Raw genomic sequence first — 115,343 nt, 5'->3', positions numbered from 1 at the left:
TTTAATAATTGGTATTGCCGGCGGAAGCGGATCGGGCAAAACCTTCTTTTTAAATACTTTTCTTCACCATTTTAAAACCGATGAGGTAACCTTGGTTTCTCAGGATGATTATTACATTCCTGCGGGAGAAATGACACAAGAAGAAAACAAATTATACAATTTTGATTTGCCAAGCACCATTGATGATCAGCAATTTCTGTTGGATATAAAAAAACTCATCAATGGCGAAACTGTTTACAAAAAGGAATACAATTTTAACAATCCCTTAGCAGTAACTAAGATATTAGAGATTAGTCCAGCTCCAATTTTAATTGTTGAAGGTTTATTTATATTACATTTCAAAGAAATTTCTGAGCTATTAGATACCAGGATTTTTATTGAAGCAGATGAAGAAGTAGCGCTACAACGCAGAATTAAACGTGATGGCTTAGAGCGAGGTTATCCTGAAGATGATGTACTGTACAAATGGCATAATCATGTTGTACCTGCTTACAAACAATATTTAGCTCCTTTTAAAGATACATGTGAAATTATAGTGGTAAATAATGTGGATGTTCCTGAAGTAATTATTGCAAAAACAGAAGAAATTTCAAACGAAATCAAGGAGAAATATAATCTATAGAACTCTAAAATTAGATTCAATTATAGTCGTTAGCTTATTCGCTAACGACTTTTTTTTACCCTTTTGCCAAATATGCATTCTTTTCTTTCTACCCTTTCTTCATAAAAAGGGGTAACATTTTAAACCTCTGTTTGATTAATTATTGAAACGCCAAAAGGCGCAAATTAATAAACAGAATGTTGAATGTTAAATAGAATGATATGAAAAGATTTTCACTTGCATTAATGTTACTAGGTCTTACATTTTTAGCAGCTGCACAAGAAAAACCAAGAGGAGATTTTCAAATAGGATTACAGGGCGGAGCAAGTTTTCCTCTCGATACTTATAAAAAGATTGGAGAAACCAAGACCGGTTTTTTTGGAGGTCTTTTTCTGGATAAGTACTTTAAAGGCAACAAATTTGGTTTGGGTATAGATGCCCGGTTTATCCAAAATGGAATTAACAAGGCAGATAGCTTTATGTTTGCGAACGGCAATATCGGCACTAATTACAAGAATGAAACCCGTTTTCAGGATTATCTCTTCACTTTCGGTCCTAGCTATAAATTTACCAAAAACAGCTTTCATGCCGAGATTTATGTACGTGGTGGGTTAATGATGCAGAATTTTCCTGAATACACAACCACACTAACTTACAGTAATCCCTTAAGCACCGCAAATTATGATATCAAATACACTGTTAACGATGCCAGTAATAAAGCAAACAGTTGGGCAGGTTTAGGCGGTTTACGTTTAAATTATAACCTTTCTCCTAAAATTGCTTTGTTTGCCCATGTTGACTATGTACAAACTTTCGGAACCCGGTTTGGATCAAAACCCAGCAGATTTACCATTGAGAAAAGCGTAGAACACACACCAATAGATCCTAAAGTTGGTATAAAAGGTGGTTATTTGGATCATTACAACGAAGTTAGGATACAAGAAAATACTTTACATAAAAGTCTTAACGCAGGAGCTGGTATCAAATTCATTTTTGGAAAATCTAAAAAAGCCACAGAACCCATTAAAAATGAACCAATTGTAGAAACAATAAAACCTCAAATCAACAAAAAAGATTTACAGGTTGTGGTAAAAGATAAACAAACAGGACTTGCTTTAAGTGGTGTAACCGTTAGTATAAATGGCAATTCATTAAATGAAAAATCAATTACAGATGTAAATGGTCAGGCACAAAAAATGGTAAGCATTGCACCGGGAACTTATCAAATTATAGGTGAGAAAAATGGTATTAAAACACCTCTTCTTACTTTAACCGATGAAGATTTTAAAACCAGTTCGTCTGTGATCTTTAAAGAGATTTACCACGACGATCCAAGGTTTACGCTTGTTGGAGAAACTTTTGATTGCGTAAAAGGTGTAAATTTAGCGAGCATCAACACTGTTTTAACCAATACCAGTTCTAAAAACAACATCAGCCAAACCTCAGATGTACAAGGTAAATTCATTTACCAATTAGATGCACAATCAGACTTTACTGTTGTAGCCAATCAACAAGGACGTTATTCGCAAACTGAACTGGTAAGTACTAAAGGTTTAGATCGCAGTAAAACATTGTATGTAACTTTAAAATTAGGTGTATGCGAATTGAGTAACGGTAGTAAATGGGTATTAAAAAATATCTTATATGATTTTGATAAATCAGATATTCGTTCTGATGCCGCTATTATTCTCGATAATGTAGTGACAATTATGAAACAAAATCCATCGTTAAAAATCGAACTCTCTTCACATACCGATAGCAGAGGAAACGATAAATATAACTTGCAATTATCTCAGCGCAGAGCAGAAGCAGCTGTAAATTATTTAGTGGCTAATGGTATAGAAAGAAACAGATTAATTGCAAAAGGATATGGAGAAACCAAATTGCTAAACCGTTGTGCAAACGGTGTAAATTGTTCGGAAGAAGAACATCAGGCTAATAGAAGAACAGAAATTAAGGTATTAAATTACTAATTATTTAGAGGGTGCTTGAACTCCATTTCGTCATCTTGAACTTATTTCAGTATCTCCTTAGTAGATTCCGTATCGAGTACGGAATGACGAATAATGTTAGGCACCCTCTTTCACTTAAATCAACTCTTTAAATACCACAGTGCTGTTATGTCCACCAAAACCAAAAGCATTGCTCATGGCAGTTTTTACCTCTTTATGCAGAGCTTTATTAAATACCAATTGCATACCTTCTGGTATTTCAGGATCCGGTTCGGTAACGTTAATAGTTGGAGGCACCACATTATCGTTGATACTTTTAATAGCAATAATGGCTTCTATTGCCGCAGCAGCACCCAATAAATGCCCCGTCATAGATTTGGTAGAACTAATATGCAGATTTTTAGAAGAACCAAAAACCAAATTAGCCGCATTAATCTCAGCAAGGTCTCCTACCGGTGTAGAAGTAGCATGAAGATTTAGATAGTCTAATTCTTCTGGTTTGATGCCCGCTTCTTCTAGAGCCAGGCTCATCGCTTTGGCTGCACCAATTCCCTCTGGATGTGGCGAAGTGATATGATAAGCATCTGCTGTCATGGCAGCTCCAACTACTTCTGCGTAGATTTTAGCACCTCTTGCTTTCGCATGTTCATATTCTTCCAAAATTAAAGCACCAGCCCCTTCGCCCATTACAAATCCATCGCGGTTTTTATCAAATGGCCTGCTTGCGGTTTGCGGATCATCATTTCTGTGCGACATGGCTTTTAACGCTGCAAAACCACCAAAAGACGCTGGTGTAATTCCGGCTTCAGAGCCGCCGGTAACAAATAGCTTTGCTTTGCCCATTCTAATGTAATTAAAAGCATCCATAATGGCATTGTTACCTGTAGCACAGGCAGATACAGGCGTATAGTTAATCCCCTGTAATCCAAATTTCATTGAAATTAAACCCGAAGCCATGTTTACCAACAACTTTGGAATAAAGAAAGGGTTAAAACGTGGATTATAATCACCTTTTACATAATTCTCAACTTCTGTCTCAAAAGTTTGCATTCCGCCTTGTCCGCTACCCCAGATTACTCCAAAATCAAAAGGATCTATCGTACTTAGATCTATTCCAGAATCTTCCATTGCCTGCGAAGCAGCATATAAAGCATACTGGGTAAACAGATCAGTACGCTTAATTTCATTTCTGTCTAAATGATCAGCAGGATTGAAGTCTTTGACTTCACAAGCCATTTGCGAGCGAAATCTTGATACATCGAAACGTGTAACACGTTCACCCGCACTTTTCCCAGATACAATGTTATTCCAGAAATCTGCTATGTTATGCCCTAAGGGTGTAATGGCTCCTAAACCTGTAACTACAACTCTTTTCATTTGCTTGTGTTTTTGAAACCGCAAATTTCGCATTCATTAGCGTGTGAATTGTCGTTTTTTTCTAATTATTTTAGTTGTAGGATAACAATGAGATCAAACTGACCTTTAAATTCATAAAAAAAGCCATTCTATTAAGAATGGCCTTACTATAAAGTCTTTATCAATGTTAAGATAGTTCAAACTTGTATCCCACTCCTTTTACGGTAGAAACATAGTTTTCGCCTAGTTTTTCTCTCAATTTTCTGATGTGTACATCAATGGTCCTGTTGGTAACCACTACCGAATCTTCCCAGATGTTTTTCAATATCGATTCGCGGGTATAAACTTTGCCAGGTTTAGAAGCCAGCAGGTAAAGCAATTCAAATTCTTTTTTAGCTAAAATTACTTTTTCTCCGCTTTGGTAAACTAAATAAGCTTCTCTATCAATAATCAAATCCCCTATTTCTAATTTATTTTCAGAAACTTCATCATTGCTTGCATTGCGGCGTAAAATAGCATTAATGCGACTTATTAAAGCTCTTGGTTTAATGGGTTTGGCAATATAATCATCTGCCCCAACATTAAAACCTGCTATTTCAGAATACTCTTCGCTCCTAGCTGTTAAAAAAACCATGAACGTATTTTTGAATTCAGGAATAGCTCGCATCAAACGACAAGCTTCGATGCCATCCATCTTTGGCATCATGATATCTAATATGATCAAATCGGGCTGAACCTTTTTCGCTACGTTAATCCCTTCTTGACCATTAGCGGCCAAAAACACCTGATAGCCTTCTTTTTTGAGGTTATATTCTATCAGTTCAAGAATATCCGGCTCGTCATCAACAATTAATATCTTCTGCTTAGCTGTACTCATCGTTGTTTTATTTGTTACGAAAGTAAGTATACAATTGCAATATTTGATTAATTCAAAGTTAAGAAATTGTTAATAACCCCGATTGACTTAACATTTACGAAAAATTACTTTAAGGTTTTGCTTAAAAACTGATCCAGTTCATCGCCTCTAAGGTCTCTTGCAATGATCTTACCATTAGGGTCTAACAAGAATGAGCTCGGTATAGCTTCTATCTGGTACAATCTTACCACTTCTCCTTCAAAATCTTTAAGCTCGCTTGCATGATCCCAGATCAAGCCATCTTGTTTAATTGCACCTTGCCATGCTTGTTTATCTTTATCTAAAGAAATGCCAAGTATGGTAAAGTTTTTATCTTTAAATTTTTGATAAGCTTTAACCACATTAGGGTTCTCTTCGCGACAGGGACCACACCACGAAGCCCAGAAATCAATCAGCAAATATTTACCTCTGTAATCTGATAACTTAATGGTTTTGCCATCTATTGATGGAATGCTGAAATCGGGAGCAGTTTCTCCTACCTGAACGGCTTTCAGTTTTTCTACTTTGCTCACAAAGTTGGCCACCATCGGATTTTTCTTCAATTTAGCATCCACTTTAGCTGCATAATCTACCATTGCTTTCTCATTACCTGCAGGATTAATTAAGCTGATGGCATAAAAACTAACCAAAGAACTGGTATTACTGTTAGCAAAATTGATCATCTGCTGGTTTAGTTCATTTAAAGCTTTGGTAAAAACAGGTGTAAGCTCTTGTATAATTTGATCTCTTTTATCGGGAGCTTCTGCTACTCTTTTTTCAAAGTCGGCCTTGATGTCCTCTATTTTGGTCTGGTACTTAAATTTCAGTGCATTAAACTCTGTAAGTTTATCGGCATCTTCGGCACCTGTAATTTTATAGCTATGATTTTTATCATTGATATCAGCCGTTAATTTAACTACTTCGCCATTTTTAGCTAGAATGATGTATTCATTTGTACCAAAATTTACCCTGTAAAAATCACTTTCAGGAGCAGAACGTGAAAAAGTAAATTCACCTTTTTCTGATAAGGTAGTTGAATCTATTACGTTCATCCCGTTATTTTCCATACCGTACAAGTACACTTTTTTTTCTGCACCGGGATTTTCAAATTTTCCGTCGATGGTGAATTTAGTTTTGTCTTTACAAGCAAACAGAAACGTTGCTGCAACTAGTGCTAATCCAATTTTTTTGTTCATTACTTTAGTTTTTCTAAAATTATATCGTTAACTTTTTTTGCGTCGGCTTTACCTTTTGAGGCTTTCATCACTTCGCCTACAAACAATCCTAAAACGCCTTTTTTTCCTTTTTTATATGCTTCTACCTGCTGTTCGTATTTATTCAGCACGTCTTCTATGATCGTAAACAGCGCATCCTGATCTTCACTGATCAACAAGTTAAGCTGTTCGGCTATTGCTAATACGCTTTTATCTGTATGTTGCTCTAAAGCAGGCAACAACTGTTGCAATGCATTTTGCTGGCTTATTCTTTTATCATCTACCAGATTAACCAATTCTGCAAATCTGGCCGGAGATACAGGATAAGCGCTAATATCTCGTTGCTGGGTATTTAGCACTGCTCTTAAATTACCAATAAGCCAATTGATCAGGCTTTTTTCATTTCTAACAATGCCTTTGGCTTCATTAAAGTAACTATATAAGGTTTTATCTTCTGCCACCAGCATGGCTTCAGAAAGATTTAGGCCATATTTCTGCACCAGTTGATTTGCTATATGACGAGGCAACTCAGGCATGGCCTCTTTTACTTTATTTAACCATTCATCTGAGATTACCACAGGTGCTAAATCCGGATCAGGGAAATAACGGTAATCATTAGCTTCTTCTTTGGTACGCATAGGTGAAGTTGTACCTTCATCTGCATCAAAATTCAAAGTACATTGCTGTATGGTTTCGCCACTTTGTACAGCTTTTACCTGTCTGTCAAATTCAAAATCTATTGCTCTTCGTACATTGCGGATTGAATTGAGGTTTTTTACTTCGCAACGTGTGCCAAATTCTTGATGTCCACGCGGTCTTATCGAAATATTGGCATCGCAACGCAGCGAGCCTTCTTCCATATTACCATCGCTCACATCTAAAAAGCGAACCAACTGCCTAATTTCTGCAAGCAAAGCCGAAGCTTCTTCAGCACTGCTGATTTCGGGTTCAGTTACAATTTCTATTAAAGGAACTCCTGCTCTGTTCAGATCCACAAATGAATAGGCGACATCTTGATCGTGCAGACTTTTACCGGCATCTTCTTCGAGATGAATGCGATTGATACCTACACGTTTTTGAGTACCATTTGCCAGATCAAGCACTATAAATCCGTTTTTACAAATTGGCCTGTTATCTTGGGTAATCTGATAGCCTTTGGGCAAATCGGCATAGAAATAATTCTTTCTATCGAAGAAATTGTATTGATTAATTTCGCAGTTTAAGGCTAAGCCTATTCTCATTGCTTTTTCTATTACCTCTTTATTTAATTGAGGTAATGTGCCCGGCAATGCCAAACTTACGGGCGAAATATGTTCATTAGGTTTTGCTCCAAATGCTGCGCTATCTGATGAAAATATTTTAGACTGTGTGTTTAACTGGACATGAATCTCTAATCCGGAAACCAGTTCAAATGAAGTATTGTTATTTTCTGTAGTATGTAAACTCATCCAAAAAAACTTAAAATGCTTCGGCTACAGGTGTCAAAGATAGCTATTAATGTATAATTAAGGTTACCAAACCATAATTATATAAATTATGGCACAAAAATGGTTTTGTACCAATAACACACAAATTATAATTGTTATGAAAAAGTTAGTTTTATTAGCAGGTTTAGTTTTAGCTCTAGGTAGCTTTAAACCCGTTAACGCTCAAGTTAGCCTAAACATTAACATAGGCTCACAACCTAACTGGGGTCCGCGTGGATATGATTATGTAGAGTATTATTACATGCCCGAAATTAATACCTACTATTACGTACCTTCTAAAAGCTTTATCTATTTAGATGGTGGCCGTTGGGTACACAGAAAAAGTTTACCTAAAAAGTACCACGCTTATAATTTATATAGCGGACGTAAAATTGTAATTAACGAACCTAAGCCTTATTTACGCCAGGTACGTTATGTAGATAACCGTTATTACAAAAAAGATAATGGAAACCATTACGGACAGTATAAAAATGGCAAAGGCTACAATAAACATGGTAAAGGTAGAGGAAACAGAGATTAATATTTTCTTTTAATGTAAAAGCGGCCTGTTTAAGTAATTTTAACAAAATCTTAAACAGGCCTTGCTATTTTAGGTGCCTTGCATATTTAATGTTTAAATTAGCACAAAAATCTACCATCTAAATCTTTAACAACAGAAAAACACTTATGGCAAAAAATAAAAATGCACAGTTTAAACAGGTTCTTACCCAGTTGATAACTGATATTTTTGAAAAAAACCGAAATATAGCCTTAAATCATAAACAGGTTGCATCGCGCTTAAATTTGAGCGACAAAGCATCTGTAGAAACTATACTCGAAGTTTTGGTAGAACAAACCGAAAAAGGCTTGTTCATAAGACCCGAACGCGGAAAATTCAAGCTTAAAGAACAAAAAACATTTATTACCGGAACGGTAGATATGACCGCCAGCGGCTCTGCTTTTGTTATACCCGATGATGAATTTGAAAAAGATGTTTTTATTGCCCCTCGTAAATTGGGCAATGCCTTAGATGGCGATAAGGTTAAAGTCTATGTTTTTGGTAAGAAAAGCGGTCGGAGAAATGAAGGCGAAATTGTTGAGATCTTACAAAGAGCAAAAACAGACTTTATAGGCGTTGCCAAAATATCAGAAAAATTTGCTTTCGTTATACCAGACGACCGTAAGATGCTTCATGATATTTTTGTTCCACTGGCCGATATCAGCGGAGCTAAAAATGGCGAAAAAGTAATGGCTAGCATTACAGACTGGCCCGAAGGTGCTAAAAATCCGATCGGAAAAATAACTTATGTTTTAGGCAGCACAGGCGAGAACAATACCGAAATGAATGCCATATTAGCACAATATGGTTTTCCTTTGTCGTTTCCTGCCGAAGTAGAAAACGAAGCCAACAGTATTCCAGACGATATAGCCAAATCAGAGCTTAACAACAGGAAAGATTTTAGAAATACCACAACTTTTACCATCGATCCTATTGATGCCAAAGATTTTGATGATGCCATTTCTTTTAAACAACTGGAAAATGGCAATTATGAAATAGGCGTGCACATTGCCGATGTTTCTCATTATGTAACACCTAACTCGGCTTTAGATAAAGAGGCTTACCAACGGGCTACTTCTGTGTATCTGGTTGACAGAGTGATACCTATGCTACCTGAACATTTATCTAACGGTGTGTGTTCATTAAGACCAAACGAAGATAAATTATGCTTTTCCGCCGTTTTTGAAATGAATGAAAAAGCACACATACTTCATCAATGGTTTGGACGTACCATTATCCACTCTGACAGAAGGTTTACTTATGAAGAAGCGCAGGAAATTATAGAAAATAAAACAGGCGATTTCGCAGCAGAAATCTTAAAGTTAAATGAGCTGGCTCATATCTTAAGAGTTGAAAAATTTAAAAACGGTGCGATCAGTTTTGAAAGCGCAGAGGTTAAATTTAAGCTCGATGAATTTAGCAGACCTATTGGTGTATATGTAAAAGAAAGAAAAGATGCACATAAACTGATAGAAGATTTTATGTTGCTGGCCAATAAAAAAGTTGCCGAGCATGTGGCTAAAATGGGTAAAGGTAAAAATCAATACACTTTTGTATATAGAACCCACGACTCACCTAATACCGAGAGCCTAAACAGTTTTGCCACTTTTGCCTCAAGATTTGGTTATAAAATCAATACCCGTTCTGATAAAGAAATAGCCCGTTCGTTAAACCATTTAATGGAAGATGTTGAGGGTAAAAAAGAACAGAACATATTAACCCAATTGGCCATCAGATCTATGGCTAAGGCTGTTTATACCACTAAAAAGACCAGCCATTATGGTTTAGCCTTTGATTATTATACGCATTTTACTTCTCCTATACGTCGTTATCCAGATATTATGGTACATCGTTTATTAGCGCAGTACCTGGAAGGCGGAAAATCGGCCAATGCAGAAGAATACGAAAAAGCCAGTGAGCACTCTTCGGCTATGGAGAAAAAAGCCGCTGATGCCGAAAGAGCATCCGTTAAATACAAACAGGCCGAATATCTTGAAGATAACGTGGGCAAAGTTTATACCGGAATTATATCAGGTGTTACCGAATGGGGCATGTATGTAGAGATCATAGAAAATAAATGCGAAGGCATGGTACGTTTACGTGACATTACCGACGATTTTTATGTATTGGATGAAAAGAACTTCTGCATTATAGGACAACGGAAAAAACACAAATACCAGTTAGGCGATGAAGTAACTATTAAAGTGAAAAAAGTGGATCTTACAAAGCGTCAGATAGATTTTACGCTGATTTCTAAATTTGATTGATGAGGTTTTACATCTGTGTTCTTTGCTGTTGTTTTTACTTTAATGTATTTGCACAAACCATTCGTGGTAAAGTTACAGGCCCTGATCATAAAGGAATAGCGCTTGTTTCGGTAGGCATTGTAGGGAGCAATACAATTACGGTAACCAACGATAGCGGAGAGTTTGAATTAAAAGGTGTAAACCAAAGCGGTAAACTAAGATTTAGTCATGTAAGTTACCAAAGCCTTGATACACTGATCAAGGATGAATTGATCGTGAGGCTTACCCCTGCTCATATCACTTTAAAAGAAGTTACTGTAAAAACTATTCCTACAGAACAGCTTTTAAAAAGCGCTTTAGAAAAAGCTGCAAAAAATGCAGCTTTTCATCATTATGGAAATGCATTTTACAGACAACTCACCTCTTTAAACAACAAGCCTTTTCAAATTTACGAACTGTTTTATGATATAGATTTTAATCCGCAGAAAATACAAGGATGGATAGCCAGACAAACACGCTTTGCTCAGGAAAATCAGGATGTAAACTTTACTTTTAACAATCTTTCTTATTTAACTTTTTCGCTGGCAGGATATTTATTCAGAGAAAAACCCGGGAAATTTATAACCCTAAACTCTATACCCGATTACAATATTAAGCTGATCCATTACATTGAAAAAGATGAGCAATCTATAGCTGTAATCAATTGTATGTTGAAATCGCCTAAAAAGAACGAATTTTATGCCAACAGCTTGTTTTACATCGGTTTAAAAGATTTCTTAATCTATCGTGTAGAAAGCCAGATTTACCATACGCCTATGAAATTTGACCGTGCCGTTATCCACAAAGCACCTGAATTAAGTACTATTGTTACTTTCAAAAAGAACTCTTCTGCCATTTCTATTTTAGAAAGTGTTTCAACAAAGCTATTTTTGCCGCTAAAAATTAAACGTACCGATTTAAATGTAAGTGCAAGTTCAATGCTTTTGGTATACCAACTTAATGATGAACTAAAGACACAGCAATTTAATGAGGTGGTTAAAAATACAACTGATCATAAAACCGTTAATTCGATAACTTATAATGCTGATTTCTGGAAAAACAATCCAGTAGTAAAGCAAACTTCTTTAGAAAACAGCTTTATTAAACTGATGGAAAGCAAATCGGCATTTGGAACCATGATAAACCCTTAACCATGCATACACCGGCAGAATTATTACCTATTATAGAAGAAGCTATTTCAAAGATCGAATACCCGAAACATCCGGCAAACCTGTATGAACCCATCAAATACATTATGAATTTGGGCGGGAAACGGATCAGACCCGTAATGGTTTTAATGGCAACCGAACTTTTTACAGACAATGTACTAAAAGCAATTGATGTAGCTTTGGCTATAGAGACTTTCCACAACTTTACCCTTGTACACGATGATATTATGGACAATGCGCCCTTACGCAGGGGCAAACAAACCGTACACGAAAAATGGGGCAATAACAACGCCATATTAAGTGGCGATGTAATGATGGTCGAATCAAACAAACATCTGTCTAAAGTTGACATCAGCGTACTTAAACCCGTTTTAGATACTTTTAACCAAACTGCCCAAGGCGTATGCGAAGGTCAACAACTAGACATGGAATTTGAGCAACGTAATGATGTGAGCATTGCAGAATATATAGAAATGATTCGCCAGAAAACAGCAGTGTTATTAGGCGGAGCCATGAAACTGGGTGCTATTGTAGGTGGAGCATCCAATGAAAATGCCGAACTGCTCTACCAATTTGGCGAAAATTTGGGCATAGCTTTTCAATTACAGGACGACATTCTGGATGTATATGCTGATCCCGATAAATTTGGCAAAAAGGTAGGCGGAGATATTGTAGCCAATAAAAAAACCTTTCTGCATTTAAAAGCATTGGAACTGGCACATCAAAACGAAACCGCTTGTTTAACCAGTACCGATCAGGATGAAAATGATAAGATCAATCAAGTTACAGCCCTTTATGATCAATACCAGATCAAAGAACTGGCCACCACACAAATGGAAGCTTATTTAAACCAGGCAAACCATGCACTAAATGAATTGAGCGTTGCGGATAAGCGAAAACAAAATTTCAGAATGCTGGTACAGCAAATATTAGAGCGGGAAAGCTAAAAGCTATCTCGCTCCCAATAAAATACCTGATGCAATGGCTAATACATAAAAAAAGATAATCACAATAGTAAGTATGCCCCAAAACCTGAATAAGGTTTTTAATCTTGAAAAAGCATCAGAAAGACTTTCCTGATTACCATACAATACCCCTTTCTTAGCTTTACCTGCATATTGTACCAATAATAAACTAGGTACAAAAACGATAACGGCCTGTATAAAGAACATAATACCAAAAATAGAGGCACCTAGCCCGCCCATCGGGCCCATTAATTTGCCCAATTCAGGATTGGCAGTCATTGCAGCACTCATGCCCATAGCTGTAAGTATCAACAAAGCTGATACAAAAAAGCCTACAATGGCCAAAAAATTAGCCCATTTAGCCATATCGTAAATATAGCTGCGCATATCTTCTGTTACAATAAGTTGCGGAAAGCCCTGTTCCTGTTTTTCGTCTGTTTGGTTATCCATATTTATTTTTTCATTTTTACCTAAGGCGAAACTAATAATAATTTATCTCTGTACAAACTACTATGTAAAGGCCCTAAAAATTAATATCTTTGCCGCCTAATTTATTCAAGTAATAAAAAAATCTAATATAAATGGCATTACAATGTGGTATCGTAGGTTTACCAAACGTAGGTAAATCTACCCTATTTAACTGTTTATCAAATGCAAAAGCACAATCGGCCAACTTCCCGTTTTGTACAATTGAACCTAACGTAGGTGTAATAACCGTACCTGATGAAAGACTGAACAAATTAGCTGAGCTGGTTAAACCGCAACGCTTGGTTCCCAATACCATAGAAATCGTAGATATTGCAGGTCTGGTAAAAGGTGCTTCAAAAGGTGAAGGATTGGGTAACCAATTTTTAGGAAACATCAGAGCTACCAATGCCATTATTCACGTATTGCGTTGTTTTGACGATGGAAATATTATCCATGTTGATGGTTCAGTTGATCCGATAAGAGATAAAGAGATCATCGATACCGAATTACAGCTAAAAGATCTTGATACAGTTGTAAAACGCATACAGAAAGTAGAAAAACAAGCAAAGAACGATAAAGATGCCAAGAAAGAATTTGATGCTTTAAGTGCCATCAAATCTCATCTTGAAACGGGTAGATCTGTACGTACCGCTGCTTTAGAAGCTGAGGATTTCGAATTGATTGAAGGTTTAGGCTTACTAACCCAAAAACCGGTTATGTATGTATGCAACGTTGATGAAGCATCTGTAATTAGCGGAAACAAGTACGTAGAACAGGTAAAAGCGGCTGTAGCTGATGAAAAAGCAGAAGTATTGGTTATTTCTGCTAAAATCGAATCAGAAATTGCTGAATTGGAAAGTTATGAAGAACGCCAGATGTTCTTAGCTGATTTAGGCTTAGACGAATCAGGTGTAAACAAGCTGATCAGAGCGGCTTATACGTTATTAGATTTATATACTTATTTTACTGCAGGTGTACAGGAAGTAAGAGCATGGACTATTACAAAAGGCTTTACTGCACCACAGGCTGCCGGAGTAATCCATACCGATTTTGAACGTGGTTTTATCCGTGCAGAAGTAATCAGATACAATGATTTTATCACCTATGGTTCTGAGAATGCCTGCAAAGAAGCGGGTAAACTTGGCGTTGAAGGTAAAAGCTACGTTGTTGAAGATGGCGACATTATGCATTTCAGATTTAATGTTTAATCCCCAAATAAATTGATTGCAAAAGCTACTCTAAGAGTAGCTTTTGTTTTTTATACACTTCACCTAGTCGTCATGCTGAACTTCCCGAAGTGAATTCGAGACAAGCTGTTTCAGCATCTGAAAATGGAAAATAGAAAGACTCTGAAATAAATTCAGAGTGAAGAAAGGACAATTAAATAGGCTTCGACTAGCTCAGCCTGACATTACCGCTACCCGTCATGCTGAACTCATACGTCATGCTTAGGCTTATCTTTGTCACATTGAGCTTGTCGAAGTATCGGGACAAGTTGTCGAAATGTAAATGATTTAGGCTTTGACAGGCTCAGCCTGACACAGCTATTGAGGTGCTAAGCATTATTCTATTCACTTACCGTCATGCTGAACTTACCCTATTATCGTCATGCTGAACCTATTTCAGCATCTAAATAGAAGAGCACAAAGACCCTGAAACGAGTTCAGGGTGACGATCATCACTACAGTCACGCAATTGGTTTCTATTAAAATAAAGACCTTTAAATAAATTCAGCATGATGCAGTATTTAAAACATTAAATAACTTTGCAAAGTTTAACCCATCACATGAACATTTACAGCCCCATTCAGGAAATCAGGTTTAAGAATTATCAAAACATCTCCGTTAAACGAGACGATTTGATAGACCCTTATATATCGGGCAACAAATGGCGTAAATTAAAATATGTTTTAGAAGATGCATCAAACCAGCAAAAAAAGCATCTGGTAACTTTTGGAGGGGCATACTCCAACCACCTTTTAGCAACTGCCGCAGCTGCCGCACGTTTTGGCTTTAAATCAACCGGATTTGTACGTGGCGAACAAGTTGAAAACGAAACGCTGTTATTATGTAAACTTTTTGGTATGCACCTCATTTTTGTAAGTCGCGAATCTTACCAAAACAAGGAGGCTTTATTTACGCTCCATTTTAAAAATGATCAAAATGCTTATTTCATTGATGAAGGTGGAGCTAGCCTACTTGCAACCAAAGGCTGTGCAGAAATTATTGCAGAATTACCCCAAACCTATACGCATTTATTTTGCGCTGCCGGAACCGGAACAACGGCTGCCGGTTTACTAAAAGGCATACAACAATACCAACCCAACACTCAATTACACGTAATACCAGTTTTAAAAGGGGGAGATTTTATCAAAGATGAAATTGCTAAATACCATGAAGATTTAACCGGTTTGCACCTTCATACTGATTACCATTTTGGAGGATATGCCAAAACCAACACCCTATTATTGGAGTTCATGAGGAATTTCATTCAGGAAACAGGTTTACTTTTAGACCCTGTATATACCGCAAAAATGATGTATGCAATTTACGATCTGCAGCAACATAACTATTTTAAAGAAAATGATCAGATACTGGCCTTACACACAGGAGGTTTAAACGGAATTTGGGGCATGAAAGAAAAAATCAGCCAGATTACTTTGTAACTTTTCTTTGACAAACAAAGTACTTATTCTGGTTTCAAGTCCAGAATCATGGTTTAAACAGTTTAAACCTATTTTTTACCCAAAAAGGTTCAAAAACGGCTTAAATTTGAAAATTAGGCACATTTATTTAAATTTGATGCCAACCAAAACCCATAATATATGTACCAATTAAACATAGAACCGAGCCGTGTTAATGAGACTTTGAAGAAGCATATTTTAGCCGACGGTTATGACATCACTTACGATATGGAAAAAAGTAGTGGTGCTTATATGTACGATTCTAAAGGTAACAGAAAATTATTAGATTTCTTTACCTGCTTTGCCTCTGTACCTTTGGGCTATAACCATCCAAAAATGATTAACGACGAGAGTTTTAAGCATAACCTGCTTTTAGCCGCAATCGCAAATCCCTCAAACTCAGATGTTTATACGCAACAATATGCTCAGTTTGTTGATACTTTCGCTAAAATCGGTATCCCTTCATATTTGCCGCATGCGTTTTTTATTGCCGGAGGTGCATTAGCCGTTGAAAATGCCATTAAAACTGCTATGGATTGGAAAGTTCAGAAAAACTTTGCCAAAGGATACAAAGAAGAAAAAGGATTTAAAGTAATCCACTTTGAAAAAGCATTTCATGGCCGCAGTGGATATACACTAAGCTTAACCAATACTTTACCAGATAAAACCAAATGGTTTGCAAAATTTGATTGGCCACGCATCAGCACACCTCAGCTCAAGTTCCCTTTAACAGAAGAAAACTTAAACCAGGTTAAAGCAGAAGAAGCCCGTTCAATTGAACAAATTAAAAAAGCATTTGCCGATAATAAAGACGACGTTTGTGCCATTATTATAGAGCCTGTACAATCTGAAGGAGGCGACAATCATTTCAGGGAAGAATTCCTGATCCAGTTACGCCAGCTTGCTGATGAAAACGAAGCGATGCTAATTTATGACGAAGTACAAACCGGTGTAGGTTTAACAGGTAAATTCTGGTGCCACCAGCATTTTAGTGAAAAAGCCCAACCAGATATCGTTTCTTTCGGTAAGAAAATGCAAATCTGCGGTATCCTTGTAGGTAAAAAAGTAGAAGAAATAGAAGGCAATGTTTTTAATGTTTCTTCGCGTATTAACTCTACATGGGGCGGCAATTTGGTAGATATGGTACGTTCTACCCAAATCTTAAATATTATTGAAGAAGACAAACTGGTAGAAAATGCTCAGAACGTAGGTCAGTACCTACAAGACGAGCTAGCCAAACTTGCTCAGAAACATGATAAAATGAGTAATATTCGCGGTCGTGGTTTACTAACTGCATTTGATTTCCCTCATAAAGAAATGCGTGATCAGTTTGTAGCAAAAGGTATGGAACATAACGTAATGTTTTTAGGTTGTGGTAATCAGACCATCCGTTTCAGACCTGCGTTATGCATAGAAAAATCTCATATTGATGAAGGTTTAAGCATTATGGAAAAAATACTTCCTGCATTGTAATATTCTCTTTTTTCTATTTATAAAAGGGTATTTAGTTTATCGCAATTTGCAGACTAAATGCCCTTTTCTATGATAATGGGTAACAAAAAGTCAGTTTATAGTCTTTCATTTCTGTTCCTCCTTTTTCATCTTTGCTGTTCATAACTGTGTAAGCCAGTTCTTTATCTCTCCAATTGTGGATATTAAATATCTTTTCAACAAAGGCTAAACATCAGTCTTTTTTTATTACCTTTGTATCCCGTACAAAAAGCAACAAAACGTATTTGTTGCACTAAAAATTCATCCATGACTAAGTATATTTTTGTTACGGGCGGTGTTACTTCCTCATTAGGAAAAGGCATCATCTCCGCTTCATTAGCTAAACTTTTACAAGCCAGAGGTTACAGGGTAACCATTCAGAAATTTGACCCTTATATTAACATAGACCCTGGAACTTTAAACCCTTATGAGCATGGCGAATGCTTTGTTACAGAAGACGGGGCCGAAACAGATTTAGATTTAGGTCACTATGAGCGTTTCTTAAATACCCCTACTTCGCAAGCTAATAACATCACCACAGGTCGTATTTATCAGAATGTGATCAACAAAGAACGTCAGGGCGATTATTTAGGAAAAACTGTACAAGTTATCCCGCACATTACCGACGAGATCAAGCACAACATGCGCATATTGGGCGATAGCGGTAATTATGATATCGTAATCACAGAATTAGGCGGAACCGTTGGCGATATCGAGTCTTTGCCTTTTATAGAAGCTGTACGCCAGTTTAAATGGGAAGAAGGTGCCAACAATGCTATTGTTATTCACCTTACTTTAATTCCTTTCCTTGCAGCTGCTGGCGAATTAAAAACCAAACCTACACAACACTCTGTAAAAACATTATTAGAATATGGTATACAACCTGATATTTTGGTATGTCGTACAGAACATCGCATTAGTCCAGATATCCGTAAGAAAATAGCTTTATTTTGTAATGTAAACGTAAATGCAGTAATCGAATCTATTGACGCATCATCAATCTACAGCGTTCCGTTATTGATGATGAAAGAAAATTTAGATAAAACAGTTCTTTCTAAATTAAAATTACCTGCCAAAAACGAGCCTGATATGGAAAGCTGGAAAGATTTTCTAGGGCGTTTAAAAAACCCTACTTCGGAGGTTAAAATTGGTTTGGTAGGTAAATATGTAGAACTACCAGATGCTTATAAATCTATTACAGAAGCCTTTATCCATGCAGGTGCTAAAAACGAGTGCAAAGTTAGGGTAGAGTATATTCCTTCTGAAAGTGTTTATCCTGAAAACGTAAAGGAAAAACTAGGTCATTTAGATGGCGTATTGGTTGCTCCTGGTTTTGGCAGTCGCGGTATTGAAGGTAAAATTGATGCCATTAAATATGTGCGTGAAAATAACATCCCTTTCTTTGGCATATGTTTAGGCATGCAATGTTCGGTAATTGAATTTGGTCGCAATGTATTGGGCTTAGCCAATGCAAATACTACCGAAATAGATGAAAATAATCCGCATCCGGTAATTAATATGATGGAAGAGCAGAAAAATATTACCGCCAAAGGTGGAACCATGCGCCTTGGAGCTTACCCTTGTGATATTAAAAAGGGAACAAAAGCTTATTCTGCCTATGGAAAAACGCATATTTCTGAACGCCACAGACACCGTTATGAATTTAATAATGCATACCTGAAACAATACGAAGAAGCTGGTTTAACCGCTTCAGGCATCAATCCGGAGAGCAATTTAGTAGAAATTGTAGAGCTAAAAAACCATCCTTTTTTCGTTGGATCTCAATTTCATCCAGAATTAAAATCAACAGTTGCTAATCCTCACCCACTTTTTGTTAAATTTGTGGCCGCTGCAATTGAGCATGCCAAAAAGAAAACAAGTTAAGAAAAGAATAAAACAGCAAAATGGATAGAAACACCTTTACAGGTTTATTCCTGATAATGATCATATTAGGGGTATCTGTATTTTTTATGAAGCCTAATGAGGCCGAAATCAAAAAGGAAAAAGAAAGAATTACCGCCGACTCGCTAAAAAAAGCAGGCGTTACCCCAAATACAACTGAAACAAAACAAATTAATGCCAAACCAGCAGTAGATTCTGCTGCATTAAAAGGTCCTTTTGGCGCTAGCCTTGCAGGCAATGCACAAGCCCTTACAGTTGAAAATGAAAAACTGAAAATTACTTTCAGTAATTTGGGAGGTAAAATTACTGCTGTAGAAGTTAAAGGCGAAAAAGCTTATGATGGCAAGCCGGTAATTTTATTTGAAGGCGATCAAAACAAATTTGGCCTAAACCTGAATATAGGCGGCCACATCGTAAATACCAATAACCTGTATTTTACCGCTACACAAACCGGCAATACCGTAAACATGAAAGCCAGTTATGCAGACGGTAAAGACATTGAGTTTGCATACACTTTACAGCCTAATAGCTACAATGTAGATTTCAACATCAATCTAAATGGCCTAAACCAGGTTATACAAGGTAACACCGTTGCTTTAAACTGGGAAAGCACGCTTTTAGAACAGGAAAAAGATCCTAAAAGAGAACAAGAACACTCTGCTCCATATTTCAAATATGTAGATAAAACTCCAGATCATTTAAATCTTCGTAAAGACGAAAAAGAAGAGTTAAAAGAAGGAAAAATTGAATGGATTTCTTTTAAACAACATTTCTTTTCGGCGGTGTTAATGAGCAACACGCCATTTGAAAAAGGAGATCTAGAAGTTAAAATATTAACAGAGCCTGGAACCATTAAATGGTATGGTGCTAACATGCAGTTACCGTTTAACCAGCTCGCTGCTCAGAACTATGGCTTTAAGTTCTATTTCGGAACCAATAAATTCTCTACCTTAAAAGCACAGGGACATGAACTTGAAAAACAAGTTGACTTAGGTTATTGGCCGTTAAAATACATCAACAGATTTGTTGTATTACCGGTTTTCAACTTATTAGAAAGTTTCCATTGGGGCTACGGTCTAATCATCTTGGTTTTAACCATCCTCTTAAAACTGGCTATGTCGCCGTTAACCTATAAGTCATACCTATCTATGGCTAAAATGAGGATCTTAAAACCAGAAATGGAAGAGATCAAAGCCAAAGTAGGCGAAGATAATCCTACCCTTTTACAACAGGAATACCTAAAACTGTACAAACAAGTGGGTGTAAACCCGTTAGGAGGTTGTTTACCAATGGTATTACAATTACCTTTTGTAATGGCTTTCTTCTTCTTCTTCCCTAACTTATTTGAGCTTAGAGGCGAGAGTTTCTTATGGATGAAAGACCTTTCTACTTATGATAACTTCATTAGTTTTGGTTTTAACATTCCATTAATTGGTAACCACTTAAGTTTAATGTGTTTATTAATGACCATTTCTACATTGATATACACTTACTTTAACAACCAAATATCGGGTGCTACAGGCCAGATGAAGTACATTGGTTACATCATGCCTTTAATTTTCTTTGGTGTGTTAAATAGCTACCCTTCAGGTTTGAACTATTATTATTTCCTAGCTAACATGATTACTTTCTTACAACAGTTTATCATCAGAAAAATGGTAAACGACGATAAGATACATGCGATCTTACAGGAAAATAAGACCAAGCCAAAAACAGAAAAGAAAAAATCGGGTTTCCAATCCCGTTTAGAAGATTATATGCGCCAGCAACAACAGGCCGCTAATCAAAAGAAAAAATAAACTGAAAGCATCCTTAACCGGATGCTTTTTTGTTTTAAGGGATGTATCAATCCAGAAAAATCTTTCCGCTCAGCTAAATTCAACCTTAAGAAATCTTTCAATATCAGGTTTCATTTGTAAAATTTGATTGATAATGGCCTGAATACTTAATATTTTACTTTTTTTAAGTTAAATTAAACCCGCTAAAAATAAACTTATTCAAAATTTAACATGCAAAAGAAACTCACCCTATTCTTTGCATTGCTAACCTCTGTGGTTTTTGCGCAGAAAAAACCTTTAGACCATTCGGTTTATGACGGTTGGCAAAGCATTGCCAGTAAACAGATTTCAAACAATGGTGTATGGGCCAGCTATATGATTGTACCCCAAGAAGGAGATGGAGATCTGTATTTTAATGAAACGCTGTCGGCCAGAAAATTAAAAATCAACCGTGGTGCGGGCAATAGTTTTTCTAACGATTCAAAGTTCTCTGCATTTTTAATCAAGCCATTTTTTAAAGATACACGTCTAGAAAAAATCAAAAAGAAAAAACCGGAAGAGCAACAGAAAGACACTTTAGGCATTGTAAATCTTACCACATTAGCCGTTACAAAAATTCCGAGAGTAAAATCTTTTGCATTTCCTGATAAAGGTGCTTCAATAATAGCTTACTTACTCGAAAAACCTCTTGATACTTCAAAAAAAGCCAATGCAGCTGCTTCTTCTAAAGAAGGAACTGATTTCATTGTAAAAAACCTGACAACCGGAATAGAAACCACCTATAAATATGTTACGGATTACAAATTCAGTAAAGATGGCAAACTATTGGCATTCACAGCTTCGGGTTCTAAAAAAGATAAAGATGCCAAAACAGGTGTATTCTTATTAAATACAGAAAAAGGCACTTTAAAAACCCTCGTAAAAACCAAAGGCAATTACAAAACCTTTGTATTTGATGACGAAGACGAACATCTTGCTTTTTTAGGCGAAACCAGTCCTGAAAAAGACGAGATTAAAGACTATAGCATTTACTTTACCTCTATCAATTTAGACACGGCACAAGTGTTAATTGACAAAGAGGCCGATGGTATGCCAGCAAATTTTGTAGTGAGCGGCGATGCACGTTTAAATTTCAGCAAAGATGGAAGCAAACTTTTCTTTGGCATTGCGCCTGAGAAAAAACCTAAAGACACAACTTTAGTAGATTTTGAGCATGCCAAGCTTGATATTTGGGGTTATAAAGATGATTATTTACAAACCGTTCAGTTAAAGAATGTAGATAGGGATTTAAAGAAGAATTTCCTTTCTGTAATTAACGTTTACAGCGCTGATGCTAAAGTTATTCCGCTTACCGATGAGAAATTACCTGATGCATCACAGGTAAACGAAGGTAACCAATCTTATGTGCTGGCATCTACAGATTATGGTAACCGTGTTGCTTCTCAATGGACAGGAAGCACCCTACGTGATTATTATCTGGTTGATGTAAAAACAGGAAGCCGCAAAAAAATAATCGAAAAGCTACAAGGAAATGCAATGGCATCTCCAAACGGAAATTACATCCTGTATTTTAACAAAGTTGACGGAAACTGGTACACTTATCAGGTAGCAACTGGCAAAATCACTTCTTTAACTGCAAATCTTAATGTAAAATTTGCTGATGAAGAAAACGACGTTCCAGATTATGCCAACTCATACGGATTAGCTGGTTGGACTGAAGAAGACAAAAGTGTTCTTATTTATGACAAATACGATATCTGGGCCTTCTCTCCTGATGGAAAAGACAAACCTAAAAATATTACCATTGGTTTTGGTCGTTCAAATAATCTTACTTTCAGGGTACAAAGAACCGATACAGAGGCACGCTTCTTTAAACGAAATGAAACTTTATTGTTAAGTACATTTAACAATGCTACTAAAGAAGATGGTTTTTATACCAAAAACATTAACGATAACAAGCTTCCTGAACTTTTGGTAATGGATAAAGCCAAATTCTCTTTCATAACCAAAGCTCGTGATGCGGTTTATTATATTTACGATAAAGGTAGTTATATCCAGTCGCCTGATGTTTATGTTTCAAAAGACCTGAAAACAGCAGTAAAATTAAGTAATACCAATTTACAGCAAGCCAATTATGTTTGGGGTACAACAGAACTTGTAAAATGGACTACACCAAAAGGTTATAAATCTGAAGGTATCTTATATAAACCAGAGAATTTTGACCCGAATAAGAAATACCCTATGATCGTTTATTTCTATGAAAAACTTTCAGACGGATTATATACTTATCAGGCTCCTGCACCTACACCTTCACGTTTAAATATTCCATTTTTTGTTAGTAACGGATATTTAGTATTTACGCCTGATATTAGCTACGAAACTGGTCATCCGGGTAAATCTGCTGAAGAGTTTATCAATTCTGGAGTTGAATACCTGAAAAAGAATGCCTGGGTTGATGGCAGCAAAATTGGTATTCAGGGACAAAGCTGGGGTGGTTATCAGGTAGCGCATTTAATTACAGCTACCAATATGTACGCTGCTGCATGGGCAGGTGCTCCTGTGGTAAACATGACATCGGCTTATGGTGGTATACGTTGGGAAAGTGGTATGAACCGTCAGTTCCAATACGAAAAAACCCAAAGTCGTATAGGTGCTACTTTATGGGAAAAACCTGAGTTGTACATAGAGAATTCTCCTTTATTCAACTTTCCTAAAGTCAATACCCCGGTAGTGGTAATGGCAAATGATGCCGATGGAGCCGTGCCATGGTACCAAGGTATAGAAATGTTTACAGGTTTAAGACGTTTGGGCAAACCAGTTTGGTTATTAAACTATAACAACGAAGCGCATAACCTGGTTCAACGTCAAAACAGAAAAGATATCCAGATACGTGAACAGCAGTTCTTTGACTATTATTTAAAAGGAGCTAAAGCACCTGAATGGATGGTTAAAGGTATTCCTGCAACCGAAAAAGGTAAAAACTGGGGCTTTGGGCTTACTGATGAAAAACCATAAACATTATAAAAAAGTTTAAAATCTAACCTAGTGAGAAATCTGTTTATCATTTTCAGATTTCTCACTTTTTTTATTTAGACACCTTGTATTAGCTATGCATATTAAAGATATTCTCTCTCTTCACTCCTCTTTTAAAGAAGCCAAATTAAACAACCGCTTTTTTAAACATGAAGATGTTACCGCCCTTATCAAAAAACTGCCTGATACGTTTAAAATTAAAGAAACAGGTAGATCTGTTAAGGGTTTAAGCATTTACACCATACAATGGGGAAACGGTCCTGTAAAAGTTATGCTCTGGAGCCAAATGCATGGCGATGAGGCTACAGGCACAATGGCTTTATTTGACTTGTTCAATTTTTTGCAGAGCGACCATGAAAGTATAAAACTGCTTGCTCAAAATTGTACTTTACTGTTTATGCCAATGGTAAACCCCGATGGAGCCGCTATGTTTACCAGAAGGAATGCCCAGCAAATAGATATTAACCGCGATTACCTTCAAGCCCTTACACCAGAGGCAAAAATTTTAAAGCAATGCCGCGATAATTTTGAACCACATTTTGGCTTCAATTTACATGATCAAAATACTTTATGGAGTGTAAACGGTTCGCTAAAACCGGCTACGCTATCTTACCTCGCTCCTGCTTATAACGCTACATTAAGTATAAATGATAACCGCAAAAATGCCATGTTGGTAATTGCAGAAATGTTTAAACATTTAAATCAGGTTTTACCGCAGCAGATCAGCTTGTTTGACGATGAGTTCGAGCCCCGTGCTTTTGGTGATAACTTTCAGAAAAAGGGTACTTCTACAATATTGATTGAGGCTGGTGGTTACCAAGATGATTTTGAAAAACAGGAAATCAGATCGTTCTATTTCGCTTCAATCCTTATAGGATTAATGTCGATTGCTTCAAAGACTTATGTCAATCAAAATATAGATTCCTATTTCAGCATCCCTAAAAACAACAAACAGATTTTTCATATCCTCATCAAAAGCATTACAGTAAACGGAATTAAAACCGATATAGGCATCAACTACGAAGAAAAACCTTATACAGATGGCTTGAGCACTGAAAAAACCTATTTTATAGAAGATATTGGTGATCTTTCTTATTGCGATGCTTACACCGTTTATCACACAGAAAATCAATTCATTGAAGGAGATATTATTTTTAATCAGAATGCCTCGTTCAAATTATATAACAACCAAAATTTAATTTTATCGTTTTCGGATGGTAAATTGCAGTAATAAACTTCTTTTAAGGGATTTAAACAAATAAAACAAACAAATGGCATTAAGCAGAATTTGGTCGGCATTTATTATTGTGGCTATTGTAGTAGCCTGTATTAAATGCTTTTTTTTAGATCAGACAGAAATTTTTAGCTGGATGGTAATCGGTAAAGCCGATGATCCTACCAATTTAACCAAGGTTGATGGCGTAATACAAACTTGTTGGAATGCAGTAGAAATGTGTTTGAAACTAATTGGTGTTTTAGCTTTTTTCATGGGCTTAATGAGCATTGCAGAAAAAGCAGGCGGCATTCGTTTATTATCTAAAATAGTTGGTCCGTTCTTTTCTAAGTTATTCCCTGAAATTCCTAAAGGGCATCCGGCCACAGGGCATATGGTCATGAACTTTTCTGCCAATTTATTGGGATTGGATAATGCGGCAACTCCTTTTGGTCTTAAAGCCATGGAAAGCTTACAGGAACTTAACCCCAATAAAGAAACAGCGAGTAATTCTCAAATTATGTTTTTGTGTTTACACGCTGCCGGATTAAGTTTAATTCCTGTGAGTGTGATTGCTTTAAGGGCATCATCCAATGCATCAGACCCTACCGATATTTTTATTCCTTGTTTAATCGTAACTTTTGTGGGTACACTTACAGCCATGTTAATTGTTTCTTTTAAACAAAGAATCAATATTTTTCAACCTGTTATTTTAGGTTGGGTTTTAGGTATTAGTGCCATTATAGGTTTACTTGTTTGGTACATCACTACATTAAACTCAAAGGATATAGCTTCATTTTCGGGAACGTTGAGCAGTGGCGTGATTTTATTTATTGTTCTGGTTATTTTATTAGGTGGCGTTTATAAAAAGATAGATGTTTTTGATGCTTTTGTTGAAGGTGCTAAAGGTGGTTTTGAAACTGCAGTAAAAATTATCCCATACTTAGTAGGCATGCTGGTAGCCATTAGCATGTTACGCACAAGCGGAACATTTGATGTGGTTATTTTGGGCATTAAGAACTTCTTTACCTTTTTTGGAGCCGATACCCGCTTTGTAGAAGCATTACCAACCGCATTGATACGCCCTTTAAGTGGTGGTGGTGCCCGTGGAATGATGGTTGATACCATGACAGCTTATGGTCCTGATTCATTTGCCAGTAAATTATCGGGTGTTTTTCAAGGTGCTGCCGATACCACTTTCTATGTAATTGCAGTTTATTTTGGCTCTGTTTCTGTTAAAAATACCCGTTACGCCGTTGGCACCATGTTATTGGCAGATTTAGCGGGTGTATGTACCGCCATTGGCTTAGCCTATCTGTTTTTTGGATAAAAAGAAATATTTATAAATAAAAAAGCCGCTTTTATTAAGCGGCTTTTTTATTTGGTATCAGTTTATGGTTTATCCCACCATACTCTGGCATTCAGGCCATCTGTTCCTCCATAAGGAAAAGCAGCAACCGCAGCATCATAACTCGCTTTATTGATCTGTGGCTCGTTTGTTGGATAGCCTTCTCTTCTCGGAATTAAATTATTGTTAGCTCCAGGAGCGGCCACTAAAAAGTTTGGATAACCGGTTCTTCTCCACTCTGCCCAACCTTCATAACCGTGCATAAATAAATGAATCCATCTTTGATTTCCAATTTTTTCAAGTGCATTTAGTGGCGAGTAAGCTACTGCTGGTTGTAGTAAATAATTTGCTGCACCAGTTGTACTTCCTGTCCATTGACTTATTGATTGAGTAATTGCATTATTGTAATTGGTTTCAGCAACTGCATCACCTCCAGCAATCCAATTGATCTTAGCCGCTTCTGCCAACGCAAATAAAGCCTGTGCATAAGTTACCAGATAAACAGGTGAGTTTTGCTGACGAATTGCAGAACCTAAAAGAGAATAATTTCCTGGAACTACTTCTGTAGCCAGACCGTAATCTAAACCTACATAATCATTGGTATTCGTCGATTTGTTTGCAAAAATGGGTAAACGTGGATCATTTAATGGTTTCATATAATCTACCACAGGTTTACTTACAGCATACCAATTTCTTCCCAATACTGTAAATGAATTGTACCAGAAATTCTGATGATCTGTTTGTGCTAAATGAGGATAGGAAAGATTATCTGAGTTTGAGGTCATAATGCCATTGGTCAGTGCTTTATTAAACTCATCTTTACCTTTAGTAGGATCTACTTTAGATAACCTCAAAGCCATTAACATATGTATGGTATTTCCCAGTTTTTTCCATTTGGCCATATCTCCTTTATATATGATATCATTTTTAATATTTCCTGCGGCTGTAGTTACCGTAATTAAAGCATTTGCTTCATCTAATAACTTAAACATAGCATTGTAGATATCCTGTTGCTTATCATATTTAGGCACATAATTGTTATCTCCTTTCAAAGCTTCGGTAAAAGGCACATCTCCCCATCTGTCTGTAACATGCCAAATGAAATAGGCTTTCAGAATCTTAGCTACCGCCAACTGGTTTTGTACAGGACCTTCATTTGCATTCAATGTAGAATTAATTGCTGTTTCCAGATTATTTAATGGTCCGGTGTACCATGTAGAAAAAGAAAAGTTAGTTGTAACGTATCTCGCATTATCAGGATATAACGTTAGCGACAAATATTGAGGATAATGTACTCCGTATGCGCTAGAACTAATACCTGGCAGATAAAATTCAGAGTTAGCAATTAGTTGTGTACCCGATGCCTTACTTGGGTTATTAGGATCTTTGTTTAAGTTTTCATCAAATTTAGTACAGCTTGACCATAATGCCGCCGTCCCTAATAATAATGAATATGATATTTTTAAATATTTTTTCATGTTGTTATTTTTAGAAAGTTACACTCAGATTTAATCCAAATGATCGTACAGTTTGTAATTCACCTTTTTCAATCCAGCTAACATTTGCACTTCCAGCTGATAGCTCAGAAGGATCAAGTCCCTTAGGTGCTTTTTGCCAGATCATTAATGGATTACGGGCAATAGCAGATATTTTTAATTTGGTAAAAGGTGTTTTTGCTAATAATTTCTGATTAAAGCTATAACCTAATGATACTTCTCTCAATTTAATATAAGAAGCATCATATAACCACTCTTCATATATTCTGGTTCCTAAAGAAGTTCTGTAATAAGCCTTTGCATCTACATAACCATCAAATGCCTGACCGCTTACATCAGTTGAAACACCTCCAATTATTTTTTTAGTTCCCGGAGCATAAATACCGCTAACTTTTACCCCTCCGCCATTTGCTAAAGGTTCACGTACATTTACGCCCTTGTCATTTAAAGCAGCTGTAATATCAGCCTGACCAGATTTAACAGCTAACATTTGTGTCCAGCTAAAAAATTGTCCGCCTTTCTGAAAGTCGATCATTGCACCCAAATCAAAATTACCGTATCTGAAAGTATTTCTAAAACCTCCTGTAAATTTTGGTAAAACTGAGCCAAAATTGGTATTCAGCTTTTGTGTTGGTAAATCAGAAGCATCTAATAACAATTTACCTGTAGCTTGATCTCTTGCATAACCAGGGCCTATTAAAGTACCAAAAGCTTCTTTTTCTCTGGCATATAAATAAACAGTTTGCGAAGAATAGGTATTACTTCCTAGTGTTAATGACTTCACATCTTTATGCAATTCTTCTATCATACTGGTATTTCTTGCAAAGTTTAATGAAGAATTCCATTCAAAAGAACTGGTTTTTACAGGAGAGCCATTTATAGATAACTCAATACCTTTATTTCTGATTTTACCTGCATTAATAACGGTAGAGCTGTATCCACTTGCCGGAGATACCGTTAAGTTGATAATCTGATTTTTATTAAGCTGATTGTAATAAGTTACATCCATGCCTAATCTGTTATTAAGAAACTTCAGTTCAGTTCCTATTTCAAATGAATTTGCATAAGATGGTTCAATGTTAGGATTTCTTAAAGTGCTTGGAAGTGTCATTGTATTGATGGTATTGGTTCCATCAGCATATACAGCTCCTGCAACAAAAATCGGGTAGATATCATAAGCTGCTAAATCAGATCCGGCAATAGCATAAGAAGCTCTTAATTTACCAAAACTCAATGCTTTCCATTTTAACAATTCGCTAAATACTATACTTCCGGATACAGAAGGATAAAAGTAAGAGTTATTGTTTTTAGGCAAAGCTGAAGAAACATCGTTCCTTATTGAAGCATCAATAAAATAAATATCCTTATAACCTAAAGATGCCATTGCGTACATACTTCTAACCTGCTTTTTTCTCAGGTAATTACTTACACTTGGTCTGTCAATAGAAGCTGCAATATTATAAAAGCCTGGACTTGACAAACCTCCAACAGTTGCTTGAGAAAGCGAAGAATACTCTTGTGTAAGCAAGTTAGCTCCGACATTTACATTCACAGAAAAATCATTTATGGTCTTATTATATTGTGCTAAAAACTCATAATTATTCTCTGTATTCTGGTATTTTCCTTCAAAATACCCGTCTAAAGAACGTCCACCTAAAGCCGTATAGTTTCTTAAGCGCTGCACATACATATCTGAACGTACAAAACCCGAAAGCTTTAAATCACTATAGACCTGATAGCTCAAATTGATATCTCCAAAAAAACGATCCCTGTTATCTCTATTAAGATTTTCATAAGCATCAAAATACGGGTTATTCCAATCTGATGGTTTATTATTCAAGATAATACCTGCTGTTGCAGCAGCTGTACTTGGGCTAACATTCCAGTTTTTTATGGTTCCGTCAGCATATTTATAGTTTTTTAGCTCATTAATGTCCAGATTTCTTTGAAACCATTGTGTTGCTCCTGTAAATGATCCCTGATAGCCCTGAACAGGTCTTAATCCGTCATTATTGGCATAATTTAAATTTGCCCCAGCAGTTAATTTAGAAGTTATCTTTATGGTTGAGCTTAAACCCAAGTTATTTCTTTTCAAATTGGTATTAGGGTAAGTACCTTTAATATAAGTATTGTTATAACTTAACCTAAGTGTAGCTGTTTCATTACCTCCCGAAACAGTAATGCCATTATTGGTATTAAAACCTGTTTCATAAAAATCTTTAATATTATTGGGTTGAGGCACAAATGGTGTAAGCTGTCCAAACCTTGGATCTTGCGGATAGAAAGAATAGTACATCCTTACAGGAGTTCCATCCATTTTGGGTCCCCAGCTCTCATCGTAATCATTAATATATTTTTGACCTGCAATTGGTGTTGCAGCTCCGAATGTATTAAAAGTTTGGGTTCCTCCTGCTCCGTATATATTTTGAAGCGGCAGAAAGTTTCCAACTTTCTCAATCATATTAGAACTGTTAAATTCTACCTTTACTTTTCCCTTGGTACCTTTCTTTGTGGTATATAAAATAGCACCGTACTGACCTCTGGATCCATATAAAGCTGAAGCAGCAGGTCCTTTTAAAACACTTACACTTTCTATGTCTTCAGGGTTAATATCCTGAGCTAGGTTTCCTAAATCCACACCATTTGCATCAGAACCACTAAAGTTTCCATTGTTAAACGGAGTGCCATCTACCACAATTAAAGGCGAACCTCCTCCTGTTACCGAATTGATACCTCTTAACTTAATCTTTTGTGTTCCTCCAAGATTTGCGCCCGAAGAACCTGTTACCTGTGCTCCGGCAACTTTTCCTGCCAGCGAACCTATTGCATTATTATCGCCGGTCATGGTAAGGTCATTACCCTTTACCACTTGCAATGCATAACCGATTGATTTCTCTGCACGTTTAATACCTAATGCAGTAACCACAACACCTTCTAAGGTCTGGGTGCTTGTACTCAACGTTGCATTAATTGTATTTTGTGCGCCAACTGCAACTTCTTTAGTTTCGTATCCAATAAATGTAAATACTAAAACAGCATTATTTGAAGGCACCACAATAGAATAGTTTCCATCCTGATTAGTTGATGTTGCAGTACTGGTGCCTTTAACCTTAACTCCAACACCTGGTAATCCTATTTTGTCTTCTGCATCTGTAACCTTGCCCGTTATGGTTCTTTGGGCAAAGGCTATTGCAGAAGAAAACAAGATTACCACTAGTAGTAAAATTTTTCTTGTCATAGTTCTTTTGATTTTTTAGGAATAATTTGTTTTACGTAATTGTAAACTTTAAGTTAATAATTTTTATTTCATTTTGTTATTTTAAAAGCAAAAAGAAAGAAGAATAGGTATTTTTTTCGCAAAAACACAAGCATTTACTTAACAAATTAGAAAACAATGAACTCATTATCATCTTTATAAAATCCTGCTTTCTTTTTATTTCAGTATCTGATGTAACGTTTTGTAAATCCTTATACCAATTACACAAAAACATATAAATCAGATATTAGTATTAAATCAACCATTCTACAATCTCAAAATGCAATCAGGCAACAATACACAGATATTTCTGGAACTTATCAATCAACACAAAGGAATTATACATAAAGCAACTAAAATGTATATGAACCAGCTTGAAGACCAGGAAGATTTGTTCCAGGAAATTGTAGGACAATTATGGAAAGCATATCCCACATTTAAAGGCAACAGTAAATTCTCTACATGGATGTATCGTGTTGCTTTAAATACAGCTATTGTTTTCTTCAAGAAAGAACATAAAAAACTTGATAAAATAAGCTTGGATCATGAGTTTGACATAGCAGATATCAACGACAACAGCCATGAGAAAGAAGAAAAGCTGGCTTATCTCTATAAAGCGGTACGCGAGCTTAACCCGATAGAAAAAGCCCTGATCTTTTTATACCTTGAAGATCTGTCTCATAAAGAAATAGCCGAAAATTTAGGGATAAGTGAAATTAATGCAAGGGTAAAATTAAGTAGAACCAAAGAAAAATTACAGCAAATTATAAAAAATAACGGTTATGAATTTTGATGAACTAAAAAAGCAATGGAATAAGGAAGACAATGAATCTTCTGCACAAATATCAGAGAACATGCTCAAAATTAAAGAAGCCCATACCCCTGTAGATCTGATCAGGAAAAAAATGAAACATGAATTTTATATACAAATCATCAGCCTGATTGTAATGGCTTTTCTCCCTAAGCTATTTAACTTCTCTACCGAACTCAAATTGGTATTCTTTATTTTTTATGCCATTACATGTGGTTTTACAGCCTATTATTTTTTTAAATTCTATACCTCTTATAAACACTCGTATGACCTTAGCCTGGATAGCAGAAAAAACTTGTTATGGTTTTATTATGAAATGAAAATGAATCTTGAGCTGTATAAAGCATTAACCTACATTATTGGTTTTATAGCGCTGGCTTTTGGTTGTATCTATTTATTGGTCATTAAGAATGTAGCTTTAACAAAATTTATTTCAGAACTCCCGGTACTCTATCTGATCCTGAATTGTTTTGTATCTATCCTTCTGTTAGGTTTCATTACAGAGCTCTGGTCAAGATATTATTATGGAAAATACCTTAATCAGATCAAAAAGATACTTGACAGCCTGGATATGGAATAAGTCCGGGCTTATAACATATTATTTTCTCTTAAAACATCTATGATCAAAGGATAGGTGTTTTTTATTTTATCTTCAAATTTGGCCAAAGGTACCCAACTGGCTTCTGTTATGCCTTCCTCAAGCTGTGGTATAAGCAACGGGCTATTCTTTACCGTCATTTTATACCAGTTGGTATGTTTTAAAACCAGTTTACCGCCCATTTCATATACATGAAAGGTCTTACAAATTTTAGCTTTAAGTCGATCAACTTTAATTCCACATTCTTCTTCTACCTCTCTTACGGCCGCTTTTTTCATCTTCTCTCCTTTTTCAACTTTCCCTTTAGGCAAATCCCATTTGTTGTTCCTATAAATAAACAAATATTCTCCATTGGCATTATTAACCAAACCACCCGCAGCTTTAATCAAAGTAAGCTTTTTCTTAATACTTTTAAACGTTTTTTTAGGTTCATCAGCAAACAGGAAATAATGCTGTGGTTTTTTCCCCTTTAAACTTTCGTAAAAGTTACCAAAATCAAATATTTCATTCTCAAACTGTTGATTTTTTTCTACTCCTTCTGGGGCTTGGTTACTTATTAACAAAGTATTGTCATTAATATAAATTCTGTATTTTTGCGACATGTATAATAAAAGTGATATTGAATTAAAAGTAGCTGAATTTTTATTACAAATAAAAGCAATTAAATTGCAACCTGCTAATCCTTTTACATGGGCTTCGGGTTGGAAATCTCCAATTTATTGCGATAACCGTATCACCCTATCTCATCCGGCTGTAAGAACTTACATACGCCAAAAACTTGCTCAACTTATTCAGGAAGAGTATGGTGCGGTTGATGTAATTGCTGGTGTAGCAACCGCAGGTATACCTCAGGGTGTGCTGGTAGCTCAGGAATTGGGCTTACCTTTTATTTACGTTCGCTCAAAAGCAAAAGAACATGGAACCGGCAGTTTAATTGAAGGAGAAATCATTGAAGGACAACGTGTTGTAGTTGTAGAAGATTTGGTTTCGACCGGAAAAAGCAGTTTACAGGCCGTAAACGCCTTACGTGAGGCTGGTTTATCTGTTGCCGGCTTAGTTGCTATTTTTACCTATGGTTTTAAACAAGCTGATGAAAATTTTGCAGCTGCAAAATGCCGTTTTTCTACTCTTTCAAACTACTCGGCGCTTATTGATTATGCCGTAGAGCAAGGTCTTATTGCAAAAAATGATTTAGAGCTGCTTGGTGCATGGCGTGAAAATCCTGCCGAATGGGGAAAATAATCTACCAATCAATTTTTATTGAATATGACAAACATAGAAAGCACTACCATTATAAACTTGCCTATTGAAAAGGTTTATACTTTTTTAGATGATTTGAACAATCATCAACAGTTAATGCCCGAAAATATTTACAACTGGTCGTCAACAAAAGACGAAGCCCAGTTTACTATACAAAACATGGCTAAGCTTACCATTAAGATTACTGAACGTATTGAAAATCAGAAACTAATAGCTACCCCAACAGAAAAACCACCTTTTGATGTGTCTCTTCAATGGGCTGTAGCCGATTTAGGTAATGGTACTACTAAAGCTACCTTAACCATATCTGCAGATCTGAACATGATGATGAAGATGCTGGCTTCGGGTCCTTTACAAAAACTTACCGACTATCAGACCCAGCGTTTAAAAGAGGTTTTAGGATAATATTTTTATAAAGATTTAAGGCATCTCTAAACAAGATGCTTTTTTTATGTGGTTTTGGATTTATCGAGCCGCATTCGTTTCATCAACAGGAAGAACCCAAATGCAGTAAACAACATTACTATTCCTGTACCCATCCATAAAATATTAAACCCAAACTTAGCAGCCACTTTAGTACCTAAAAAAGGCGCAAAGATTAAGCCTGCCGAAAGCGACAAAGAATTTAACCCCATATAAGCGCCTCTGTAAGTTTTATTTGAGCGTTGTAGAGTTACCGTTGCCATAAAAGGCATAGCCAATATTTCAGATATACAAAGCATAAACATAGACAAGTACAACAGCCATAAGCCTTTTGTTAGCAATAAGGATAAGAATGCTGCAGCACAAAAAATTATCCCATATACAATTGCTTTTATAGCTGCCATTTTTCGTTCGGCCCAATGCACAATTAACATTTCCAGGCTAAAAACCACTACTCCGCTATAAGCCAGTATAATACCTATCTGTGTTTCGGTTAAAGCATATACAGTTCTGTAATAAAGTGGAACTGTATTTAACAATTGAAAAAAACAGATGGCATAAATAATGCTCAGGAAAGAGAACACCAAAAACGGAACATCTTTATAGGGTAATACATCCTGCAAATTGTTAATCTCTTCTTTAGCCTCTTTGTTCTCTCTACCTTTTTTGTTCCTAAAATACAGGAAAAAAACAGCGGCCGATAAAAAAGCCGCAATGGCATTACCATAAAACAGCCAGTTATAAGATATGGCAGCCAGAAAACCACCTAAAGCAGGACCTATAGAAAAGCCCAGATTTAGAGCCATTCTATTCAATGTAAAGCTACGTATTACATTTTCTGGTTTTGAATAATAAGCTATGGAAACTGAGTTGGCTGGCCTTAACGCATCAGATATCATGCTCATAATAAATATACCCATTGCCAAAGAAGCTTCGGTTTTTAACTCGGGTAGAATTAAAAACATGGGCACCGTAAGCAAAAGGCTAAAAAATTGAACCTTGAAATGACCTAATTTATCGGTTAACCAACCACCTATAGACGAGCCTAAAACCGAACCAATACCAAAGCAACTCAATACAATACCTGTTGCTTCAAGGTCAAAATGCAGCTGATTAACCATATATACACCCAAAAAAGGTACTACCATAGCCCCGCTCCTGTTTACCAGCATAACCAAAGCCAGCATCCATGCAGGAGTTGAGAGCCCTTTATAGGCTTCTAAGTAAAGTTTAATGAATGATTTCATGGTTTAAAGTATTCGTTTGCAAATATAGATTTATTATAGGAGGCATTAAGACAGACCATCAAATCTTTACCTGCTGATCAAGTTTTATAATTCATCAAGCCAAATATTCTTTAACATCTATATACAAAAGACAATATTTCAGTACAAACCACTAAAAATCAGACATTTATTCATTAAAAACCAAAGCAACAAGACAAAATTTCCGATTCGTAAAATCAATTACGCGTGGCATTTGTTTTGAGTCCAAGCAGAAGATAAATACTAAGGCGCCTTAGATAGTGGAAAGATTAAACACCTAAGAAAAATAAGATGTTTCTTAACAGCTCTTAGATGGCGAAAAATAACCGCCTTGGAAAACTAAGAGTAACTAAGATGTCTTAAATGGTAAAAAATAGTAAAAACAAAAGCATAAATGAACTTCAACAATTTTACAATAAAAGCCCAGGAGGCTGTTCAAAAAGCCTCAGAAATTGCACAAGGCAATCAACAACAGGCCATTGAGCCGGCACACCTTTTAAAAGGTTTGCTTACTGTTGATGAGAATGTGATTTCTTATGTATTAAAGAAACTTAATGTTAACCTCAATACGCTAAACCAGAAACTTGATGAAGAAATTGCCAGATTTCCAAAAGTAAGTGGTAGCAATATATATCTTTCATCAGGTGCAAATAGTGCCTTACAAAAAGCACAATCTTTTTTAAAAGAATTTAAAGATGAGTTTGTTTCTGTTGAGCATATGCTCTTAGGTATTCTGGCTGTAAACGACCAAACCTCAAAGCTTTTAAAAGAGCAGGGTGTAAATGAAAAAGATCTTAAGAAAGCCATTACAGAGTTACGTGGCGACAGACATGTAACCGACCAGAACGCAGAAGCAACTTATCAGGCATTAGGCAAATATGCCCGGAATTTAAATGAATATGCAGAAAGCGGAAAATTAGATCCGGTTATTGGTCGCGATGAAGAAATCAGACGTGTGATACAAATTTTATCACGTCGTACCAAAAACAACCCTATTTTAATTGGTGAGCCGGGCGTGGGTAAAACTGCTATAGCCGAAGGTATTGCTTTTAGAATTATCAAAGGTGACGTACCCGAAAACCTGAAATCTAAAGTAGTTTATTCATTAGATATGGGTGCGCTTATTGCCGGAGCTAAATACAAAGGCGAGTTTGAGGAACGTTTAAAGGCCGTGGTAAAAGAAGTTACCCAGAGTGATGGCGAAATCATTTTATTTATTGATGAGATCCATACATTGGTAGGTGCTGGTGGTGGCGAAGGAGCCATGGATGCCGCAAACATTCTTAAACCGGCTTTAGCCAGGGGCGAATTAAGGGCTATAGGTGCCACTACATTAGATGAATACCAGAAATATCTGGAAAAAGACAAAGCATTAGAGCGTCGTTTTCAAAAGGTAATGGTTGAAGAACCTGATACCCAAGATGCCATTTCTATTTTACGTGGACTAAAAGAGCGCTATGAAACCCACCACAAAGTACGTATCAAAGACGAAGCCATTATAGCCGCAGTAGAAATGAGCCAGCGTTACATTTCTGATCGTTTCTTACCAGATAAAGCTATTGACCTGATGGACGAAGCAGCTTCTAAATTGCGTATGGAAATGGATAGCGTACCAGAAAACGTAGATGCTCTAGAGCGTGAGATTATGCGCTTAGAAATAGAACGTGAAGCCATTAAACGTGAAAAAGACGATAAAAAGGTTAAAGAATTAACTGAAGAAATTGCCAATCTGGCTGCCGAACGCGATGAATTCAAAGCCAAATGGCAGGGTGAAAAAGACCTAGTTGATTCTATAAACCATCAGATAGAGCAAATTGAAAGCTATAAATTAGAAGCCGAACAGGCCGAACGTGCCGGAGATTATGGCAAAGTAGCCGAACTTAGATACGGTAAGATCAAAGAAGCGCAGGATAAAGTAGAAGCATTAAAAGCTGATCTGGCATCTCGCCAAAGCGATAGCAGAATGCTTAAAGAAGAAGTTACTGCAGATGATATTGCAGGCGTTGTAGCACGCTGGACAGGTATTCCGGTTACAAAACTGGTAGCCAGTGAAAGAGAAAAGCTATTGCACCTAGAAGAAGAATTGCATAAACGCGTAGCCGGACAAGATGAAGCAATTGAAGCTATATCTGATGCCATACGTCGTTCGCGTGCAGGTTTGCAGGATAAACGCAAACCTATAGGATCGTTTATATTTTTAGGTACTACAGGCGTAGGTAAAACAGAGTTGGCAAAAGCACTTGCCGAGTTTTTGTTTAATGATGAAAATGCGCTTACACGTATAGATATGAGCGAATATCAGGAAAGACATGCCGTTTCACGCTTAATAGGTGCGCCTCCGGGATACGTGGGTTATGATGAAGGTGGACAACTTACAGAAGCGGTACGTCGTAAACCTTATTCTGTTGTACTTTTAGACGAAATTGAAAAAGCACATCCCGATGTATTCAATATCTTATTGCAGGTTTTAGACGACGGAAGGTTAACAGATAATAAAGGTCGTGTGGTTAATTTTAAAAACACCATTATTATAATGACCTCCAATATAGGTGCTCATTTGATCCAGGATAATTTCAAGGAGCTGAATGATAATAACCACGATGAAGTGGTAGCCAAAACTAAAAATGAGTTATTCGAATTGTTAAAACAGACCATACGTCCGGAGTTTTTAAACAGGATTGATGAGTTGATCATGTTCACTCCCCTTAATAGAAGTGAAATACGAAACATTGTTGATTTGCAGTTTAAACAAATACAACATACGCTAGCAGAAATGGGAATAGACATTACGGCAAGTAATGAAGCTTTAGACTGGCTTGCTCAATTAGGTTACGACCCTCAGTTTGGCGCTCGTCCTTTAAAACGAGTAATCCAAAAACGTATCTTAAACGAATTGTCTAAAGAGATACTAGCTGGCAAAGTAGATAAAGACAGCAAAATCAAATTAGACATGTTTGATAACAAGTTCGTATTCCTTAACGAGAAATAACATTTAAAAGTTTTAACATACTTTAAAGTCCCGGGTTTACCGGGACTTTTTTATTGTATTTTTGTCAGTACATTTTGGCATAGATGGTGTCACATGTACACTTATCTAAAAAGTAAGAAAAATCAGTGTTTTGTCATCAAAAACCTGTTTTGTCATCCTAAAATAATATACTGCAAGCATAACAAAAGCTATCTAACTAAGACTTAACACTTTACACAAAACAGCTCTTTTTTTGGCACGCAATCCTCTAAAAAGGGGTATGCCCTTTGCATTTATAGAGGCAAATAACGGTTAAATGTATAACTGTTATTCTCAATTAACACTGAAAATGAAAAAAGTATTATTATCATTAGTAGCTGTAGCAGCTATTACTTTTGGTGCTAACGCACAAACAGAAAAAGGAAAAATTATGTTAGGTGGTAACGTTGGTTTCAACAGCACCAAAGTTGAAGGTGCTGCAAAATCTGACGTAAAATTTAGCGTTGTTCCTAATGTTGGTTATTTCGTAGCTAACAATGTAGCTATTGGTACTGGTGTAGGTTATACCTATAACAAAGCTGTTAGCAATTCAAGACAAAACGAAGCTTTCGTGGTAGCTCCTTTCGGTCGTTACTATGTAGGTTTATCAGATCAGTTTAAATTCTACGGACAATTAGCAGTTCCTATGGCGTTTGGTACAAACAAAGCGGTAGATGCTAACGGAGATACTGGTGCTAAATTAGGTACAAGTACTTCTATAGGTGTAAACCTTGCTCCTGGTTTTGCTTTCTATCCAACTAAAAGAGTTGGTATTGAATTATCTGTTAATGGTTTAGATTATGCTCATAACGAGTACAAAGTTGAATCAACTGGAACGAAAGTAAAAAGCAACAGCTTTGGTTTAAATGCTGATACTTTTGCACCAAAATTAGGTGTGCAATTTCACTTTTAATCCTTAAAGATTTATACAAAAAGCCCTGCAAAATTTGCAGGGCTTTTTTATTGCTCTTCCATTAAGTCACAATTTATCAACATCAATATAAATCTTAAGGTTTATGCTTAGTTTTGTTTCATATCAACATTATATGAAAAAACTTTTCTTGTCATTTTTAACGGCAGCTATCTTATTTAACAGTGGCTGTCAAAGCAAATCACAATCGGCTACAGGTAGCAAAAGTGCTGATTCAACTCAAACAGAAGAAAGTACCCAAGCCGGAAAAACAACATCCGAAAAACAAGATGCCAATCCGATAGATATCAGTAAAGTAAAGACTGCTGATGCAAAAACCATACTTGAACGTCCGCAGGTACCTATTTTATGTTATCACCAGGTACGTAACTGGAAACCAACCGATGGCAAAGTGGGTAAAGATTATATTGTTGAAATAGAGAATTTTAAAAACCACATTAAAATGCTGGTTGACAGTGGTTATAATACCATATTACCTGATCAGCTTTATGCGTATTTAAATGAAGGTAAGCCACTACCTAAAAAACCTATTATGCTTACTTTTGATGATACTGACTTAGATCAGTACACCATCGTTAACCCACTTCTTAAAAAGTATGGCTACAAAGCGGTGTATTTTATCATGACCGTATCTATTGGCAAAAAAGGAAAATTTGTAGATTACATGAGTGCCGACCAGATCAAACAACTTTCTGACGAAGGTAACGTAATTGGAAGTCATACTTATGATCACAAGAATTTTAAAAAATACGAGGGTAAAGACTGGGAAGAACAGTTAGATAAACCAACCAAAAAGTTAGAGCAGATTACCGGTAAGAAAATTGACTATTTTGCTTATCCATTTGGTTTATGGAATGCAGAAGGCATACCTCAGCTTAAAAAACGTGGGTTTAAAATGGCTTTTGCATTGGCAGATAAACGCGACCCTAATGAACCGTTATATACCGTACGTCGTATTATTGCCAGCGGTTATTGGAGTCCTAAAACATTACACAACGCGATCGTTAAAAGCTTTTAATCAGCATATTTTTAATAAAAAACAAAAAGCGCTTGCAGAAATATTGCAAGCGCTTTTTGTTTCGAGAGTATCAAAAGAGCTTTAAATAAGCTCTTTTATCTGGTAATTTCTTTGGTTGAAAGTAAAATCGTCACCTTTTCTTTTACCCATTAACAGTTTACCCAAAGGCGCTACAGGCGATAGAGCAAAATAGCTTACCCCCTTAACCGTAAACTGTCCTGCACTAATAGAAAGGTAAAAATTACCATTATTGGTCAATACCAAAGTGCCATTCTTTATTACATCAGGAGTTGCATTAGTGTTCAAGGCCAGCAATAAAGCTTTTTGCTGTTGCGCATCTGCCAGAAGCTGCATATTACGGTTTATATCTTGCTGAGCCATTTCCCGCCCGGTTTCATACTTATCGCCCGCACTGCTTTTGGTATCATCTGTACTAGCTTGTTGTGCCTGCTTTAAAGCTTCTTCCGCATTTTGTATGCGCTCATTGATAAAGCCTGTACAAAGCTGGTAAAGTTCTTCTTTGATTTTCTGCACTTGAATTTCAGTTTAGTTTATCCTTACTTAATATCTAACTTTCCATCCATTTCACTTTTTCGATCATTGGGGTGCGGTTAGCCTCACGTGCTTGCTCATTATGATAGCCCATATAAAAAAGTCCGTAGCATTTTTCATTTTCATTGAGTTCCAAGAATTTACCTAAATGCTCAATCATACCCGGCGAACTCCAATAAGCACCAACATTTAAACTTTCGGCAGTAAGTGCCATATTTTGTACAGCACAGGCCATAGCAGCCAGTTCTTCCCAGGCAGGAAGCTTATCGGGATGATATTGTACATTTAAAGCCAAGATACAATCTGCTTTTTGCGTTTTAAGAGTAAAACTATCATGTTTCTTCTGCAGAAATTTTTCAGGAGTAGTAGTACTTTTATATATCGCAGCCAATTCTTCGCCCAACCTCAGTTTAGCTTCTTTTCTGATTACTATAAATCTCCAAGGTTGTGTTAATTTATGTGTAGGTGCATAATTTGCACTTTCCAGTATCTGCTCAATAACGCCTCTTGGTATTTCTTTTTCAATGTAACTATCGGTAAAAACACTTCGCCTGTTTTTAATGATTTGTGCTAAAATTTCGCTGTTTGAACTCATTCAGCAAAAATAACAGATAAAGCCATAGTTTTCCCCCTGCTTTTGTAAAATTGAACACTTATTTTTTCAAGCAAAAAATCTTATTTTTAATTATCTAAAACCAATAACTTAAAATATGAAAATCGTAAAATTTATCTTGTGCCTTTTATTTGGCCTTACGTTTATGAATGCTGGGTTAAACAAATTCTTTAACTACATGCCTACACCCCAACTAACAGAAGTTCAACAAAAGTTTTTTGGAGCATTTATGCAGATTACTTGGTTAATGCCCTTAGTAGCTACTATAGAAATTTTGGGTGGTTTATTGTTTATATTTCCTAAAACCAGAGCATTGGGCGCCATAGTCATTTTACCCGTTATGGTTGGTATTCTGATACACCATTCTGTTATTGATCCATCGGGCCTTGCCATGGCATTAGTACTCTTTGCCATTAACTTATGGATCATTATAGACAATTATAAAAAATATAGGGTTCTGATTAGTTAAACTTGCTTTTTCAACTGTTTTCTGATTTGTTTTGCCTTGGCAAAAAAGGCGATGCTTTCTTTATCTATCAAATAATCTATGGTGTTGATTAATTCTTCTTTTACCCAGGAATATTTGATAGATAAATTAGCCAGTATATTTAAGCAATGCGATTTTATGGCTACAGGAGTACCGTCATCTATCAGCCATACAAAAACCGTTTCGAGCAAAGGTTCTGCATCATAGCTTTCTACTATGGCTTTAACAGCTTTAGGTTGCCGCTTATTTGTAATTAAAGCCAATATTTTAGAGAAATGCCTTTTTGCGGATAGGTTCTCTTGTTTTGAAAAAACAGCTAAGAAATAAGCGATATGTGGTAAAAAAGCTTCTGTATGATTTACATAGATGTTTTCAAGTATCCACGCCGCCCTGAAACCAATTTTCTGATCAGCGTGAAAGGTCAAATCAATAATATCTCTTACCTGCCACTTATTTTGCAGGGCCGTAGCAGCAAGACTTTCTACTTTATGTTTCTGTAAAGTTGTTTGTATCTGCTTCAACAGCTCCTGCATACAGTAGATTTATTTAGCTAAAATGATATAAGAATACTAAATCGCCAATAAAAGCAGGTTTAGCCTGATCTTTGATTTCAAGTACAGTTTCCAATATGGCTTTTGTGGTTCCTCTTAGGTTAACAATCGATTTAAGTGTAGCTTTTAGCCTAATTTGGCTGTTAACCGTTACAGCTTGTCCAAACTTTAAGTTCTCTATACCATAGTTGATCTCCATTTTAAGGTTATGGATTTCTACGATTTGCTTCCATAAATACGGAACTAATGATAAAGTCAAATAGCCATGCGCTATGGTTGTGCCAAATGGGCTTTCTTTTGCAGCACGCTCCTCGTCAATATGTATCCATTGATGATCTAAAGTAGCATCTGCAAACTGATTGATCTGGTTCTGATCAATGGTATGCCATTCTGAAACGCCTATTTCTTTGCCTAAATATGATGCAAATTCATCATAATTATTAATTACAGTCATTGTATAATCTTATTTCTGGTTAAAATTATTTTAATATAGATTCTAGGTCTGCAGCAGAATAGGCTACAGATTTCAGTGTTTTATGATCGTTACTGCGATATACTAAAAACAAACCATCTATTTCTTTATAGTAAGCATCTACATTATCTTTACGTTTGTAATGTGCTATGGTTTCCTCAGCTTCTTCAGCAGTTTTACATGCTTTGCTCATGTTAGAACGATGTACTTCATCAAACAAAATTTTAAAATGATTGCTTAAACCAAATTCATGAACAGCACCTGCCAGAACATATTGTATATCGCATAAAGCATCAGCAATACCAACCATGTCTTTTTGCGCCACAGCCTCTCTTAATTCATCTAATTCTTCTGCTATCAGATCTATTCTTAGTTGACAACGTTCCGGAGAAGGTATAGCCGGTTGTTCTAAAATAGGATGTTTAAAAGTGGTGTGAAACTCAGCAACCTGGCTCAATGCATTTAAATCTTTCATATCTGTATTTTCAATAAGCTAAGATTTAACATTAATTGCTAAACACCAAATTTTATTATCAACAACAAAAAAGCGGTTATTATAGAGTGCTTTTATACTCAGAATACTTTATGGCATTAAATATTTTTTTATGTTGATATAAAGGTTTATGATTTGTAGCTTTGGGCAAATTTTTGATCAAATGAATATCCACGAATATCAAGGTAAACAAATTCTTAAGAGCTTTGGCGTTGCCGTACAAGAAGGCATCGTTGCAGATACAGTTGAACAAGCTGTAGAAGCCGCTAAAAAAATGAAAACTGACTTTAACTCTGACTGGGTTGTGATTAAAGCACAGATCCACGCCGGGGGTAGAGGAAAAGGTGGCGGTGTTAAACTTGCCAAGAATTTAGACGAAGTAAAGCAAAGAGCTACAGATATTTTAGGAATGCAGCTGGTTACTCCGCAAACTGGTCCTGAAGGCAAAAAAGTAAACAAAGTGTTGGTAGCACAAGATGTGTACTATCCAGGTCCATCTGCAACCAGCGAGTTTTATATGAGCGTTTTATTAGACCGTGCAAAAGGCAGAAACATCATTATGTACAGTACCGAAGGCGGTATGGACATTGAGGAAGTTGCTGAAAAAACACCTCATTTGATTTTTAAAGAAGAAATTGACCCTAAAGGTGGCTTACAAGGTTTCCAAGCTCGTAAAATAGCTTTTAACTTAGGTTTAAGCGGTGCTGCTCATAAAGAAATGGTAAAATTTGTTTCGGCACTTTACAAAGCTTATGATCAGACTGACTCTTCAATGTTTGAGATTAACCCTGTATTAAAAACCAGCGACGATAAAATTATTGCAGTTGATGCTAAAGTTAATCTAGACGAGAATGCATTATACCGTCACCCTGATTACGCTGCAATGCGTGATATTACTGAGGAAGATCCAACAGAAGTTGAAGCTAGCGAAAGCAATCTTAACTATGTTAAATTAGATGGTAATGTAGGTTGTATGGTAAACGGTGCTGGTTTGGCAATGGCTACCATGGATATCATTAAAATTGCAGGTGGCGAGCCAGCTAACTTCCTTGACGTAGGTGGTACAGCTAATGCCCAAACTGTAAAAGCTGCTTTCAACATTATTTTGAAAGATCCTAATGTTAAAGCCATTCTAATTAACATTTTTGGTGGTATTGTTCGTTGCGACAGAGTTGCTCAAGGTGTTATTGATGCTTACAATGAAATTGGCGACATCAGAGTTCCAATTATTGTACGTTTACAAGGAACAAACGCAGAAGAAGCTAAAAAATTAATTGACGAATCAGGATTAAAAGTTTATTCGGCTATCTTATTAAAAGAAGCTGCTGATTTAGTAACTAAAGTTTTGGCTTAATCAGTTTATTAAGATAAAAAAAGCCGGCCTTTATAAAAAAGGCCGGCTTTTTTTCTATATGATTTATAAAATAACTTAGTTAGAGAATAGCATTTCTGCTTTTTAAACAGCATAGAGCTTAAAAGATACCACAAAGCAGCTTCCCCCTTCTTCATCATTGGCTTCATACCAGATTTTACCACCCTGTAGTTCGGTAAATTCCTTACACAATAACAAACCCAATCCTACACCTTTTTCATTATTGGTACCAAAGGTAGAAAGAGCCTTAAGCTTAAAGAGTTCATCTCTGTTTTGTTCCTTTATGCCCAATCCGTTATCCTTAATTTTAATTAAACAGTTTTCTGCATCTTGTTCTACAGATACCCAAACTTTACCTCCTTCTGGTGTAAACTTTATGGCATTGTTAACTAGGTTTCTTACCACGATTAAAAACATGTTCAAATCTGCAGCAATCAAAGCTTTTTGGTTAATATCCATCCTAAGTGAAATATCTTTCTTATTCGCGATATTCCGTTCCAAGCTCAGGCCTTTTCCTAGTTCATCGGCTACATCTACTTCTACAATATCAACCCTGGTACCATCTAATTGAGATTTTGACCACATCAGCACATTCGTTAGCATCTCTAAAGTATCTTTTGTAACCTGCAATAAACTACTCTGAACCTGCTCGTCCTCCTCTTTGCTCATATCGGTCTGTACCAATATTTCCAAATAACCTAATATCGAGCTCAGTGGCGACCTGATGTCATGCGCAACAATAGAAAAAAGCTTAGCTTTCTCAAGGTTGAGTTTTTCTAAACTTTTATTTTGCTCTAAAATCTTAATATGCTGCTCCTGCACCTCAAGATTTTTAAGGAATACTTTGTTTCTTTCCCGATCATAGTTATTTCTTATGAAACTGATGCTAAGGCAGATCAATAAAGCTACCACCATATAAGTAATCCCAAAATCTATTGCTTTGGTTAAATCATCGCGATAGGTATTCGGAATAAACTCAGGATATAGATACTCAAAAACAAGTACGCCCAATACCGTTACCATATTCAAAGTAATCCAAACGGCAAGCTCTTTTTTAGGTACCACTACAATGGTAATGAGCAGGATTAAACAAAAAAGCACCAAATTGGGCCCGTAAATACCAGAGTTAAAAAAATAGTTGAACAAAAAGGTAAAATTGGCGACTATGCCCAAACTACGGATAGCCCATTTTGTATTACGCCTACATCTTGAAAGATAATAGAGACCTATAGAAAAGATCGTTCCCAAAAAACAAATTATGGCAACGGCTTTTAAACCCATATAATAGTTAAAAAAGATCTCAAAGAAAAACGCTACAATAGCAATGATGCAAAATGTGTTAAATATTCTTTCTTCTAGCGAGTGTTTCTCGGGATCACCTATGATATAATGAGCGCTTAGCCACGAATGTAATTTTGCCACAAACTATCTGGAGTAAGTTTAAACAAACATACCCATATTCAATGAGAAACAAACAACCTTAGTTTAAATTTTACATAGCAAGATGTTAGAAATTAGGCAGTAAATCTTTATTTTTACAGCTTTTATAATTAAATCGATATGATTAGAAGACAACAAATTAATGATTTATTAAAATCTACTGCATTTAACACTGAGGTAAAAGTTATGGGCTGGGTAAAAACTTTCCGTAATAATCAGTTTATAGCCTTAAATGATGGCTCTTGTATGGCAAACATTCAGGTTGTGGTTGACTTTAATAATACTCCTGAAAATTTGTTGAAAAGAATAACCACCGGCGCAGCTATTACTGTAGAAGGGATTTTGGTTGAATCTTTGGGTAAAGGACAAACTGTAGAGATTAAAGCTTCTAAAGTTGAGATTTTAGGTGATAGTGATGCTGAAAAATACCCTTTACAACCTAAAAAGCACAGTTTAGAGTTTTTAAGAGAAATTGCACACCTGCGTTTCAGAACCAATACCTTCAATGCCGTTTTTAAAGTACGCCATGCACTGGCTTTTGCTATTCATCAGTTTTATAATGAACGTGGCTTTGTGTACATGCATACTCCAGTAATTACGGCGAGTGATGCAGAAGGTGCTGGCGAAATGTTTAGGGTAACTACTTTAGATTTTGATCATACACCCCGTACTGAAGATGGTAAAGTAGATTTCTCAGCCGACTTTTTTGGCCGCTCTACCAATTTAACCGTATCAGGGCAATTAGAAGGCGAACTGGCAGCTACCGCATTTGGTAAGATTTATACTTTTGGACCAACTTTCAGGGCTGAAAATTCAAATACTACCCGCCATTTGGCCGAATTCTGGATGATTGAACCTGAAGTGGCTTTTGCCGATCTGGAAAACAACATGGAATTGGCTGAAGACATGATGAAATATGTAATCAGCTACGCTAAAGATCATTGTGCAGAAGAATTGGCTTTCTTAAATAATCGCTTACTGGAAGAAGAAAAGCAAAAACCTCAGAATGAGCGCAGCGAACTTTCATTACTTGAAAAATTAGATTTTTGTTTAAATAACGATTTTCAACGCTTAACTTATACAGAAGCGATTGATATCTTAAAAGCATCGAAACCTAACCAGAAGAAGCAATTTAAATATCTAATTGAAGGATGGGGAGCTGATCTGCAAAGTGAACACGAACGTTACCTGGTAGAAAAACATTTCAAAAAACCAGTTATCTTAACAGATTACCCTAAAGATATCAAATCGTTTTATATGCGCTTAAATGATGATGGTAAAACCGTGGCAGCCATGGATATTCTGTTTCCGGGCATAGGTGAAATGATAGGTGGTTCACAACGTGAAGAACGTTTAGATGTGCTTACGAAGCGTATGGAAGAAATGGGCGTACCTCAGGACGAATTATGGTGGTATTTAGATACACGCCGCTTTGGTACCGTACCTCACGCTGGCTTTGGGCTAGGTTTTGAACGTTTGGTACTTTTCGTTACCGGTATGACCAATATCCGTGATGTAATTGCATTTCCTCGTTTTCCAAAAAGCGCTGAATTTTAATTGTATAAGTTAATATCATAAAAAATCCCGCTAAATGCTTAGCGGGATTTTTTATTCAAGTATATTTAATAATCACATCTTAACTGTGATCAGAAAAAGGATTGGCCTTTTTATAGTCTTCCTGAGAAACTACATAATCTGTAGGTAAAAAGCTTTCGGGCGTACTTAAAGCCATACCTAGCTCAAATCTAGAAGGATAAGGTGTTTTCAACAACGAACCAGCAGGTATATAAGGATAGGTCTCTAAATAAGACTGAATCACATTTTGTGTTACTCTTCTGTTGATATATGCACGGGTTAACTGACTTGGCTCTTTTAAGCCCGCAGCGCCTAACAATTCTACTGCGCTGGCAACAGTCAGATTATGAAAATTCTTAACCCTTACTTTCTTATCTTCAACTACTAAGCCTTTCATTAAGCTTGGATCCTGAGTAGCCACACCTGTAGGACAGGTATTACTATTACATTCCAATGCCTGGATACATCCCAATGCAAACATCATTCCACGGGCAGCATTACACATATCAGCACCTAAAGCAATATTCTTAACTATATCAAAACCACTTGATACTTTACCCGATGCAATAATTTTAATGTGTTTTTTCAGATCAAAACCAACCAGAGAATCATATACAAAAGCAATACCATCACGTAAAGGCATACCCACAGAGTTAGAGAACTCCTGTGGTGCTGCACCTGTACCACCTTCTCCACCATCTACAGTGATAAAATCTACATAGACACCGGTCTCTATCATCGCTTTACAGATTGCTAAGAACTCACTGCGGCGACCAATACATAATTTGATACCTACCGGTTTACCACCTGATAGCTCTCTTAAGCGTTTTACAAATTGCATCAGTTCTAATGGTGTAGAAAATGCTGAATGCGATGGTGGCGATAATACATCTTTTCCTTCAGGAACCAAACGGATACGAGCTACTTCAGGTGTTACTTTCTTACCTGGAAGCATACCACCATGACCTGGTTTTGCACCTTGAGAAATCTTGATCTCTACCATTTTAACCTGATCGCTTTGCGATCTTTCTGCAAAAGCCTCACCGTTAAAAGTACCATCTGCATTTCTACAGCCGAAATATCCGGTTCCTATTTGCCAGATCAAATCTCCACCCATTTGGCGGTGGTAATCACTAATTCCTCCCTCACCTGTATTATGAGCAAAATCACCCAATTTGGCCCCACCATTTAACGCCAATACTGCATTTTGGCTCAATGAACCAAAACTCATTGCCGATATATTATAAATACTTGCAGAGTAAGGTTGCTTACATTCCGGTCCGCCTACAGTAACTCTAGGGTGTAGATTTAAATCATGGTGACTTATAGCCATAATGCTATGGCTTAACCATTCGTAACCGTTATCATAAACATTTAACTGGGTTCCGAAAGGAATAGTATCTAATTCTTTTTTAGCTCTTTGGTAAATCAAAGATCTATTTAGGCGATTATAAGGGGTACCATTAGTATCGCTCTCTACAAAATACTGATACACCTTAGGCCTCATATTTTCCATAAAATATCTCAACCTTCCAAACACCGGATAGTTTCTTACAATACTATGTTTTGGTTGGTAAAGGTCATAAATACCTAATAAAACAAACGGACCTGTAAAAATAGCAGTCCACCATAAAAATGGCTGATACAACCCTAACATTACGGTAAAAGCAACCAAGAAGGCTGCGATTGCAATAAATGCCTTTCTCATCTCAAAATACTTTAAAAAATCATCTAAATTTTGTGCTAAGGTAGCAATATAAACTTGATAGATAAAACAACTGTAATTTGATTTTGTTAATTTTACGTATGCTGATTAAAATATATCCTGAAAATCCGAATGAAAGGGCTTTGAGCCAAGTAGTTGATGTCTTAAGAAAAGGGGGCATCATTATATACCCTACAGATACTGTTTATGGTATGGGTTGCGATATTACCAATCAAAAAGCCATTGAAAGAATTTGTAGAATTAGAGGTATAAAACCCGAAAAAGCCAATCTATCCTTTATATGCTCTGATCTGAGTAACATTTCTGACTATATCAAACCCATAGATAATACCGTATTCAGAGTACTTAAAAAGGCCCTACCTGGTCCTTTTACTTTTATTTTTAACGCCAATAATCAGGTACCCAAATTGCTAAGCTCCAATAAAAAAACAGTAGGTATCCGTGTACCAGACAATAACATTGCAAGAGAAATTGTAAAGATGTTAGGTAATCCTATTTTATCTACCTCTATTAGAGATGATGATGAAATTATAGAATATTCTACTGATCCGGAACTGATCCATGAGAAATATGAAGACTTAGTGGATATTATAATTGATGGAGGCTACGGAGGCAATGAAGCTTCAACTGTAGTTGATTGTACCCAAGGTGAGTTTGAAGTAATGAGAGAGGGAAAAGGAAATCTGGAAGATTATATCTGATTCAAAAAAGAAATTTGTTAACTTTCTGTTAATCTTAAAACTTATTTGTTTTCTTAGCTTTGCACAAACTATAACTTTAATAAATACGCGTATGAAAAAAACTCTACTTAAAACATTTATTTTATTTTTCTTAACGAGTTATCAATTATTGTGGGCTCAGACAAACCCTGCCCCACAATCATTGCCCTATGCTCAGAATTTTGATGGACTTCTGGCAAATTCTACTGTATATCCTGCTGGTTGGCAAGGTTGGACTGTAAGCACAGCTCCTTCTGCTTCATTTAATACTAACAGCCCTACAGCAGATAGAGCTTTAGTTGCATCAAGTTCAGCAAGTACCAATAGTGGAAACGTACATAATTACAATGGTAAAATCGGCTTTTTGAATACTGGTAGTTTGGATTTATCATTGGTACTAAGTATAAATACCTCTTCCTTACAAAATATAAAAGTAAATTATGACATTTCTACCATAAGAAACCCTTATGATGGTTCGGCAAATGACCGAATTAATGAAGTTATTTTACAATATAGAGTAGGGACTTCTGGTAGTTTCACGAATGTTCCAAATTCACCACTCTATCAAAATAATACCACAGCACAGACAGGTGCAGGGGTTACAACTCCTCAAAATAATCTTTCTCTATCTGTTATCTTACCACAAGCATGCGAAAATAAATCAGAAGTTCAGCTTAGATGGATATCAAGACAAGTTTCAGGAGGAGGTAGCAGACCAAGTTTTGCTATTGATAATGTTGATATTGCACCTATTAACACTCCTACAATAACTGCTTTACCTAACGCTCTAAATTTTATCAGCCAAACAATCAATACAACATCTGCTGAAAAAAGCTTCACTTTAAATTATACCAATTTAGATGGAACAGATGTAACATTAAATACAAATGCACCTTTCTCTATCTCAAAAACAAGTGGCGGAACTTTTTCTAATACCCTCACTTATACACAGGCTGATCTGAACAGTACAAGTACTACAATTTATGTAAAATATGCACCTACTGTTGAAGGTAATTCTAGCGGTAATATTACCATTTCTGGTGGAGGTACCCTGTCTAATACAATCTTGTCCTTAAATGGCTACGGAATGGACCCTAACTTTGCCATAACCGGAGATTATACACAAGATTTTAATGATGTTAATTTTTTAGCTAATTCTTACTGGACACAGGTAAGTGCAAAAGGAAATGTAAAAACATGGGAATATACTGCGTCACAAACTCATGCAGGTGCCGGAGCAGCTTATATGAATGGATTTGGAGAGACTGAAACAGATGTTGATGGTAATCAGCCAAGTGATGATTGGTTAATCTCTCCTAGGATGAATCTTACGGCTTTCGCTAATTTTCCTATCGTTAGTTTCTGGAACAAAAAAAATTATGTTGGCCCTGATATTAAGCTTTATATTTCTACTACTTATAATGGCAACGGCGTTATCAATCTTGCAGATTGGACAGAATTGACCAATGTTGGTATTCCCAGCACTACCGGTACATGGATCCAATCTAACAATATAGATCTTTCTGCTTATAAAACTGCAAATACCTATTTGGCATTCAGGTATGTAACTGACAATTCAGGTAGTTCAAATGCAGCCGAATGGAGAGTAGATGATTTCTCATTAACCAATAAAACCAGTACTTACAGTATTCCTAAAAATACCATTGTTTTTAATGAAACAGCAGCTGGCGGTACATCTGCAAGCAAGAATTTCTCTTTCTCAAGCTCAGGTTATGGAGATATTACTTTAACTGCTCCGCAAAATTTTGAGTTATCTACAGATGACATCACTTTTGCTTCTACAGTAATTGTACCATCTGCTGAAGCTGCAACTGGAAAAACAATTTATGCTCGATTTATACCTACTTCAACTGCGGTATTTTTATCAGATAAAATTACTTTTTCAGGAACTGGTTTAACTGTTGATGGACCACAATTAAAAGGAAGCTCTTTACTTAAAGCTAATACTTTTGATCTTGTCAGCTGGAATATGGAGTTTTTTGGTAATGGAACTGCTATTCCTGGCTATGGACCTGCAAACAGAACTTTACAAATTAATAATGCTGCAATAGTATATAATACCATGCTCCCTGATGTAATAGGCATACAGGAAGTATCTGACGAAGCAGCTGTTGATGAGCTTTTGACCAAATTACCTTCTACTTATAAAAAGAAAATATCTCAGGTATATTCATATTCTATTAAACCTAGTAACAGTACAGATCCTTATCCTGCTCAAAAAGTAGGTTTTATTTATAACTCTGCAACCGTAGATACTGTAGGTTTCAGAGTAATGTTTTTAAAGCAATATAAAGATGCTGTAAATGTGGGACCTGTTGGAACAATTACCGATAGTTTCTGGTCTTCAGGTCGTTTACCTTTTATGGGCATATTTAATGTAACAACTTTAGATGGTTTAAAAAAACGTGTTAATGTTGTAGTTATACATGCTAAATCTGGTAGTGCTGCTGCTGACAATAGCAGAAGAACAGCTGATGTAGCCGTATTAAAGGACTCTCTTGCATTATATTACCCAGATAATGTTGCTATTGTTGGCGATTATAATGATCTGGTTGAAGGTTCTATTGCATCAGGTAAAACATCTCCATACAAAATCTTAACAGATAATGGTTATAAAGCTCTTACACTTCCTCTATTACAAGCTGGAGAAGGAACTTTTGTTGGAGGTAATAATCCAAGTATGATAGACAATATTATTGTGTCTAACGATTTGGTTAGCCTTAATGAAACCAATTCAACAGCTATTGAAGATGCCAGAGAATATATCTCAGGTTACAAATCGAACACTTCAGATCACCTTCCTGTTTATACCCGTTTTACTTTTCCTATAGGTACCTTACCAATTAAGGTGGCTAATTTTGATGTTAAAGCGAAAGGTGCTATTGTTGAAATTAATTGGAGTACTGCAACAGAAACAAACAATAGTTATTTTACCATTAAACGCTCTGTTGATGGCAAAAACTTTACTGCGATCAAAACTATTCCTGGTGCGGGTAACAGTAATCAGCTTAAATCTTATACTACAATAGATAATAATGCTCCTAAGGGAACCGTTTATTATCGTTTGACACAAACTGATTTTGATAACAACCCTACTGATTATCCTGAGGTAAGATCTGTAAATATTTTTGGAACTGAAGCTTTTTCAGTATATCCTAACCCGGTAAAAAACCAGTTATTCCTTAGCTACGAAAGCACAAGCACCAATGATAAATTAGTACTGAGTGGTGTTGATGGTAAGGTAATTTTAACGGCAACCGGCACAAACGAGCAGATTACCTCAAAAGTAAACAGTAAACTAAATACGCTTACAACCGGAGTATATATATTAAAACTTACTACAGGCAATAAAACTTATCAGAGTAAATTGATTAAACAATAATTTATTCTTACCAGTACATCTTTAAGGTGTTCGAAGCTTAATCTTTGAACACCTTATTTTTTGCATTTTTTTGTAAATTCGGGCATGACAAAGTATAATGAAAGTACTATTTTTCAAAAATTCTTCAATTCTGAAAAAACGGGAGGTATACTCTTGTTATGTTGTGTAGTGATCTCCTTAGGTATTGCAAATTCTTCATGGGCATCAGGCTTTGCAAATCTTCTTAACCAAACCCTAGGATTTAGCAACACTGCAATTGATCTGAATTATAGCATTTCGTTATGGATCAATGATGGGTTAATGGCCGTCTTCTTTTTGCTAGTGGGACTGGAAATCAAACGTGAGATTTTAACCGGAGAATTATCTGATGTTAAAAAAGCGAGTTTACCTGTATTGGCAGCTCTTGGGGGTATGATCATACCTGCTTCGATCTATTTTATCATCAATAAAAATACGGAAACCGTACACGGCTGGGGCATCCCTATGGCTACGGATATAGCCTTTGCGCTGGCTATTATCGCTATGTTGGGCAAAAGTATCCCATCTTCTTTAAAGATCTTTTTAGCGGCTTTAGCTATAGCAGATGATTTGGGTGCTATTTTAGTCATTGCTATATTTTATACATCTGAAATACATTTCAATTATCTTTTTATGGCCCTGGGTGTATTTTGCATATTGATGCTACTCAATTTTTTAAAAATTAAAAAACTATACTATTATATTCCTTTAGGTATCGCTTTATGGTATCTAGTACATCATTCGGGTATCCATGCAACTATTGCCGGTGTATTGTTGGCCTTCACCATACCTAATGAAAGTAAGGAAGATACATCCCCTTTAATCAAACTAGAGCATTTACTTACTACTCCGGTTAACTTTATCATTATGCCATTATTTGCTTTGGCAAATACCAATATTACTTTTGAACAGGGAATGGTTAACGGACTGAGTACCCCAATGGGTTTAGGTATTTTACTTGGATTACTGGTAGGTAAAACCCTTGGTATAACCATATTCTCTTACCTGGCCGTTAAACTTAAATGGGCTCAGCTACCCGATAAGGCCAAATGGATCCATATGATTGGCGTAGGACTGTTGGCTGGTATTGGCTTTACCATGTCTATTTTTATTGCTATGCTGTCATTTAGTGAACCGAGGTTTATAAACGAAGCTAAATTTGCCATATTGATTACCTCTGCTATTGCGGGTATTAGTGGCTATATCTTCTTAAAATCTACAGGTAAAAAACAGGCATTTACAGTTAAAACAAATTAAGAATACGATTTTTTGCATTTTTTGGAACGCTTAAACAATAAAACCCTGTAATATGTGTTTATGTATGTGAGAGCGTTAATTTAGATTAGCGGGAATGGTCGGGATCGATCATTTCCGCTTTTTTGTTTCTACATGGTTTCTCTTTGCCCTTTCCTTCAAAAGTTCTGTTTCAGCATACCTTCTACCATATCATTACATCTAACTTGTTTCAAGATCTATGTTAAGCATAAAAGATGCTGAAACAAATTCAGCATAAACGAGTACTCCTCAATTAGAATTTTAAACAGTTTCCTTGTAAATCACTATCAAAATAATACATTTGAGTGTTTTTAGCTGCTAAGAAGAAACAGCACCGATTAAATTGGATTTGATAGAAATGAAAAAATCTTATATCCTGCTACTGATACTGGTCTTTACCACCTTATGGAGCAAAGCTGCTGATATCAATAATTTTCTGTTAAAAGAAAGTCTGTTAAAGAACAGTAAACTATCTGTAATAGCCGCCGATAGTTTAGGCCATGCCAATGAAGATGTTAGCGGCAGTTATATGTTCAGCGTTAGTGGTTTTTCACAACAACTTACTTTTAACAACGGTATTGCCACAATCCCCTTACAGATAGATAAATCAACCTTTGTATATATCAAACACCAAAATCAGGTAAGAACGATCAGCAAGTTATTTTATGTCTATAAATCAGGCGACGATCTAAAAATCATCCAGATCAGTAAAATATTCTTTGTAATTATACCCGTTCTTATCATTATTTTAACCTTTGCTTTTAGAAAGTTCATTTATCTAGCCGTTATCATTTTACTATTGATGACATATTTTGGATACAGTAATGGCTTAAACATTTCTACATACTTTGAGACCATATTTGATTACCTAAAAAATCTGGTCTGACCAATCTTATTTATCATGAAAATAGCACTATTTCCCGGTTCATTTGATCCTATTACCATTGCTCACGTAGATATTGTGACCAGATCCCTACCCCTTTTTGATAAAATCGTGGTAGGCATAGGCTTAAACAGCTCAAAACAAAACCTGCTTTCGCCAGATAAGAGAGAAGAAATCGTTAAAAGTGTTTTTGCTTCTTACCCAACTATAGAAGTACGTGCATATGAAGGATTAACAATAGATTTCTGCAAACAAATCAACGCTTCGTATATGTTACGTGGCATCAGATCAACAGGCGATTTTGAATACGAACGGGCAATAGCCCAGATCAACAAAACCATGTTGCCCAGCGCAGAAACCATTTTATTGCTAAGTCAACCCGAGTATTCGGCCATAAGCTCTACCATAGTGAGAGACATCTTAAGAAATAATGGCGATGTAAGCCAATTTGTACCCAAAGAAGCTTTACCTTTCTTAAAGCTCTAACCCAAGCGCAGCATATTGGAATAGCCTTTGGCTATGAGCCTGTTTTTATGTGGTAAATAAACTTCACATTGCAGGTTAATAATAGTTCTGCCCTGTTTTATGATCATTGTTTTTGCGGTAATGGTATCTCCCTCATTAGCAGGAGCAAAATAATCTATGTAGTTATTTACCGTTGTATAAGCCTGAGACAAGCCTAAAGTATAAACGGTTGCGCCGATCAGATCGTCTATAATTCCGGCGGTTATGCCACCATGTAAAATACCATGCGGATTGGTCATTTCTTTACGTACCACATAACTGCAATGCAGACTCCCTTTCTCCGCATCAATAACAACTGGTTTTAACCAGTTCATAAAATGTGAGGGAGAATCTGTAACTTCCCTCCCGGTAAAAGACCGAAAAAAAGCCAGTCTTTGGTGTATGTTTTCCTGTTCTTCCATCTAGAATATAAAGCTAAAAATTAAAATGAATAATACTAAAATTACCGCAATTGCCGAGATAGGACAATATGCTTATAAAACACAAATATTTTCTGGAGGCCATGTTATATATGCTGATGAGCCTGAAAATTTAGGAGGTACCGATGAGGCCATGCAACCTGCATCGCTTTTGTTAGCCAGTTTGGGCAGTTGTACCGTTATTACGCTCAGGATGTATGCCAACAGAAAGCAATATGACTTGCAACACATCAAAGTTGAATTAACACTCGAAGACGACAACATGGCTACTGCATTAACCAATATTACCCGTAAGATTACATTTACAGGAAATCTTAGCAACGAAGAACATGCACGCCTGATGCAAATCGCAGAAAAATGCCCTATACATAAAATCCTTTCAAACCCTATCCAGATTACCACTACCTCTTAAAAGTCTTATTTACGTCACCCTGAACTTGTTCCAGGGTCTTTATATATTTTTCATTAGATGCTGAACTTCCCGAATAAATTCGGGAAGTTCAGCATGACGATAGCGTAATGTTAGGCTGAACCTGTCGAAGCCTAATTTGCAGGATTACATTTCGACAACTTGTCCCGATACTTCGGAAGCTCAATGTGACAAATTAAAGATGCTAAAATAAATTCAGCACAACGGTAGCCGTGCCGCCACTCTGAATTTATTTCAGAGTCTTTATGAACTACTTCTATACTGAAACAAGTTCATTATGAAGCTTTAAAGATTTTTTAAGATATCTGCAGCAATCGTGTACGATTTCAGTCTATCTGCGTGCTCGTAAATATGAGAAGTAATCATGATTTCATCAATTTTTGTCTCATTGATAAAAGTGTGCAAACTTCCCTTTAGCCATTCCTTTCCACCTATAAACGCATAAGTCAGCATTTGCTCAACCGCAGCTTCTTCCATAGCTGTCCATTGCCCTTCCATGCTATCTATGGGCGGTTGCAACAGCATCCGTTTATTGGTAACGATACCTAAGAATAAGCGTTTTAACGAGGTAGCCAAGCGCTCTGCTTCTTGATCAGTATCGGCAGTAATCACATTTACACAGGCCAGTACATAAGGTTCTTTCAACACAGCCGAAGGTCTAAAATTACGCCTGTAAATATCAATAGCTTCTAAAAAATAAGTTGGTGCAAAATGACTGGCAAAAGCATAAGGCAAACCATATGAAGCCGCCAAATGCGCGCTCTCAGTACTCGATCCTAATATCCAGATCGGTACATTTGTGCCTTCTCCAGGTATGGCCCTTACCCTACCCTCATAATTATCATCACCTAAAAAATACTGCAGTTTCAATACATCTTTCGGAAAATTATGTTGTGCATGAAAACGTTCCCCTCTTATTTCAAGCGCTGTGGCCTGATCGGTTCCTGGGGCTCTACCTAAACCCAAATCTATCCTATCGGGATACAAAGTAGCCAAAGTACCAAACTGCTCGGCTATGATCAATGGCGTATGGTTGGGCAGCATAATACCTCCTGAACCTATACGCATGGTTTGTGTTTGTGCGGCAATGTGCCCTATTAAAATAGATGTTGCAGAACTGGCTACAGCCGGCATATTATGGTGTTCTGCCAACCAGTAACGCTTATAACCCAATTGCTCGGTATGTTGTGCTAAAGCTACACTGTTTCTAAACGTATCGGCAATGGTATTACCTTGTATAACACCTGCCAAATCCAATACAGAATAAGGTATTTGTTTCATATCGTAAACTCTTTGTAAAAGCAGGCTGATATAAAGCTCTCCTGCCCGGTTTCATCGCTGGTAAATTTACTCCTCATTTTTATAAACTTTCAGTTTGCCTAAAAGAGATGACAGTAATAAGACCTTATAGGTGCATTGCTTATAATGAAGCAAATTAAATATCTTTGTCATTAATCTCTTTCATTTAGCATGTACAAAATAGCCTTAGTTGAAGACGATCAAAAAATAGCTTCTTTGGTAAAAACCGGATTGGAAGAAAATGGTTACGAGATCGAAATCATCAATAATGGGAATACGGCATTGAGCCAGTTGGTAGAAAACCCCTTTCATCTCATTATCTTAGATGTAATGTTACCACATGTTAGCGGTGTTGAGATTGCCAGGCACTTACGCAACAACGCTATTAACACACCCATCATCATGCTTACCGCGCTGGGTGCCATTGATGATAAATTAACCGGATTTCAGTCCGGGGCAGACGATTACCTTTTAAAACCTTTTCATTTCAAAGAACTTTTGGCACGCATAGAAGTGCAATTAAAACGTGCACCTGTTACACCAAAAAAGGAAAACGAGGTTAACCATTTCTTAAATTTTGAAGATGTAGAGATTGACCTGAAAAGCAAAGAAGTAAAAAGAGCAGGACAAATTATTGACCTTACCAGCAAAGAATTCAATTTACTGGTATTGTTCATGCAAAATCCCAAACGCTTATTATCCAGACAATATATTGCACAACAGGTATGGGATATCAATTTTGATACAGGCACCAATGTGGTAGATGTTTACATCAATTTTCTGCGCAATAAAATTGAAAAGAACTTCGAAAGGAAACTCATCCATACCAAAATAGGCATGGGTTATATATTAAAGTAAAATGAAGATAAAGAACAGGCTAGCCCTATATTTTACGCTCATAAGCGCTACCATGCTTTTGGGCACGCTTGGAGCCATCTATTTTACTTTTATCAAATTTTTAGAAAGCGATTTTTACGATCGCCTTAATGACAGGGCTTACATTACTGCTCGCTTATATCTCGAAGCCGATGAAATCTCTTCAGATTCATTAAATAAGGTAAGAAACCAATACTTAGAAACATTGCACAATGAAGTTGTACGCATTTACAACATGAGCAATGACGCTGCATTTATTGGCGACGACCAACGTTACTGGACAAGCGACGTAATCAACGAAGTAAGACAACGTAAAAAACTAAAATTCAAAGAAGGACAAAGACAAGTAGTAGGCATCTTTTATAAGGATAATCAGGGCGATTTTGTGATACTGGCATCAGCCATAGACCAGAGTACACTCAAAAGAACTGAGAAACTGCGCAAAATAATGCTGGTATTCTTCTTTATTATTCTGTCTATAATCCTGTTATCATCTCGCTGGGTAGCCAATCGCATTTTACGTCCTTTAGATCTCTTTATAGATGATGTAAAAAAAATAAAATCAAACAACCTCGATTACAGAGTACAAGAAGGCAAAAACAAAGATGAAATAGGCCTTTTGGCCCAAGATTTCAACAATTTAATGGAGCATTTAGAGCAGGCGTTTGCACTACAGAAAACATTTGTCTCTAATGCATCTCATGAGCTGCGCACACCCATAACCAGTATTTTGATGAGTGCCGAAATTACACTAAGCCAGCCACGAACAGAAGAATATTACAAAGCAGCACTTACTTCTGTAATTGATGATATAGAAAAAATGGATCATATCATTAACGGCCTGCTAAGTTTGGCACAGTCCGACCTCGAAATAGGTACAGATGAGCAACAAGAAATACGTATAGATGAAATGCTCTGGGATCTGCAAAAAGAGTGGAAAAGATTACATGATGCAGAACTTATCCTCAACTTTTCGGAAAACTCGCAAAACCAAGAAGCCTTATTGATCAAAACCAATCCTGTACTGTTACAGATTGCCATTAACAACATTATAGCCAACGCTTTTAAATTTTCTGATTTTCAATCCGTTCATTGTACCATTTCAGCATCAGCAGATTTCATCAACATCCATATCATGGATCAGGGAACCGGAATAGAACCATCAAATTATGAGCAAATTTTCAAGCCTTTTCAAAGCCTGTACACCTATAAAGAACACAAAGGCAAGGGTTTAGGCTTATACATGGCACATAAAATTATTCTTTTGCTCAAAGGCGAAATCAGTTTTAATTCCGTTCTGGGACAAGGAACCACCTTTTCTGTTAAACTGCCTAAATTTTAATTCCATTTTAATTTGCCTTTAATTTGGCTTTAATTTCATGGAGATAGTTTTGCCGACAACATAAAGGCTGATTCTATTTAAAGAATCAGCTGTTTTTGCAAAACACCCATGAAAAGAAAATTCGCACTGGCTTTTATTTTTATGGTCTTAACAAAAGCAGGCCATACCCAGAATACACTCAGTTTAACTCTTCCCGAAGCAGAAAAAAGGTTCTTAAAAGAGAACTATCAGCTATTGGCCCAAAACTATAATATAGAACAGGCAAAAGCAGAGGTGATCACAGCTAAATTGTTTGATAATCCAGAGATCAGTCAGGAAAACTACCTCTACAACACTACAGATAAAAAGTACCTCGGTACATCTTACAACAATGGTTATTATAGTTTAGATGTATCGCAGCTTATTAAACTTGCTGGTAAGCGCAATAAGAACATACAACTGGCAAATACAGGAGTAAAACTGGAAGAATATGCGTATTACGACCTGATCAGGACCTTACGTTATGAACTAAGAAGCACCTTCTATAAAAGCTATTACCTGCAGCAATCTGCAGCAGTGTACGAAGATCAGATCAAAGCGCTGAACAAATTGTTAAGTGCATCAGAACAGCAATTAAAACAAGGCAACATTGCTGGCAAAGAAGTAATCAGGATCAAATCTTTGTTATACAGTGTCAATACCGAGTACAATAGTCTTAAAAATGACATAGAAGAGCTCAATACCAATCTTAAAGTATTGATACATGTACCAGCTCACACAACTTTACAACTCGTAGCAGAACCTGTGCATTTCGAATCGCTAAAAGATAAAACTTATACAACATTACTTGATTCTGCAAAAACAAATCGCGTAGATCTTAAATACGCACAAACAGCTCTTACCTATGCGCAGCAAAATCTAAAACTGCAAAAAGCCATGGCTGTACCAGATATAGAACTTTCTATGGTATATACTTCCCAAAATATGCCCGATAAGTTTTTAGGCTTGGGCATTAAACTTCCTTTACCTTTATTTAACAGAAATCAGGGCGAAATTAAAAAGGCTAAAATAGCCATAGACGCACAAAACAACAATTACAATCAGCTAGAGAACCTGTTAGAGAACGAGGTTTACAAAGCTTACCTATCAGCATTAAGAGCTCAGGAACTGTATGAGGGCATGGATAAAAATTTTAACCATGATTTTACCCAGATGATGAGCGATGTAACCACAAATTTTGCCAAACGCAACATCAGCCTGATCGAGTTCTTGGATTTTTATGAATCGTTCAAGAACAATGTACTGCAATACAATCAAATCAGATTTGATGAAATCAACACCAAAGAAGAAATCAATTTTGTTACCGGAACCAACATTTTCAAATAATATAAAGATGGCACGTAAAATAGCTTACCTATTGATGATCGGTACCGCTTTGAGTATTCAGAGCTGTACAAGTAAGAAAGCAGAAGTGGCAGAGGATAAAAAATTTGTCCTAACCGATTCGCTGATCAGTAAACTTAAAATTGATACCGTAAAAGATGCTAGCAGCCATACAGAACTAAGTTTTTCGGCTAAAATAACCCCTAATGAAGATACGCAGGCAGCTGTGTACCCAATGGTAAGCGGAGTTGTTGGTAATGTAAGCATAAAATTAGGCGATAAAGTAAATAAAGGGCAGATACTGGCTACCCTTAACAGTGCCGAAATGGCTGAATTTGATAAAGAAGCCACTAGTTCAAATGCAGAACTTAAAGTGGCCGAAAGAGCTTACAAACAGGCCGAAGACATGTACAAAAGCGGATTGATCTCGGCCAAAGACTTAGAAGAAGCAAAAAATAACCTGATCATTAAACAAGCCGAGCATAAAAAAGCCAATACCGTTCTAAAACTCAATGGCGGTAACAGCAAAGGTATTTACAGCATAACATCACCTGTGGCAGGTTATGTGGTAGAAAAAAACGTGACCAGCAATATGCTCTTACGTCCAGACAATGCAAATTGTCTCTTTAAAATAGCCAACCTCTCAAACGTGTGGGCAATGCTCAACATATACGAGTCTGATATCGCTAGCATTCAGGAAGGTAATGAAGTAACGCTTACTGTACTCCCTTATCCAGAACGGGTTTTTAAGGGTAAAATAGATAAGATCTACAATGTAATAGACAGCGAAACCAAGGTCATGAATGCCCGCGTGGTAATCTCTAATACAGATTTGAGTTTAAAACCCGGTATGATCGCTACAGTTAAAGTTACAGCTAAAGCACCCATAAATCTACCTACCATCAATCCAGAGAATATCATTTTTGACGAAAATAAAAACTACGTACTGGTACTTGACCCGCAAAAGAAAATCAGGATCCAGGAAATAGAAATAGGACGCAAAACAGCCAACATGGCCTACATCAGCAAAGGTTTAGCACCAGGCGATAAAATAGTAGCTTCTAAACAAGTATTCATATTCGAGAGCCTTAAAGATTAAGTCGTTTCATCAAAAAGCAGCGTAAATGAACAAGTTCATCAAAAATATCATAGGGTTTTCATTAAAGAACAAATACTTTGTATTCTTTACCACTTTTATCCTCATACTTTCGGGTTACCTGAGCTTTAAGCATACTACCATAGAGGCTTTTCCCGATGTAACCAATACCAGCATTACCATTATTACACAATGGCCTGGCCGTAGCGCAGAAGAGGTCGAAAAATTTGTGACCAGACCACTGGAGATTGCCATGAACCGTACCGAAAAAAGAACGAGCATACGCTCTTCTTCCCTACTCGGTTTATCGGTAGTTAAAGTAACTTTTGAAGATGATGTTGAATATGCATTTGGGCGTGTGCAGGTCAATAACCATATTGCGGATGCCGATCTGCCAGATGGAGTAAGGCCCGATATACAGCCGGCAACGGGACCAACGGGCGAAATTTACCGTTACACCGTAACGAGCAACAAAAGAAACATCAGAGAACTGAAGACCATACAAGACTGGACCATTGAAAGAGAGTTACTATCTGTACCCGGTGTGGCTGATATTGTGAGTTTTGGCGGTGAAGTTAAAACTTACCAGATTACGGTAAACCCACAAAAAGCCATACAATATGGTGTAAGCGCAACCGAATTGTTCGAAGCAGTTTCAAAAAGTAACATCAATGTGGGCGGCGATGTAATTGTACAAGGCGGACAAGCTTATGTGGTACGTGGTATTGGCGTACTCAATAATATAGACGAGATCAGGAACATTGTTGTAGATAATTTTAACGGCACACCTATTTATGTAAAGAGCATTGCCGATGTTACTGAATCGGCCCTGCCAAGATTAGGTCAGGTGGGTAGAGATTACGATCCTGATGTGGTTGAAGGCATTGTACTGATGCGCAAAGGCGAAAACCCTAGCGAGGTCATCAAAAGCCTGAAAGCCAAGATAGACGATGTAAACCAAAACATCTTACCTACCGATGTAAAGATCAAAGCTTTTTACGACCGCGAAGACCTGGTAAATTTTGCCACCCATACAGTTTTGGGCAATATGTTTGAAGGCATATTGTTCGTAACGGTAATCGTATTTCTTTTCATGGCCGATTGGCGTACAACCCTTATTGTATCGCTGGTTATTCCTTTGGCACTATTGTTTGCTTTTATTTGTCTAAAATTAAAGGGCATGTCGGCCAATCTCCTTTCTATGGGAGCTATAGATTTTGGTATCATCATAGACGGGGCCGTGGTCATGGTAGAAGGTATTTTTGTGATATTAGACCACAAGGCCAAGGCCGTGGGCATGCAAAAGTTCAACACCATTAGCAAATTAGGTTTGATCAAAAAAGCCTGCCTTGAAAATGGTAAAGGTATTTTCTTTGCCAAGCTGATTATCATAACAGGCCTCATGCCCATCTTCACCTTTGAAAAAGTTGAAGGTAAAATGTTCTCACCTTTGGCCTGGACACTCAGCTTTGCGCTATTGGGAGCCCTCATCCTTACATTTACGCTCGTACCTGCACTAGCCAGTATTCTGTTACGCAAAAACGTTAAAGAAAAGCATAATATCTTCCTAGAATTTATCATACGCAACACCTTAAAACTGTATGACAAATGTTTTAAGGTGAAAAGAATGGTGGTAGGTTTTTCCATTGGTATTCTAATACTGGGCCTGGTAAGTTTCAATTTTCTGGGTACGGAGTTCCTCCCTAGCCTCGATGAAGGTTCTATTTATGTAAGAGCAACCGCACCACTCAGTATCTCATTGAGCGAAACCAAAAAATTATCTAACCAGATGCGTAAGATCTTTTTGAGTTTTGATGAGGTTAAACAAGTGCTTTCGCAAACCGGCCGTCCTAACGATGGTACCGATGCCACAGGTTTTTACAATATGGAATTTATGGTAGATATCTACCCTAAAAAAGAGTGGAAACGCAAGCAAACTAAAGAGCAGCTTATAGAGCGCATGCAGGAAAAACTAAGTGGATTTCCGGGTATTAGCTTAAACTTCTCACAGCCTATCTCAGATAATGTTGAAGAAGCCGTATCGGGCGTAAAAGGTTCTATCGTGGTTAAAATGTTTGGCGATGATTTTCATTACATCGAACACACCGAAGAAAAGATCTTCAATATCCTGAAAACGGTTAACGGTATAGAAGATTTGGGTATCCTAAGGAACTTAGGCCAGCCAGAATTACAAATTAATCTTAACCAGCAAAAAATGGCATTGTATGGCGTAAATGCAGCCGATGCTAATGCAGTTATAGAAATGGCCATTGGTGGTAAGGCTGCTACCCAGATTTATGAAGGCGAGAAAAAATTCGACCTGATCATCCGTTATCCTGAAGATTTCAGGAATGATGAAAGCTCTATTGCTAAATTGCGTATTCCTACCCTATCTGGAGCCAAAGTACCTTTGGGTGAGATTGCTTCCATCCGTAAGATTACAGGTCCAAGCATGATCTACCGCGATAAACACCAACGTTACGGAGCTATCAAGTTTTCTATTCGTGGCCGCGATATGGGTAGTGTGATCAAAGAAGCGCAACAAAAAGTAAACAGCCAGATCAAATTACCTAAAGCCTATAAATTAGAATGGGCCGGCGATTTTGAGAACCAGCAACGAGCCACCAGCCAGCTTTCAAAAGCGGTACCTATCAGTTTGTTATTGATTTTCTTTATTCTATTTGTACTGTTCGGTAACATCAAAGATGCCTTACTGGTATTAAATAATGTACCTTTTGCACTGATCGGTGGTATATTTGCCCTGCTCATTACGCACATTAATTTCAATATTTCTGCAGGTATAGGTTTCATTGCTTTGTTCGGTATCTGCGTGCAAAATGGAGTAATTTTAATTACCAAATTCAAGCACAATATTGATGAGCTTAAGCACAAACCAGAATGGACATTTACCGATGCCATCAAAGATGGCGTGGCTACCCGTGTACGTCCGGTTATCATGACGGCTTTAATGGCTGCCATAGGTTTATTGCCTGCGGCTTTGTCAACAGGTATTGGCTCTGAAGCTTCAAAACCACTTGCCATAGTAGTTATTGGTGGATTGATCACCAACACTATTTTCTGCCTTTTCGTTTATCCAATTATATTTTACTGGAGCTATCATAAAAAAGTGAATAAATAATTCACGTCACCCCCGAAAAGCCGGGACAGGCCCTGAACTTGTTTCAAGGTCTAATTTACGGCTCCCGTAAATTTCATTTTTATCACGATTAAGCTGTCCCAACGGGCAGCTTTTTTTATGTTTATCGTCACCCTGAACTCGTTTCAGGGTCTGTTAAGCATAAGATGCCGAAATAACTTGTCTCGAATTCACTTCGGCAAGTTCAGCATGACGGTAATGGCTGAGCATAAGCGATAAGCAAAAGAATAGTGTCAGCCTCAGCCTGTCGAAGCCTATTGTTGTGGAGCTTACATTTCGACAACTTGTCCCGATACTTCGGGAAGCTCAATGTGACAATGACAATTCAATATACAATAGATAAATACTGAAACAAGTTCAGTATGACGAATCCATATTTAATCGTTACCCCACTTGTGGCTAAGCGAGGTAATTAAGCTTCTTTACAAAAAAATAATAATGCAAAGCGGCTATTTTATTTATTTTTGTGGCATGAATAAAACAAAGCGCCCAGAAGATTCACTCACGATCATGAATGAATTGGTTTTACCAAACGATACCAATACCTTAAACAATTTAATGGGAGGACGTCTGTTACATTGGATGGATATTGCTGCCGCTATTTCGGCGCAAAAACATTGCAATAGAATTGTGGTAACAGCATCTGTAGATAATGTATCGTTTAAACAACCTATTAAACTGGGCGATGTAATCACGATTGAAGCCAAAGTTACCCGTTCATTTAACACTTCTGTTGAGGTAAGATTAGATGTATGGGCGCAAAATATCCCTTCGGGCACCAAGGTAAAATCAAACGAAGCATATTATACTTTCGTAGCAGTAGACCAAAGTGGCAGAACTATCCCTGTTCCTGAATTAAAGCCTGAAACTACCGAAGAATTAGAATTGTTTGCCGGAGCTTTAAGACGCAGACAGCTAAGACTTGTATTGGCAGGCAAAATGCAACCTGACGATGCAGTAGAATTAAAGGCACTTTTTGCCAAAAGTTAAAACCAGCTCTAAGCTGTAAGTTGTTAAGCCAATGACCACTTATACCGTACTCATCATACTAAGCGGACTGGTTATTTTTTCTTATTTGTTCGATCTTGTGGCAAGTAAGACAAAACTACCTTCAGTTTTATTGCTCCTGCTTTCGGGTATAGGTTTAAGGCTTCTGGTTGATGAACTTAAGCTGCATACCTACAATTTTTTAGAAATCTTGCCCACTTTGGGCACGGTAGGCTTAATCCTGATCGTATTTGAAGGTTCCTTAGAGCTAAAATATGCCAAGGAGAAGAATAAGGTTATAAAGGGGGCATTTCTATCTGCCCTCTCCATATTAGTCGTAACTGTTGCAGCCATTACCTTTATCATTTACCAGATTACGGGCAAAGACCTGTACCTCTGTTTTGTAAATGCTATTCCCTTTAGTGTAATCAGTTCGGCTATTGCCATTCCATCGGCGGCAGGCATGCACAAACACGGTCGTGAGTTTATTATTTACGAAAGCTCATTTTCTGATATATTGGGCGTAATCTTATTCAACTTTGCCATTTCTAACCGCAGCATTACGCCAAGTTCTTTCGGGCAATTGGGCCTAAACACAGCATTGATCTTAATACTATCTGTGGTGGCTTGTATCACACTGCTGTATTTAATGGGACGCATCAAGCACCATATCAAGTTTTTCCTAATCATCTCTATCCTCATTTTGGTATATGCCGTCGGACAATCTTTCCATCTTTCGGCATTGGTATTGATTCTATCGTTTGGCTTATTTTTGAACAATGCAGATGCCATTAAACATGCCTGGTTTAGGAGCGTGTTTATTTACAAGAACCTGGCCAACGACCTTACCCAGCTTTACCAATTATCGGCAGAAACCGCTTTTATCATCCGTACCTTTTTCTTTGTGATCTTTGGCTTTACTATGGATATTTATGCTCTAGATGATGCCAATATCATCATTAACGGCCTAATTATATTGATGAGCATTTATATTATCCGTTTTGCCTATTTATACTTCTTTAAACGCGATAATTTCCTGCCCGAAGCATTTGTATCGCCAAGGGGACTAATTAGCATCTTGTTATATTACAACCTTCCGCAAGACCTCAAACTCGCCCAAATAGGTACACCTTTCTTATTTATGGTAGTTCTGGGATCTAGCCTGGTTATGAGCCTGGGCTTAATGCTAAGCAGAAGAAAAAGCTCGTCAGAAGATTCAGCTTAATAGCTTACATACTTAATTTCAGTACGATCTACGTAAGGTTCCAAGCGATTATAGTTGGCATTGAAGTAATCAGGATTTCCTTTAACTTTTAAGGTAAAACCTTTGCGTATCAGTACAGCCACACCACCAACCAGCCCTCCAGCTACCGCTCCTGTAGCGGTTAATGCGGCTGTAAGTTTAGCCATGCTACCGGTATTATTTCCTTCTTTATCTAAAGACCATACAGAAATACCTATGCCTAAACCCAATAAAGTTCCACCTCCAACTGCTTCCCCAAAGCCTAAACCTTTTTCCTTGATTTTAACAGAACGGATTTCTGTTGGTCTGAATATATAATAATTGCCTTTCTTATCTTCAATGCCTATACCTTCTGTATTTACTTTTTTCAATCTCCCCCAAACAGGTTTATAAGAATAAGTACTTACTTTAACTTCCCAATTCTGTTGCGCCTTTAAGGAACAACCTATCAGTATTAAAGCAAAAGCAATTAAAAATGTTTTCATTAGCTACCCATTTCCAATATCTTATCAAATTCAGTTGCCTTTAACGGCATAACCGATAAACGGCCCTGACGTACCAATGCAATATCTTTCAGGCTTTCTTCAGCCTTAATCTGATCTAGGCTTACCGGATTTTTCAAGCTTTCTACAGGAGCAAGATCTACCACAACCCAGTTAGGATCCGATGTGGTTGGATCCTGATAAAATTCTTTGACTACTTTTGCTACGCCCACCACATGCTTACCTTCATTGCTATGGTAAAACAGAACCAGGTCGCCTTTCTTCATTTCTTTTAAATTGTTGCGGGCCTGATAATTTCTAACGCCATCCCAAAAAGTTTGACCGTCTTTATTAAACTGCTCCCAACTGTATTTAACAGGCTCCGATTTTACTAACCAATGGTTCATATATATCTGTATAAAATAATTGTAAATGAATTGAACCAAAACTAACAAAAGATAGGCGGATATGGAAATTACAATAAAGAGCTGTAGCTTGTTGTCTCATTTATGAAAAGTACAATTAACATCGTATTGTAACATAAATGACATTTATTATTTCTTACATTTGAATAAACGTAATCAGCAATCATACAAATAGTGGCAGACGAGAAAAAACATAAAATATTAATGTATTTTATTTCAATAGTCTGGTTAACAAATGGCCTCTTCTGTAAAGTATTAAATCTTATACCAAGACACGAACAAATTGTTGGAAGGATTTTGGGAAATGATTTTTCAAGACCTTTAACGATTTTAATTGGGTCATCTGAAATTATTATGGCTTTTTGGATTTTGATAAGATTTAAATCCAGAATAAATGCTATCATTCAGATTGTAATTATTGGGATAATGAATATTATAGAATTTATGATCGCTCCTGACCTACTTCTGTGGGGCAGATTAAATATAATTTATGCGCTTATATTTATGGGCCTTATTTATTACAATGAATTTATACTGAACAAAAAATTGCATCTGCAAAGCTGATATGGAGTTTCTAAAAAATCACCCTTTTGCTGTTGAAGCATTTTTTAACAATTCACTTGTACTGACTTTTGCCGTTCCAAAAGAACAACTGCAAAATCTCATACCCGAATGTTTAGAACTTGATACCTTTCAGAATAAATGGGCATTTATTGCTGTGGCGATGGTTCAAACATCAGAACTTAGACCCAAAGGTTTCCCTAAGTTTTTGGGTAATAAATTCTTTTTGATAGGTTACAGAATATTTGTTCGCTATACCAACAATTCAGGAAAACGTTTAAGAGGATTGTATATTATCAAATCAGAAACTGATAAAAAGAAAATGAAATTTTTTGGTAATATTTTTACGCATTACAATTACACGACAACAGATATTCAACATGCAACAAAAAGCTCTTTGAAGATCATAAGATCAGAAAAATCAAAATTTCAGATTATGGTTGAACAAACAAAAGACAAGATACAAATTCCCGAATCTTCACCTTTTTCTGATTGGAAGGACGCTAGAAAATTTTCGGGTCCTTTACCATATACATTTACTTACAACAATAATCATAAAACCATACTTATCATTGAAGGAGTTCGCCAAAACTGGAAACCTGAACCTGTAAATATTCAAAGTTATTCCTTTGATTTTCTGGATAACTTAAGACTTAAAAATATAATTTTAGCTAGCTCCTTTGAGATTAGAAATGTTCCTTATTATTGGAAAAAGGGTAAAATTGAAAAATGGAATTAAATAGAAAACCATTACAAGGCGTATTAAATATCATTTGCTTTAACAGTCATTTTTACCTTATGGCGGTTATTATTTTTATTGTTTTGATCGTATGCAAAAACCAATTCTCCCCTCATATTCAAAACTTACTAATTATCAGTAGTACAATAGCAATATTTACAATAATTATTTCCTTATTGGTTTCCTTTTATATTTATGATTTATCAGACTTGTATCTTCTCGGATGGGTTAAAAACGCTGACTACAAAAAAATCTTGAATATTAATGCAGGTTTTGATGAAACAAGTGAAATTATTAGCAATAAATTTCCAAACGCAAATTTAACAATCTGTGATTTTTATAATCCAGTTAAACACACAGAAAAATCTATAAAAAGAGCGCGAAAACTATATCCTCCTAATCCACAAACAATATTTGTTGAAACCAAGCAGCTTATTTTCCAAAAAAACACTTTTGACAAATCACTCGTAATTTTATCAGCACACGAAATAAGAAATAAGAATGAAAGAGTGCAATTTTTTAAGGAACTTAATCGTGTTACAAAACCAGTAGGACAAATTTTAGTTACAGAACATTTACGAGATTGGAAAAATTTCTTAGCCTATACAATAGGCTTTTTTCATTTTTATTCTCGAAAATCATGGTTACAAACATTTAATCAAGCTGGTTTAATTGTAAAACAAGAGATTAAAACGACACCATTCATTACAACTTTTATACTTGAGAAAAATGAAAATACATTTTAAAATAATTGGATCATTATTAATGTTTTTGTCATTTATACATATCTTTTTTCCAAAGTATTTCAACTGGAAAAAAGAATTAAACTCAGTGAGTTTAATTAATAGACAAATGATGAAAGTCCATACTTTCTTTATTGCTTTGGTTGTTTTTTTAATTGGCTTATTATGCCTAACATCTGCAACAGACCTTATACATACAAAGCTTGGCAAAACAATAACTTTTGGGCTTGGTATCTTTTGGGGAATTAGATTGTTTTTTCAGCTTTTTATATATTCATCAAAACTTTGGAAAGGGAAAAAATTTGAAACATCGATACACATACTTTTTCTATTATTTTGGGTATATTTAAGTGTTGTGTTTTTTTGGGCTACTTTTAATTGAATAAACTAAATAAATTTCTTTCTTACTCAACAACCCAGAACCATAAAACCAAGTATGTCTTTTTCAAAAATGCTAAAAGAAGTATAAGATAAATGAGAAAAATTATTTCATTCATGCACATATCGCTCGATGGTTTTGTAGCGGGACCAAATGGAGAAATGGATTGGATCAAAGTAGATCAAGAAATTTTTGACCATGTAGGTAAGCGTATACAAAAAGGCGATACTGCTCTATACGGACGGGTAACTTACCAGATGATGGAGAGCTATTGGCCAAATGCAGGAAATAAGCCAAATGCAAGCAAGCACGATATAGAACATTCAAAATGGTACAAGCGTGTACACAAAGTTGTACTGTCAAGAACAATACATAGTGCAGATTTGGTTAACACCCAAGTTATTAATGGTAACCTTACAGAGAATATAAATAAAATAAAACAACAAGCTGGTGAAGACATCTTACTTTTTGGTAGTCCAACGGCAACACATTCACTAATTCAACAAAATTTAATTGATGGCTATTGGCTCTTTGTTAATCCTATCATCCTCGGACAAGGTATTCCCCTATTTAAAGATATCAAAGACAAGATCAAACTCAAGCTATTGACTACTCAACAATTTAACTGCGGAGTAACTGAACTGAATTATATAGTGGATGGGCAATAAGTAATTAAGAATGACAGAATTGACATTCCATCTTTCATAGCTTGCCAATAATCACAATAAACCCCAGAATCATGAAATTCAAACTCGATTCAGTTATACTATATGTGCAAAATGTTGAGCGGTTGAAAACATTCTACACCGAAATTCTAAAGCTCCAGATCCTTGAAGAAGATTTGCCCATATGGGTACTCTTAAGTGCCGGTGCGTTTAAAATTGGTTTGCATAAAATGGGAGAAACCTATGCAGACCAAATCAAAGAAGGCTATAAATTTGACAACAATACCAAACTGGTTTTTGAAATAGAAGACGACATCCATAAAGTAAGAACACATTTACTAGAGCAAGGTGTAGCCATGAGAGCAATTAAAACCTACGATGATTATGCTTACCTGCTGTGCGATGGGGAAGATCCTGAAGGCAATGTTTTCCAATTAAAACAACAAAAATATGTGCTATGAGCAGCATCTATTCACATTTAAAAAAGATGAGTCCCCAATTGCTCGTTGCCAATCTGGAGCAATCACTTAATTTTTATACAGGCAAACTAGGTTTCAATCTTGCCTTTCGTTACCAAGATTTTTATGCAGTCCTGGGCAAAGATCCTTTCTCTATTCATCTTAAATTAGGCAAACCCTTGCAAAAAGAAAGAATTCAGAAAAGAAACAATCAAGATATCGATATTACTTTTTCTGTTGATAACATTGAAGACCTGTACCTCAAAGTTTTAGCCGAATCGATAGAAATTGTACAGCCCTTAAGAAGCATGCCCTATGCCAAAGAATTTTACATTGCAGATCCTGATGGTTATATCCTGGCCTTTATAGAAGAAACGAAGAATTAGACTGCAAATAAATTTAAAATTCTATTTTAGCGCTTCCAAACCCATCAACAGCGATTAATATGATGTCCTTTGCTGCAAAATTAGATCAATTGCATGCCCACTTAAAAGGAAACCGCTGGCTCAGGTATTTTACGGTATTTAACCGCATTGCTTTAGCCGCCGGATTTTTACCATCAGGTATGGTAAAAATTATGGGCGAACGCTTTACCTCGCTTTCAGTTAATCACCCTATGGGGCATTACTTGGAAGCTTTACACCTAACAGGCTATTATTATACTTTTATAGGCATTTTACAGGTTACAGCGGCCCTGCTCCTGCTCATACCCCGCACGGCAACGCTCGGTGCGCTCTTGTATTTCCCCATTATACTCAATATATGCATCCTTTCACATGCAGTACGATTTGATGGCTCCTTATTGTCATCGCCATTGATGGTATTGGCAAACCTCTACCTACTGTGCTGGGATTACGATAAGTTAAAATACATACTGCCCTTTAAGCGCGATCAAGCACCACAGCCGCCAGTGATCAGCACTAAATTTCCCACAAAATTCTTCGCCATTGCAGCAGCATCGGTTGTTTTCTTGGTTTTGTTCATCATCAACATATACAGCATTATGCCCCGCAATACGTTGTCAGATTGCATGAAACAATGTAAAGATAGTCCTAACCCAGAAGCCTGTAAAAGTTTTTGCGACAGCATCCATATGGAAGGCATGCCACTTAATAAAGCATTAAAACAATACAATAATGCCGTAAAAGGCAAATAATCTAAAAATGAAAAAAAGCATTCTCTTTCCTTTCGTCCTCATCGGCAACCTTTGTTTTGCGCAGAAGCAGCTTCCCCTTATAAAAGCAAGTTCAAACAAAGCCAAGATCTACACAGAAAATAACGAGATCAATAACTGGAACATAGACCCTAAAATAAAAACAGATGTTTTCAGCACAAACAAATTGACCAAAGCTACACTGATCAAATTCAAAACCGATGTCGATTCCTTAAGTTTCAAGCTAAAACCGGGAGAAAGCAAGGATTTTATTGTGCTGCTAAATGGCAAAGATTCATGTTATACCCGCATACAAAGCCCAGCGCATAAAGATTTCAGCAAGATCAACCCCCAAATACACGATACTATTCCACTGATCATCAATAAAGAAAACACCATTTATGTAAAAGCAGTGCTCAATGCCAAAGACACCTTAAACCTCAATTTTGATAGCGGTACTACAGAGATCGTATTGCCCCGTAATGTATTGAAAAACAAGATTAAATCAGACTTAAAGCTTTACAATACACCTTATGAACTTAAAATTGGAAAACAGACCTACAAAGCCCATGTTTTTGATACAGAGCTAACCGGGCACGAAACCGACGGTAGGTTTGGCTGGGATCTGTTTGACGGTATGATCGTAGAACTCAATTACGATAAAAACCTGATGATCGTGCACTCTAAACTACCTACGAACATTGCAAAAGATAAAGCCTACAGTAAATTGGATATACGCTATTTCAGCAATATTTTTTTGGTATCAGGAACAATGGCTCAAAGCGGAATAGCAAACAAAGACTGGTTCCTTTTTGATACCGGCTACCAGAGAACCGCCATGCTCGACAACGACCTGCTGAAACAGCATAAATTTCCTGTAGAAAAAATGGAAGTCATCAAAAAAGTGATCATGCGAGGCGCCATGGGCAATGAGATTCCGGTAATTACTTCCGATCTAAACAGTCTTAAACTGGGCAACCATGAATTAAAAGATGTTCCAGTACAAGTTTTAACAGGCAACAAACCTTTAAAAAATGAAAACATCCATATTTTAGGCAACGAAGTACTGAAAAGATTCAATACCATACTAGATTTTCAACATAATGTAGTTTACCTGAAACCCAATAGTTTATACTACGAAGCCTATACTGAGAAAAAGGAAAAAGATTCATAAAATCAAGAACCACCTTAAAATAACGTGGGTTCGTGTCAAGAAATTCGTTTTTTTGATTATTCCAAACTCATGTTAAAATATTTTGCAAAAGGTGCAACCTCTCTCCTATGGCTGTTGTCATAAAGCCATATGAAAACAATCTTATACCTGTTGATGATATTTGGTATATCCTTAAATAAGGTTCATGCGCAAAATCTCAACAAAAAAGCCGACAGCATTATCCTGAGCGAATTTAAAGATCAGAACGGACCGGGCGGCGTATTTATGATTGCCCAAAAAGGAAACATCATTTACCAAAAAGCCTTTGGTAAGGCCAACTTAGAATTAGATGTAAATCTTACGTCTCAAGATGTATTTCAGCTGGGTTCTATGACCAAACAGTTTACTGCAATAGCTGTACTCATTTTAGAAGAACAAGGTAAATTACAGGTACAAGATGCCATCAGCAAATACATTCCCGATTACCCATCAGGAGATAAAATAACCATTCATCACCTGTTAACACATACTTCGGGCATCAAAGATTTCACCAAAATGAAATCGCTCAATGAAATTGCCCAAAGAGAAATGACACCTAAAACCATGGTCGATTTCTTTAAGAACGAACCTGTTGATTTTGCGCCAGGCGAAAAGTTCGATTATAACAATTCGGGTTATGTATTGTTGGGCTATATTATAGAACTGGTTTCAGGGCAAACCTACGCCGATTTTATCAGAACCCACATCTTTGAAAAAGCAGAAATGCATAACTCTTATTACGCTACAGACAGGCAGCTCATTTACAAAAGAGCCTATGGTTACCATAAAAAAGAAAACGGCTATGTCAATAAAACTATCATCAATTTTAGCATTCCCTACGCTTCAGGTGCATTAATGTCAACCGCTGCAGATATGCTGAAATGGCAAAATGCTTTAAATCATAACCTGCTCATCAAAGCCGAAACTGCCAAAAAAGCTTTCAGCAAATACAAACTGAACAACGGCGAGGAATTCACTTATGGCTATGGCTGGCACCTTAAAAACATTAACCAGAGTCCTACAAGAGAACATGGTGGTAGTATATTTGGCTTTAAAACTATGGGCGTTTACATACCCTCAGCAGATATCTATGTACTCGGACTGAGCAACTGCGATTGCAATTCGCCTACACAAATAACTCGCGAGATAGCCAAAGTGGCCTTAGAAACATTACAAAAACACAACTAACAGCTTATTCGTTATATTTGCAGACCTAAAACAAAATATTTGCAGACCTAAAACAAAGCGGTAAATATAATGGAGCATTTTAATCCCATAATCGAAAAATACACCAACGAGCAAAAAAAACGACTTCTTGCAGTATGGGAAAAATCTGTTCTGGCTACACATCATTTTTTAAGTACCGAAGATTTTGTCGCCATCAAAAAACTGTTGCAGAATTTCGATTTTACAACGCTTAATGTTTACTGCTTAAATCATCACGCAGAAATGATTGGTTTTATCGCAACGTCTGCCGCTAAGATCGAAATGCTGTTCCTTTCGCCTAACTATTTTGGAAAAGGCTTAGGTAAAAAACTGATGAACTTTGCCATGTCCACCCTAAATGCTAATGAGGTAGATGTGAACGAGCAAAACCAGAATGCGGTTAAATTTTATAAAAGTCTGGGTTTTGTACCATTTGAAAGAACCGAAAAAGACGATCTGGGCAAAGGCTACCCATTGTTGAGAATGCTTTTAGAACAACACACCAATTAAAATTACATTCTATGTCTATAACCAATGCAGTTGAATTAGCCGGTATGCAAAAAGTAAGCGAAGCAGTGGCCCATACCCTTAGAGAAATGACTTCATACGCCAAACCAGGTATGACCACCAAACAATTAGACGATTTTGGTGCAAAGATCCTAGCGGGTTTTGGAGCAAAATCGGCACCCCTCCTTACTTATGATTTTCCGGGATATACCTGCATTAGCGTAAACAACGAATTTTGTCATGGCATACCTTCAGATCAAAACGTATTGCGAGAAGGCGATCTGATCAACATAGATGTTTCGGCAGAATTAGATGGATTTTGGGCCGATAATGGCAAATCATTTGTATTGGGCGAAGACATCCATCAATACCAAAAACTTGTAGAAGCCTCTAAAGCCATTCTTAAAAAAGCAATCAGCAATATCAAAGGCGGAGTGCGCATTGCCGATATAGGCCACCTCATAGAAACAGAAGCCAAAAAGCGAGGCTATAAAGTAATCAAAAACTTGGGCGGACATGGTGTTGGGCGCAGTCTGCATGAAGAACCAGACGAACTATTGAATTACCGCAACAAATACGACCAGCGCCGGTTCAGAAAAAACTCGGTAGTGGCCATAGAAACCTTTATCTCAACCGATTCTACTTATGCAGAAACCCTGGAAGACGGCTGGACTATGGTAGGCAACAAAGGCGGTTTTATGGCACAACATGAACATACCATACTCATTACCGATGCACAACCCCTTATCCTTACCGCAATGAACGGCGTATGGGATTAAAACCCACCAAACACAAGCAAAAACCATAAAATTCGCATCAGAATTAAGGTGATAAAGCTATTTATTTTTTTATTTGCGATATTTTTGTCTGAAATAAAAAATACTTACCTTTGTGCTATATCAGCATACATATGTTTTCAAAAGCCTGCGAGTACGGCATCAAAGCCATGATTTACATCGCATCACAATCCCTAAAAGGACAACGCGTAAAAGTTACCGATATGGTAAACGAAGCCGGAGTACCCGAAGCATTTACAGGTAAAATATTAAGCTCACTAGCCCAAAAAGGCTTATTAGAATCGCTAAAAGGACCTTATGGCGGCTATTTCATTAATGAGGAAAAGGGCAAAAGCATAAAGCTGATAAACATTGTAAGTGCCATAGATGGAAATGGTCTTTTTGAGAACTGCGCTTTAGGACTTAAGCAGTGCAATGCAAAAGACCCCTGCCCTATGCACCATAAATTTGTAAAAGTACGCGAAGAGTTAAAACAGGCATTAGAAAATGCTAACTTATTTGAACTGGCCAAAAATTTAGAAGCCGGAACCGCCGTACTGAATTATTAATTTTTTACACGTGGAAATGACAGAACTAAGCGATATCCAGGAACTAGACCACATCAAACAATTGGTAGATAGCTTTTATGATAAAATAAGAGTAAACGAGCTATTAGGCCCCATATTTAACCATATTATACAAGATAGATGGCCCGAGCATCTTGAAAAAATGTACCGATTTTGGCAAACCATACTCTTAGAAGAACATACTTACCAAGGTTCACCATTTTTACCACATGCCAAACTACCTGTAAACAAAACACATTTTGACGAATGGTTGCGTATCTTTAACCAAACCGTTGATGAACTTTTTAAAGGCGAAAAAGCAGAGCAAGCCAAATGGCGGGCCAACCGAATGGCCTTGATGTTTTTAGCCAAGATAGAGTACTACCAAAACAATTCGTCCATTCCATTAATGTAAAACCATGCCTAAAAATTTTCATGTAAAAGTTCCCTTAACCTTTATTTGGATAGGGTTTATCTGTGCCATCAGTTTTATGGAAGCCTGGCTTAAATTTCAGGCACCGGGCATTACCGTTACATTGGGTTTAGGCATAGGCAAATTGGTATTTTCGGCCTTAAATAAAATGGAATGGATTTTTGCCATAGCCATATTAACAGAACAGGTCTATCTTCGCAAAAAAATCCTCATCAAAGACAATCTGTTCTATTTCATTCCCCTTATAATCTTATTTATACAAACTGTATGGATCTTACCGGCTTTGGATCTAAGGGCAGAAGCATTAATTAAAGGACAAGCGCTAACACCTTCAAACCTGCACATCTGGTATGTAGGCTTAGAAGTTTTAAAAACTATATGTTTAGCTGTATTTGGCATTAAAGTTTATACCAAAAACATATAGCTTGCTATTTGTAGCATCTATTATTAAATTTAGCTTTAAAATAAATTTAAAAACAGAACGCATATGCAAACCAACAGACTGGAAGCCTTTAGCGATGGTGTTTTAGCTATCATCATAACCATTATGGTTTTAGAGCTTAAAGTACCCGAGGGTTACTCTTTCCGCACCTTAGCGCCACTTTTCCCTAAAATATTATCGTATGTACTTAGCTTTTTGTATGTGGGTATTTACTGGAACAACCACCATCACCTTTTTCATATTATAGAAAAAGTAAATGGTAAAATACTTTGGGCAAACCTTAATTTGCTTTTTTGGCTTTCGCTGTTACCCTTTGCCACCGCATGGATGGGCGAAAACCATTTTGAAAAAAATCCGGTAGCCGTATATGGCATCATATTGGTAATGGCGGCGATTGCTTTTCTCATTCTAGAAAAATATGCCATTGCACACGAAGGCAAAGACTCTAAACTCAGCGTAGCCATACGTTCCGGTTTCAAAGAAAAAGGTTCTGTAGTACTCTATATAGCAGGTATTGCCGTATCATTTTTTTATCCGCTACTTAGCTTATTATTCTATTATATCGTGGCTATGATGTGGCTCATTCCCGATAAGAGAATCGAAAAAACCTTAAAATAAAATTTACGCACTCCCTTTTTAAAACATTAATCCTCAGATTTTTAAAAAAAATCATAAAACAAAAGAGCAAGTTTTTTATTTTTATATCTGTAAATACAAATCAAACACAAAAGATCATGAAAAAACCTTTGTTGCTGTTACTGATAATCAGTTCGGCCTTTATGGTAAGCTCTTGCAAAAAATTAAAAGAAGCTACCGAACAAAATGTAAGCATTACACCTAACAGTGTAGAATTTAATATCGATCCTATTGCTACAACCAACGCGGTAACCACAATAGGTACCATTAATGTAGATATTGATCTGAACGCATTGGTTAAACAATATGCAGCAGGATTTGGGGTAAATAACATCAAATCGATCAAAATCAAATCTTTTAAAATTGATTTGGTTAATGGTAGTGATGCATCAAATAATCTGGCCAATTTAGAAAGCTTAAGCGGTGAGATTTCAGCTACAGGTAAATCATCTCAGGCTATCGTTAATTTAAACAGCAATCCTGATGTTCAGGCCACCAGTCTAACCCTACCATCAAGCGGTGATATTGAACTAAAAGATTTTGTAGCTGGCACAAGTGTAAAATACACGCTTAAAGGAAAATTACGCAGAGCTACAACCAAAACTCTTAGAGCTAAGGTTACGGCAGAATATGCTTTTGTATTTAGTTTATAAACTCAAATGCAATCCAATAAAAAAGGACATCAATTATGATGTCCTTTTTATAATAGCTAAAGATATTTTATCCCTCTTGGTGTAACCAAGCCTTTTTAGCCAATAGCTCTTCTTCAGTTTCTCTTACATCTTCATCATCTACACAACAGTCAACAGGGCATACTGCAGCACATTGAGGCTCATCGTGAAAACCCTTACATTCTGTACACTTATCTGAAACGATATAATAAACTTCATCTGAAATTGCATCTTGGGCTGCTTCAGCATCAATCTGCTTGCCCCCAAAATCAATAATGCCTTCTAAACTGGTACCATCAGAAAATCTCCATGCCGTACCTGCATCATAAATTGCGTTGTTTGGACATTCAGGCTCGCAAGCACCACAATTTATACACTCATCAGTTATTTTAATTGCCATCTTATCGAATAAATATAATTGCTAAGTTTAACTTTGCACTGCAAATATAACACATAATACATTTAAAATAGTTCTAAATATGTTACCAGACAAAAAAGAATTGGCAAACGCATTAAAGCAACTTGGTAATTTCATGCAAAACCCTTCCGATGCATTTGAGGCTGTAATCTATAACGCCCAAAACCACAACGCCTGGTTTACCGCAGCAGAAATTAGAAAAGCATTGAAAGCGCTGAGCGAAATGTTAAATCCCCATGATCTGGATACCTGGTTCAACCAGATAGAAATGAGCAGTAAGCCCAAAAATATCGGCTTGATTTTGGCTGGCAACATTCCTCTGGTGGGTTTCCATGATGTATTATGTGTACTGGCTACAGGCAACATTGCACAGATCAAAATGTCATCATCAGACAACAAACTCTTGCCTGCCCTTTTAGAAGAATTAAGCACTTACTTACCAGCAATATCAGATCATTACCAATTTGTAGAGCGTTTAAGCAATTTCGATGCAGTTATTGCAACTGGTAGCAACAATACCTCAAGATATTTTGAATACTATTTTGGCAAAGTGCCCCATATTATCCGTAAGAACAGAAATAGCATAGCCATTTTAGATGGCAATGAAAGCGAGCAAGACATGAATCAGCTGGCCAATGATATTTTCGATTACTTTGGCATGGGTTGCAGAAGTATTTCCAAGATCTATATCCCGCAGCATTACAACATAGAAAAATTCTTTAAGCCTTTAGAAAACCATAAAAGTATTATAGATCATTTTAAATACAATAACAACTACGATTACAACAAATCCATATACCTGGTAAATGGCGTAAAGCATTTCGATAACGGCTTTCTGCTCTTAAAAGAAGATAAACAGTTCTCTTCGCCATTGTCGGTACTTTACTATGAAGAATATGATTCAGTTCAAAACCTAACAAGCACCCTGCAAGAAAAAGAAGCCGAAATTCAGTGCATTGAAAGCAATTTAGCACTAAACGTAGGCAAAGAAGTATTGCCTTTCGGCCAAAGTCAGCATCCAAAACTGTGGGATTATCCTGATAATGTGGATACAGTTGATTGGTTGAATCGGTTAATTGGTTGAATTGGTTAGTTGGCTTAATTGGTTAACTGATTAATTGTTTAATAGTACATCACCCTGAATTCATTTCAGGGTCTAATTATCCTCTTAAAAGGTACTTACTTGGAACGAAGCGAAAAGGCTATGCAGTAAAATAAATTTGCTTCGCAGCTACTTAGCGGTCAGCATGAAGCAATTCTTCTAAACTTCGGACTTCCAACTTCGGACTTCCAACTTCGGACTTTTTTACTATTTTTGAGCTGATGTATATTATTAAAGTTAAAGGCATAGCTAAAATACCCGATTATGTACAGCTTAGAGATGAGCGCTTCACCCTGCTGGCATATTTCAGGGTAGATCGGCCTGATAAATCCCTTGAAAAACTGGGCTTTGGTGATAAACAGGAATACATTATGAACATCATTAAAGACCTGCCTTTTGGCCAGGTAACAAAATTAGATATATAAGATGGCAGAGAACGTAATAAACCTACAGAATGTTGATGTATTTCAACAAAAAAACCTAGTACTATCTAACGTAAACCTAAATATAGCAAAAGGCGAATTTGTTTTTTTAATTGGTCAGACAGGCTCAGGTAAAAGTAGTTTACTAAAGATTATATATGGTGATTTACATATAGGTAATGGAAGCGGAAGCGTAGCCGGATTTGACCTGAAGAACCTTAAAGACAAAGAAGTACCTTTTTTACGTCGCAAATTAGGAATCGTATTTCAAGATTTCCAGTTGCTTAGCGACAGAACCATTGAACAAAACCTTTCATTCGTATTAAAAGCCACCGGTTGGAATGATGATGAACTGATTAACGAGCGCATTAAAGATGTACTTGAAAAAGTAGGCTTACGTTCTAAAATCAAAAAAATGCCCCATGAGCTATCGGGCGGCGAGCAACAACGTATCGTAATAGCCAGAGCATTACTCAACAATCCCGAGATTATTCTTGCAGATGAACCTACAGGCAACCTCGACCCTGAAACATCTGAAGAAATCGTTTTACTGTTAAAACAGATCAGCCAGAACGGTACGGCTGTTTTAATGGCTACCCACGACTACCACATCATCAGAACTTTCCCTTCGCGCATCATCAAATGCGAGAATGGAGTAGTACATGAAGATGCACAGATAGTATAACTAAACTGTCAAAATTATTGGCAAGCAGCCATACTGTTAGCTTTTGTTTTTTAAAACTGACACTATGGCTGTTTTTTATGCATTGGCAATACATTTGAGAAACAAAAATTTAAAAAACACGAGTACACATGTTTAATAAGAAGAAAAAAGAAGAAGAACCTGTGGTTGACCAAAATAAAACAGAAGAAGTTGCAGAAAATACCGATCAAGTATTGAACGATGACGCAACCTCAAGTGAAAAGGAAGTAGAAACTGCACAAGAATTGTCTGCAGAAGAAAAATTACAACAGGAAAATACTGCCTTAAACGACAAGTATTTACGTCTTTTTGCCGAATTTGACAACTATAAACGTCGTACCCAAAAAGAACGTGTTGAGCTGTTGCAAACCGCAGGCAAAGATGTAGTAGTATCTTTATTACCGGTTTTAGACGATTTTGAAAGAGCTATAAAAGCCACAGAAAATACAACAGATATAGATTCCCTACGCGAAGGCATTCTTTTAGTACAACAAAAACTGAAAGGTATTTTAACGCAACGCGGATTAAAAGAAATCAGTTCTAAGGATGCACCTTTTGATACGGATTTGCACGAAGCTATAACCCAGATACCTGCCCCTACTGAAGAATTAAAAGGAAAAGTTATCGATGAAGTTCAAAAAGGCTACACCCTTAACGATAAAGTGATCCGTTACGCAAAAGTTGTTGTAGGAGCGTAAAATACAGTTTAGAGGAAAAGATTACAAATGAGTAAAAGAGATTATTACGACGTACTTGGGGTAGCTAAAAATGCTTCTGCCGATGAAATAAAAAAGGCTTACAGAAAATTAGCCATTAAATACCATCCAGATAAAAACCCAAATGACAAGGCGGCAGAAGATAAATTTAAAGAAGCTGCCGAAGCATATGAAGTATTGAGCAATCCTGAGAAAAAACAGCGATATGACCAATTTGGACATGCGGGTGTAGGTGGCGCAGCCGGAGGCGGTGGTTTTGGCGGTGGCAGCATGAACATGGAAGATATCTTTAGCCAATTTGGCGATATCTTTGGTGGAGGCTCTCCATTTGAAAGCTTTTTTGGTGGCGGAGGCCGTCAATCTGGAGGTCGTAGAGTAGCAAAAGGCAGTAATTTACGTATAAAAGTTAAACTAACGCTAGAAGAAATTGCCCACGGCGTTGAGAAAAAAATAAAAGTAAACAAACAAATTGTTTGTAAAACCTGCGATGGCAGTGGTGCAAAAGACCGTTCTTCGGTAAGCACTTGTAAAACCTGTGGCGGTAGCGGTTCGGTAAGAAAGGTAACTAATACCATATTAGGCCAAATGCAAACAACGGCAACCTGTCCTACCTGTCATGGAACAGGCCAACAGATTACGGCCAAATGTAATGTATGTCATGGCGAAGGCACGGTACGTGGCGAAGAAACCATATCTATCAATATACCTGCAGGCGTAAGCGAAGGTATGCAGTTGAGCATGTCGGGCAAAGGAAATGCAGCCCCTAATGGAGGTATTCCGGGCGATCTGATTATATTAATTGAAGAATTGCCTCACGAAACCCTAAAACGCGATGGCAACAATATAATATATGATCTGCATGTAAGCTTTATCGATGCTGCGTTAGGTATAAGCGTAGAAGTTCCTACTATTGATGGTAGAGCCAAAATCAAAATAGAACCAGGTACACAAAGTGGTAAATTGCTTCGCTTAAAAGGTAAAGGTATTCCAGAAGTAAATTCATACCACCGTGGCGATGAAATCATTCATGTAAACATCTGGACCCCAAAAGCATTAAATGCAGAAGAAAAAGCCATCTTGGAGAAACTAAGAGACTCTCCTAACTTTAAGCCTCAACCGGGCAAAAATGACAAGAGCTTTTTTGAGAAAATGAAAGAGTATTTTGAATAATTACCATAAGGCGCCTAACAAGCGCCTTTTTTGTTTAAATGATTGATTACAATATTTGGTTTTTAGTTAAGTTTCTCTATTTTTGGACATTTTGAAAAAGTTAGTTATATATAGTTTATTATCACTTTATGTAATCTCTGGTACAGAGATGCAAGAGGTTATGAAACTACCTGTACTTTTTCAGCATTATTTCGAACATAAAGATTTAGACAAGAATATTACTTTTTGGACTTATCTTACGCATCATTACAGTGATATTCCGCATACCGACAATGATGAGAATCGTGATATGCAATTGCCTTTTAAAACCCATGATCATTGTTCGGGTTTTGCCCCTGCCCTTGAACCACCTACATTAAGCGCACTCCGCAAACTCTCAAATTCCATACACATTCCTTTTGCCACCCGTTATAACGAAGATTTTGTGTCTTCTGCTTATCACAACAAGGTATGGCAGCCCCCAAAAGCTATTGTCAACATTTAATATTTATTGAACGTGGTAATCGCCACGCAACTGTTATGTATTAAAATTTTGATAATCTTTTATTTTTATGCTAAATAAAATAATTGGGTTTTCTATAAAGAATAAACTCATTATTGGGCTTTTTACGATAACCCTTATTATATTCGGAGTTTTTGAACTCACCAAATTACCCATAGATGCCGTTCCAGATATCACCAATAACCAGGTGCAGATCATTACATCAGCACCCTCGTACGGTGCTACCGATATAGAACGTTTGGTTACCTTCCCTGTAGAGCAATCGAGCAGCAACATTGCAGGCATCAAAGAAATAAGAAGCTACAGCCGTTTTGGCCTTTCATTGGTAACACTCGTTTTTAATGACGATGTAGATATATACTGGGCCAGGCAGCAGGTTTCAGAACGATTGGTTACCATACAAGACAGAATTCCAGATGGAATAGGCAAACCCGAAATGGGTCCTATATCTACCGGTTTGGGCGAGATTTACCAATATGTGGTAAAGCCTAAAAAAGGATATGAAAACAAATATGACCTTACCGAACTGCGCACCATCCAAGATTGGATCGTAAGAAGACAGTTATTAGGGGTAAAAGGTGTGGCAGAAGTAAGCAGTTTCGGCGGAAAACTGAAACAATATGAAGTTGCCGTAAACTCTAACAAGCTGCAAGCTTACAACCTTAGCATTGCAGATGTTTTTAATGCACTCGAAAACAATAACGAAAATACCGGTGGTGCTTATATAGAAAAGCAATCTACCGTACTTTATATCAGAAGTGAAGGACTGATAGGTACCAAAGAAGATATCGAGAACATCACGATCAAAAGCTTAGATAATGGAGTTCCATTATTAATAAGAGATGTAGCCGATGTTAACATTGGTTTTGCCACACGTTACGGAGCCTTAACTTACAATGATCAAGGTGAAGTAGCCGGAGCCATCGTAATGATGCTTAAAGGTGCCAACAGTAATGTGGTGATCAACGACATCAAGACCAAAATTACACAGATACAGAAAACCCTGCCCGAAGGTGTAGAGATTGAACCCTTTCTTGATCGTACTAAAATGGTTAACAATGCCATTAAAACAGTAGAAACCAATCTATTTGAAGGAGCACTTATCGTAGTGTTTGTATTGGTTATCTTTTTGGGTAATCTCAGGGCTGGTTTTATTGTGGCTTCTGTAATCCCATTGTCTATGCTTTTTGCCATCATTATGATGAACCTCTTTGGCGTAAGCGGTAATCTGATGAGTTTAGGTGCACTGGATTTTGGCTTGATTGTAGATGGCGCCGTAATCATTGTAGAAGCTGTAATGCACCAGCTCAGCCATAATAAAAGATTTGCTTCATTAGGTCTGCTTAAGCAAAGTGATATGGATACCGAGGTAAAAAGCGCTTCCTCTAAAATGATGAATAGTGCCGTATTTGGTCAGATCATTATCCTTATCGTTTACCTGCCCATCTTCAGTTTGCAAGGTATTGAAGGAAAAATGTTCAAGCCTATGGCACAAACCGTGGCATTTGCACTCTTAGGTGCTTTTATCCTGTCGCTTACCTATATTCCTATGATAAGCAGCTTGTTTTTAAGCAAAAAGATCAAAACCAAACCTAACCTGTCAGACCGCTTGATGAATAAAATCGAGCTGCAGTATAAATCCCTGCTCCAAAAAGCATTGAACATTCCTAAAATCATCGTAGCAGGTGCCCTTGCCTTGTTCATTATCGCAATCGTGATCTTAGGCAGACTTGGCGGAGAGTTTATTCCTTCTATTGAAGAAGGAGATTTTGCAGTAGAAACACGTGTACTATCGGGCAGTAATTTAAACACAACCACAGAAAATGTACAAAAGGTTGCCGGTATCTTAAAATCACGTTTCCCTGAAGTAAAAAATATCGTAGCCAAAATAGGGAGCAGCGAGGTACCTACCGAACCGCTACCTATGGATATGGGCGATATGATCATCAACCTCAAACCTAAAAAAGAATGGATATCAGCAAAAACATTTGATGAACTTGCCGAAAAAATGGGGGCGGCAGCTAGCGAAATACCCGGTGTTACCACCAGTTTCCAGTTTCCCGTTCAGATGCGTTTTAACGAGTTGATGACCGGAGCCAGACAAGATGTAGTATGTAAGATCTTTGGCGAAAACCTAGATACCTTAAGTGTTTATGCCAAGAAAATCGGCAACATCTTAAAAGATGTAAAAGGTGCCAATGAGATTTATGTTGAACAGATCAGCGGTACACCACAAATTGTAGTAAAATACAACAGGGCTGTAATTGCACAATATGGCCTTAACATTGCCGAAATAAACAGGGCTGTAAACACTGCATTTGCAGGTAAAAGCGCAGGTTTGGTATTTGAAGGCGAAAAAAGTTTTGATTTGGTGGTACGTTTGCAAACAGATAAGCGTAAAAGCATAAGCGATGTACAGAATTTACTGATCGCAACACCATCAGGTAGCCAAATCCCTTTAAGCCAGGTTGCCAGCGTAGAACTGGTAGATAGTCCGAGCCAGATCCAACGCGAAGATACCAAACGCCGCATTCTAGTAGGTTTTAACGTAAATGGCCGTGATGTAGAAAGCATTGTGAACGAGCTTCAGGATAAAGTATCTTCTAAGATAAAATTACCTGTGGGTTACACTGTAGCCTACGGAGGCTCTTTTGAAAACTTGAATGAAGCTAAATCTCGATTAATGGTAGCTGTTCCAGTTTCATTGGTACTGATCTTCCTGCTTCTTTACTTTGCTTTCGGTTCTATCAAATACGGATTATTGATCTATAGTGCCATTCCTTTATCGGCCATTGGTGGTATTTTCCTGCTCGCTTTAAGAGGTATGCCTTTCAGTATCAGCGCAGGTGTAGGTTTTATCGCTTTGTTTGGTATTGCCGTGCTCAATGGCATTGTACTGGTAGCCGAGTTTAACAACATCAAGAAATCAGGAGAAACCAATATGAAAGATATCGTTTTAAAAGGTACACAAACCCGCTTACGCCCGGTTTTAATGACCGCTTCTGTAGCATCGTTGGGCTTTTTGCCTATGGCCATCAGTAATGGTGCTGGTGCAGATGTGCAGCGTCCTTTGGCCACGGTAGTAATAGGCGGTTTGATGATCGCTACCCTGCTTACCCTCTTTGTACTGCCTATACTTTATTTGTTTTTTGAAAAAGGCATCAAAAAGGGTAAAACAACTAAAGCCAAAGCCCTTGCAACAGCACTGCTTCTTTTTGCATTTTTACCGGTAAAAAGTCAAAAACCTCTTACTTATCAATCTGCCATAGATGGCGCTGTTGCCAATAATTTAGTGCTTAAATCATATGATTTAAAAGCAGTACAGGCTAAACAATTGGTCAATACTGCTACTACTATCGCTCCCACTCAGGTTTCGGCAGAGTATGGAAAATTTAATAGTGCCGTTAATGATAACAAATTCAGCATTAATCAAGGTTTCAGCTTGCCGGGAGTTTACCAAAACCAGAAAGCCAAATTAAATGAAAATTGGAAATCTGCCGTATTGGCCAAAGGTTTTAAAGAAGCTGAATTGAAGCGGGAAGTTACCGATATATTTTACAGCCTTCTGGTTCTGCAAGAAAAGAAGAAACTGCTTAAACAGGCCGACAGCATGTACAGTAACTTCCTGAAACTGGCTCAACAACGCTTAAAAAGTGGTGAAACAAGTAAATTGGAACAAACAAGTGCACAAAACCAGTTATTGCAAAACCAAAGCCGCTTAGCTTTATTGCAAACCCATGAAACAGCTTTAACGCAACAGCTTCAGTTTTTGATGAATACCGAAGAAGAGCTACAGCCGGTAAGCAATAAATTTAAAGTAGAGCTAACAGGGGAATTAACGCCAGATTTAGGTCAGCACCCGCAATTAAAACTACAAGAGCAGAATGAGAAAATAGCCGAAGCAGAGATCAAAGTAGAAAAATCAAAGTTACTGCCCGAGTTTAACATCGGTTACAATAACATGAGCATAGCCGATGGCATTACTTATACCCAACGTGATCGGTTCCAGTCTTTTCAGGCAGGCCTGAGTTTACCTTTATTTGGAGGAGTACAAAAAGCACGGATCAAATCTGCGCAAACACAGCTCGATCTAAGTAAAACAGAAACAGAGTTTACCCATAAAGCCCTAAAAACCATTTGGAAAACCACCACAGAGCAATACCTCAAACATTTACAGATCGTAAATGAATTTGAGCAAAAAGGCTTAAAAGGCGCCAATGAGATCAGTACGCTTTTAGACAGGCAATTGTGCAATGGCGAAATCAATTACATAGAATGGACTTTGCTCAACACCGAAGCCATTAATGTTAAAATGGCTTATTTAGAAGCTGTTGAACAACTCAATAAAAGCACTTTAGAACTTAACTACTTATTAGCTAAATAACAATGAAAAGCATTTTATATATAGGACTTTTTGCAGGCATATTAGGACTGGGAGCCTGTACGCAAAAACAAGCTCCAAATATGGCAGAAGAACAGCATGTTAATGAAGATGTGGTTGACCTAACCGATGTACAAGCTAAAAATATTAACTTAGAGATCGGTCAAGTAGAATACAAAAACATCAGTAAACATTTAAAGTTGAATGGTAAGATAGATGTACCACCGCAAAATCTAGTATCGGTTAGTATTCCCTTAGGTGGCTACCTAAAATCTACCAAAATGCTACCCGGCACACATGTAAACAAAGGTCAGATCATTGCGGTTATGGAAGACCCACAGTACATCCAGTTACAGCAAGATTACCTGAGCGTAAGAAGCAAATTGAATTATGCCGCCAAAGAACTGCAAAGGCAAAAAGAACTCAATGTAGATAAAGCCAATAGCGATAAAATACTGCAACAGGCAGAAACTGAATACCGTAACTTAAATATTGAGCGTAGAGCATTGGCAGAGAAGCTTAAACTGATCAATATCAATGCCGATAAATTGGATGAGAACAGCCTCTCGAGAACAATAAATATCTACTCGCCTATTGATGGCTACATCAGCGAGGTAAACGTAAACATAGGCAAATATGTAACCCCTTCAGATGTTATTTTTGAACTGGTTAACCCTACAGATATACATTTAAATCTTACGGTTTTTGAACGTGATCTTGATCTGGTGCAAATCGGACAGAAAGCCATTGCTTATACCAATTCAAAACCCAATCAGAAATATGAGGCAGAGGTCATTCTGGTAAGTCATAATGTAGGTGGTAACCGCAGTGCCGAAATTCATTGCCATTTTGAGAAATATGACAAGAGCCTGGTACCCGGCATGTACATGAATGCAGAGATTGAATTGCGCAACCAGAAAACAGCTACCTTGCCCGAAGCCGCAATTGTGAGTTTTGAAAACAAAGATTATGTGTTTGTTGAAATAGCCAAAAACAAATTTAAGCTTACTCCGGTAACCGTTGGCGAAACAGAACAGGGATATACTACGGTTGATAAAAACCTGGCAGGCAAGAATATTGTAACCAAAGGCGCCTATTCGGTTTTAATGAAGATGAAAAACAACGAAAGCGAAGAACATTAAGCTCTCCACTATTGAAGGCGTTTGAAGAGAATCTAAAAGGCTTTACGCTATTAAAAAGTCTTAGGATTTAAATTTTAAACGTCTTCTTTTTTAGGTTAAAAATTATTCTTGTTTTTATTTGTATTAAATCTAAATAATAGTATTTTTGTCGCACTGCTCATTAATTATGCAACAGCTAAAAGATACTTTACTCCCTACCGCATCATTCGAAGAAGTTTTTGCTACAACTCATGGAGCCATTTTTCAATCAGACAGTGAAAAATGTTGGTATATTGATTTTGCAGGTAAATTGGCCCGTTTCAATTACAAAAACCTGATTAAACTTAAAAAAGCTGTTTACAATATCGATATTGAAGCTAAACTATTGAACAGTACAAAAAGTGCCGATATCGAGATCATCTTTATCTGTGCCTGCGATCACGCCTATGTACTTTCACTTTTGCAACTGATAGAGTTTAAAGCTTTGTTACAAGGATGTTTTACCATGCTGGAACTTAATCATATCATTTACGATAGGTTGCACCGCATCGTTGCTTAAACATAGACTTAGACTCGTTCCATATTGATTATAAATTCGTTAACCAAAAACATAGCGCTTAACTTTGTGTTGTATTTAAACAATAAATGCAATCATAGTTATGAAAGATATCATCCGTACACAAAGCCTTATTTCTGCTGATATAGAAATGTTGCTTAACCAGCAGATTAAAAAAGAAGCGCACTCTTCTTCTATATACTTAGCCATGGCTTCATGGTGCGACCGTAATGGTTATGACAATTCAGCCGATTATTTCTTTAAACAAGCCGAAGAAGAAAGACAACATCAGCTTAAATTCTTTAAATACGTTTTAGATATGGGCGGCAATGCCGTATCTCCCGATGTGAGCAATATTAAACAAGAATACAATTCGTTCAGAGAAGTATTTGAAGAAGCTTTAGAACAGGAAATAAACATTACCCAGTCTATTAAAAATATAGCTGCACGCTGCTACAGCGAACAAGATTTTGTAACCCTAGAATTCTTGAACTGGTTCTTCAGAGAGCAGAGAGAAGAAGAATACAAAGCCCGCCGTGCATTAGAACTATTTGATGTAATTGGCGAAGAAGGCACCGGAAGATGGCAGATAGACAAACATGTAGGACAAATCACCTACAGCGAAGGTTAATTTTATCAGGATTTTTAGATATGAAAAGCGCATATGAACAATATATGCGCTTTTTTTGTTTAGTTTTAATCAGATATGTCTAAAAAGGATAAAAAGAAAAAGAAATCAAAGCAGGAAAAGAAAGACAAAAAGAAAAAAGACTGCTGTGAAAAATACCTCCGCGGCAAGAGGTGTAAAAATTGCCCTTTGGCATAGGTTTTTCTATTATCGTGCCGAAACACCAAACGTTATATTGAACTTCTCTAATGAATATGGGATAACGCTCATCACTACGATTCTACCGAATCCACTCCTACTACCGTCATGTTGAACTTGTTTCTGCATCTTCCTGCAGGGATAGACTCTGAAATAAATTCAGAGTGACGCGATAAGCTGTTCCAGCATCTTCCCGTCTTAAAAATCCAACGGGCCCAATCTGCGCATATTACGCATGATCCAGTACTGTCGTTTTTTAATATAAGCTGTGGCTTTATTCGGGTTCCATCTAATCGGATTAGGAAAACAGGCAGCAATCAACGCAGCTTCAGCCCTGCTTAAATTCTTACATGATTTACCATAATAAGCCTGTGAAGCAGCCTCTGCTCCGTAAATCCCATCTCCCATTTCGATCACATTCAAATACACCTCAAGAATCCGTTCCTTGCTCCACAAAACTTCTATAAGCAACGTAAAATAAGCTTCAAAAGCCTTTCTAACATAAGATCTGCCCGGCCATAAAAAAACGTTCTTGGCCGTTTGCTGCGATATTGTGCTTCCTCCGGTTTTTGCCTTACCCTTTGCATTATTTTCAAATGCTTTTTCAATCGCCTGAACATCAAAACCAATATGTTTTAAAAAGAGCTGATCCTCGGCCGATACTGCCGCTCTTTTCATATTATCCGAAATATCATCAAACTTAACCCAAGTTTTCTCCATCTTGGTAGTTTTGCCGGCCGCCTTGCGCTCCCAATTACGCTCTACCATTAAAAAGGTAATCGGCGGATTTACAAAACGATAAATCAATACCCATAAAATAGTGGTCGCAAAAAACCAGATCAGAACTTTACCTAAAATACGTTTAACTCGGTTCCAGGATGTTTTTTTTTGATTTGCAGCAGCGTTTTTTCTTTGTTTAGCCATTAATGTAAAGGTAAATAAAAAGCGTTAGCTCTAAAATTTGATTTATATTTGTTTATGCTTAAAAAAGAACGTTATCAACGCTTTGTAGATTACTTTTCTACCCATCAACCACAGGCACAAACAGAATTGCATTACAACAATCCTTACCAGTTACTTGTAGCAGTAATTCTATCCGCTCAGTGCACAGATAAACGTATAAATCAGGTTACCCCTGCGCTTTTTCAACGCTTTCCAACACCAAAATCGCTGGCAGAAACTACACCAGATATTGTTTTTGATTACATCAGAAGTGTAAGTTACCCTAACAACAAAGCTAAACATTTGGTAGGTATGGCCAATATGCTGGTAAATGAGTTTCACAATGAAGTACCTTCAGATATAAATCAGCTCCAGAAAATGCCGGGCGTAGGCAGAAAAACGGCCAATGTAATTGCCTCTGTTGTATATGATGCACCGGCAATGGCGGTTGATACCCACGTTTTCAGGGTAGCCAATAGGCTGGGATTAACCAAAGGCAAAACTCCTTTAGCAGTAGAAAAAGATTTGGTAAAAAATTTACCTGAGCATACCATTGCAACTGCTCACCATTGGCTCATCTTGCATGGACGCTATGTTTGTTTGGCACGTAATCCTAAATGTGGCATCTGTCCAATAAGGGATTTCTGCCTGTATTATGAGAAACTGGTTAAACCAAAGCAGGAACAATGATAACAATTGACACATTTAGAGAATTGGCACTTTCGTTTCCCGAAGCGACAGAAGAGCCACACTTTGAAAAAAGGGCATTCAAAGTGAAGAAAAAAATCTTTGCTACTTATGATCACAAGAACCAAAGAGCTTGCATAAAACTATCTGAAATAGATCAAAACGTTTTTTCATCTGCAGATAAGACCATTATTTATCCCGTTGACAATAAATGGGGCAAACAAGGCTGGACATTGATAGAGTTGAAAAAAGTTAACAAAGATTTGTTCATTGATGCGTTGACCACAGCCTACTGCGAAGTTGCTCCGCAAAAACTTGCCAACAAAATCAGGCCGAGCGATTAGTAAACAAAGGCGATAACAATGTAATATCAATTTGCTGCAAGTGGTTCGAATGCTTCTCAGAAAGATTTTTTTAGCTTTAAAGCATAAGAATATTTTTTTTTACCAATTTTATTTGCATTCTAAAAAAATAATTTAATAGATTTGCTAAAATTATTAGCTTTATTAAAATTACTATTTGCCGATACCAATTATTATATTTAAAACAAAGTATTAAGACATGAATCCAAACACAGACAAATTAAAAGCTTTACAGCTTACCTTAGATAAATTAGAAAAATCTTACGGAAAAGGTTCTATCATGAAATTAGGCGATCAAGCCGTTGAAACCATGGATGCCATTTCTACGGGTTCAATCAGTTTAGATATTGCCTTAGGTGTTGGAGGTGTACCCAAAGGTAGAATCATAGAAATTTATGGACCTGAATCATCAGGTAAAACTACCTTAGCCACACATATCATTGCCGAAGCACAGAAAAAAGGTGGCATTGCAGCCATAATTGATGCCGAACATGCCTTTGATAAGTTTTATGCTAAAAAATTAGGTGTTGATACTGATAACCTCTTGATTTCACAACCTGATAACGGCGAGCAAGCATTGGAAATTGCTGATAACCTAATCCGCTCAGGCGCAATAGATGTAATCGTAATTGACTCTGTAGCCGCTCTTGTGCCTAAAGCAGAGATTGAAGGTGAAATGGGCGACAGCCGTATGGGATTACAGGCACGCTTAATGAGCCAGGCCTTGCGTAAGTTAACAGGAACCATTGCCAAAACAGGATGTTGCTGTATTTTCATTAACCAGTTACGTGAAAAAATAGGTGTAATGTTTGGTAACCCTGAAACCACAACGGGCGGTAACGCATTAAAATTTTATGCTTCTGTACGTTTGGATATTCGCAGAACTTCACAAATTAAAGACAGTGATGAAGTTTCTGGTAACCGTGTAAAAGTAAAAATCGTTAAAAATAAGGTAGCCCCTCCTTTCCGTCTTGCCGAGTTTGACATCATGTTTGGCGAAGGTATTTCTAAAACAGGAGAAATCATCGACTTAGGTGTTGATTTTGGTATCATTAAAAAAGCCGGTTCATGGTTCTCTTATGGAGATACTAAATTAGGACAAGGAAGAGATGCCGTAAAACAATTGCTTTTAGACAACCCTGAACTTGCAGAAGAAATTGAAAACAAGATCAGAACCGAAGTTACCGGAGAACAATTGGAAGGAAAAGAATAAAATTCCTCTTGTCTGTAATATATGATGAGGCTATCTCCTATGTTTGTATCAAGCAAATGTAGGAGACAGCTTATTTTTTAATCTTAGAAATTTGATGACTTAGGTGTGAGCTGCGAATTGGTTTCAACAAAATTCTTGTCTAACTTGGTAATCACATAAATTGCCCCGCAAATTGCCAGACACAATAAGATAATCCCAACAAGATTTTTGTTCTTGCGTTTATCCTGCTTAATTAACCAGTATAAAAAGCCCAATAAAGGCAATAACAATAAACTAAAAAATATAAAACTTGTAGCTCCCATTTTCTTAAAACTTAAAATTCCATTTTCGCCATTGGCGCAACATCCTGCCCAACAAACTCACCTGCTAAATATTTATGGTAACCCGCAATGGCAATCATAGCAGCGTTATCGGTACAATACTCAAAAGCAGGAATATAAACTTTCCAGTTCAAGGTTTCCTGCATACCCAGCAAAGCAGCTCTTAAACCAGAGTTTGCCGATACCCCACCTGCAATAGCGATTTCATTACAATTATACTGCTTTGCAGCTTTATTTAACTTATTAATTAAGATATTTACAATACTGTGTTGCACAGATGCACAAATATCTGCAAGGTTATTTTCAACAAAATTGGCATCCTTAGCTTTTTGATCTCTCACAAAATAAAGGATAGAAGTTTTAAAACCACTGAAGCTATAATTTAATCCCTGTATCTGAGGTTCAGGAAATTTAAAAGCATGTGGATTTCCCTCCCGTGCATATTTATCAATCAAAGGCCCTCCCGGATAAGGAAGGTTTAAGATCTTGGCTGTTTTATCAAAAGCCTCACCTGCTGCATCATCTAAAGTCTCTCCCACAATCTCCATATCAAAATAATCTTTAACCAGCACAATTTGCGTATGCCCGCCAGAAACCGTTAAACACAGAAAAGGAAATTTAGGTTTGGGTTCATCAATAAAATGCGCCAAAATATGGGCCTGCATATGATTTACAGAAATAAGGGGTAAATCAAGCGCTAAGGCAAAAGATTTTGCAAAAGAAACACCCACCAGTAGCGATCCCAGCAATCCCGGACCACGGGTAAAAGCAATGGCATCTAGCTGTGTTTTATCTACTTTTGAAATAGCTAAGGCCTGTTGAACGGCAGGAACAATATTCTGTTGATGAACCCTCGAAGCCAATTCTGGTATTACACCTCCATAATTTTCATGAATTGTTTGGTTTGCAATAACATTGGCAGTAATTTTGCCGTTGTTACAAACAGCTACCGATGTTTCATCACAAGATGACTCAATGGCTAATATTATAGGCACAGTTAAAAATTTTAAGTTTACAAAATTATCAAAAAACTATTAAAAATACTTCTTTGGGTAATAGTATCAGTCATTTTGCTGTTAATCTTAACCATTTTTGCGTTAAGGTTTAAGCCTGTACAAACTTATGTAGCCAAAAAAACAGCCAGTTACCTATCTAAAGAACTTAAAACTACGGTAAGCTTAACCGGCCTATATGTTAAACCTTTTAAATCTATTGTATTAGAAAATTTCTTGGTACTCGATCTGCAAAAAGACACCCTGGCTAATTTTCAGAAGTTTACCGTAGATATCAACAGGTTTTCGCTTAGTGACAGAATTCTAAACATAAGAGACATACAAGTAGATAAGGGAACCTTTTTTTTAAAAGATTATAAAGATGGTGGCTCTAATTTAGATTTCATTATCGATTACTTTGAATCTCCCGCACCTAAAGAAAAAAAGGGTAAGAAATTCGATATCATTTTCAATAAGATTATTCTCAATAACACCAATTTCAAGTACAAGAATCTTAAGTACAACGAAATAAAACACAACCAGATCAATTTTGAAGATATTGATGTAAAAAATCTGAACGGCATCTTTGAAGACCTGAACACAGACAACCATATTATCCAGGCCAGGATAAAGAACCTTAATTTCAGGGAAAAAAGCGGTTTCTACCTTAAAAACTTAACAGCCTTTACCACAGTTGACAGCAATGCCATTGAACTGCAAGATCTGCTTCTGATAACCAATAAAAGCAGGCTTAAGAACTACTACCAGATGAAGTTCAAAAGCTACCGCGATTTTAGGGATTATACCAGCAAAGTTAGGATGAAAGCAAACTTTGAAGATAGTCACATTGCTTCATCAGATATCGCCTACTTTGCACCTGAATTGTCCAAAATGAACTTGGATATTGATGCCAGCGGACAGGTTACAGGTTATGTAAATGATCTTAAGGCTAAAAAATTTGCTGTTAATGCCGGAAAAGCCACTTATATCAAAGGAGATTTTTCACTTAAAGGCTTACCCGATTGGGAACAGACTTTTATGGACCTGAAAATAGAAATGGCAGGTACCAACAAAAAAGATCTGGACGATATTCTTACAGACATTACAGGCAAAAAAGTAAAAATGGTGCCTGAAATCATCAACAAATTTGGCAATATCAATTTTAATGGCTACTTCACGGGTTTTCAGAATGACTTTATAGCCTATGGCGAATTCAAAACCAAACTAGGTCGCTTAAAGTCTGATGTTAACATGAAAATTGACAAGAAAGGAATCCCTTCTTACAATGGAAATGTGAAAACCTATGATTTTAATGTAGGCAATCTTATAGACGAGAAGCTTTTAGGCCGCATCACTTCTGAGCTGTATATAAAAGGAAAGGGAATTGAAGTTAAAGAACTTACAGAAGACCTCAATGGTAAGATTGCTTATCTGGATTTTAACAATTACCGTTACCGAAACATTAACATTAACGGAACTTTTGAGAAGAAATTTTTTAACGGAAACCTTAAGATAAATGATAAGAACGTTCAGCTGGTATTTAACGGTGGTGTTAACCTGAACCCTGCCCTGCCCGTATTTAATTTCACTGCCGATATTAAAAATGCCAAGCTTAAAACGCTAAACCTATTTCAGGATTCTTTAAAAATAGATGCAACCTTAAAAAGCAATTTCTCAGGAAACAACCTTGATAACATACAGGGCGATCTTACCCTAGAAAAAGTAAGATTAGATAATGTACGTGGCATTTATAACATAGATTCAGTTCAGCTTAAAGCCACAGGTATAGGCATAGACAGAAGCCTTACCGTAAAATCTGATATCCTTGAAGCAGGAATAAAAGGCCAGTATGATCTCAATACCATTGTATCTTACTTTAAATCTACAGCCAAAAAGTACATCCCTTCATTAACCACAAATATCATAGAGTATAAAACCCAGATATTTGATTTCTCCCTGCGGATAAAGAATTTTGAACCTATTGCAGAACTGATCTCGCCGGGACTGGAAATAGACAATCAATCTTTATTGATTGGTTCTTTTGACTCAAGGAACAATAAAGCCACTTTGGGCGGTATCATTAAAAGGCTTAAATTTAAGGGCATTACGGCCAATAATATCATCATTGATGAGAACACGTCTGAAAAACAACTGACCACAATCATTACTTCAGACCGTATTGACATTAACGATAGCCTTAATATAAAGAACATTAACATTTCGAATATCTTGCGAAATGACAGTCTCGCATTTAACATTAAACTCTCCAATGCCGAAGATGCCAACCAGTTAGACTTAAACGGATTGGTTGAATTTGCCGATGAAAATGCAAAAATCAGCATCCTGCCTTCAAACCTGCTCATTAACCATGAAGAATGGAACATTGAAGATAAAGTGCAGATCAGTTTCAGTAACGGAAAAACTTCTATCAGCAACTTCTCTTTAGCCAATAAAGATCAGGAAATCACTGCAAACGGTATTATATCAGATAATGCGGCCGATCTCTTTTCTTTAGAATTTAAGGATTTTAAGCTCAACAATCTCAATCCTTTTGTTAAAACTCTCGGTTTAAAATTAAACGGAAACGTAAACGGTAAAACCAAGCTCTATTCTATTCTCAAACAACCCAAAATAAACGATAGTCTTACCATAGATTCGCTCGGATTTAACAATACCTATATCGGAACCTTAACTGATACATCGAGTTTTAACAGCGAAAACAAAATGGTAAAAGTTTTTACCAAAGTAAGAACTGCCAACAGAGAAACCGTTAATGCAGAAGGTTTTGTTGACCTGTTTCATAAAACCATAGATGTTAATGCCCGCCTTAACGATAGCGAACTGGCCATTTTAGAACCTTTTGTAAGCCGTTTGGTATCTAAACTTAAAGGTAAAATATCGGCAAATCTAGCAGTTAACGGTAATTTAGAGAAGCCAAATATCAACGGTAGCGTTAAATTAGATGAAGCGCAATTAATGGTTAACTACCTGAAAACAACTTATATCATTTCTGATGAAATTGAAATTGAGAAAGGTATTTTAGGCATCAACAATCTTAAACTGAGAGATCTTGAAGATCATAGCGCCATAGCCAACGGAAAAGTAGATCTGAATAATTTAGATAATCCTTACATAGATGTTGATCTGGTAGCCAATGGTTTAATGGCACTGAATACCACATCAAAAGACAACTCATTGTATTATGGAAGGGCTTACGGAACCGGAGAATTTACATTTAAAGGTCCTACCAATAACATGTACATTAAGATTGATGCCAAAACTGAAAAAGGTACGGTATTTAATTTGCCATTAAACAGTTCTGAAATGGTATCAGAAAAAGACTTTATTACTTTCGTGAGCAAAGACACCACCAAAGTGGTAAAAAAACAATCTTCATTCGAAGGTTTAACCATGAGCTTTAAGCTTAAAGTTGATCCAAATACCATTGCCAATATTTATACTGTACTGGGTAAACTTACAGGCAAGGGAAATGCCGAATTAGAGCTCAACATCAATAGTGTGGGCGACTTTGAGATGAAAGGCGATTATGTGATAGAGAGTGGTAACTTCGACTTTACGGCTCAGGAGGTCATCAATAAAAGATTTGATATCAGACAAGGTGGAACCATCAGATGGACAGGTAATCCTACCGCAGCCCAGATCAACCTGAAAGCAGTATACGCTTTATCTGCTAATTTATCTGATCTGTACAGAGCTGCTAACCGCGATGGTAGCAGTAACGAGAACCAGAGTGTTAAAACCGAGGTAGAAATGGGTCTAAGTGGTTTGCTTTTGCAACCTGATATTAAACTGGATATTTCATTTCCGGCCAACCCGGCTATTAAAGACGAGTTACAGGCTTATTTTAATGATGGCAATAACCTTAACACGCAAGCCCTTAGTTTAATTATACAACGTAGATTTGCACCGGGCACAGGCAAAGAAAATCTTACCCAGCAATTAGGTTCTGTGGGTACAAGTACAGCAACTGAGCTTCTGTTTAGCCAGTTCAACAGCCTACTTTCATCCCTAAATTTAAACTTTGTTGATATCAATATCCGTTCGCTAAATGAAGCCAGTGCCTCATTTAAGTTCTTTAATGATAGAGTTATTGTAAATGCGGGTGTAATTGATAATTCTAAAAGCTCTATAGATAACTCAATAGGTTTCAGTAACAGCGTTGGGCATGAATTAGAAGTACTTGCCTTAATTAAAAAAGATGGTAATCTGGTAGCCAGAGTAGCCAATAAACCACCTACGCAACAAAGTATCTTCTTTAACCCAGGTATAGACCCTAACCGTAACATCACTTCTTTAGGCCTGATCTATAGCCAGCAGTTCGATTCGTTTTCTGAGTTTTTATCAAAGATTTCGGGTAAATACCGTAAAGAACAGAAAAAGAAAGAAGCCCAGAAAGCATCTCAAAGTATCAATAAAGATGCAATCATAGAAAAAACCAAAAAAAATCAGAAAAAATAGTCTTAACCACTTAACTTTAGGTATTCGCTTAGTGCAATAACAAATAAATACATTTAGCTTATCCCTAACTTATGCGTAAATTCTTATCATTGATATGCCTGCTATGTGTTACCTTAAACACCTATGCGCAACAGAAAAATATTGATGCAGAAATAAATCAGCTCATGCAGAAAATGCAGGCTGTGGGTCTTTTGGTAGCAGTAATTAAAAACAATAAATTGATTTACAGTAACGCATGGGGTAAAAAAGACATCGAAAAAAATACAGATCTTGGTACAACAGATGTTTTCAGGATAGCCTCTATATCCAAATCATTCTCTGCAACCGCTATTATGCAATTGGTAGAAGCAAAAAAGCTTTCTTTAGATGATGATTTTGGAAAACTGATCGGTTTCAGCATACGCAATCCTAAATTTCCTGATAAGGTTATTACCTTACGTATGATCCTTTCACATACCTCGAGCATAAATGATAGTGAAGGTTATTTCAATTTAGATGTGATCAATCCTGATAAAAACCCCAATTGGGCAAAATGCTATAGCAACAATGAACCTGGAAGCACTTACGATTATTGTAACCTTAATTTTAACATGACTGGTGCAGTAATCGAGAAAATAACCGGATCGCGTTTTGATAATTACATCAGAAAAAACATTCTTGAGCCACTTAATTTTTACGGTAATTACTGTGTTGATTCTTTAGATGCAAACCGCTTTGCTACTTTATATGAGTACAACGCTTCAAAAAATAGTTTTGATGCCTCACCTGCAGCTTATGCGCCACGTCGGGAAGAACTGAGTAAATATATATTGGGTTACAGCACGCCTATACTTTCTCCTACCGGAGGCATGAAAACCACCGCAACAGACCTAGCGAAATATATGCAAATGCACATGAATTATGGCAAGGCCAATGGTAAAAGAATAATCTCTAAAGAAAGTGCCAAAACCATGCAAACAGGCATTGCCAATAATGGCAAATATGGACTGGCATTAACCTCTACTAATATTATTGAAGGAAAAACGCTGAAAGGCCATACAGGATCTGCATATGGTTTGTATAGTGCCATGTTTTTTGACCCTGAAGAAAAATTTGGTTTTGTAGCGATAACCAATGGTTGTAACAGCAGCTATGCCAATCAACACAGCGAATTGGTTTTGGGCGAATGCTTACAGATACTCTATCGTAATTTTATCCAGAAATAAAATTTAGAAAACATTAATCGAAGCGACTACTTAAACTTTAATGTGAGTTATAGGTTTTCGGCGTCATGTTAAGCCTCAGTACAAACCATTGATATACGTTATAAATCGGCCTCTGCTATTTGCGGTAGCGATGCAGCGGCCTTATCATTTGCTTTAAAGCAAATAGCGCAGCCGAGAGTTTATTTATAAGTTATTTATTTTCATTTAACGGTATAAATGAGCTCAGCAAGCTTCGGTTTTGGGTACTTTTTGCGAATAAAAAGTACCTGCCATTGCCCTCATGAAAAATACCCACAATTTGTAGATTTTTTTACCGAAAAATACCCTGTTAAAATTACCCGCAAATTTAGTACCTACCTAATACACTTGTTTTTAAGCTTTAAAACATTTTTTGCTAAATGGAACAGATTTTGCACCCTGTTTTTCTTTTTATGAAGTTTTAGCCGTTTCCCCTACAACCAAACTAATTATGTATGCGTTTAACCATCTCAAAAAGAACTTAAAAAGAGCATTTAATCCAAAAACAAAACTGAAGGTAGCCCTGCTAGGCGATACGGCTACGCAATTTCTGGCTATAGCCATAAAAGGTTATGCTTTAGAAGAGAATATAGCTATAGAACTCTATGAAGCACCCTATAACCAGATAGATTTACAGTTTAAAAACCCAAGCTCAGACCTACATACTTTCAAACCTGATTTTGTTATTGTATTTGAAGCAGAAACAAAACTCAGGGACGATTTCTACAAAACACCTCTTGATCAAAGAGATCGGTTTTCCAATTACAAAATAAACCAGGTAGAAGACTACCTGAACATTAGCCAAACGGCTTTAAACGCAAAACTGCTGTATTTTAATTATACAGAGGTAAACGATCAGGTTTTCGGGAACTTTGGCAGCCAGTATGAGAAATCCTATATCTACCAATGCCGTAAATTAAATTTTAGTTTAGGCGAATTTGCAAGCACACATACCGGTTTATATATTGTTGATCTATTGAGCCTGCAGATGCTTTTTGGCATCAACTTCATGAAGGATCAGAAAATGCTGATCCAGACAGATATGTATTTCTCCATTGATTTTCTGCCTTATGTAGCCAAAGCGGTATCAGATATCATTAAAACACAATTAGGCACCTTCAAAAAATGCCTTATTCTTGACCTGGATAACACTGTATGGGGTGGTATAATTGGCGATGATGGCATGAACAACATACAGATTGGCGGATTAGGCATTGGAAAAGTATTTACCAAAATACAGAAATGGGCTAAAGAACTTAAAAACAGGGGCATCATTCTTTGCGTAGCCAGTAAAAACACTGAATCTATTGCACTGGAGCCTTTTAAAAAACACCAGGAAATGGTCATAAAAGAAGAAGACATTTCTGTTTTCATGGCCAACTGGGATAACAAGGTTTCTAACATCCAGAAGATCCAGGAAATCCTGAATATTGGTTTCGATTCTATGGTTTTTATAGATGATAATCCTTTTGAAAGAGAAATGGTTAAACAGAACCTTCCTCTGGTTACCGTTCCAGACCTACCAGAAGACCCTGCCGCCTATTTGGATTATATCAATTCATTGAACCTTTTTGAAACAGCAGGTGTATCAGATAATGATGCCAAACGTACAGCGCAATACAAAGAAGAAGCAAAAAGAGTTCAGGCAAAAGCTTATTTCAGCAACGAAGAAGAGTTCCTGGCCAGTCTTGAAATGAAAGGTCTGGTAGAATCTTTAAATGATTTCAATCTTCCCCGCATATCGCAACTTTCTTTAAGATCAAACCAGTTTAACCTGCGCACCATAAGATTTGATGAAGAAGAACTCAAGCGCTTTGGCACAAGCCCCTATCATCAGGTTTTAGCGATATCATTGACCGATAAATATGGCGATAACGGCTTAATTGCTGCCGTTTTTTTAAGCAGGCAAGAAAATGATCTTTTTATCCATAACTGGATCATGAGCTGTAGGGTATTAAAGCGAAACGTAGAACAGTTTACCTTAAACAGCATCTTTAGTTACGCCAAAGAAAACAATTGCACAACCATAACAGGCGAATACATAGCTACCAGTAAAAACGGAATTGTAGAAAACCATTACAAAGACCTCGGCTTTAAACACCATAACAATTACTGGCATTTAAGCCTGTCTGATTATAAACCATTTGAAACACAGATAACAACTATTTAAAATGAACACAGCACAAATTATCCATGAACTGAACCTGATTTTTGAAGATGTAATTGACGAAGGCAAAGTTGAGCTTTCTTTAGATACCACTGCCAAAGATGTTGAAGGATGGGATTCTTTAAATCACGTACAGATCATTTATGCCATTGAGCAGAAATATGGCATCAAATTCAGTCTTACAGAGATACAATCATTAAACAACGTAGGCGATCTGGTAAACTTAATATCAGGAAAGATTTAACAAGATGCTTTTTTCTTCTCTTTCGTTTTTTATCTTCTTCCCTATTGTATTCATTCTTTACTGGTCTTTGTTCAAATACCGTAAGGCCCAGAATATAGTGCTGTTGCTGGCTAGCTACGTATTTTACGGCTGGTGGGACTGGCGCTTTTGTGTGTTATTGCTACTTAGCTCTGTTTTTGGCTTTTTCATGGCAAAAAGCATAGATCAAACCAACAGCCAGAAACGAAGAAACCTGCTGATGACTCTTAGTGTAATTGTGCATGTAGGCATATTATGCTACTTCAAATACTTCAATTTCTTTGTAAGCTCTTTTGTAGATTTAGCAAACTCAATAGGCTGGCAGTTAAATTTTATCCCTATTAAAGTAATCTTGCCTCTTGCCATCAGTTTCTTTACCTTTCATATTTTAGGTTACACTTTTGATGTTTACCAAGGCAAGTACAGATCTTCTAACAAGTTCATTGCTTTTATTACGCATATTGCCTTTTTCCCGCAATTGGTAGCAGGCCCTATTGAAAGAGCCAACCACTTGTTACCTCAGTTTGAGAACGACAGAAAATTCAGTCTACCCAAACTTGAAGATGGTTTTATGCAAATGCTTTGGGGTTTCTTTAAAAAAATCGTAATTGCTGATGGTCTGGCCATGCAGGTAAATTACATCTTTGCCAATTATCATGACCTCAATGGCATTACCATAGCTTTAGGCATTATTATGTTCACTTTCCAGATGTACTGCGATTTTTCGGGCTACTCTGATATAGCACTGGGCTGTGCACGTATGATGGGTTTTGAACTGTTACAAAACTTTAACTATCCGTTCTTTTCACAAAGCATTTCAGAGTTTTGGCGCAAATGGCATATTTCTCTCTCTAGCTGGATACAGGATTACCTCTTTACGCCTATTTCTTTCAAACGCAGAAACTGGGGTAAATTCGGTATTTTTTATGCTGCTCTGGTAAGCTTTACCCTTAGCGGACTTTGGCACGGTGCCAACTGGACATTTATTGTATGGGGTGCACTCCATGGATTAGCCATTGGCTATGAACTCTTAACCAAAAAGAAAAGAAAGAAAGTATCCAAGAAGTTTAACCCATTATTTTATGCTGTTACAAGCGGTATCATCGTATTTATTTTCTGGTGTTTTACCCAATTGATATTCAGGGCAGAAAGCCTGCACCATGCCTGGGGCATGCTGCAAAAATTATTTACGGGCGATTGGCTTGCAAAACCAGAAATTAGCCTCACCATGTTGCTTTGGATCGCCGGTCTGTTAGCAGCAGAATGGATACAACGCCATAAGCCTTATGCTTTAGCCATTTCAAACACCAATTTCATTTTTAAATGGAGCGTATGTGCCCTATTGATCATGATTATTTTTTCATCAAAAAATCTTAATAACCAAACAGAATTCCTTTATTTTCAATTTTAAATTTATGAACAATTTAGTTAAAATCATCGCTGCAATAGTCATCTTAGGCGCTCTTGGATTTTTCTTTTACACCAAAAGTAAAGACAAAGAAAGCGTGGTAAGTTCTATAGGTGCTATTTCTAACCTTAACGGCGAAGCTTCTGATTCTACCACCGAAAAAGGCTTAGATCCCAACAACTACGTTAACATACCCAGAGAGCAATTATACGATGGTTCTCAGGCTTCAAACGAAATTCTTGCCGAGTTAAAAGAACGTTACAAAACAGATTTCGAAAAATTAGTTAAAGGCATCAAATCTACCGGTGCTAAAGTTGTGTTCTGCTGGATCACTGCCGAACCAGACGTTTCTATGAACAAAATAGGAAAACCTTTTATTCAAAATCTATGTGCACAAAACGGCGTAGATTTTGTTGATTTTGTTCCGAGTATCGCCAATAAAAAAGACATTACCTTTGCTCCTGTTGACGGACATTTTAACCAAAATGGCGCCAAGATCCTGGCTGACCAAATGGCTCAGATGATCAGAAAATACGATAATGTAAAAGCCACTGCAACTTACGACAACAGACCAGAGCTTTTAGGTGATTTTAAACCAAGCCAGAATACCATTTTAGATGGTGGTAAAAACCTGCCTTATAAATTGGTTACCAACAAACAAGGCTTAAGAATGGATCATGACCTGACTTTCCCTAAGCAAAAACAAAGAATTCTTTTAATAGGCGATTCAATGTTCGAGTTTCCTTTCTTAGATAATGCCAAAACTGGTTCAGGTTTATTACAAACCCTATTCCCGAATAAAGAAGTGCTAAACTCAGCTAAATTGGGTTATTCTATAGATGATTATCTTTCTCTTTGGGAAGACAGGGCAAAATATACAGAGCCTGATATTATCTTCTTACAATCGAGCGGAGACGATATTTCAGACCTTTTCTTTAGCCACCGTTTACGCTACAGCAGAACAGCTGAAAAGATCAAACCAAGCGCAAAAGAAGCTGAATATTACAAGACCTTAAATTAAGGGTCAACAAAGAAAGGGTTTCTAAAAGTACTATTGTCGTCATCCTGAACTTGTTTCAGGATCTTAGGAGGTAAATGCTTCCATTTAAAAGATTCCGTATCAAGTACGGAATGACGAAAACGATTAGAAACCCTTTTTAATAAATATGATTTTATTTGTTAAGATCATTCTTAACAGACACCAGTTTAAATACCTGCCCCTTATTACCTGCCAATACCACCAGGGTGCCGTTTTTAGCTTTCTGAACAGCATTAAAGCTTAAATCAGAAATCTTATTCCAGTTCTTACCCCCATCGTTAGAAATATCTGTACCTGAAGTACCTGTAGCAATACATAATTTATCAGTTAAATAATCTACGCCCGAACGGTATCCGCTAACCTGCGTTTTAGGCTTTTTCCATGATCGGCCACCATTGCGGGTAATCAGTACATTGTTTGTATTTTCTTTGTCTTTAAGGTAGTTACCACCTACCACCAAACCTTTTCGGTGATCTAACATAGACATAGAGAAAACGCCCGTACTGCTTTCGCCCTGAATAATCGGGCATTTATAAACTTTCCAGTTTTCGCCATAATTGGCCGAAAAGTAAATCTTAGAAGTGCTTCCGCCTGTGGCAATCCATACTTTACCATCTTTTTTAACCACAATGGAAGATCCGCTTGCGGCAAAACCAGCTTCGCCCATCGCTAAATCGGGTTTTAAATTATCGCTGATATTTTGCCAGGTTAGGCCGCCATCACGTGTGCGCAGGAGCTGCATCCTGTTTCTGATGGGATCGCCAAATATTATGCCATGCTGCATGTCCCAAAAGGCCATGCCATCTAAGAAAATATCTGAATCCGTGTTTTTATACACTTCCCGCCAACTGTTTCCGCCATCAATGGTATAAAGAATATAGGCTGGTGAACCTGCATTAATGGCAATGGCTTTTAAATGATCAAAGGCTTCAATATCCCTGAAATCACATTTTTCATAGCCTTTAGGCTGTGTCCATTTCCATGTTTTACCCCCATCGGTACTTTTACCAATATATCCGTTGCTGCCACTTAGCCAAATAATATCATCGTTAACAACAGATAAGCCCCTTATACTGGTATTTTTACCAGTTTCTATGAGCGTAGCCAGATTGTAGGTCTGTGCTCTGGCCGTTATCAGGCCAATAATGAGTGCGATTGTTAATTTAAATTTAAGATGCATAGGTTAGATGTTTTTTAAATTTATTTGACGCGCTTCCAGCTTTCAGTTCTTCCTAAAAGTGAAACACCGATATATCCTCTTATATTTAAGGTATTATGATCTTTAAGGGTCATATTACAGCTATAGGTTTTACCCGATTTCGGATCGTAGATCTCTCCCCCTGTCCATTTATTGTTTTCATAACTGAAATCCTTTAAAATCTCAAGCCCTAAAACACTCTGGTTCCTTAAATTCTCTTTGGGATTTTTTACATCCTTTTTAGGTTTGCCCGTTTCATCATTGGGCTCTTTTAGCCATACCAGTTTACCAAAATATTTGTCACCTCTTTTGTATATCTCGATCTGTCCTTCGCCTGAGGGGTTGATCCATTTGCCTAAAATATCGTCTTTACTCTGCGCAGATACCATAAAGGCGCTAAGGCAGATGATCAGGAATAATGCTGCTCTTTTCATCATTTTAGTAGAAATTTTAATATGTCTAAGATAAAGTTAGCAAAATTATATGGATAGCAATACTTTTTCTTTGAAGAGAAAACCTTTTTTCTTCTATCAAAAACAAAGCTTTTCTTCTATTTTAAAAAACAACATATATGCAAAAGCAACTTCAGAATGTCTTCATTTTTCAATTCTACATTTATATCAATATGAAAAAAGAAGCCCAACAAAAGTACTCTCCATCCCTACGTTTCTGGCATTGGGGCAATACACTTGTTATTTTAGGTTCGCTGGTAACCGTACTGATCAATTCGACCTTATTTGATGGCGGATCTGCCAGAGATTTTGTGCAAAAAGAACTTACTGATGCAGGTGCAAATGTATCACCAGAACAGGCTAGAGCTCTTGTTCATGGTCTGGAAGACCAGGTTTGGGGCATACATATTTACTTTGGCTATGTACTGGCTGCACTTTTCCTTTACAGAATTGTTGTAGAAATCAGGGCAGATAAAAATCAGAGGGTCATTCACAAATTTCTAGATGCTTTAAAAACATACTCATCAAACCAGGCGTTTAAAAGCACAGCAAGGTATGAGCTGGGCATTAAGCTGTTGTATCTTGTTTTTTATACCCTTTTGCTCATCATGGTTGTTACGGGTTTGAGTGTTGCTTTTGACGATAGTCTTAGAATTTCCAGATCTTTGAGCCATTCACTAAAAGAAATTCATGGATTTTGCATGTACCCTATTCTTGGCTTTATTGTACTGCATGTTGGCGGCGTTTATTTTGCTGAAAGAAAAAATAAAAAAGGAATTGTATCTGATATGATTAATGGCGGAGAAACGAATAATTAGATTATGACCTACTTAAATTAACCGTAATCTTTATTAGTATAAGCATCTGTTTTGCTCCTGCAAGGGAGTATTTTGTTTACATATGCTTCATTACGAATTTCCGTTAGACAATTCGAAGATCGTTATCTCAGGTAAAATTCCAACCCGCCCGGGGTAGCCCAGAAATCCATAGCCTGCATTTACATATAACATTTGATTTTTCTCAGTGTATAGCCCTGCCCATTCACTATATTTATATTCAATCGGGCTCCATTGATATTTTGCTTTTCTTACTCCAAATTGTCCGCCATGAGTATGACCACTAAACATCATGTCTATTTCAGGGTATAAGGGCAATATTTCGCCTCGCCAATGCGATGGATCATGAGATAGCAGCAGTTTTAAGACCGATTTATCCTTTACATCTTTCATTGCCATTTCCATATTACCATACTTAAACGGACTTTCAACACCCCAATTTTCAACGCCTATAATGTAGATCTTTTCACCATCAACCACCAGCTCACGTGATTCGTTCAATAAAAGCTGCCAGCCTAAACTTCGGTGTATGGCTTTTACATCTGATAAATTTTGTTCTTTTGAGATAGGGTTTGTGGTAAAGAAATGTTTCCTTTTGAAATGGTAATCGCCATAATCATGATTCCCTAAAATGGAGAATACGCCTAAGGGGGCTTTAACCCTAGAGAAAATGTCTAAATAGTCGGTAGCCTCTGCGGCAAAATCATTTACAAGATCGCCTGTAAAGAAAATCAGGTCTGGCTTTTCGGCAAGCAACAAATCTACTCCCCCAGATACTGCAACCTTATTATAGAAACTGCCCGAATGTATGTCTGAAATCTGTGCTATTTTAAGACCGTTAAATGCATTTGGAAGGTGTGGTAATCTTAGCTTTTGATGTCTTACTTGATAATCGTACGCACCCGAAATAAAACCGCCTGTTAAAGCCATCAGGGGCACAGATGCTACAAGTATTCCCGTTTTTAATAGAAATTCTGACCGCGACAGATCAGCTTCTTGTTTTTCGTTAATGGGTTCTTCTTTCGTTTTAGGCTTTACAAGCTTTTTAAAAACATACAGAATATCTTTTAAAAGCAAAAAGGGTAAACAAAAGAGCTTGGCAATGATCAGGCTTAACGGTAAAAAAGTTAGGTATGCCTCTGTCCAAAATGGAAGCTTAAAGAAAATACTCACAAATATAAGACATAGGCTTAAAATGGATGTAGACCACCATAGGTATTTGAAGAATTTTCTTTTAGCCTGTAAAAACTTCAGCTTACTTAAATGAAAATAACTATAGTAGTCTATTGCTAAAATGACAATTACAGTTGTACAAAAAGAATAAAATTGTGCTAGCATTTACAGTGTTTGCCAAAGTATGAACAAAAGATAGCATTACCTACCTTTATTTTCATGATATGAACTCTTTTTCTTCATGATAAAGATAATACCCGAAGTTTCTCCTGTTCCTTTATATGAAGAATTTAATCCAAGCGTGTTAACAAGCTCAAATTGATTTTCTATCATATAGTTAAGCACGGCCGCATATGATTTTTTATTTGTTAGATGCTCAGAGTATGTTTTACCTTTTTCAATCTGTTCGGGAGTATCTCCTAAATCTACCTGTACTTTCAGTTTTTTAGAGAGTGCTTTTCCTTCAACAGATATGTAGGCGTAAGAATATCTATCATCTGGTGTTTTTTCGGTATTGGAGCTTTGGGCAAAAGTAAATTTTGCTAATAAGACCATTATTGCCGCTAAGGTCATTGTGGTAAAAAGCATTCTTTTCATCATCATTTCATTAATGTGTGTACCTCAATTATACTCATTATTAGAACGAAAGGCAATGTTTTAACTCCATCGTATCAGAGAATTTACCATTTGATGATATCTATAATAGTCTTCAAATTCTTCGCCTCCCGCTTTTAAACCGCCACTTTTATCGAATGGCGGTTTAAATCAACTATTTCTGTACAAAGGAACGAGTTACAGAACCTTTCACGCTCCTCTAAAACATTTACCTCGGACTAATGATAGTACCATTGTCTATTACCGTTTTGCTTTCCAATTTTCCATCTAGCCACCTATAAGTAAAAATCATATCGTTATCTTGGGAGTACCGATCGATGTCTCTAGGATAGGCTTTTAAATGGCTCACATTTGTTATTTCCGAATATTTGTAAAACACCAGTAAATAAGTAATACCTTTTTCGCTATTTTTAACTTGTTCCATGACAAACGCATCAATGGCTTTTTTTGCTTCTTGGCTATTACTGTAATCTTTTACAATAAAATTCAACTGCTTCATAATAAATGATCTTCCATTCTGTTGTATGGTATCAATTTTTGAGAATTGATCCAGCTTGATAAACTCTAATGGCTTTTGCTTGCAGGAAAGAATAAATCCTGATATAATAATCAAAAGGGGTTTATAATGTGTTTTCATTAGATTTTGCTCTTAATCTTCTCGTATCATTTCTTCTCCGCTGGTCATTTCTCTTCCATTAAATTTAAATTTACCAGCCCATTTCCCTTGTCCCCACATATACATGAAAATTTGATCGTTATTAAAAGTATAATAATCAAAATCTTTGGGATTAATTTTCAAATTATCAATATCGGTTCTATCAGAATGTTTGTCATCATAATGGTGTAACCCATATATTTTCCTAAATCTGCTGCCCGGTTTTTGTATGCAAAACTATCAACAGTTCTTTCATTATTTAGATTATCCTTATAGTTATAAACGATATAGCAGTCTGTTTTAAAATAGGTCACCTCATTGCCTTCTTTTACGGTGTCTATTTTTGAAAACTGATCTAACTTTGAAAAAGTTAAAGATTTCTCCTTGCATGCAAACACCAGTGTGAGCAGCAGAAAAACAAAGGTTTTTAGAAAGGCTTTCATTAAATTTTGGCCTTAATCTTCTCGTATCATTTCTTGGGCTTCTACGGTTTCTCTACCTTTATATTTTGTCTTACTACTAAATGTTCCACCGCCCCATCTATATACATAGGTCATATCGTTATCAAAGGTATAACCGTCAAAATCATTTGGGTTTTGTTTAAGGTTTTTTAAGTTTGTTTTATCAGAACTTTTGTAAATAACAATCTCATAACTTGAATATTTAGCTAAATCTTTAGCTCTGTTTTTATAGGCAAAACTATCAACAGTTCGTTCATTGTTCAGGTTATCTTTGTAGTTGGAAACAATATAGCAATCGGTCTTATAATAATATTGCCTGCCATTATCTTGCATGGTATCAATTTTTGAAAATTGATCCAGCTTGATAAACTCTAATGACTTTTGCTTACAAGATGAAACGAGTATCATTGTAATAATTATTAATGATTTTAAATAATTTTTCATAGTTTTTTTAATATCTACCTTCAATTCTTGTTTTAATTACAAATTTGGTTTGAAATGGTTTGTAGCCTCTGGTGTGCTGCAATAACCACCATGCCGCAAAGCCAGCGTGTTTACCCTGATAAGTTAAAGCATCATGTTTGTCTAAACCGAAATTATCGTAAAGGGTTACTTCTATGTCTGCTGTCCATAATACCCCTCCGTAGGTACTGAAATTTAATAGCTTAATCTCATGAGCTTCTGTGTCATTGATTAATATTTGTAAACCTCCAAACTTATTCCATAATCCGTTAAACCTTGGCCTAAAAGTATTGGATTTAATTTCTTCTATTTGGTTTATGTTTCCGCCTGTACGAGTTAATTCTTTACTCAATTCCTCTCCAAATCTTTTCAAAAAATTCTGAAACTGCACCGATCTTTTCACTGCATCGGTGAGTACTGCGTTTTCAAATACACCACCTATATTGCTTTGAAAACGATCAGCAGCTAGGCTAGTTACCGTTCGCAGATCAGGACTCAACACAGAAGTTTGCCACAACAGATTGCGCATAGAGTTAAATAACTGTTCATCCGTTTTGCCGATCATTGAGCCTAAAATACCTTTTGTATTGCCATTTGTTCCATACTGCAGATCTTCAGGATTATCGCCATGTCTTTTAGGTGCTCCACCAATTATCCTGTTCTGGTTTTGAGGTGCATTTGCCGGTATCTCTGATAGCTCTATATCATTATTGATTAATGCTTCTTCATTGGCATAGGCAGGAGGATAATCCAGGTCTAAAAATTCAGTATTACTAAACATCATGCTATAATCAAAGTCGGGGTTTTGCTCTAAAAACCCTATTGCCCAGCGTGAATATTCATAGCTGTACACAGAATTTTTACTGTTAGTCATATAATCGCTGATTTCCATTACAAGTCCGCCGTTTACAGGGTTGTTCAAGAAATTGATCAGTCTAACATTGGTGATCTGTAATAAAGTAATCAACTGCTGCGCCTGGCTTGGTAATACCGGAGGCGGAGTTGGATTACAATCTGGGTTTTGGTGTACCATCAGTTTGGTACCCGTTGCGCCACTGTGTACACTCAAAGGGCCTGTTGGCGGTTGTGTGGTATCGCATGGATCATAATCTGGCGGGGTTGTTGGAGAAGTTCCACCGCCACCGCCAGACCCGCCTCCTGAACCACCACCTGAGCCGATACCATCATCATATTCATAGCAATCGGTAATGTCTTTGGATGATACACGCCAGCCAGCACGATTATCACCGTCCATATTACATTCTTCTCCCGGCCAGTGCCCATCACCGGTACATTGATATGCTACTATGTAATAATAAGTGGTAGTGTAGCAATCCTGATAGACCATACTGGTTTTACCGGATGTGCCGGGCTTAACAGCTCCGCCCAAGGTTTTGGTTGTTGAATTTTTATTAAGCTCACCACTAGGTGATGTAGAGCCTGTGCCCGGCAAAGCTGTCGAGGCCGATTTAAGGTAAGTTACGCTGATATCGCCTTCAAATTCTCCGGCGTTTCCGGTACGCCATTTGGCAATCCACTTTTGTGTTGGTGCATAGGTATTGATGAAAGTGAGCGTTCTTTCAGGCGATACATCTACCGTTAGGTTCTGGAAAACGATAGCCCTGGGATTGGACAGTTTAATACTGAATATATAGCTGGTACGATCTCCGTTTTTAACAATGGTTACA

The 115,343-nt window shown here is 36.8% G+C and carries 107 protein-coding genes (2 of these 107 cut by a window edge); 74 read left to right on the top strand and 33 right to left on the bottom strand.

What is annotated here, in order from left to right:
• Positions 1-622, top strand: partial view of a uridine kinase family protein gene (locus MMF97_RS10055; protein ID WP_243362081.1) — the 3' portion only. It extends 17 nt beyond the left edge of the window; only the last 622 of its 639 coding nucleotides appear in the window; its start codon lies off the left edge, out of view; it ends in the stop codon at positions 620-622.
• A 200-nt stretch (positions 623-822) separates the two neighbouring features.
• A complete protein-coding gene (locus MMF97_RS10050; protein ID WP_243362079.1) occupies positions 823-2,574 on the top strand; it encodes an OmpA family protein in 1,752 nt (583 codons plus the stop codon).
• Between the two features lie 114 nt (positions 2,575-2,688).
• On the opposite strand, the gene fabF is transcribed toward MMF97_RS10050, so the two are convergent.
• The 4 genes from fabF to gatB all read right to left on the bottom strand — a co-directional run bounded on the left by fabF (position 2,689) and on the right by gatB (position 7,466).
• Positions 2,689-3,930 (bottom strand): beta-ketoacyl-ACP synthase II, encoded by a 1,242-nt coding sequence (gene fabF / locus MMF97_RS10045; protein ID WP_243362077.1) that lies wholly within the window; start codon positions 3,928-3,930, stop codon positions 2,689-2,691.
• 166 nt (positions 3,931-4,096) lie between these two features.
• Complete coding sequence (locus MMF97_RS10040; protein ID WP_243362075.1) at positions 4,097-4,786, bottom strand: response regulator transcription factor; 690 nt, start codon at positions 4,784-4,786, stop codon at positions 4,097-4,099.
• Between the two features lie 104 nt (positions 4,787-4,890).
• Positions 4,891-6,000 (bottom strand): TlpA disulfide reductase family protein, encoded by a 1,110-nt coding sequence (locus MMF97_RS10035; protein WP_243362074.1) that lies wholly within the window; start codon positions 5,998-6,000, stop codon positions 4,891-4,893.
• Positions 6,000-7,466 carry an Asp-tRNA(Asn)/Glu-tRNA(Gln) amidotransferase subunit GatB gene (gene gatB, locus MMF97_RS10030; protein ID WP_243362072.1) on the bottom strand — a complete coding sequence of 489 codons (1,467 nt, stop codon included), beginning with the start codon at positions 7,464-7,466 and terminating at the stop codon, positions 6,000-6,002. The genes MMF97_RS10035 and gatB overlap by 1 nt, the downstream gene beginning before the upstream one ends.
• A gap of 136 nt (positions 7,467-7,602) precedes the next feature.
• Between gatB and MMF97_RS10025 the strand changes: the two genes are divergently transcribed.
• From MMF97_RS10025 to MMF97_RS10010, 4 genes are all read left to right on the top strand, one after another.
• Positions 7,603-8,025 carry a hypothetical protein gene (locus tag MMF97_RS10025; RefSeq protein ID WP_243362070.1) on the top strand — a complete coding sequence of 141 codons (423 nt, stop codon included), beginning with the start codon at positions 7,603-7,605 and terminating at the stop codon, positions 8,023-8,025.
• 146 nt (positions 8,026-8,171) lie between these two features.
• Complete coding sequence (rnr, locus tag MMF97_RS10020) at positions 8,172-10,310, top strand: ribonuclease R (RefSeq protein WP_243362068.1); 2,139 nt, start codon at positions 8,172-8,174, stop codon at positions 10,308-10,310.
• Entirely contained in the window at positions 10,310-11,479 is a 1,170-nt protein-coding gene (locus MMF97_RS10015; protein WP_243362066.1) for a carboxypeptidase-like regulatory domain-containing protein, read from the top strand. Before rnr ends, MMF97_RS10015 begins: the two co-directional genes overlap by 1 nt.
• A 2-nt stretch (positions 11,480-11,481) precedes the next feature.
• Positions 11,482-12,444 (top strand): polyprenyl synthetase family protein, encoded by a 963-nt coding sequence (locus MMF97_RS10010; protein WP_243362063.1) that lies wholly within the window; start codon positions 11,482-11,484, stop codon positions 12,442-12,444.
• Between the two features lie 3 nt (positions 12,445-12,447).
• Here MMF97_RS10010 and MMF97_RS10005 read toward each other — a convergent pair whose 3' ends face one another.
• Complete coding sequence (locus MMF97_RS10005) at positions 12,448-12,912, bottom strand: DUF5362 family protein (RefSeq protein WP_243362061.1); 465 nt, start codon at positions 12,910-12,912, stop codon at positions 12,448-12,450.
• A gap of 131 nt (positions 12,913-13,043) precedes the next feature.
• Between MMF97_RS10005 and ychF the strand changes: the two genes are divergently transcribed.
• From ychF to MMF97_RS09965, 8 genes are all read left to right on the top strand, one after another.
• Complete coding sequence (ychF, locus tag MMF97_RS10000; protein ID WP_243362058.1) at positions 13,044-14,138, top strand: redox-regulated ATPase YchF; 1,095 nt, start codon at positions 13,044-13,046, stop codon at positions 14,136-14,138.
• A gap of 578 nt (positions 14,139-14,716) precedes the next feature.
• On the top strand, positions 14,717-15,595 hold the full coding sequence (locus MMF97_RS09995) for a 1-aminocyclopropane-1-carboxylate deaminase/D-cysteine desulfhydrase (RefSeq protein WP_243362056.1): 879 nt from the start codon (positions 14,717-14,719) through the stop codon (positions 15,593-15,595).
• Between the two features lie 159 nt (positions 15,596-15,754).
• Positions 15,755-17,086, top strand: a complete 1,332-nt coding sequence (gene lat / locus MMF97_RS09990) for an L-lysine 6-transaminase (protein WP_243362054.1) — start codon at positions 15,755-15,757, stop codon at positions 17,084-17,086.
• A gap of 285 nt (positions 17,087-17,371) precedes the next feature.
• A complete protein-coding gene (locus MMF97_RS09985; protein WP_243362052.1) occupies positions 17,372-18,988 on the top strand; it encodes a CTP synthase in 1,617 nt (538 codons plus the stop codon).
• 20 nt (positions 18,989-19,008) lie between these two features.
• A complete protein-coding gene (gene yidC, locus MMF97_RS09980; RefSeq protein ID WP_243362050.1) occupies positions 19,009-20,805 on the top strand; it encodes a membrane protein insertase YidC in 1,797 nt (598 codons plus the stop codon).
• A gap of 210 nt (positions 20,806-21,015) precedes the next feature.
• Positions 21,016-23,799: a S9 family peptidase gene (locus tag MMF97_RS09975; protein ID WP_243362048.1), complete on the top strand. Its 2,784-nt coding sequence runs from the start codon at positions 21,016-21,018 to the stop codon at positions 23,797-23,799.
• Positions 23,800-23,893: 94 nt separating this feature from the next.
• Positions 23,894-25,048, top strand: coding sequence for a M14 family zinc carboxypeptidase (locus MMF97_RS09970; RefSeq protein ID WP_243362047.1), 1,155 nt, complete (start codon positions 23,894-23,896; stop codon positions 25,046-25,048).
• A 40-nt stretch (positions 25,049-25,088) separates the two neighbouring features.
• Complete coding sequence (locus tag MMF97_RS09965) at positions 25,089-26,360, top strand: nucleoside recognition domain-containing protein (protein WP_243362045.1); 1,272 nt, start codon at positions 25,089-25,091, stop codon at positions 26,358-26,360.
• Between the two features lie 62 nt (positions 26,361-26,422).
• On the opposite strand, the gene MMF97_RS09960 is transcribed toward MMF97_RS09965, so the two are convergent.
• Both MMF97_RS09960 and MMF97_RS09955 read right to left on the bottom strand, forming a co-directional pair.
• Positions 26,423-27,856 (bottom strand): SusD/RagB family nutrient-binding outer membrane lipoprotein, encoded by a 1,434-nt coding sequence (locus MMF97_RS09960; protein WP_243362042.1) that lies wholly within the window; start codon positions 27,854-27,856, stop codon positions 26,423-26,425.
• A 10-nt stretch (positions 27,857-27,866) separates the two neighbouring features.
• A complete protein-coding gene (locus MMF97_RS09955; protein ID WP_243362040.1) occupies positions 27,867-31,112 on the bottom strand; it encodes a SusC/RagA family TonB-linked outer membrane protein in 3,246 nt (1,081 codons plus the stop codon).
• 298 nt (positions 31,113-31,410) lie between these two features.
• Here MMF97_RS09955 and MMF97_RS09950 point away from each other — a divergent pair, with 298 nt between their 5' ends.
• The gene (locus MMF97_RS09950; RefSeq protein WP_243362039.1) at positions 31,411-31,923 is read left to right on the top strand and encodes an RNA polymerase sigma factor; all 513 of its coding nucleotides are present in this window, start codon (positions 31,411-31,413) and stop codon (positions 31,921-31,923) included.
• A complete protein-coding gene (locus MMF97_RS09945) occupies positions 31,913-32,521 on the top strand; it encodes a hypothetical protein (protein WP_243362037.1) in 609 nt (202 codons plus the stop codon). The genes MMF97_RS09950 and MMF97_RS09945 overlap by 11 nt, the downstream gene beginning before the upstream one ends.
• Positions 32,522-32,529: 8 nt before the next feature.
• Here the strand turns inward: MMF97_RS09945 and MMF97_RS09940 are convergent, their stop codons facing one another.
• Positions 32,530-33,141, bottom strand: coding sequence for an NUDIX hydrolase (locus tag MMF97_RS09940; protein WP_243362035.1), 612 nt, complete (start codon positions 33,139-33,141; stop codon positions 32,530-32,532).
• Here MMF97_RS09940 and pyrE point away from each other — a divergent pair.
• Both pyrE and MMF97_RS09930 read left to right on the top strand, forming a co-directional pair.
• The gene (gene pyrE, locus MMF97_RS09935; protein ID WP_243362034.1) at positions 33,140-33,781 is read left to right on the top strand and encodes an orotate phosphoribosyltransferase; all 642 of its coding nucleotides are present in this window, start codon (positions 33,140-33,142) and stop codon (positions 33,779-33,781) included. The two genes, MMF97_RS09940 and pyrE, sit on opposite strands and share 2 nt — an antisense overlap.
• Before the next feature lie 24 nt (positions 33,782-33,805).
• Positions 33,806-34,204 (top strand): SRPBCC family protein, encoded by a 399-nt coding sequence (locus MMF97_RS09930; RefSeq protein WP_243362031.1) that lies wholly within the window; start codon positions 33,806-33,808, stop codon positions 34,202-34,204.
• Positions 34,205-34,248: 44 nt separating this feature from the next.
• On the opposite strand, the gene MMF97_RS09925 is transcribed toward MMF97_RS09930, so the two are convergent.
• Positions 34,249-35,469: an MFS transporter gene (locus MMF97_RS09925; RefSeq protein ID WP_243362029.1), complete on the bottom strand. Its 1,221-nt coding sequence runs from the start codon at positions 35,467-35,469 to the stop codon at positions 34,249-34,251.
• Between the two features lie 412 nt (positions 35,470-35,881).
• Here MMF97_RS09925 and clpB point away from each other — a divergent pair, with 412 nt between their 5' ends.
• The 3 genes from clpB to MMF97_RS09910 all read left to right on the top strand — a co-directional run bounded on the left by clpB (position 35,882) and on the right by MMF97_RS09910 (position 40,443).
• Positions 35,882-38,476, top strand: a complete 2,595-nt coding sequence (gene clpB, locus MMF97_RS09920; RefSeq protein ID WP_243362027.1) for an ATP-dependent chaperone ClpB — start codon at positions 35,882-35,884, stop codon at positions 38,474-38,476.
• Between the two features lie 328 nt (positions 38,477-38,804).
• Positions 38,805-39,407, top strand: coding sequence for an outer membrane beta-barrel protein (locus tag MMF97_RS09915; RefSeq protein WP_243362025.1), 603 nt, complete (start codon positions 38,805-38,807; stop codon positions 39,405-39,407).
• 133 nt (positions 39,408-39,540) lie between these two features.
• Positions 39,541-40,443 carry a polysaccharide deacetylase family protein gene (locus tag MMF97_RS09910; RefSeq protein ID WP_243362023.1) on the top strand — a complete coding sequence of 301 codons (903 nt, stop codon included), beginning with the start codon at positions 39,541-39,543 and terminating at the stop codon, positions 40,441-40,443.
• An 81-nt stretch (positions 40,444-40,524) separates the two neighbouring features.
• On the opposite strand, the gene MMF97_RS09905 is transcribed toward MMF97_RS09910, so the two are convergent.
• Entirely contained in the window at positions 40,525-40,977 is a 453-nt protein-coding gene (locus MMF97_RS09905) for a GreA/GreB family elongation factor (RefSeq protein WP_243362021.1), read from the bottom strand.
• Between the two features lie 34 nt (positions 40,978-41,011).
• Entirely contained in the window at positions 41,012-41,590 is a 579-nt protein-coding gene (locus MMF97_RS09900) for a nitroreductase family protein (RefSeq protein ID WP_243362020.1), read from the bottom strand.
• Between the two features lie 115 nt (positions 41,591-41,705).
• On the opposite strand from MMF97_RS09900, the gene MMF97_RS09895 reads away from it, so the two are divergent.
• A complete protein-coding gene (locus tag MMF97_RS09895) occupies positions 41,706-42,077 on the top strand; it encodes a DoxX family membrane protein (RefSeq protein ID WP_243362018.1) in 372 nt (123 codons plus the stop codon).
• Here MMF97_RS09895 and MMF97_RS09890 read toward each other — a convergent pair.
• Genes MMF97_RS09890 through MMF97_RS09880 form a run of 3 tightly spaced genes read right to left on the bottom strand, consistent with a single transcriptional unit; the run spans position 42,074 to position 43,593 of the window.
• The gene (locus tag MMF97_RS09890) at positions 42,074-42,628 is read right to left on the bottom strand and encodes a hypothetical protein (RefSeq protein WP_243362016.1); all 555 of its coding nucleotides are present in this window, start codon (positions 42,626-42,628) and stop codon (positions 42,074-42,076) included. The genes MMF97_RS09895 and MMF97_RS09890 overlap by 4 nt on opposite strands.
• A 13-nt stretch (positions 42,629-42,641) precedes the next feature.
• Entirely contained in the window at positions 42,642-43,100 is a 459-nt protein-coding gene (locus MMF97_RS09885; protein WP_243362014.1) for a MaoC family dehydratase, read from the bottom strand.
• A gap of 25 nt (positions 43,101-43,125) precedes the next feature.
• Positions 43,126-43,593 carry a nucleoside triphosphate pyrophosphohydrolase family protein gene (locus MMF97_RS09880; protein ID WP_243362012.1) on the bottom strand — a complete coding sequence of 156 codons (468 nt, stop codon included), beginning with the start codon at positions 43,591-43,593 and terminating at the stop codon, positions 43,126-43,128.
• A 181-nt stretch (positions 43,594-43,774) separates the two neighbouring features.
• On the opposite strand from MMF97_RS09880, the gene sucC reads away from it, so the two are divergent.
• Positions 43,775-44,965: an ADP-forming succinate--CoA ligase subunit beta gene (gene sucC / locus MMF97_RS09875; protein ID WP_243362010.1), complete on the top strand. Its 1,191-nt coding sequence runs from the start codon at positions 43,775-43,777 to the stop codon at positions 44,963-44,965.
• 102 nt (positions 44,966-45,067) lie between these two features.
• Here the strand turns inward: sucC and MMF97_RS14630 are convergent, their stop codons facing one another.
• Entirely contained in the window at positions 45,068-46,405 is a 1,338-nt protein-coding gene (locus tag MMF97_RS14630) for a sensor histidine kinase (RefSeq protein ID WP_243362008.1), read from the bottom strand.
• A 138-nt stretch (positions 46,406-46,543) separates the two neighbouring features.
• Here MMF97_RS14630 and asnS point away from each other — a divergent pair, with 138 nt between their 5' ends.
• Complete coding sequence (gene asnS / locus MMF97_RS09865; protein ID WP_243362006.1) at positions 46,544-47,980, top strand: asparagine--tRNA ligase; 1,437 nt, start codon at positions 46,544-46,546, stop codon at positions 47,978-47,980.
• A gap of 79 nt (positions 47,981-48,059) precedes the next feature.
• On the opposite strand, the gene MMF97_RS09860 is transcribed toward asnS, so the two are convergent.
• Entirely contained in the window at positions 48,060-49,706 is a 1,647-nt protein-coding gene (locus MMF97_RS09860) for an FMN-binding glutamate synthase family protein (protein WP_243362003.1), read from the bottom strand.
• Positions 49,707-49,804: 98 nt separating this feature from the next.
• On the opposite strand from MMF97_RS09860, the gene MMF97_RS09855 reads away from it, so the two are divergent.
• From MMF97_RS09855 to coaD, 5 genes are all read left to right on the top strand, one after another.
• The gene (locus MMF97_RS09855) at positions 49,805-50,425 is read left to right on the top strand and encodes an L-threonylcarbamoyladenylate synthase (RefSeq protein ID WP_243362001.1); all 621 of its coding nucleotides are present in this window, start codon (positions 49,805-49,807) and stop codon (positions 50,423-50,425) included.
• A 91-nt stretch (positions 50,426-50,516) separates the two neighbouring features.
• Positions 50,517-53,846 carry a T9SS-dependent choice-of-anchor J family protein gene (locus MMF97_RS09850; protein ID WP_243362000.1) on the top strand — a complete coding sequence of 1,110 codons (3,330 nt, stop codon included), beginning with the start codon at positions 50,517-50,519 and terminating at the stop codon, positions 53,844-53,846.
• An 84-nt stretch (positions 53,847-53,930) separates the two neighbouring features.
• Positions 53,931-55,121: a Na+/H+ antiporter NhaA gene (gene nhaA, locus MMF97_RS09845; protein WP_243361998.1), complete on the top strand. Its 1,191-nt coding sequence runs from the start codon at positions 53,931-53,933 to the stop codon at positions 55,119-55,121.
• A 376-nt stretch (positions 55,122-55,497) separates the two neighbouring features.
• Positions 55,498-56,025, top strand: a complete 528-nt coding sequence (locus MMF97_RS09840; protein WP_243361996.1) for a hypothetical protein — start codon at positions 55,498-55,500, stop codon at positions 56,023-56,025.
• A gap of 15 nt (positions 56,026-56,040) precedes the next feature.
• Positions 56,041-56,508, top strand: a complete 468-nt coding sequence (coaD, locus tag MMF97_RS09835; RefSeq protein WP_243361994.1) for a pantetheine-phosphate adenylyltransferase — start codon at positions 56,041-56,043, stop codon at positions 56,506-56,508.
• Here the strand turns inward: coaD and MMF97_RS09830 are convergent.
• Positions 56,505-56,948 carry a PaaI family thioesterase gene (locus MMF97_RS09830; protein ID WP_243361992.1) on the bottom strand — a complete coding sequence of 148 codons (444 nt, stop codon included), beginning with the start codon at positions 56,946-56,948 and terminating at the stop codon, positions 56,505-56,507. The genes coaD and MMF97_RS09830 overlap by 4 nt on opposite strands.
• Positions 56,949-56,973: 25 nt before the next feature.
• Here MMF97_RS09830 and MMF97_RS09825 point away from each other — a divergent pair, with 25 nt between their 5' ends.
• Positions 56,974-57,378, top strand: a complete 405-nt coding sequence (locus tag MMF97_RS09825; protein WP_243361990.1) for an OsmC family protein — start codon at positions 56,974-56,976, stop codon at positions 57,376-57,378.
• Between the two features lie 303 nt (positions 57,379-57,681).
• On the opposite strand, the gene MMF97_RS09820 is transcribed toward MMF97_RS09825, so the two are convergent.
• A complete protein-coding gene (locus MMF97_RS09820) occupies positions 57,682-58,677 on the bottom strand; it encodes an LLM class flavin-dependent oxidoreductase (RefSeq protein ID WP_243361989.1) in 996 nt (331 codons plus the stop codon).
• 189 nt (positions 58,678-58,866) lie between these two features.
• Here MMF97_RS09820 and MMF97_RS09815 point away from each other — a divergent pair, with 189 nt between their 5' ends.
• The 7 genes from MMF97_RS09815 (at position 58,867) to MMF97_RS09785 (ending at position 68,740) form a co-directional block, all read left to right on the top strand.
• On the top strand, positions 58,867-59,553 hold the full coding sequence (locus tag MMF97_RS09815; RefSeq protein WP_243361987.1) for a response regulator transcription factor: 687 nt from the start codon (positions 58,867-58,869) through the stop codon (positions 59,551-59,553).
• A 1-nt stretch (position 59,554) separates the two neighbouring features.
• Entirely contained in the window at positions 59,555-60,913 is a 1,359-nt protein-coding gene (locus tag MMF97_RS09810; protein WP_243361985.1) for a sensor histidine kinase, read from the top strand.
• Between the two features lie 108 nt (positions 60,914-61,021).
• On the top strand, positions 61,022-62,278 hold the full coding sequence (locus MMF97_RS09805) for a TolC family protein (RefSeq protein WP_243361983.1): 1,257 nt from the start codon (positions 61,022-61,024) through the stop codon (positions 62,276-62,278).
• A 7-nt stretch (positions 62,279-62,285) separates the two neighbouring features.
• Positions 62,286-63,374 (top strand): efflux RND transporter periplasmic adaptor subunit, encoded by a 1,089-nt coding sequence (locus MMF97_RS09800; RefSeq protein WP_243361981.1) that lies wholly within the window; start codon positions 62,286-62,288, stop codon positions 63,372-63,374.
• Positions 63,375-63,399: 25 nt separating this feature from the next.
• Complete coding sequence (locus tag MMF97_RS09795; RefSeq protein ID WP_243361978.1) at positions 63,400-66,510, top strand: efflux RND transporter permease subunit; 3,111 nt, start codon at positions 63,400-63,402, stop codon at positions 66,508-66,510.
• A 489-nt stretch (positions 66,511-66,999) separates the two neighbouring features.
• Positions 67,000-67,518, top strand: coding sequence for an acyl-CoA thioesterase (locus MMF97_RS09790; RefSeq protein ID WP_243361976.1), 519 nt, complete (start codon positions 67,000-67,002; stop codon positions 67,516-67,518).
• 31 nt (positions 67,519-67,549) lie between these two features.
• Positions 67,550-68,740, top strand: a complete 1,191-nt coding sequence (locus MMF97_RS09785) for a cation:proton antiporter (protein ID WP_243361974.1) — start codon at positions 67,550-67,552, stop codon at positions 68,738-68,740.
• Here the strand turns inward: MMF97_RS09785 and MMF97_RS09780 are convergent.
• Positions 68,737-69,243 (bottom strand): hypothetical protein, encoded by a 507-nt coding sequence (locus MMF97_RS09780; protein WP_243361972.1) that lies wholly within the window; start codon positions 69,241-69,243, stop codon positions 68,737-68,739. The genes MMF97_RS09785 and MMF97_RS09780 overlap by 4 nt on opposite strands.
• Complete coding sequence (locus MMF97_RS09775; protein ID WP_243361970.1) at positions 69,243-69,647, bottom strand: EVE domain-containing protein; 405 nt, start codon at positions 69,645-69,647, stop codon at positions 69,243-69,245. Before MMF97_RS09775 ends, MMF97_RS09780 begins: the two co-directional genes overlap by 1 nt.
• Before the next feature lie 222 nt (positions 69,648-69,869).
• On the opposite strand from MMF97_RS09775, the gene MMF97_RS09770 reads away from it, so the two are divergent.
• The 17 genes from MMF97_RS09770 (at position 69,870) to MMF97_RS09690 (ending at position 80,774) form a co-directional block, all read left to right on the top strand.
• Entirely contained in the window at positions 69,870-70,229 is a 360-nt protein-coding gene (locus MMF97_RS09770) for a DoxX-like family protein (protein ID WP_243363301.1), read from the top strand.
• 1 nt (position 70,230) lies between these two features.
• Entirely contained in the window at positions 70,231-70,965 is a 735-nt protein-coding gene (locus MMF97_RS09765) for a DUF2071 domain-containing protein (RefSeq protein ID WP_243361968.1), read from the top strand.
• Complete coding sequence (locus MMF97_RS09760; protein ID WP_243361966.1) at positions 70,956-71,711, top strand: class I SAM-dependent methyltransferase; 756 nt, start codon at positions 70,956-70,958, stop codon at positions 71,709-71,711. Before MMF97_RS09765 ends, MMF97_RS09760 begins: the two co-directional genes overlap by 10 nt.
• Positions 71,695-72,090, top strand: a complete 396-nt coding sequence (locus MMF97_RS09755; protein ID WP_243361964.1) for a hypothetical protein — start codon at positions 71,695-71,697, stop codon at positions 72,088-72,090. Before MMF97_RS09760 ends, MMF97_RS09755 begins: the two co-directional genes overlap by 17 nt.
• A gap of 92 nt (positions 72,091-72,182) precedes the next feature.
• The gene (locus tag MMF97_RS09750; RefSeq protein ID WP_262916119.1) at positions 72,183-72,755 is read left to right on the top strand and encodes a dihydrofolate reductase family protein; all 573 of its coding nucleotides are present in this window, start codon (positions 72,183-72,185) and stop codon (positions 72,753-72,755) included.
• Between the two features lie 71 nt (positions 72,756-72,826).
• Positions 72,827-73,213: a VOC family protein gene (locus MMF97_RS09745; RefSeq protein ID WP_243361960.1), complete on the top strand. Its 387-nt coding sequence runs from the start codon at positions 72,827-72,829 to the stop codon at positions 73,211-73,213.
• Entirely contained in the window at positions 73,210-73,596 is a 387-nt protein-coding gene (locus MMF97_RS09740) for a VOC family protein (RefSeq protein ID WP_243361958.1), read from the top strand. Before MMF97_RS09745 ends, MMF97_RS09740 begins: the two co-directional genes overlap by 4 nt.
• 59 nt (positions 73,597-73,655) lie before the next feature.
• Entirely contained in the window at positions 73,656-74,366 is a 711-nt protein-coding gene (locus MMF97_RS09735; RefSeq protein WP_243361956.1) for a DoxX family protein, read from the top strand.
• 7 nt (positions 74,367-74,373) lie between these two features.
• Positions 74,374-75,537 carry an aspartyl protease family protein gene (locus MMF97_RS09730; RefSeq protein WP_243361954.1) on the top strand — a complete coding sequence of 388 codons (1,164 nt, stop codon included), beginning with the start codon at positions 74,374-74,376 and terminating at the stop codon, positions 75,535-75,537.
• A gap of 129 nt (positions 75,538-75,666) precedes the next feature.
• A complete protein-coding gene (locus MMF97_RS09725; protein WP_243361952.1) occupies positions 75,667-76,743 on the top strand; it encodes a serine hydrolase domain-containing protein in 1,077 nt (358 codons plus the stop codon).
• 69 nt (positions 76,744-76,812) lie between these two features.
• Positions 76,813-77,271 carry a GNAT family N-acetyltransferase gene (locus MMF97_RS09720; protein ID WP_243361950.1) on the top strand — a complete coding sequence of 153 codons (459 nt, stop codon included), beginning with the start codon at positions 76,813-76,815 and terminating at the stop codon, positions 77,269-77,271.
• An 11-nt stretch (positions 77,272-77,282) separates the two neighbouring features.
• Positions 77,283-78,047 (top strand): type I methionyl aminopeptidase, encoded by a 765-nt coding sequence (map, locus tag MMF97_RS09715; RefSeq protein WP_243361948.1) that lies wholly within the window; start codon positions 77,283-77,285, stop codon positions 78,045-78,047.
• A 131-nt stretch (positions 78,048-78,178) separates the two neighbouring features.
• Complete coding sequence (locus MMF97_RS09710; protein WP_243361946.1) at positions 78,179-78,613, top strand: RrF2 family transcriptional regulator; 435 nt, start codon at positions 78,179-78,181, stop codon at positions 78,611-78,613.
• A 16-nt stretch (positions 78,614-78,629) separates the two neighbouring features.
• A complete protein-coding gene (locus MMF97_RS09705) occupies positions 78,630-79,025 on the top strand; it encodes a group III truncated hemoglobin (protein WP_243361943.1) in 396 nt (131 codons plus the stop codon).
• A gap of 4 nt (positions 79,026-79,029) precedes the next feature.
• Positions 79,030-79,467 carry a hypothetical protein gene (locus tag MMF97_RS09700; protein ID WP_243361941.1) on the top strand — a complete coding sequence of 146 codons (438 nt, stop codon included), beginning with the start codon at positions 79,030-79,032 and terminating at the stop codon, positions 79,465-79,467.
• A 63-nt stretch (positions 79,468-79,530) separates the two neighbouring features.
• The gene (locus MMF97_RS09695; RefSeq protein ID WP_243361937.1) at positions 79,531-80,103 is read left to right on the top strand and encodes a TMEM175 family protein; all 573 of its coding nucleotides are present in this window, start codon (positions 79,531-79,533) and stop codon (positions 80,101-80,103) included.
• Positions 80,104-80,219: 116 nt separating this feature from the next.
• Complete coding sequence (locus MMF97_RS09690; RefSeq protein WP_243361935.1) at positions 80,220-80,774, top strand: hypothetical protein; 555 nt, start codon at positions 80,220-80,222, stop codon at positions 80,772-80,774.
• 67 nt (positions 80,775-80,841) lie between these two features.
• Here MMF97_RS09690 and MMF97_RS09685 read toward each other — a convergent pair whose 3' ends face one another.
• Complete coding sequence (locus tag MMF97_RS09685; protein ID WP_243361933.1) at positions 80,842-81,192, bottom strand: 4Fe-4S dicluster domain-containing protein; 351 nt, start codon at positions 81,190-81,192, stop codon at positions 80,842-80,844.
• Between the two features lie 79 nt (positions 81,193-81,271).
• Here MMF97_RS09685 and MMF97_RS09680 point away from each other — a divergent pair, with 79 nt between their 5' ends.
• From MMF97_RS09680 to MMF97_RS09635, 10 genes are all read left to right on the top strand, one after another.
• A complete protein-coding gene (locus MMF97_RS09680) occupies positions 81,272-82,294 on the top strand; it encodes an acyl-CoA reductase (protein ID WP_243361931.1) in 1,023 nt (340 codons plus the stop codon).
• A 239-nt stretch (positions 82,295-82,533) separates the two neighbouring features.
• Positions 82,534-82,737 carry a fructose-6-phosphate aldolase gene (locus MMF97_RS09675; RefSeq protein WP_243361929.1) on the top strand — a complete coding sequence of 68 codons (204 nt, stop codon included), beginning with the start codon at positions 82,534-82,536 and terminating at the stop codon, positions 82,735-82,737.
• A 1-nt stretch (position 82,738) separates the two neighbouring features.
• The gene (locus MMF97_RS09670; protein WP_243361927.1) at positions 82,739-83,419 is read left to right on the top strand and encodes a cell division ATP-binding protein FtsE; all 681 of its coding nucleotides are present in this window, start codon (positions 82,739-82,741) and stop codon (positions 83,417-83,419) included.
• A 128-nt stretch (positions 83,420-83,547) separates the two neighbouring features.
• Positions 83,548-84,135, top strand: coding sequence for a nucleotide exchange factor GrpE (locus MMF97_RS09665; protein WP_243361925.1), 588 nt, complete (start codon positions 83,548-83,550; stop codon positions 84,133-84,135).
• A 27-nt stretch (positions 84,136-84,162) separates the two neighbouring features.
• Entirely contained in the window at positions 84,163-85,323 is a 1,161-nt protein-coding gene (dnaJ, locus tag MMF97_RS09660) for a molecular chaperone DnaJ (RefSeq protein WP_243361923.1), read from the top strand.
• A 91-nt stretch (positions 85,324-85,414) separates the two neighbouring features.
• The gene (locus tag MMF97_RS09655; protein WP_243361921.1) at positions 85,415-85,807 is read left to right on the top strand and encodes a hypothetical protein; all 393 of its coding nucleotides are present in this window, start codon (positions 85,415-85,417) and stop codon (positions 85,805-85,807) included.
• 67 nt (positions 85,808-85,874) lie between these two features.
• Positions 85,875-90,209 (top strand): CusA/CzcA family heavy metal efflux RND transporter, encoded by a 4,335-nt coding sequence (locus tag MMF97_RS09650; RefSeq protein ID WP_243361919.1) that lies wholly within the window; start codon positions 85,875-85,877, stop codon positions 90,207-90,209.
• A 2-nt stretch (positions 90,210-90,211) separates the two neighbouring features.
• Positions 90,212-91,348 carry an efflux RND transporter periplasmic adaptor subunit gene (locus MMF97_RS09645; protein WP_243361917.1) on the top strand — a complete coding sequence of 379 codons (1,137 nt, stop codon included), beginning with the start codon at positions 90,212-90,214 and terminating at the stop codon, positions 91,346-91,348.
• A 166-nt stretch (positions 91,349-91,514) separates the two neighbouring features.
• The gene (locus tag MMF97_RS09640) at positions 91,515-91,886 is read left to right on the top strand and encodes a hypothetical protein (RefSeq protein WP_243361915.1); all 372 of its coding nucleotides are present in this window, start codon (positions 91,515-91,517) and stop codon (positions 91,884-91,886) included.
• Between the two features lie 100 nt (positions 91,887-91,986).
• On the top strand, positions 91,987-92,514 hold the full coding sequence (locus tag MMF97_RS09635) for a ferritin (protein WP_243361913.1): 528 nt from the start codon (positions 91,987-91,989) through the stop codon (positions 92,512-92,514).
• 393 nt (positions 92,515-92,907) lie between these two features.
• On the opposite strand, the gene mtgA is transcribed toward MMF97_RS09635, so the two are convergent.
• Positions 92,908-93,633 carry a monofunctional biosynthetic peptidoglycan transglycosylase gene (mtgA, locus tag MMF97_RS09630; protein WP_243361911.1) on the bottom strand — a complete coding sequence of 242 codons (726 nt, stop codon included), beginning with the start codon at positions 93,631-93,633 and terminating at the stop codon, positions 92,908-92,910.
• A gap of 54 nt (positions 93,634-93,687) precedes the next feature.
• Here mtgA and nth point away from each other — a divergent pair, with 54 nt between their 5' ends.
• The 3 genes from nth to recA all read left to right on the top strand — a co-directional run bounded on the left by nth (position 93,688) and on the right by recA (position 95,913).
• Entirely contained in the window at positions 93,688-94,341 is a 654-nt protein-coding gene (gene nth / locus MMF97_RS09625; protein ID WP_243361909.1) for an endonuclease III, read from the top strand.
• Complete coding sequence (locus tag MMF97_RS09620) at positions 94,338-94,682, top strand: MmcQ/YjbR family DNA-binding protein (RefSeq protein ID WP_243361907.1); 345 nt, start codon at positions 94,338-94,340, stop codon at positions 94,680-94,682. The genes nth and MMF97_RS09620 overlap by 4 nt, the downstream gene beginning before the upstream one ends.
• Before the next feature lie 217 nt (positions 94,683-94,899).
• On the top strand, positions 94,900-95,913 hold the full coding sequence (gene recA, locus MMF97_RS09615; RefSeq protein WP_243361905.1) for a recombinase RecA: 1,014 nt from the start codon (positions 94,900-94,902) through the stop codon (positions 95,911-95,913).
• A gap of 83 nt (positions 95,914-95,996) precedes the next feature.
• On the opposite strand, the gene MMF97_RS09610 is transcribed toward recA, so the two are convergent.
• Positions 95,997-96,215 (bottom strand): hypothetical protein, encoded by a 219-nt coding sequence (locus tag MMF97_RS09610; RefSeq protein WP_243361903.1) that lies wholly within the window; start codon positions 96,213-96,215, stop codon positions 95,997-95,999.
• An 11-nt stretch (positions 96,216-96,226) separates the two neighbouring features.
• Entirely contained in the window at positions 96,227-97,228 is a 1,002-nt protein-coding gene (tsaD, locus tag MMF97_RS09605; RefSeq protein WP_243361901.1) for a tRNA (adenosine(37)-N6)-threonylcarbamoyltransferase complex transferase subunit TsaD, read from the bottom strand.
• 75 nt (positions 97,229-97,303) lie between these two features.
• Between tsaD and MMF97_RS09600 the strand changes: the two genes are divergently transcribed.
• The 6 genes from MMF97_RS09600 (at position 97,304) to MMF97_RS09575 (ending at position 107,785) form a co-directional block, all read left to right on the top strand.
• The gene (locus tag MMF97_RS09600; RefSeq protein ID WP_243361899.1) at positions 97,304-101,704 is read left to right on the top strand and encodes a translocation/assembly module TamB domain-containing protein; all 4,401 of its coding nucleotides are present in this window, start codon (positions 97,304-97,306) and stop codon (positions 101,702-101,704) included.
• Positions 101,705-101,775: 71 nt separating this feature from the next.
• Positions 101,776-102,909 (top strand): serine hydrolase domain-containing protein, encoded by a 1,134-nt coding sequence (locus MMF97_RS09595; RefSeq protein ID WP_243361897.1) that lies wholly within the window; start codon positions 101,776-101,778, stop codon positions 102,907-102,909.
• A gap of 469 nt (positions 102,910-103,378) precedes the next feature.
• A complete protein-coding gene (locus MMF97_RS09590) occupies positions 103,379-105,097 on the top strand; it encodes an HAD-IIIC family phosphatase (protein ID WP_243361895.1) in 1,719 nt (572 codons plus the stop codon).
• Between the two features lies 1 nt (position 105,098).
• Positions 105,099-105,338 (top strand): acyl carrier protein, encoded by a 240-nt coding sequence (locus MMF97_RS09585; RefSeq protein WP_243361893.1) that lies wholly within the window; start codon positions 105,099-105,101, stop codon positions 105,336-105,338.
• 4 nt (positions 105,339-105,342) lie between these two features.
• Positions 105,343-106,767: an MBOAT family O-acyltransferase gene (locus tag MMF97_RS09580; protein ID WP_243361891.1), complete on the top strand. Its 1,425-nt coding sequence runs from the start codon at positions 105,343-105,345 to the stop codon at positions 106,765-106,767.
• A gap of 4 nt (positions 106,768-106,771) precedes the next feature.
• On the top strand, positions 106,772-107,785 hold the full coding sequence (locus MMF97_RS09575) for a hypothetical protein (protein ID WP_243361889.1): 1,014 nt from the start codon (positions 106,772-106,774) through the stop codon (positions 107,783-107,785).
• 151 nt (positions 107,786-107,936) lie between these two features.
• On the opposite strand, the gene MMF97_RS09570 is transcribed toward MMF97_RS09575, so the two are convergent.
• The gene (locus MMF97_RS09570) at positions 107,937-108,983 is read right to left on the bottom strand and encodes a WD40/YVTN/BNR-like repeat-containing protein (RefSeq protein ID WP_243361887.1); all 1,047 of its coding nucleotides are present in this window, start codon (positions 108,981-108,983) and stop codon (positions 107,937-107,939) included.
• A gap of 20 nt (positions 108,984-109,003) precedes the next feature.
• Positions 109,004-109,435 (bottom strand): DUF2147 domain-containing protein, encoded by a 432-nt coding sequence (locus tag MMF97_RS09565; protein WP_243363299.1) that lies wholly within the window; start codon positions 109,433-109,435, stop codon positions 109,004-109,006.
• 137 nt (positions 109,436-109,572) lie between these two features.
• On the opposite strand from MMF97_RS09565, the gene MMF97_RS09560 reads away from it, so the two are divergent.
• The gene (locus MMF97_RS09560; protein WP_243361885.1) at positions 109,573-110,271 is read left to right on the top strand and encodes a cytochrome b/b6 domain-containing protein; all 699 of its coding nucleotides are present in this window, start codon (positions 109,573-109,575) and stop codon (positions 110,269-110,271) included.
• 90 nt (positions 110,272-110,361) lie between these two features.
• Here the strand turns inward: MMF97_RS09560 and MMF97_RS09555 are convergent, their stop codons facing one another.
• From MMF97_RS09555 to MMF97_RS09525, 7 genes are all read right to left on the bottom strand, one after another.
• Complete coding sequence (locus MMF97_RS09555) at positions 110,362-111,627, bottom strand: metallophosphoesterase (protein ID WP_243361883.1); 1,266 nt, start codon at positions 111,625-111,627, stop codon at positions 110,362-110,364.
• Between the two features lie 36 nt (positions 111,628-111,663).
• A complete protein-coding gene (locus tag MMF97_RS09550; RefSeq protein ID WP_243361881.1) occupies positions 111,664-112,065 on the bottom strand; it encodes a hypothetical protein in 402 nt (133 codons plus the stop codon).
• 220 nt (positions 112,066-112,285) lie between these two features.
• The gene (locus tag MMF97_RS09545) at positions 112,286-112,714 is read right to left on the bottom strand and encodes a hypothetical protein (RefSeq protein ID WP_243361879.1); all 429 of its coding nucleotides are present in this window, start codon (positions 112,712-112,714) and stop codon (positions 112,286-112,288) included.
• Positions 112,715-112,726: 12 nt separating this feature from the next.
• Positions 112,727-112,876 carry a hypothetical protein gene (locus MMF97_RS09540; RefSeq protein ID WP_243361877.1) on the bottom strand — a complete coding sequence of 50 codons (150 nt, stop codon included), beginning with the start codon at positions 112,874-112,876 and terminating at the stop codon, positions 112,727-112,729.
• Complete coding sequence (locus MMF97_RS09535; protein WP_243361875.1) at positions 112,873-113,175, bottom strand: hypothetical protein; 303 nt, start codon at positions 113,173-113,175, stop codon at positions 112,873-112,875. Before MMF97_RS09535 ends, MMF97_RS09540 begins: the two co-directional genes overlap by 4 nt.
• Positions 113,176-113,187: 12 nt before the next feature.
• Entirely contained in the window at positions 113,188-113,601 is a 414-nt protein-coding gene (locus tag MMF97_RS09530) for a hypothetical protein (RefSeq protein ID WP_243361873.1), read from the bottom strand.
• A 43-nt stretch (positions 113,602-113,644) separates the two neighbouring features.
• Positions 113,645-115,343 carry the 3' portion of a DUF3289 family protein gene (locus MMF97_RS09525; protein ID WP_243361871.1) on the bottom strand. 323 nt of this gene lie beyond the right edge of the window, so only the last 1,699 of its 2,022 coding nucleotides appear in the window; its start codon lies beyond the right edge, outside the window; its stop codon occupies positions 113,645-113,647.

It is taken from the genome of Pedobacter montanisoli, assembly GCF_022809115.1.
Classification (GTDB): domain Bacteria; phylum Bacteroidota; class Bacteroidia; order Sphingobacteriales; family Sphingobacteriaceae; genus Pedobacter; species Pedobacter montanisoli.
This window is presented reverse-complemented; position numbering and strand designations above follow the sequence as displayed.

Bases quoted from the DNA above. Each gene is read 5' to 3' on its own strand.
- MMF97_RS10050 (WP_243362079.1), top strand. From the start codon at position 823: ATGAAAAGATTTTCACTTGCATTAATGTTACTAGGTCTTACATTTTTA.
- fabF (WP_243362077.1), bottom strand. From the start codon at position 3,930: ATGAAAAGAGTTGTAGTTACAGGTTTAGGAGCCATTACACCCTTAGGG.
- MMF97_RS10040 (WP_243362075.1), bottom strand. From the start codon at position 4,786: ATGAGTACAGCTAAGCAGAAGATATTAATTGTTGATGACGAGCCGGAT.
- MMF97_RS10035 (WP_243362074.1), bottom strand. From the start codon at position 6,000: ATGAACAAAAAAATTGGATTAGCACTAGTTGCAGCAACGTTTCTGTTT.
- gatB (WP_243362072.1), bottom strand. From the start codon at position 7,466: ATGAGTTTACATACTACAGAAAATAACAATACTTCATTTGAACTGGTT.
- MMF97_RS10025 (WP_243362070.1), top strand. From the start codon at position 7,603: ATGAAAAAGTTAGTTTTATTAGCAGGTTTAGTTTTAGCTCTAGGTAGC.
- rnr (WP_243362068.1), top strand. From the start codon at position 8,172: ATGGCAAAAAATAAAAATGCACAGTTTAAACAGGTTCTTACCCAGTTG.
- MMF97_RS10015 (WP_243362066.1), top strand. From the start codon at position 10,310: ATGAGGTTTTACATCTGTGTTCTTTGCTGTTGTTTTTACTTTAATGTA.
- MMF97_RS10010 (WP_243362063.1), top strand. From the start codon at position 11,482: ATGCATACACCGGCAGAATTATTACCTATTATAGAAGAAGCTATTTCA.
- MMF97_RS10005 (WP_243362061.1), bottom strand. From the start codon at position 12,912: ATGGATAACCAAACAGACGAAAAACAGGAACAGGGCTTTCCGCAACTT.
- ychF (WP_243362058.1), top strand. From the start codon at position 13,044: ATGGCATTACAATGTGGTATCGTAGGTTTACCAAACGTAGGTAAATCT.
- MMF97_RS09995 (WP_243362056.1), top strand. From the start codon at position 14,717: ATGAACATTTACAGCCCCATTCAGGAAATCAGGTTTAAGAATTATCAA.
- lat (WP_243362054.1), top strand. From the start codon at position 15,755: ATGTACCAATTAAACATAGAACCGAGCCGTGTTAATGAGACTTTGAAG.
- MMF97_RS09985 (WP_243362052.1), top strand. From the start codon at position 17,372: ATGACTAAGTATATTTTTGTTACGGGCGGTGTTACTTCCTCATTAGGA.
- yidC (WP_243362050.1), top strand. From the start codon at position 19,009: ATGGATAGAAACACCTTTACAGGTTTATTCCTGATAATGATCATATTA.
- MMF97_RS09975 (WP_243362048.1), top strand. From the start codon at position 21,016: ATGCAAAAGAAACTCACCCTATTCTTTGCATTGCTAACCTCTGTGGTT.
- MMF97_RS09970 (WP_243362047.1), top strand. From the start codon at position 23,894: ATGCATATTAAAGATATTCTCTCTCTTCACTCCTCTTTTAAAGAAGCC.
- MMF97_RS09965 (WP_243362045.1), top strand. From the start codon at position 25,089: ATGGCATTAAGCAGAATTTGGTCGGCATTTATTATTGTGGCTATTGTA.
- MMF97_RS09960 (WP_243362042.1), bottom strand. From the start codon at position 27,856: ATGAAAAAATATTTAAAAATATCATATTCATTATTATTAGGGACGGCG.
- MMF97_RS09955 (WP_243362040.1), bottom strand. From the start codon at position 31,112: ATGACAAGAAAAATTTTACTACTAGTGGTAATCTTGTTTTCTTCTGCA.
- MMF97_RS09950 (WP_243362039.1), top strand. From the start codon at position 31,411: ATGCAATCAGGCAACAATACACAGATATTTCTGGAACTTATCAATCAA.
- MMF97_RS09945 (WP_243362037.1), top strand. From the start codon at position 31,913: ATGAATTTTGATGAACTAAAAAAGCAATGGAATAAGGAAGACAATGAA.
- pyrE (WP_243362034.1), top strand. From the start codon at position 33,140: ATGTATAATAAAAGTGATATTGAATTAAAAGTAGCTGAATTTTTATTA.
- MMF97_RS09940 (WP_243362035.1), bottom strand. From the start codon at position 33,141: ATGTCGCAAAAATACAGAATTTATATTAATGACAATACTTTGTTAATA.
- MMF97_RS09930 (WP_243362031.1), top strand. From the start codon at position 33,806: ATGACAAACATAGAAAGCACTACCATTATAAACTTGCCTATTGAAAAG.
- MMF97_RS09925 (WP_243362029.1), bottom strand. From the start codon at position 35,469: ATGAAATCATTCATTAAACTTTACTTAGAAGCCTATAAAGGGCTCTCA.
- clpB (WP_243362027.1), top strand. From the start codon at position 35,882: ATGAACTTCAACAATTTTACAATAAAAGCCCAGGAGGCTGTTCAAAAA.
- MMF97_RS09915 (WP_243362025.1), top strand. From the start codon at position 38,805: ATGAAAAAAGTATTATTATCATTAGTAGCTGTAGCAGCTATTACTTTT.
- MMF97_RS09910 (WP_243362023.1), top strand. From the start codon at position 39,541: ATGAAAAAACTTTTCTTGTCATTTTTAACGGCAGCTATCTTATTTAAC.
- MMF97_RS09900 (WP_243362020.1), bottom strand. From the start codon at position 41,590: ATGAGTTCAAACAGCGAAATTTTAGCACAAATCATTAAAAACAGGCGA.
- MMF97_RS09895 (WP_243362018.1), top strand. From the start codon at position 41,706: ATGAAAATCGTAAAATTTATCTTGTGCCTTTTATTTGGCCTTACGTTT.
- MMF97_RS09890 (WP_243362016.1), bottom strand. From the start codon at position 42,628: ATGCAGGAGCTGTTGAAGCAGATACAAACAACTTTACAGAAACATAAA.
- MMF97_RS09885 (WP_243362014.1), bottom strand. From the start codon at position 43,100: ATGACTGTAATTAATAATTATGATGAATTTGCATCATATTTAGGCAAA.
- MMF97_RS09880 (WP_243362012.1), bottom strand. From the start codon at position 43,593: ATGAAAGATTTAAATGCATTGAGCCAGGTTGCTGAGTTTCACACCACT.
- sucC (WP_243362010.1), top strand. From the start codon at position 43,775: ATGAATATCCACGAATATCAAGGTAAACAAATTCTTAAGAGCTTTGGC.
- asnS (WP_243362006.1), top strand. From the start codon at position 46,544: ATGATTAGAAGACAACAAATTAATGATTTATTAAAATCTACTGCATTT.
- MMF97_RS09860 (WP_243362003.1), bottom strand. From the start codon at position 49,706: ATGAGAAAGGCATTTATTGCAATCGCAGCCTTCTTGGTTGCTTTTACC.
- MMF97_RS09855 (WP_243362001.1), top strand. From the start codon at position 49,805: ATGCTGATTAAAATATATCCTGAAAATCCGAATGAAAGGGCTTTGAGC.
- MMF97_RS09850 (WP_243362000.1), top strand. From the start codon at position 50,517: ATGAAAAAAACTCTACTTAAAACATTTATTTTATTTTTCTTAACGAGT.
- nhaA (WP_243361998.1), top strand. From the start codon at position 53,931: ATGACAAAGTATAATGAAAGTACTATTTTTCAAAAATTCTTCAATTCT.
- MMF97_RS09840 (WP_243361996.1), top strand. From the start codon at position 55,498: ATGAAAAAATCTTATATCCTGCTACTGATACTGGTCTTTACCACCTTA.
- coaD (WP_243361994.1), top strand. From the start codon at position 56,041: ATGAAAATAGCACTATTTCCCGGTTCATTTGATCCTATTACCATTGCT.
- MMF97_RS09830 (WP_243361992.1), bottom strand. From the start codon at position 56,948: ATGGAAGAACAGGAAAACATACACCAAAGACTGGCTTTTTTTCGGTCT.
- MMF97_RS09825 (WP_243361990.1), top strand. From the start codon at position 56,974: ATGAATAATACTAAAATTACCGCAATTGCCGAGATAGGACAATATGCT.
- MMF97_RS09820 (WP_243361989.1), bottom strand. From the start codon at position 58,677: ATGAAACAAATACCTTATTCTGTATTGGATTTGGCAGGTGTTATACAA.
- MMF97_RS09815 (WP_243361987.1), top strand. From the start codon at position 58,867: ATGTACAAAATAGCCTTAGTTGAAGACGATCAAAAAATAGCTTCTTTG.
- MMF97_RS09810 (WP_243361985.1), top strand. From the start codon at position 59,555: ATGAAGATAAAGAACAGGCTAGCCCTATATTTTACGCTCATAAGCGCT.
- MMF97_RS09805 (WP_243361983.1), top strand. From the start codon at position 61,022: ATGAAAAGAAAATTCGCACTGGCTTTTATTTTTATGGTCTTAACAAAA.
- MMF97_RS09800 (WP_243361981.1), top strand. From the start codon at position 62,286: ATGGCACGTAAAATAGCTTACCTATTGATGATCGGTACCGCTTTGAGT.
- MMF97_RS09795 (WP_243361978.1), top strand. From the start codon at position 63,400: ATGAACAAGTTCATCAAAAATATCATAGGGTTTTCATTAAAGAACAAA.
- MMF97_RS09790 (WP_243361976.1), top strand. From the start codon at position 67,000: ATGAATAAAACAAAGCGCCCAGAAGATTCACTCACGATCATGAATGAA.
- MMF97_RS09785 (WP_243361974.1), top strand. From the start codon at position 67,550: ATGACCACTTATACCGTACTCATCATACTAAGCGGACTGGTTATTTTT.
- MMF97_RS09780 (WP_243361972.1), bottom strand. From the start codon at position 69,243: ATGAAAACATTTTTAATTGCTTTTGCTTTAATACTGATAGGTTGTTCC.
- MMF97_RS09775 (WP_243361970.1), bottom strand. From the start codon at position 69,647: ATGAACCATTGGTTAGTAAAATCGGAGCCTGTTAAATACAGTTGGGAG.
- MMF97_RS09770 (WP_243363301.1), top strand. From the start codon at position 69,870: ATGTATTTTATTTCAATAGTCTGGTTAACAAATGGCCTCTTCTGTAAA.
- MMF97_RS09765 (WP_243361968.1), top strand. From the start codon at position 70,231: ATGGAGTTTCTAAAAAATCACCCTTTTGCTGTTGAAGCATTTTTTAAC.
- MMF97_RS09760 (WP_243361966.1), top strand. From the start codon at position 70,956: ATGGAATTAAATAGAAAACCATTACAAGGCGTATTAAATATCATTTGC.
- MMF97_RS09755 (WP_243361964.1), top strand. From the start codon at position 71,695: ATGAAAATACATTTTAAAATAATTGGATCATTATTAATGTTTTTGTCA.
- MMF97_RS09750 (WP_262916119.1), top strand. From the start codon at position 72,183: ATGAGAAAAATTATTTCATTCATGCACATATCGCTCGATGGTTTTGTA.
- MMF97_RS09745 (WP_243361960.1), top strand. From the start codon at position 72,827: ATGAAATTCAAACTCGATTCAGTTATACTATATGTGCAAAATGTTGAG.
- MMF97_RS09740 (WP_243361958.1), top strand. From the start codon at position 73,210: ATGAGCAGCATCTATTCACATTTAAAAAAGATGAGTCCCCAATTGCTC.
- MMF97_RS09735 (WP_243361956.1), top strand. From the start codon at position 73,656: ATGATGTCCTTTGCTGCAAAATTAGATCAATTGCATGCCCACTTAAAA.
- MMF97_RS09730 (WP_243361954.1), top strand. From the start codon at position 74,374: ATGAAAAAAAGCATTCTCTTTCCTTTCGTCCTCATCGGCAACCTTTGT.
- MMF97_RS09725 (WP_243361952.1), top strand. From the start codon at position 75,667: ATGAAAACAATCTTATACCTGTTGATGATATTTGGTATATCCTTAAAT.
- MMF97_RS09720 (WP_243361950.1), top strand. From the start codon at position 76,813: ATGGAGCATTTTAATCCCATAATCGAAAAATACACCAACGAGCAAAAA.
- map (WP_243361948.1), top strand. From the start codon at position 77,283: ATGTCTATAACCAATGCAGTTGAATTAGCCGGTATGCAAAAAGTAAGC.
- MMF97_RS09710 (WP_243361946.1), top strand. From the start codon at position 78,179: ATGTTTTCAAAAGCCTGCGAGTACGGCATCAAAGCCATGATTTACATC.
- MMF97_RS09705 (WP_243361943.1), top strand. From the start codon at position 78,630: ATGACAGAACTAAGCGATATCCAGGAACTAGACCACATCAAACAATTG.
- MMF97_RS09700 (WP_243361941.1), top strand. From the start codon at position 79,030: ATGCCTAAAAATTTTCATGTAAAAGTTCCCTTAACCTTTATTTGGATA.
- MMF97_RS09695 (WP_243361937.1), top strand. From the start codon at position 79,531: ATGCAAACCAACAGACTGGAAGCCTTTAGCGATGGTGTTTTAGCTATC.
- MMF97_RS09690 (WP_243361935.1), top strand. From the start codon at position 80,220: ATGAAAAAACCTTTGTTGCTGTTACTGATAATCAGTTCGGCCTTTATG.
- MMF97_RS09685 (WP_243361933.1), bottom strand. From the start codon at position 81,192: ATGGCAATTAAAATAACTGATGAGTGTATAAATTGTGGTGCTTGCGAG.
- MMF97_RS09680 (WP_243361931.1), top strand. From the start codon at position 81,272: ATGTTACCAGACAAAAAAGAATTGGCAAACGCATTAAAGCAACTTGGT.
- MMF97_RS09675 (WP_243361929.1), top strand. From the start codon at position 82,534: ATGTATATTATTAAAGTTAAAGGCATAGCTAAAATACCCGATTATGTA.
- MMF97_RS09670 (WP_243361927.1), top strand. From the start codon at position 82,739: ATGGCAGAGAACGTAATAAACCTACAGAATGTTGATGTATTTCAACAA.
- MMF97_RS09665 (WP_243361925.1), top strand. From the start codon at position 83,548: ATGTTTAATAAGAAGAAAAAAGAAGAAGAACCTGTGGTTGACCAAAAT.
- dnaJ (WP_243361923.1), top strand. From the start codon at position 84,163: ATGAGTAAAAGAGATTATTACGACGTACTTGGGGTAGCTAAAAATGCT.
- MMF97_RS09650 (WP_243361919.1), top strand. From the start codon at position 85,875: ATGCTAAATAAAATAATTGGGTTTTCTATAAAGAATAAACTCATTATT.
- MMF97_RS09645 (WP_243361917.1), top strand. From the start codon at position 90,212: ATGAAAAGCATTTTATATATAGGACTTTTTGCAGGCATATTAGGACTG.
- MMF97_RS09640 (WP_243361915.1), top strand. From the start codon at position 91,515: ATGCAACAGCTAAAAGATACTTTACTCCCTACCGCATCATTCGAAGAA.
- MMF97_RS09635 (WP_243361913.1), top strand. From the start codon at position 91,987: ATGAAAGATATCATCCGTACACAAAGCCTTATTTCTGCTGATATAGAA.
- mtgA (WP_243361911.1), bottom strand. From the start codon at position 93,633: ATGGCTAAACAAAGAAAAAACGCTGCTGCAAATCAAAAAAAAACATCC.
- nth (WP_243361909.1), top strand. From the start codon at position 93,688: ATGCTTAAAAAAGAACGTTATCAACGCTTTGTAGATTACTTTTCTACC.
- MMF97_RS09620 (WP_243361907.1), top strand. From the start codon at position 94,338: ATGATAACAATTGACACATTTAGAGAATTGGCACTTTCGTTTCCCGAA.
- recA (WP_243361905.1), top strand. From the start codon at position 94,900: ATGAATCCAAACACAGACAAATTAAAAGCTTTACAGCTTACCTTAGAT.
- MMF97_RS09610 (WP_243361903.1), bottom strand. From the start codon at position 96,215: ATGGGAGCTACAAGTTTTATATTTTTTAGTTTATTGTTATTGCCTTTA.
- MMF97_RS09595 (WP_243361897.1), top strand. From the start codon at position 101,776: ATGCGTAAATTCTTATCATTGATATGCCTGCTATGTGTTACCTTAAAC.
- MMF97_RS09590 (WP_243361895.1), top strand. From the start codon at position 103,379: ATGTATGCGTTTAACCATCTCAAAAAGAACTTAAAAAGAGCATTTAAT.
- MMF97_RS09585 (WP_243361893.1), top strand. From the start codon at position 105,099: ATGAACACAGCACAAATTATCCATGAACTGAACCTGATTTTTGAAGAT.
- MMF97_RS09580 (WP_243361891.1), top strand. From the start codon at position 105,343: ATGCTTTTTTCTTCTCTTTCGTTTTTTATCTTCTTCCCTATTGTATTC.
- MMF97_RS09575 (WP_243361889.1), top strand. From the start codon at position 106,772: ATGAACAATTTAGTTAAAATCATCGCTGCAATAGTCATCTTAGGCGCT.
- MMF97_RS09570 (WP_243361887.1), bottom strand. From the start codon at position 108,983: ATGCATCTTAAATTTAAATTAACAATCGCACTCATTATTGGCCTGATA.
- MMF97_RS09565 (WP_243363299.1), bottom strand. From the start codon at position 109,435: ATGAAAAGAGCAGCATTATTCCTGATCATCTGCCTTAGCGCCTTTATG.
- MMF97_RS09560 (WP_243361885.1), top strand. From the start codon at position 109,573: ATGCAAAAGCAACTTCAGAATGTCTTCATTTTTCAATTCTACATTTAT.
- MMF97_RS09555 (WP_243361883.1), bottom strand. From the start codon at position 111,627: ATGCTAGCACAATTTTATTCTTTTTGTACAACTGTAATTGTCATTTTA.
- MMF97_RS09550 (WP_243361881.1), bottom strand. From the start codon at position 112,065: ATGATGATGAAAAGAATGCTTTTTACCACAATGACCTTAGCGGCAATA.
- MMF97_RS09545 (WP_243361879.1), bottom strand. From the start codon at position 112,714: ATGAAAACACATTATAAACCCCTTTTGATTATTATATCAGGATTTATT.
- MMF97_RS09535 (WP_243361875.1), bottom strand. From the start codon at position 113,175: ATGAAAGCCTTTCTAAAAACCTTTGTTTTTCTGCTGCTCACACTGGTG.
- MMF97_RS09530 (WP_243361873.1), bottom strand. From the start codon at position 113,601: ATGATACTCGTTTCATCTTGTAAGCAAAAGTCATTAGAGTTTATCAAG.